This is a genomic window from Corynebacterium striatum (genome assembly GCF_016728105.1).
Classification (GTDB): Bacteria; Actinomycetota; Actinomycetes; order Mycobacteriales; family Mycobacteriaceae; genus Corynebacterium; species Corynebacterium striatum.
Map to the genome: position 1 here is coordinate 803,295 of NZ_CP068158.1, position 112,608 is coordinate 915,902.

Below are 112,608 nucleotides of genomic sequence, written 5' to 3' on the forward strand. Positions count from 1 at the left end.
CGATGGCGGCCAGGATGCCAACACCCATGCCACCGGTCATCGGCAGCTTCGGGGTGCCCTGCTTGATGTTCTCAATCTCAGACACCAGAGTGACCTTATCGTCACCCTCGAACGTGCCCTCTTTCGAGATGTTGGCGCGAGTGAACTCAATCTCAGTGACGTTATTCTCCGGCAGTGCGTAACCAGCTGGAGCCTTGGTCTCCTTCAGGCAGAACTTCTTGGTTGCCGGAGCTTCCTTGTTGTCCTCGAAGTCGGTGACGTGCAGGCCATCGATGGTGAAAGTACCGTCAGCGCCGGTCGTCCACTTATCAGCACCGTTCACCTTCAGCGGATTCTCACCCAGGTCAGCTGCCGAGGTGCACTGGTAGAGCTCGAATTCAGCGCCTTCCAGGACCTTACCGGCCTCCTTGCCGTCCTTCTTCACAACCTTCAGCTTGCCGTGGTAAGTCACGACCTCGTTGGTCTTGTTCTTGACCTCGTTGCCGGTGTTCGGGTTGTTGAAGATGACGTCAGCCCGGTTCTTCAGCTCGGTGGTGTCGCCGACTTCCTTGCGCTTGACGTCGAAGGTCAGAGACATCTTGTCGCCGGACTTAACCTTCGCCAGGCCTTGCTTGGTCAGCTCAACGACGAGCTTGTTGCCGTTTTCGGCCGGCTTGTTGACCGTGTAGTCTCCGGCACCCAGAACGGCGTCGCCAGCCTTAACCTCGGTGACCTCCTGGAAGTCCAGGCGCTTATCCAGCTGGTCCTCGAAGCGGAAGGCGGTCAAGCTCTTACCTTCGCCCCAAGTCGGAGCGTCAGCATTAATGGTGTAAGTGTAGGCGTCCTGGATGTTCTTATCGGCATCCTTGACGGTCTTCTCGGTCTTGGTTTCGGTGTTCTTCGGGTATGCGATGACGTCGTAGTTCCACGCGTCAGAAGCCTGATTGACCATCGGGATGGACACGATGAACGGTGCACCGGTGACGATGCCGTCCGGAGCGCTGGTCTCCTCGACGAGGTAGATGCCCAGCGGCAGATCGGTGAACTTAGCTTCGCCTTCGCCCGCTGTCATCTTTTCAAAGGTCGTGGTGGTCTTGTCAGTGTCCTTGACTTCGGCCGCGGTCTTCGGGAACTTTGTCCAATCGCCGTTCTGCAGGTCGAAGTTCAGCTTGGTGATCTTGAAGGTCACGCCGTTGAGGGCCTCGCCCTTCACGTTCGACATTTCCTTACCGGTGGCACGTTCGCCTGACTCGGCACCCTTCTTCTTGAAGAGAGTCAAAGAACCTGTCTTGGAGAAGTCAATATTGGCCTTCTGGACCTGCTGAACCTGAGAGCCTTCCTGCGCAACAGCGATCGCACCCGGGGCAGCAATACCCAAGGAGAGGCCAGCAACGGCGGCGACAGTGACCGAACGAATGGTCAGAGAGTTCTTCTTCACTGGAGTGAATTCCTTTACATAAGTAGTGACTGGAGCGCGTAGCACCCCTCGACGTTCAGCGACTCGCTCCGGTTAGCTACTTTCAAGCTTGCCGCCCTTTCGGCCGCGACACCTTAAAATTCGCTGGCGGTCACATGCGCCCAAAACCCTTTGTTGACAGAACACTTTTATTGTGATGTCAACAATTCCCGGGCTTCAGCCTGATAGTTCTGTGATGTCTATGGAGTTTTTGGTCACGGAGTCTAATGGCTTTTTGGACGGGGAGTCCAGATAGTTTTTGGTCACGGAGTCCAAAGACTTCCTTGTCGTGATGTCTCAAGACTTTTTGGACAGTCGGTGGGTTGGAATACCAAGATGGCTATTTCAACCCATCTCCGCAAGAAAATAGCGGACTTCGACCCAGTAAGAGACGGACGAACCGTCACCCAATTCTGCAAGGATATTGGCGTATCTCGCCAAACCTATGCCAACATCAAACGCCGCGTTGAACAACGCGGCCGTGCAGGCATCCTGCCTGACTCCACCGCCCCGCATTCCCCAGCCAGAATCTACGATGATCACCTTCGTCAGAAAGTCATCACAGCTCGATCAGTGCTCAAGGCCCAGGGACGGGACTATGGCCCGTGGTCAATCTATTACTACCTCATTGATGACCTTGGTTTAGAGCACCCACCGGCACGGTCTACGATTGCGCTTTGGCTCCACGAAGCTGGTGTTGCTGAGGCCAATGCCCGTAAACGTCCTCGTAAAAGCTTTAAACGCTGGGCACGCGATAAAGTCGATGAGCTGTGGCAACTCGACGGGTTTGTCTACCGACTCTTTGACACTCCACATACCCAGATCACTATCTACCAGCTGGTTGATGATGCCAGCCGGTTTGATCTGGGCTCACAAGCCTTCGCCGCCAAAGAAAACGGATTCGATGCTCGCACTACCTTGGCCGCAGCAATAGAAACGTATGGTCGCCCGCAGGAACTTTTGACCGATAACGGTGAAGCTTTCGCCACCTATCACCGGGGCCGGTTGTCCGATACCGAGCGCTGGCTCGCCGCCCAAGGTATCTGGTCCATTGCAGGTTTTGGCCCGCAAACCCAAGGCAAAGATGAACGCTCGCATCAAACCATGACCAAGTTTCTCGATGCACGCCAACCTACAACACTTCAGCACGTCAAACAGCTGTTGGACGACTACCGCGAGTTTTACAACACCAGGCGCCGCCATCAAGGCCTGCTAGTCGGCAAAATGCACATCACTCCAGCCCAAGCCCGTGAGCACTTCGCCCACGCTCAATCCCCAACACAACCCATTGACCCGGATGTGCTGTGGGCCAAGATTGTGAAGTCATACCGGGATACACACTCAGAAAGCGCGATACACCACGAGCATCGTATCGAGAATGGGGTTAAAGAGGCGATGGCGCCGGTTGTGGGAGAAGTTGCAGCTTCTCCCACAACCATCGATGACGATAACGAACCAATCCAGCAAGAATCATCTCCTACCATCAGTCCCACCGTAGACGGTCTATCCGCCCAGTCAAGCAACGCCTGGGGTATCCCCGACACACTGTGGATCAACAAAAGCGGAGTGGTGCGCATCCTGGGCTATGGATTCTATGTAGGACTCCGGTTTAAAAACCGGCTCATATACAGCCACGTTACCGATGACACCGCTGAGTTCTTCACTGATCATGATGGTGAAGCACTGTTTTCATTCCCACTGCCCATCAAGCTACTTGAGCGTCCAGCCGGCGGACAGATCAACATCGGGCATGTCGAAGGAATGTGGCACCGCCGGCCACCAGAGATCAAACCAATCCTGTCGCGTCCGCGCCCGTCGAGACGAAAGAAACCATAACCGGTAAGACGAGCTAGAGACTGTCCAAAAACACCAAAGACTCCCTGCCCAAAAAGCAGGGAGACTCCACGTCCAAAAAGTCATTGGACTCCTAGCCCAAAAAGCTACTGGACTCCGTGTCCAAAAAGCCCATGGACATAACATCAGCCTGATAGTTCCCGCCTAGTGAGTCGCACCTAACCATCTTACTGCTTCGACGTCCCCAACAGCTAAAATAATTAAGGCATGCATTACTTTTCCCAAAAACAAACCCAGCTAGCACGACCCAAAATCGCCCTCAACCTGGATTTTTGAACAGCATTTCGCCCCAAAGCGCACCGGCAATACACCCCCCACAATAGGGTAAAAAGCGATAAGCGTCTCACAGCAAAATTTAAGACTTTGGCAATCTCGTAGCGAAGAATAGACTCCAACTCTCCACGTTCCACCGGAGCGAGCCCCAACCCTCAGTAGAAATTAAGGCCCATGACAGACAAATCCCCAACGCCGAACACGACGGACGCGAACCCGCCCCGCAAAGACAAGAAACTGAACTCCAACGCGATCATTGCCGTCGTCCTCATCCTCGCCGGCTTGGGTGTACTGCTATACCCGGTGCTCGCCACCCAGTGGAATAATTACCAGCAGTCCCGCGCCGCCGAGGCCTACTCGCAACTGGAAAAGGGCGTGCCCCCAGAGGTCCTCAATAGGGCCTGGGAGGAGGCGCAGCAATACAACGCCGACCTCGGGGATATTGACCCCGGCGATGCGTGGACCAGTTCCAACGACGAGAGCTCCCCGGCGTATCAGCGCTACCTGAATTACCTCTCCGTCCTGAATGAGACCGAAGCCATGGGCCGCATTGTGCTGCCCTCCATCAAGTCCGATCTGCCAATCTTTCACGGCACCTCCGACCGCGTGCTGGCCCGCGGGGTCGGCCACCTTTACGGCACGGACCTGCCTGTTGGCGCACCCGGCGAACTCGGCGAGGATGGCACTATCCCGCCCGCCCCACCAGAGGGCCGACTCTCCGCGCTTTCTGCCCACACCGGCATACAGAACGCCACCCTGTGGGACAACCTCAACCAGATCAAGAAGGGCGACCCGGTCTACGTCGCCGCGGCGGGCGAGAAGCTAAAGTACGAGGTCCGGGACATCGAGATCGTCACCCCGGATAAAACCAGCCTGCTGCGCCGCACGCCGAATAAGGACCTGGTCACGCTCATCACCTGCACCCCCTATGGCATCAACACCCACCGGCTGATTATCACCGCCGAGCGCGTGCCGATGGACCCGCAGGAAGAGTCCGTCTTCGACGGGCAGGGCACCACCTGGCAGTGGTGGATGTGGGCCATCCTCGCTGCCGCGGCGATCATCGTGCTGCTGCTGATCCGGTGGTGGTGGAAGAACTTCCGCAAGCAGGAAGACAAGGAGGGGCCCGCAACCTCCGGCGCTGGGGACACTGCGGAGAGTTAACGGGCTTTTGCCTGGTGGGTTGATTAGCAGCATGAGCTCATGAGCTCATCCTCCTCTCAGGCTCCTGCTACCCGCCGCCTCACCACCACCGGTGCAGTCGCCCTGGCGGTGGCCACCGCCGCAACCCTGGCCACCGCGCCAGTCTTCGCCGCGCCCCGCCCGGTGCAGGATTCCCAGGGTTTCTTCGTCTTCCCGGCGCACGCCCGGTTCAGCTTCCCTCACTCCCTAAAGGGCCCCGAGGTTGGTTCCTAGTCATTCGCCTTGATTTCTACTATTTCCTGTGGCGGGTTCTGCTGCCAATGGCGGATTCTGCTTCCACAATTCGGTGTTCACCTCGACCGAGGTTTGGTATCCCCAGTTTTGGTGAAGAGCTAGTCTCGTTCGACCAGGACACCCACTCAAATGTCGCGATTTCTACCTCGACACCGTCACCCCACCTGCAAGTATGGATTAGCTCGTTCTTTTAGAGAGCCATTAGCGTTTTCGGCCAACACATTATCATAGGAGTCGCCAACCATCCCGGTTGTGAGCCTGGTTCCAGCAAGAAGAAGCTGCGGCAGCTTTCAGTGGCTCGTTAGTGTCGCGTAGCTGGTGATTGTTACGACGTAGCCTCGCGTTCTCAGCGGCCAAATCTTCAGGCACAGGTTCTGGGATGTTTCCCGCACGACGGGCAAGCTTAAGCCCATTGACCGCCCGTGCGCCATAACCCCCCAGCTTTTAAAGCCACTGCCTGGCACGCGGGGTGCATCGACATGTGTTCCACAAAGATGCGGTCCTCCACGAGACGGAGCACACGGTCCTTGGCATCCTGGTCAAAACTCTTCGGCATGTTCCAAGACTTCCCATCTACTCAAGCGGAACAAAACCTGGGGCACTTCATAGCGGTGTCCAAAACAAATGGAATCGTCGTCATGGTTCTACTTCGAGGTAGCGTTGGCACTTAGGTTCCGATTAAAGCTGCACGGTACGAAAGTCACATTCGAGTGGTTATATCCACACTTATTTCCGATGATAATCTGGCTCACAACTACGGCTTAACAGCAAGGCCGTAACTTGAGAAAGGATTAGTTCCATGGACGTCATGGAAACCTGGGAGCCGGTGCTTACAACCGGCCCTCTCCTGGGGATAGCAGCTGCAGCGGTTGCCTTGATCTTGGTCATGGTGATCCACTTCAAGGTTCACGCATTCATCGTGTTGACCATAGTTTCTACCCTGACTGCGCTGGTTGCCGGTATCCCTCTTGAGGGCGTCGTCCCGACGCTAACCAAGGGCTTCGGCTCCACGCTTGGTTCCGTTGCACTGTTGGTTGGTTTAGGCGCCATGATCGGGCGCTTGGTTGAAACCTCCGGTGGCGCTAAATCGCTTGCCGACGCCCTGGTGAAACTCTTCGGCGAAAACAAAGCACCGTTTGCGCTGGGCGTTGCCTCGCTGATTATGGGTTTCCCCATCTTCTTCGACGCTGGCTTGATCGTGATGCTGCCGGTGATCTTCGCAGTGGCGCGGCGCCTTAACGGCCCGGTTCTCGCCTACGGCATTCCCGCGGCCGGCGCGTTCTCAGTAATGCACATCTACCTTCCACCCCACCCGGGTCCTGTCGCCGCGAGCGAATTTTATGGCGCTGACATCGGCCTCATTTTGGTCTTCGGCCTGCTGGTAGCGCTTCCTACGTGGTATCTCTCCGGCTACCGCCTGGGCCTGCACCTGGGCAAGAAGTATCCCTTCGTTGTCGGCGATATTTTGACCGGCGAACGCGTGGCGGATGAAAAGCTTCCGGAAAAGCCAGCTTCACCGGCGACGGTCATCGGAATTCTTCTTATCCCAATGCTCCTTATCTTTGGCAACACCGGCTTGTCAGCCCTTTCCTCCGCTGGTCACATTTCGAGCGATGCCACCTGGGTTAAATTTTTCGTCTTCCTAGGTCAGACCCCCATCGCGCTGCTCATCACGGCGCTTGCCGCGATGATTGCGCTCGGATTCAAGCGCGGAATGGATAAGACTGCGATTGAAAAGACCATGGAGTCTTCCCTGGGCCCGATTTGCTCGGTGGTGCTGATTACCGGTGCCGGCGGCATGTTCGGCGGCGTGCTACGTACTTCTGGAATCGGCGATGCTCTGGCTGATTCGATGGCAGGCCTCGGCATTCCTGTCATTCTTGCTTGCTACCTCATTGCGGTCGCGCTACGTCTTGCACAGGGCTCTGCCACCGTGGCTCTTACTACTGCAGCAGCGCTCATGGTCCCAGCTGTAGAAGCAGCAGACTACTCTGCAGTGCAGCTTGCTCTTATCGTGCTTGCCACTGCCGCGGGGTCGGTCTTTGGCAGCCACGTCAATGACTCGGGCTTCTGGTTGGTCGGCCGGCTCATGGGCATGGACGTGGCAACCACGCTGCGCACGTGGACCCTTAACCAGGCACTCGTTTCCTTCGTCGGCTTCGTCTTCGTGCTTATCATTTTTGGGATTACTGCAGCGTTTTAGCCTCAGATAGTCTCAGTCCAAGAAAGCCAGACCACAACGGTTTAGGGCATCTAGCCCCGCAGATACCTCGCTGCTTCGGCAGCCAGTTCTGCGGGGCTTTGTGCTACGTCGAGCACGATCCCCGGCTCGTCCTCGCCTAACTGCTCAAGCGTTTCGAACTGCGATTGCAAAAGCGATACCGGCATAAAGTGGCCTGCACGGTTTTGCATGCGCTCCAGCAAACGCTCGTAGCTGCCGTGCAGGTGAACGAAAACCGTGTCAGGCGCATGGGTGCGAATCAGATCCCGGTACGAACGTTTCAGAGCTGAGCATCCCACGATGGCGCCTTCGGTTTGCGCCTGCATCCACTGCCCGATTGCTTCGAGCCAAGGCCAGCGGTCGGCGTCGTTAAGCGCGTGCCCCGCGGACATCTTTTCGATGTTGGCGGCCGGATGCATGTCATCGCCGTCCCTAAAGACGAGACCAACCTGGTCTCCCAGCAGCTGCCCCACCGTAGATTTCCCGCAGCTGGACACTCCCATCACGATGACGTGTTTATGCGCAAGTTCCGTGTTCACCTTAGTAGAGTTCACAGCCTTCAATCCTAATACTGCGGGGTGACGCTGATACGTTCAATCTCCGATCGCGCGGCCGGGTCCAACATCGCGCACAATCCGGCGACCACGTAACGGACTCCGGGAACCGTGGTGGAGGAACCCACGCCTTGCACGCAACGATCAAAGGCAGGCAAGCCGATACCGGGTGCCGGCGAATTCATCGAATAGAACGACGCTGCCATCGCCGCACCGCGATTGCTGTTCAGCGCATCAGAGGAACCCTTGATTCCCTGCCACAAGACTGCCCCAACCGGATCAACTAGGAACTGATGCTGCTCCTCCGGCGTCAACGCGGCAGCCTCTGGCGCAGTCGCACCCACGCCACCACCACTAACCACGCCAAGGGACAAAAGCCCAACTGTCAAAGCACGAGCACAAACACGAGAGAACTTATTCATAAACGCAACCTACCACGCTAATCAGTCTCACGAAGTGGCTTTTCCACACGTTATTAACAGCGCTTCAACGCGGTGGACCCAACTATCCCTTAAAGCACAATTTCGATGCGTGAACTGATCCCGATGGCAGTCCTCCCAAGCAAAAGCCACCTGCAAAACCTCGTTCAAGCCCGACAACGTCATGCCTGCATCAACAGCAATTTCGCGAGTGACTCGGAATTGTCCGACTTCCAGTGTGGCCAAAAGTTACTAGCTACTCATGATTTGAAGGCTTCGGATTAGCTATAGCCTGTTGAATCATCACGAGCTCGACTCCTAAGATTTCGCCGGAAGATGACACATCCACAGCACCAGCAATAGATGCTGGATCGTCACTGAAAGATAGTGGAATTGAGTACTGATATTCGCCGACATCTTTATCATCAGTGCGTTTTAGCGTAATGCCTACATCGTCGAATACGCCTGACAAGTCCAATTTGTCGCCCTTTTTGATCATCTTCATTTTCCCTTTCCCAATTAGCACGTACATCCGAAACACTATCGCTATTCAGTTCCCTCTTCCCTCGCTTCAGTTCTCAGGCCAAATACCACCGCCGCTAGATTCCCGATTCCCCGTCCTGTTAGATCACATTTATGAGTACATCGCAATCAAGGCCGAGGCTGCTTGCCATCACGGCCTGCCCAACGGGAATCGCACATACCTACATGGCGGCGGAAAACCTTGAGGCCGCGGCGCAGAAGCTGGGCTACGAGCTTAAGGTGGAAACCCACGGCTCCATCGGAGTCGAAGGGAAGTTTTCGCAGGCAGACATCGATGCGGCAGACGCCGTTGTCATCGCGGCGGATACGGTGGTAGCTAAGGACCGCTTCGTCGGCAAGCGGCTCGTAGCTACCGGCGTCGACGAAGCCATTAGCCGCCCGGAGGAGCTACTGGGCCGTGCACTGGAGGCAACGGCGCTAACTACAGCTGAGGCCCGGCGTGACTCCGCCGAGAGCGCCACCCCGGCGGGAGGCCGCACAGAAGGTACTGCCGATTCGGGTCTGCGCGGCTTTGGCCAGACGCTGTATAAATCCCTGATGAATGGCGTGAGCCACATGATTCCCTTCGTAGTCACGGGCGGTTTGCTCATCGCGGTCGCGCTGTCCATCGGCGGCACGCCAACCCCGGAGGGCATCGCCATTCCGGAAGGCAGCTTCTGGTTCACCATTAATCAGCTAGGTGCCCTGGCGTTTTCTTTGATGGTGCCGATTTTGTCCGGCTACATCGCCGTGGGCATTGCGGATAGGCCGGGCCTTGCACCGGGACTTATCACCGGCCTTATCGCCACGACGGGTTCGCTCTACGGATCGGATGCGGGTGCCGGATTCATTGGCGGCATCATCACAGGTATCTTGTCCGGCTATGTTGCCCTGGCCATCAAGAAGATTCCAGTGGGCAAGTACGTCGCGCCGATTTGGCCGATTATTGTCATTCCGATTCTCACCACGCTCATCGTGGGCCTGGCGTTCATCTACATCATCGGTCATCCAGTCGCCGCTGCCTTCGAGGCCATGACGGATTACCTCGCCGGCATGCAGGGTTCCTCCGTGCTCATACTCGGCGCTGTCATCGGCGCGATGATTGCCTTCGACATGGGCGGGCCTTTCAACAAGACCGCCTTCCTCTTCGGCGGCGGCCTCATCGCGGCTGGCAACGCGGCACCGATGGGCATGGCGGCAACGGCGATTGCCGTGCCACCGCTAGCCGTCGGCGTCGCCACCTTGGTTCGCCGCAGCTGGTTCAACAAGGCCGAGCGCGATTCCGGTATCGCCGCCCTTTTCATGGGTATGTTCGGAATTACCGAGGGCGCGATTCCGCTCGCCGCTGCTCGTCCGCTGCAGGTCATTCCGGCTAACGTCATCGGCGGTGCCGTCGCGGGCGCCATCGCGGGACAGCTCAGCGTCGAGGATCACGTCATGCACGGCGGCCCGATCGTGGCGCTGCTGGGCGCCGTCGACAACGTTGGCGGATTCATCATCGGCCTGGCGGCCGGCATTCTTGTCGACGCCGCGCTTATCCTCCTGCTCGTCGGTATCACCGCCAAGAAGGGTGCCGCGGCGTCGGAAGCAACTCCTACTGAAGGCGCCAGCGATAGCGATGCCCTGCTTCTTCCCGATACGGTCGCGCTTGAGACCACGCGTGGTACCAACCGCGAGGACATCATTCGCGAGCTCGTCGCTTCCATCGCAGCCACCGGTCGCGCTTCCGACGCCGAAGTGCTTGTCGACGCCGCACTAGCCCGCGAAGAGCAACACTCCACCGGCGTCGGCAATGGCGTTGCCATCCCGCACGCCCACACTGCAGGGGTCACGCGCCCAACCTTGGCTTTCGCCCGTCTTCCCAAGCCCGGCATTCAGTGGGCCGAGGGCGAGGAGGCAACCGACCTAGTATTCCTGATCGCTGTTCCGGAAGGCTCCGGCAATCAGCACCTCAAGATTCTGTCGAAGCTGGCCCGCCGCCTGATGAAGGAAGATTTCCGCGCACAACTGCGTGCTGCGGGCACTCGCGAAGAGGTCATCGACCTGGTGGGCGATGCAGTCGCTGTTCCCACCCCGGCGCAATAGTTCTTGAACTAAACGCTAAATCCCCCGCTTAGCGGGTGCTCGTCACGCTACTCGATCTCCCCATAGCACCCGCAATTCCTCAGTCGCCGACCGCCAGTACGCAGCTTGGGCTGCAGTAAATTCCTTCAGCAAGTGCCCGCCGCTGCGTGCAGCCGCGCGGGTGGCCTCGTTCGTAGCAGCATCGAGGACGTCGATATAGCGGCCGACCTCCCCACGCGGGATGCGAAGCCCCATCGTTAGATGCGGGGTCCAGCGAGCCCCTCGTGATTCAGGATTGGCCGCGCTTATCTCCCGGGCGGCCGCTTCGAACTCATCGGTTGTTTCCAGAAGCCAGGCGATTGATTGCTTCGAGCGCGTTCCGAATACTACGGTTCCCACCCGTTGAAAAGTGGCTGGCAATAGCGGCGGAAGCAGTTCAGCGGCCAGCTCCACCGCCTCGGGGGCCATGGATTGGGCGAAAGTAATAGTGATGTGTGGGCGCTGATTCTGGCGTGGCAGGCCGCGCCGAACGAGGTCGTCGAATAGCTCGGCGATGGCCCGTTCTTGCTCTTCAGGAAGATAAAGCAAGAGATTTTCTGGGGATTTGACGCTCATGATTTCAGGTTATGGCATTTGAACTTTTAAGGTTGCTTGGTTTCCAAATGCTGTTAGCCGAGCCCAAACCCGCATGGAGTTGTCCCCACCACTGGGCGCTACAAGCCACGTGACAATACATCCCAGGCAGTAATGTGCACAGGCTACCCCAAGGTGAAGCGCGGGGCTGAGCCAATAAAACGGGTTTTTCGCCTTTCGAGGACTGCCGATTAGCCATTTCCCCATAAGGATTACCCCCGAAAGTAATTATACTTTAGTTTGTGACCGTTCGGACAAGAACACTTTTCGCACGATATAGTCCTAATTCGGAAAATTCCCAGTCAGTGTTAATTTTCCACCGAAACCGTTTGCATTGTTCATGACACTTATGTGAATTTCTATCTTTAATTGTCAATACATCTCTATCGTGCGCCACTGGAAAACAGTCGCTAGCGTAAGTCTTCGTCACGCACCGCCAACATATTCGCCGTGCGTAACTAGAAAAAATACGTCCACCTCCAGTCGTTCGAGGAGAACTGAACATGTCTTTCCGTCGTCGCTCCGCCGGCCTGTTCGCCGGTCTTGCCATCGCCGGCAGCACGCTCATGATGCCAGCAGCTAACGCTGAAACCATCACCGAGTCCTACCCAGAGACTCCGGCCATCAACGCCAAGCTGCCAATCATCCACACCACCCACGGGTCCGACCACAAGAAGGCTAACGTCCTTAACCCACGCCCGGTCTGCAACCCATGGGAAGACCACCGCACCGTTGTCTACAAGGCAACTGACACCTTCATGCCAGCTGGCACCATCTCCACCACCAACCAGACTAAAAAGGACATTCCACTGCAGCAAAACCTGTCCAAGTCTCAGTCCATCCAGCTGGAGGTCAACGGCGACCGCACCAGCACCACCTCCATGAACCTGGGCGGCGACGTCTCCGGCAAGAACTCCAAGGGCTCCGCAGGCATCTCCCACGACATCACTACCAAGCTCGGCGCTTCCGCGTCCTACTCCCTGTCCTGGGAGGCTGGCCAGTCCATCGGACCTTACGACGTTCCGCCAAACCACACCGGCGAAGCAACTTACGGCTTCCGCGTTCTGAGCTTGACCGGTACCCAGCAGTACTGCAAGACCAACGGCACCTGGTCCACCCCGACCGCTTGGTCCGCACTGCAGCCAGTCAAGAACGAGGTTCGCGTCAAGCTGTACGACGACCTCGCTGACTCCTTCGCTCCAAACAAGGACGCACAGAACACCGAAGAGGTTAAGCAGGAGGACAAGGATCCGAAGGATGACGCTGAGGTTGTCAAGGACAACGAGGCTCCAGTAACCGAGGCACCTATTTCCGAGGCTGAGGCTAAGAAGGAAGAGGAAGCTGACAAGGCAAAGCTCGAAGAGGTTAATAAGGACGAGAACTCTGACGAGAAGCAGAAGCTCGACCTGAAGCCTTTCTTCACCACCTCCGGCGCTAAGCACTCCGGTTTCGCAGGCACCGTTGCTCTGCAGCTGGAAAACGTTGGTTCTGACCGTTACTACGGCACCTTCCCTGCAGTTCAGTTCCGCGTTGACGTGAAGACCGACAAGGGCCCGAAGGGCGTTGACCGCCTCATCACCCCACGTTCTTCCAACGGCGCTCACATCCGCGACCTGGGCTTCAACGAGGAGACCTCCACCCGCACCTTCGAGGTCACCCTGGCTAACCCAATCAACGCTGGCGAGAAGGTCCGCGTTGCAAACCTCGACTTCGGCGATGGCAACACCAAGGAAGGCCGCATCCACAACTACATCGAGGTAACCCAGATTGGCCGTCTGGAAGGCGACAACTCCCAGACTAACGACCAGAACGTTGACTCCCGCAAGGCAACCGTCAACGACTTCGGCAAGCAGGCTAAGGGCACCTTCTAAGCCCTGCAAGCATCCGTAGCCGCTCCTTTTTTCTTCAGCTCCCTTCTCAGGAGCCGGAAGAAAAGGGAGCGGCTTTCCCAGTTTTGCGCACGTCCGTCAGCGTCATGCCAGCACAATTTGCCAAACAAGGCGCCAAAACTTCCCGAAATCACCCCAATATTTGGCAAATTGCGCCCTTGCGCCGCCCCAAGCCCGGACGCGGGCTCTTAGAGTGGAGCACACAAGGCACAAACGCAAAGGAAACATCATGACTACAAAACAGCCGCACTGCGTGGTCGTCGGCTCCATCAACGCCGACTTGATGATTAGCGTGGAGCGCCACCCCACCCCGGGCGAGACACTCATCGGCAGCGGTGGCGAGGTGCTCGCCGGCGGCAAGGGCGCAAACCAAGCGGTAGCTGCGGCACGCCAAGGCGTCAGCGTCTCATTCGTGGGCGCAGTCGGCGATGACGCTTACGCCGGCCCAGCCATGGAACTGCTAGAAGCATCGGGCGTCGATCTCAGCCACGTCGAACACCTCAAGTCCACCACCACGGGCCTTGCGGTAATCGAGGTCGCAGCCGACGGCGAGAACACCATCGTTGTGGTTCCCGGCGCGAATGCGCGGGTGGACGCTGAGTTCGTTCAACAGCACGCGCAAGCAATACACAAGGCAGACCTGGTGCTACTACAGGGCGAGATTCCCGCCGCAGGATTCCAGAAGGCGGTCGAACTCGCACGCGCGGTAGGCGCCCGGGTGGTGGTGAACCTGGCGCCGGTGGTGGACGTCGATAAGCAGGCGCTCCTGCAGGCAGACCCACTCGTGGTTAACGAACACGAGGCGGGGTTGGCGCTCAGGCAACTGGGTGCGCAGACGCCGAGCGATGAACCAGAGGAACTCGTAGAATGCCTGCGCGCCGAAGGCTTTGCCGCGGTGGTGTTAACGCTTGGAGCGCGCGGGGCCATCGTGGCGGATGCCGAGGGCACCACGCCGATTCCCACCCCGCAGATCAAAGCGGTGGACACCACGGGCGCCGGCGACGCGTTCACAGGCGCGCTCGTGGCGAAGCTCCTACAAGGGGCCACGCTTAGCGACGCCGCCCATCACGCCGCCCGCGTGGGCGCCTTCGCCGCGCTGGGCCGCGGCGCCCAGCCTTCCTACCCGGATCTAAAAGCGCAGCTTCCTTAAACCGCCAGCCAAGGGCAAAGCGCAGCAACCGTGGCCTCCGCACCTGCTTCCAGGGTGGGGTGCAGCTCAGGGACGAACTGCGGAGAGTGATTGCCCGGTGCATTCTCCGGGTCTGGGAAGCCGCCGACGACCCAGAAGCAATACGGTGTGCCAAAGGCATTCGGGATATCCGGGAAATCCTCCGAGGCCGATAAAGGCGCGAAGGTCTCCGTGCGCTCCTCCCCCAACAAGGTCTGCATAGACTCGGTGACCTTGGCAGTTACATCGCGGTCATTGTCCAGCACCGGGAAGCGTTCGGAGTATTCGAAGGAAGGCTCCGGCGCGCCCGCCGCGGCGGCCTGATTGCTCACGATGCGTTCGATCGAGGCATGAATGTGGTCTTCGACTTCCTGCGAGTAGCAGCGGGTATTGAGCTCGAACACGACTTTGTCCGGAATCACGTTGGCCTTCGTGCCGCCGTGAATCGTGCCCACGGAGACCACCGCGCGCTCGCTGGCCGGTAGCTCACGGGAGATAATTGTCTGCAGCTGCATGATGATTGAGGAGGTAAGCACGATTGGGTCGACGCTCTTCTCCGGCATGGAGCCATGCGAGCCGACGCCGCGCACAGTTACCTTCACAGTGGAAGCCTGGGTGAAGCTAATGCCCTCGTTGGTCGCGACATGGCCCATTGACAATGCACCCATGACGTGCTGGCCCAGCATGACATCGGGGACGGGAACCTTGCCCGTGATTCCCGCAGCGACCATGTCCTTGCCGCCTTCAGCGATCTCCTCGGTAGGCTGGAAGACTGCCTCGAAAGTGCCGGACCATGCGTTCCGGTTTTCCGCCAGAAAAGAGATGGTGGTCAATAGCCACGTGGTGTGCATGTCGTGGCCGCACATGTGCCCCACCGGCACCTCCTGGCCAGTCTTGTCGGAGACCTGAGTGGCAGTCGAGGCGTACTCAACGCCGGAGTCTTCCTTCACTGGCTCCAGCTCTTTGATAATCCGCGCCTTGGTTTCGGCTTCCTGCAGCGAGAGCTCCGGGTGCTGGTGGAACCACCTATAAAGCTCCTCACGCTGCGCCTTCGTCCTTTCCAGATATGTTTCCAAAGATTCAAACAGTTGCGTCATAGATCCCACCTAATGCCTACCTAGTCACCGCTTGCGGAGAACGCACTCTTGACGCTATATACCCCTAGGGGTATATTCAAAACCATCCTAATATACCCCCTGGGGTATACGCCTAGAAGAAGGGGAATCCTATGTGCCGTCCCGTTACCTGCAAGTCCTGCGGAAAGACCACCTGGGCAGGCTGCGGCAACCACATTAACCAAGTAAAAGCCACCGTCCCGGCAGGCCAGTGGTGCACCTGCCCACGCGAGACCACCTCCGCCAACAAAGGCCTGTTCCGCCGCCTCTTTAGCTAAAGGAGTATCCCACCCATGACCGCCAACCCCACCACCGTCATCATCGGCGGCGTCGCCGGTGGTATGTCCACCGCAACCCGCCTGCGCCGCAATGATGAAAAGCGAAACATCATTGTCCTCGAGGCCTCGGGCCACGTATCCTTTGCCAACTGTGGCCTGCCCTATCACATCGGCGGAGTCATCGAAGAGCGCCAGGACCTTCTCCTCCAAACACCGGAGGCCCTGAAAGAACGCTTCAACATCGACGTTCGCGTCAACACGCGCGCCACCCACGTCGATCGCGCTGCTCGTACCGTCACCACCGAATCCGGCGAGACCATCCCCTACGACGATCTAGTCCTTTCTCCCGGTGCAACCCCGTTCCTGCCACCGATCACAGGCATCGAAAAGGCATATAGCCTGCGCACCGTCGAAGACGTAGACCGCATCGCCGCCGCACTTAAAGGCCGCACGCGGGCAGTAATCATCGGCGGCGGATTCATCGGCCTGGAGATGGCCGAAAACCTCCGCCACCGCGACCTTTCTGTCGCCGTCGTGGAGGCTGCCCCGCAAATCATGGGCCCACTGGATTCTGAAATGGCCGCCATCGTGACCGAGCACCTGCGCGCCAACGGAGTTGAGATTCGCACCAATGCGCAGGCCACTGAAATCAGCGACTCCGGCGTAGCGCTCGCCGATGGTACCGAGCTGCCCGCAGATATCGTCATCACCGCAATCGGCGTGCGGCCAGCCAGCGATCTAGCACGCGAAACAGGGCTTGAGATTTCGGAGCGCGGCGGAATTGTGGTCGATGCGCAGCAGCGCACCAGCGACCCGCACATTTTCGCACTTGGCGACGCCGCGACCAAGAAGGATCTGCACACCGGCGAAGATACCCTCGTACCACTGGCCCAAACGGCCAACCGCCACGGCCGCCTCGTTGCAGACATCATCACTGGCCGGGAGACCGCCTCACTGCCAGTACTCGGAACGGCTATCGTTGGGCTCTTTGGACTTGCCGCAGCCTCCACCGGATGGAATGAACGGCGCGCACGAGCCGCTGGCAAGAAGGTCCGCGTAATTCACCTGCATCCGGCCAACCACGCGGGCTACTACCCCGGCGCGACACAGCTGCATATGAAGCTCGTCGTGGACGCCGAAACCGACGCCATCCTCGGCGCGCAGATCGTTGGTAAGGACGGAGTGGACAAGCGCATCGACGTCATCGCCACCGCGATGCGGGCGGGGCTTAAGGCACGCGACCTCGCAGATCTTGAGTTGGCCTACGCACCCCAGTTCGGCTCAGCGAAGGACCCTATCAACTTCGCGGGCTTTATCGATGACAACATTGTGCAGGGCGAGCGCACTGTCCAATGGCACGAGCTCTCCGAGCACCTCGAGGCCGGGACACTCCTGGTAGACGTCCGTTCAGCCTCCGAGTTTGCTGCAGGCGCCATCCCCGGAGCCATCAACATTCCGCTCGATGAGCTGCGCGCACGCCACGCCGAAATCGCAGGTCATAAGGATGTCATCGTGCACTGCCAGGTGGGTTTGCGCGGCCATAATGCGGCGCGCATCCTCACAAACCTGGGTTATGACGTTGCTAATCTGGATGGCGGGTATCTGACTTGGCAGCATGGAAAGGCCGCATAATGAACTTAGATCCTGCAGAGGTAAAGCCCTCCATCACGCGCCTCAAGCGTGCACGGGGACAAATCGATGCCGTCATCCGCATGCTCGAATCCGGCGAAGAATGCGAATCAGCAGTAACTCAGCTTGCCGCCGCTGCAAAAGCGATCGATCGCGCGGGCTATTCCATCATCGCCACCGGGCTTAAGCAGTGCTATCGCGAAGAGGGCCCAGAAGGCCTCGATGCGGAAAAGATGGAAAAACTCTTCCTTTCTCTGTCTTAATTTGGCGAACTTAAAGGGGCTCAATGGAATACTTCGCCACCTAGGAGCGAGGGTAGTCACGCCCATCGACGCAGCGTGACTACCCCCGCTCTTCTTCAAAAATGGCGTCCCACTTCACAAAGTGACGTGACGCACGATACACTATCCGCCTATAGATTGTTGAACAATTCTAAAAGGGGATTTGAGTGTATGAGCCAGCTCTTTATTGATCTCAATGCCGACCTCGGCGAGACCACCGCAGGCAATCCAGTCGCAGACGACGCAGCGATGCTCAAGCTGGTCTCCTCTGCCAACGTCGCCACCGGCTTCCACGCGGGTGACCCACACTCCATCGCCGGCACCGTCCACGCAGCTAAAGAGGCGGGCGTCGTCGTTGGTGCACACGTAGGCTACAACGACCCAGCCGCGTTCGGCCGTCGCTTCATCGACTACAACCCGGCTGAGTTGGCAGACGAAGTCACCTATCAAATCGGCGCGCTTGAGGCGCTGGCCCGCGCGCACGGCACTCGCGTTGCCTACGTTAAGCCGCACGGCGCGATGTACAACGCCATCGTTCACCACGAGGCCCAGGCCAAGGCAGTCATCGACGGCATCAAGGCCTTTGGAGATATCCCGGTCATGCTGCTGCCGGGCGGCGTGGCAGTCGACGTCGCCGAGGCACGCGGCCTGACTGTCATCCGCGAGGCCTTCGCGGACCGCAACTACAACCCCGACGGCACCCTGGTCTCGCGCACGCAGGACAATGCTGTGCTGCACTCGGCAGACGACGTCGTAAGGCGCGTGCTCGAGGTGGCAGAAACCGGCGCCATCACAGCCATCGACGGCAGCGTCCTTAGCGTGGATGCGCAGTCCGTTTGCACCCACGGTGACTCCCCGGGCGCCGTGGAGATGCTGCGCGGCGTGGTAGCCGAGCTGGATGCCCGTGGCATTGAGATCCGGAGCTTTATCTAATGCGCATTCACCCCGTAGGAACCCGCGCGTTGCTCGTGGAGTTGGATGACCTTTCCCAGGTCATGACCTGGCACGAGGCACTTACTGCGCAGCCGCTGAAGGACCAAGTCGATGCGATTGCCGCAGCGACTACCCTATTGCTCACCTTTAATACCCCAAACTCGGCGCATGCCGCCGCCGAGTTCTTGGAGGATTTCCACCCCTCCGCACGCTCCGTGGAGGAGCCACGCTTGGTGGAGATCGACGTGCTTTACGACGGCGCGGATCTGGACGAAGCTGCCGACCTACTCGGTATGTCCCGCGAGGGGCTTATCGACTGGCATACCTCGACCGAGTGGCTCGCGGCCTTCGGCGGCTTTGCCCCGGGCTTTACTTATTGCACCCCGGCAGATGCCTCCCGCAGCGTCGACATCCCGCGTCGCTCTACCCCGCGTACCGCGGTGCCGAATGGCTCGGTGGGCATCGCCGGTAACTTCTCCGCGGTCTACCCGCGCGTCTCCCCCGGCGGCTGGCAGCTGCTAGGCACCACCTCGACCCCGATGTGGGAATCGGATGCGCAGCCGCCGGCGCTGGTGCAGCCCAGCGACCGCGTGCGCTACCGTGCCGTCAGCTCCCTGCCGGACATCGTATCCACCACCCCGTTTGGCCGCCGTACCCCAGCCCGCCTGCCACGTATGGAAGTCATCGACCCCGGCCTTGTCACCCTCTTCCAGGACCAAGGCCGCCCGGGCCGTGGCAACTTAGGCGTTACCCCTTCGGGCGCAGCTGACCAGGCAGCAGCGGCCACCGCCAACGTCGCGGTGGGCAACCCGCGCGGTGCGACGGTGCTGGAAAACATCGGCGGTATTCGCCTGCGTGCCCTCACCGATACCGTCATTTGCGTCACCGGCGCCCAGGCCCGCGTGCTCCTCGACGAGATGCCGGTGCACCTCGCGCGCCCGGTGCTCGTGACGGCGGGTTCCACCGTGATCGTCGAGCCGGCCACGTACGGCATGCGCTCCTACATCGCCATCCGCGGCGGCATCGTTGCCGATACCGAGCTGGGGTCCTCCTCCACCGACGTGCTCTCTGGGCTGGGTCCTGCGCCCGTGCACATCGGCGACATCATCGGTGTCCTGCCGCGCTCGAGTGCCATGACGGATGCGCAGCTGACCAATCCGCTGCGCGTTTCTGAGGGCTCCCACGGGCAGACCTCCGGCGTGCTGCGCTGCGTGATGGGCCCGCGCGACGACTGGTTCACCAAGGAATCCCTCGAGAAATTCTTAGATACCGAATGGGAAGTTACTCCACAGTCCAACCGCGTCGGCCTGCGTCTTAGAGCCAGCGACGATGCGACCTTGTCACGTGCGCGCTCCGGCGAGCTCCCGAGCGAAGGAATGGTTGCTGGCTCCGTCCAGGTTCCGCCATCGGGTGAGCCGGTAGTCTTCCTGCGCGACCACGCCGTCACCGGCGGCTACCCCGTCATCGCCACCGTCTTGGAAGAAGACATCGACATCGCCGCGCAGCTCCCGCCGGGAGCCACGGTCCGCTTTGAACTAGTTGAAGGTTAATCATGATTTCTGCAGTCCTTATTGCAAACCGCGGAGAGATCGCCGTGCGCATTGCGCGCGCTGCGCGTGACCTGGGCATCCGCTCCATCGCCATCTACTCTGAGGCAGACGCAGGCGCCCTGCACACCCGCGTGGCCGACGAGGCCTACGCCCTGCCCGGCAACACCGCGGCCGATACCTATATGAACGTCCCGGCATTGCTGGACATTGCGGTTCGCGCCGGCGCCGATGCCATCCACCCGGGCTATGGCTTCCTTTCTGAAAACGCTGACTTTGCCCGCGCCGTCGCCAGTGCGGGCCTGACCTGGATTGGCCCAACCCCAGAATCCATCGAGCTGCTCGGTGACAAGATTGCGGCCCGCCGCGTGGCCGAGGAGGTCGGCGCTCCCCTGGCTCCTGGCACCTCCGACCCCATCGACGACTGGCAGGAGGCCCGCGCCTTCGCTGAAAAGCACGGTCTGCCGATTGCCATCAAGGCAGCTTATGGCGGCGGTGGACGCGGCCTGAAGGTCGTGGAGAACCTCGAGGACATCGAGGCCGCCTTCAACTCTGCAGGACGCGAGGCCAAGGAGGCCTTCGGCCGCGCCGAGTGCTACGTGGAGAAGTTCCTCACCCACCCGCGCCACGTCGAGGCGCAAATCCTCGCCGATACCCACGGCAACGTCGCTGTGCTCGGTACCCGCGATTGCTCAACGCAGCGTCGCTTCCAGAAGCTCATCGAGGAAGCTCCCGCACCTGCGCTTAGCGACGAACAGCGCACCGGCATCCACGAGGGCGCCCGCGCCATCTGCGCCAAGGTGGGTTACACCGGCGCTGGAACCGTGGAGTACATAGTCTCTGAGGACGGCACCATCTCCTTCCTCGAGGTCAACACCCGTGTGCAGGTTGAGCACCCAGTCACTGAGGTCGTGACCGGCGTCGACATCATTGCCGAGCAGTTCCGCATCGCTTCGGGCGAGCCACTGTCTTTCGTGGACGAATCCCTCGACCCGGAGCCGCACGGCCACGCTTTCGAGTTCCGCATCAACGCCGAGGACATCCTGAACGGCTTTGCGCCATGCCCTGGCACCATCGTGCGCTTTGAGCCGCCGACGGGTCCTGGCATCCGCGTGGACGCGGGTGTGCGCTCGGGTTCCATCGTGCCGCCGTACTACGACTCGCTGATTGCCAAGCTGCTGGTCTGGGGACCGACCCGCGAGGTGGCCCTGGCCCGCGCCAAGCAGGCCCTGGCCGAGTTCGACATCGAAGGCGTGCGCACCGTCCTGCCTTTCCACCGCGACATGGTCTCCTCTCAGGTCTTGGCCGATCACGGCGATGCTGAGGCACAAGCCGGTATCTACACGGACTGGCTTGACCACAACTACCGCCCGTCTGCGGAGTCCACGAGCAACATTGCGCCGGTCGAGGCCATCTACGCCAAACGCACCCAGGTAGCCATCGAAATCGACGGCAAGCTGGTCAGCGTCGGTTTGCCGGAGAACCTGTTTGCGGCAGCCCCGGCGGCTGCTGGTGGGGTGAAGGTGGCGTCGCCAAGCGCGGGCGCGCAGGAAGGCGAGGTAACCGCACCGTATGATGCAAACCTCGTGGCGTGGAACGTCGCGGATGGCGACACGGTCGAAGAGGGCGAGGCCATCGCGACCATCGAGGCGATGAAGATGGAGTCTTCCGTAAAGGCTCCACGCGGCGGCACCATCAAGCTGTTGGCCAAGGAAGGCGACCGCTTGGATCCGTCGAAGGTTATCGCGACTATCGACTAGTCTCAGCGGTTTGCTTGTGTCCCACTAATTGGGCCGTGGTTTTACCAGTTGCGCTTGCGGCCGCGACGAATTCTGTGGCGGCAGGAGCCGCGCGGCCTCCACATCCCAATGGGATAAGCTTTCTGTCATGCTTTCTCAGTCTGTGGCGTCGGAGATTCGCGATGCCATCTCGGCCGGCGAGTTCATGCCCGGCCAACAGCTCAGCGAGGTCAAAGCCGCTGAGCGTTTCTCTTGTTCCCGCAATACGCTCCGCGAGGCGTTCACTGAGCTCGCTGCGCAGCGACTCGTGGAGCGCATCCCCCACCGGGGCGTCTTCATTGCGACGCCGGACGCCGATTACGTGCGCGACCTGTTCATCGCACGTGCCGCCATCGAGCCCTCCGGCGTGCTGTGGGGCGAATTCGCTGATCCGGCAGCGTTGATTGAGCTTGTCACTTCTGCTCGAGCCGCGCAGGAACGCGGTGAGGACCAGGAAGTATCCAACATTAACCAGCGTTTTCACCGCGCACTGGTGGCGTCGCTAAATTCCCCGACGCTTAACGCGCAAATGAACAACCTACTCGCGCGGATGCGGCTGAGCTTCTTGCTCGTTATCCCGCGCTACCCCACCTTGCACGCTGAACACATTGAGGGCAACATCCGCTTGGCCCGGCTCATTGCCGATGGAAAACGCGAAGAAGCTGCCGCGCTTTTGCACGACAGCTTGCTGCGGACCTGCAAGACGATGCTCGCGGTCATCTAGCTTGGGGCGGCTTGGCGGGGCGGCTTCCCTGCCCCCATTGCGGTTTGGTCCCATAGGTTGGGTCCCTTTGTGGGGTAAAGGGACCAGTAAGCCAAATTTTCCGGCACCGGCTACTCGTAAAGAAACCCAACCAATGAAACCCAAGCAAAGGGACCAAACCGCGCGGTCGGCCGGAGCAGTTGCAGAGCAAGCTGCAAGCGCAGCCGCAGACCGGGTTTAAGGAACCTGGTAGTCCACGTCGCGCGCGTCAGTGACGAGCATCTTGCCGGGCTGGTGGGTAATCGCCAGGCGCGGCTTCGAGTTCATCACCACCGCTTGTGGCGTCACGCCACACGCCCAGAACACCGGAATGTGCCCTTCCGGGATGTCCACGGCGTCGCCGAAATCAGGGCGAGAAAGATCCGAAATGCCAATATCCTCAGGGTTTCCCACGTGCACCGGCGCCCCGTGCACCGACGGGTAACGCGAGGTGATGCGCACGGCGTCGGCAACCTGAGATGCAGGAATCGGTCGCATGGAGACCACCAACGGTCCGCTGAAAATGCCGGCCGGAGTGGTGGGAATGTTCGTGCTATACATCGACACATTTCGCCCCTGCTCGATATGAGCCAGCGTAATGCCGTTTTCCTGCAGCGCCGACTCGAAAGTAAACGAGCAGCCGATGAGGAACGTGACCATGTCCTCAGCCCAGAACTCCGTGGCGTCCTCCACCGAGTCGGTTAGCTCACCGTCGCGGAAGATGCGGTAGCCGGGGATGTCGGTGCGGATATCGCCACCCGCGAGCAGCTCCGAGCTGTATTGGCCCGCCTCCAGCACGCCCACAATCGGGCACGACTTCGGATTGCGCTGAGCAAACAGCAGGAAGTCGAACGCGTATTCCTTCGGCACCGCAAGCAGGTTGGCCTGCATGTATCCGTCAGCGAAACCCGCCGTAGTCACCATCTGATTCTGCCGGGCATGCGCGCGCACGTCAGCGGGCTGCATCGTGGAAGGATGTGCAGTGTAAGACATCTTCCAAGGCCCCTAAGCCCAAAGCTTCATGATTCCGGAGATGGAGTTGAAACCGATGTAGAGCTCCAGCAGCAGCGCGATGGAACCAACCACCAGCAGCCACATTGGGTGCTTGACTCCGCCGAGGAGATCGCGGCGTCGGAAAGCAACCCACATAACCATCGCAAACGCAATTGGCAAAATGATGCCGTTGAACGCGCCTGCGAAAATCAGCAGCTTCTGGGGAGCGGAGTTGAGGAGAACGAACAAGATGGTGCAGACCACGATGAAGCCCACCGTGAGGAAGTTGCGGGTGCGCGGGGCGACCTTCTGAGTGGTCACAAAGGAGATCGAGGTGTAGGAAGCTCCAATCACCGAGGACAAGCCCGCGGCAAAGAGCACCACGCCGAACGCACGGAGTCCGAACTCGCCGGCGGCTTGGCGGAAGGCGTCGGCAGCCGTGTTGTCCTCAGACAGTGCCACGCCCGTGCTGACGACGCCCAGCACAGCCAAGAAGAGCAGCACGCGCATAATGCCGGTGATGATGACGCCCATGACCGAGGTCGTGGTGATGTTCTTGATGTGCTCCGGGCCGGTCATGCCGTTGTCGATGAGGCGGTGCGCACCCGCGAAGGTGATGTAGCCGCCAACGGTACCGCCTATGAGGGTGGTAATAACGAAGAAGTCAACTTCCTCCGGCATGACGGTGTTCTTGAGCGCCTCGCCCACTGGCGGCTGCGAGACGATAGCCACGTAGAGCATGAGCAGGATCATGATGGCGCCAAGGGCAGCCACCAAGCGGTCAAGCGCGATGCCGGCGCGTTTGGACAAGAAGATGAAGATGGCAATCGCCGCAGCGATGACCGAGCCGATGCGGGCGTCAATGCCGAGCATTGCGTTCAAGCCCAAGCCGGAGCCAGCAATGTTACCGATGTTGAATACCACACCGCCGATGAAGACGAGCACCGCGAGGAACCAGCCAAGGCCCGGCAGAACGGTGTTGCCAAGCTCGTTGGCGCGCATGCCGGAGAGGCTCAGCACGCGCCAGACGTTGAGCTGGATGGCGATGTCCACGATGATGCTGAGCAGAATCGCAAAGGCGAAAGCTGCACCCATCTGGACGGTAAAGACGGAGGTCTGGGTCAAAAAGCCCGGACCGATGGAGGAGGTAGCCATGAGAAACATGGCGCCCGCCATTGCGCCGATACCCTTGGGTGGGTTCTTGACGACTTCAGTTGTTTCAGCGCTCACCAAACTGTCCTTTCGTGATGCAGGTCGCATAGGTTACGTGATGCACATCATCTTAAGGGGTTGTTCAACAACTTAGGAAGGAAATTGGTCAACCACTTTAAAAGACCAGCTCGAGGATGCAGTTTGCGGGTGCCCCCCCTTGCGCTTGACGACGACCGGGATAACTAGCGCTACGCCTGCTGCGAAATCAGCCGAATCTGTTCCGGCGTAGTTCGGCAGCAGCCGCCCAGCAGGGTCACGCCCAAGGCGCGCAACTGGGGCGCGGCTTCGACCAGCCCCAGCGAATGCTCCTCATCGCGGCGCCACTGGCGGACCGCATGATCCCAGGTCTCGCCACTGTTGGGGTAGGCAAGCACGGGCAGATCGATGCCCTCACGCATGCGCTTGACGACGCCCTTTGCCGTCTCCGCATCACAACAATTCACGCCCAGGGCGCCGAGGTTGCGCGCCTGCTTCGCGAACTCGATGACCTGCGCAACCTTGGCAGGGTCCGCTGCAAGAACGCCGGTGACGCTGAGCGCATAGGGTTTGCCTGTGGCGTCGAGTAACTCCAGCAATGCAGCCGCCTCGTCAACGTTGGGAATGGTCTCAGCAAGCAGGAAGTCAGCGTCGGTTGCGGCGAGCACCTCGATGCGGCGCTGATGCCAGTGCTTAAGCTCCTCGCAGCCCAGCCCGTAGGCACCGTCGTAGTCCGTGCCTTCACCGGGGCCTACTCCATAAGGCCCCACTGAGGCGGCCACCAAACCATCGGGACGCGCATTGTTCGCGGCAGCGCGTGCCACCTCCACGCTGCGACGCAGCAGCTCTTCAGCTTCATCTCCGAGCGCATCGAAGGTCACCTGGTACGACGCCGTGGTGGCCACCTGCGCGCCCGCGCGATAAAAGTCCTCGTGCGCCGCCTGAATTTCAGCAGGGTTCTCGCGCAGAATCTGCGCCGACCACAACTGTCCCGAGATGTCGTTGCCGCGGGACTCCAGGTGGGTGCCGAGACCGCCGTCAAAAACCAGCGGCGTTTCAAAACACTTCATGCGTTGCAGCCTAACCAGTAAGCGCCGCATTCCCTCAATTTGTTTTCAGCGCCTGCACCGCAATCGCGCGCGGCGCCGACGCCCCACACGCGTGAGACAAGCGGAAACTTTCTCGAAAGCGTTGCACAACTGAAGGATGTGACCTAGGATTCATTTCTAACTAATGGTGATTCGTATTTTTTAGGAGGACCTCATGGCACAAGACGTTTACATCGTTGGGGCCGCACGCTTGCCCATTGGCAAATTCGGCGGCAAACTGGCCCGCTTTTCACTGACCGAGCTGGGAACGACGGCGGCGTCGGCAGCTATTGAGCGTTCGGGAATTCCGGCCGCTGAAATCGCCACCGCGGTGGCGTCGAATGTCATGCCCGTCATCCCGAGCGACTTGTACATTTCCCGCAAAGTCGCCATCGGCGTCGGAATGCCCGAGTCCTCTACCGCAATGGGCGTCAACCGCCTCTGCGGCTCCGGCGTCCAAGCCGTGGTCTCCGCCGCGCAACTCCTCCAGTCTGGCGACGGCACCGTGGCACTTGCCATTGGCGCCGAATCCATGAGCCAAGCCCCCTACTCCGTCGAGGGCGCCCGCTTCGGCAAGCGCATGGGCGACGGCAAACTCTACGACTGGCTCACCGGCGCACTCTCCTGTCCCTTCGGCACTGGCCACATGGGCGTGACCGCGGAAAACGTCGCGAGTGACCACAACATCTCCCGCGAGCGCCAAGACGAGTTCTCTGCGCAATCCCAGCGCCGCGCCGCGGCCGCCCGCGCGGAAGGCGTCCACGCCGAGGAGATCGTCGCCGTAGGCGATCTGGACTTTGATGAGCACGTGAGGGAGACGAGCGTCGACAAGCTTGCGCAGCTCAAGCCCGCCTTTGCGGAGGATGGAACCGTAACCCCAGGCAACGCATCCGGCATCAACGACGGCGCCGCGGCCGTGGTCCTCGCCACCGCTGAGCAGGTGAGCACGCGCAACCTCGAGCCGCTGGCCAAGATTGTCAGCTGGGCCATCGCGGGCGTCGATCCCACCCGCATGGGCGTCGGCCCCATCGCTGCGGTGCCGAAGGCACTGGAGAAGGCCGGGCTCACGCTGGACGACATCGACCTCATCGAGTCCAACGAGGCCTTCGCCGCGCAGGCCATCGCCGTGCAGGACGAGCTCGGCTTTGCCCCCGAAAAGACCAACATCTACGGCGGCGCCGTGGCGCACGGCCACCCGGTGGGAGCCACCGGAGTCATCCTCATCACCAAGCTGGCATACGCGCTGCGCCGCCTGAACAAGCGCTATGGCCTGGTCACCATGTGTATTGGCGGCGGCCAGGGCATTGCGCTCATCATCGAAAACGAATCCGAGAACGAAGGAGCGAAGTAAATGACAATCACCAAGGTTGCCGTCATCGGCGCAGGTTCCATGGGCTCGGGCATCGCGGCACTGTGCGCATCGGCGGGTCTCGATGTCGTCCTGCTCGACCAGAACGCCGAGGGCGCGCAGAAGGGCGTGGACATCCAGGTAAAGCGCCGCGGCTTCTACCTGCCTTCGGACGCCTCCCGCATCACCGCCTCCGATGACTACGCTCTCCTCGAGGACCGCGACTGGGTCATCGAAGCCATCTTCGAGGACCTCGGCGCCAAGCACGCGCTCTACGCGGCCATCGAGCCACACCTCAAGCCCTCAGCCATCTTGAGTTCGAACACCTCTACCCTCCCGCTGGCCAATCTCGTCGAGGGCGTGCCGGTCTCGCGCCGCGAGCGCTTCGGCATCACCCACTTCTTCAACCCGCCGAAGGTCATGCGCTTGGTCGAGCTCATCGCCTCCGGCGAGACCGAGGCCGCGCTGCGCACCACCATCGAACAAACCTTGGGCAAGATCGCACTCGAGTGCCGCGACACCCCGGGTTTTATTGCCAATCGCGTCGGCTGCTACTGGATGGCCGCCGGCGTTGCCCGCGCCCGCGAGTTCGGCGTGAGCTACGAGCTTGCCGACGCCGCCTTTGGCCGCGCCTTCGGCATCCCCCGCACCGGCATCTTCGGGCTTTTGGACTACATCGGTTTGCAGCTGGTGGGGCCGATCTGGAATTCCCTCGAGTCCGCACTTCCCGCGGGCGATCCGCTTCTCGATGTGCCGCTGGGCTGCGACGAGTTCATCGCGGGCTTGGTCGAGCGCGGCCTGACTGGGCGCACCGGCGAGGGCGGCTTCTACCGCGGCCGCGACGAGGTCATCAACTCCGACTATGAGTACGTGGCACGCACCCAGCCGGACGACCCAGTCATAGGGCTCAAGGATCCGCGCGAGGTCATGGACACGGATTCGCCGGGCGGCCGCTTCGCCCGCGCGGTCTTCCTCGACACCCTGCGCTACTGCTGCGAGGTCGCGCCGGAGATCGCAGAGCACGTCGCGCTTATCGACGACGGCCTCACCCTCGGCTTCGGCTGGAAGAAGGGCATTTTCGCGCTTGCCGACGCCATCGGCATCGACAGGGTTGCCTCCGCTTACGGTTCGAAGCCGCCAGCGCTAGTGACCGCAGCCGCCGCTGCCGGGGGATTCTTTGTAGACGGCAAGGTGCTTTCCTCCGAGGGCCAGCTGCAGGAGCTGCGGGAGCGGGAGGGCGTGGTCAGCCTGCGCTCCTTGGACCTGGAAACCGTGGTCTGCCTGCCGGCCGGCGCGGTGCATGCAGTGTCCACTCCTTCCGGGCGCATCGGCATCATCGACCTGCATACGCCGATGAATTCCTTGCCGACTGCCGCTTTGGAAGTCCTGCGCGCTGCCGTTGACTCCATCTCCTCTGCGGACCTGAAAGCGCTGGTCATCGGTAACGATGCGCCGGTGTTCTGCGCAGGTGCGGACTTGGCGTCGATTGCCGCGGCTGGTGAGTCCGGCTCTGCTGAACGCGTCAAAGAGCTCATTGCGGACGGCTCGAACACGCTGCGTCAGCTGAAGTTCGCGCCGGTTCCCGTGGTCGCAGCGGTACGCGGTGTTGCCTTGGGCGGCGGCTTAGAGCTGGCCCTATCCTGCGACCGAATCGTGGCGCACGCAGATAGCCAGCTGGCTTTCCCAGAAGTTAACGTGGGTCTCTATCCGGGCTGGTCGGGCACGATTTCCGCACTGGAGCGCCTGCGTGCGGCTGGCGTGGCCGACTACCACCAGAAAGCCTTCGACTTCATCACCTCGACCAAGCCCTTCCCCAACGCTTTCGTGGCCAAGGAACAGGGCTTCCTCGCGGCAGACGACGTCGTGCTCATGTCCCCTGACCACGTCCTGGCGCGTGCCATCACGGAGGCGGAGTCGCTCATTGAGGGCTACGCCCCGCCTGCCGATGTCGCGATTGAGCTCTATTCCGGCCCTGCCCTCGACCGCGAGTGGCCCCTGGAGAAGACCACTGAGAACGACCACGTCATCGCAGCAAAGTTGGCTCAGATGTACACCGGTGAGGGCTCGCTGAGTTTTAACGAGTTCGCCGACCGTGAAGTGGAGTTCGACGTGCCGCTCGTGCTGCTGCCGGCGAACGTCGATCGCGCGAAGCACATGGCGGCGACCCGTAAGCCGCTGCGCAACTAACCCGCGGACCTGTCCCAACCATTTCTTTCGGATTGGTCCCATTGGTTGGGTCCCTTTACGGGGTAAAGGGACCACCTAGCGGGTTTTAGCCGGCCTTCTTACTCGTAAAGGGACCAGTAGACTGGGACCATCCTCGCTGTTGGGCAGCTTCCAGCGCCTGGCGCACCTCTCGTACGACACGGGCTCTCTCCGTGAGCAGCTCCCGTGGGCTGTATCGCAGCACGATGAGGCCACGGTTCTGAATCAGCTTCTCGCGTCGTCGCTCCTCCACGATTGTTTGCTCGGCACTCTTGCCAAACGACGAGCCGTCGTACTTGACGGCACCGTCGATCTCAATCACGACGGCGTCGTCAATGCATGCGTCTGCGCGGAAGTTCGGCGGAATGAAGTACTGCGCAACCACCTTCTCTCCCAGCTTTTCCGCGATGGCGATGCCTCGAAAGTAGGACTCGAAAGGCGATTCCGAATGCGCGATGGCGTGCTCAATCGCCTTCCGCGCCTGCGGGGCACCGTGCACGCGACCCATGGCGGTCAGCGTGCGGCGCAGCTCGTCCTTCGTGGTGAGTTCCTTCGCGAGCGCCGAATCCATGGCAACGAGTCCCTCTTCGAAGGAATGGTGTCTTGCGATGTCGATGCACGCTCGTGCCACAGTTGTACAACGGGTGCCGAGCTGCTCGGAGACCATGTTGTCTGGCAGGTGCGTCTTGCGGTAATCGTAATCGGCTGGAATCTTCGTCTTGACTGGCAGCGATTTGGACTGCCTAGCCATTTCAATCTTTTCGCCGAAAGGCGGGAGGACCCAAAGGCCCCATAGCCTGGCTGCTGACTTTCCTATCATGATGGCTTTGTGCACGCTTTTGCCCGCAGCAATCACTTTGAGGCGTTGGCGTTCGTAAGTGGGTAATTGCTCGAAGTAATCCCGCGGGGTTGCGACCCAGGGCGCTATTCGCAGAACCTCGCCATTGGCTATTTGCTCCCACACGTGGTGATCGTTGGACAGTGGACGTAAGTGAATGAGTCGTTGTGTTTGAGTCATACAACAATGTTCGCCAAGCGCGTGCGCCCGTGTCTAGAGTCAATTTTTTACCTGTGGATAACTCTGCATTTGCGCAGCTAGGGGGAGTTGGCGCTTTCGAGTCGGTTTGCCGGCTGGCGCCTCAGCGGCTGGCCTCTTGCTGGCGAATGGGCGGTTTCAGCTGCCGCGGTTTGGTCCTCCTCTAGTGGTCCCATTGGTTGGGTAGTTTTACGAGAGCCGACTCCCGCGCAATGGCTCCTAAGGGTTTCTTTGCCTCCTAATGAAACCCAACCAATGGGACCAAACCCGGAGAGGGGTGAGCCGCACGTCAAGCGGGGCGCGGGCAGGCTGCTACTTGTAGGCCGAGAAACCCGTAATGACCTTGCCCATGATGAGGCTCTGCACGGTGTCGGTTCCCTCGTAGGTGTGCATGGCCTCAATGTCGGCAAAGTGGCGCGCGATGTCGTTTTCTAGCAGGATGCCCACGCCACCGAGCATGTCGCGGGCGTCGGAAGCAATGCGTCGTGCAGCGCGGGTGTTGTGCAGCTTCGCCGCGGAAGCCTGCGGCGGGGTGAGCGTGCCAGCCTCCTCGCGGGCGGCAACCTCGCGGCAGGTCAGCATCATCTGGTTGAGGTCCAGCACCATGTTGGCCAAGCGCTGCTGGATAATCTGCGCTTTTGCCAGCTCACGGCCGAACTGGACGCGCTCCATGACGTAGTTGCGCGCGGTTTCATAGCAAGCCACGGCCGAACCCAACGCCATCCACGAGACGCCGATGCGCGTTGCTGTCAGCACGCGGGAGACGTCCTTGAACGTTTGGCAGCCGGGCAACCGGTTGGAGGCAGGAATGCGGCAATCCTCCAAGACGATGTGCGCCTGATGGATAGCGCGCAGTGACAGCTTGCCGGCAATCACCGTGGCGGAGTAGCCCGGCGCGTCCTGCGGAACGATGAAGCCACCCACGTTTCCGTCTTCCATACGGGCGTAAATCACGGTCACGCCACCGGAAGCACCGTTACCGATCCACTTCTTTTCGCCGTTGAGAACCCAGGAATCGCCGTCGCGAACCGCGGTGGTCTCCAGCGCAATGGAGTCAGACCCGTGCAGCGGTTCCGTCAGGCCAAACGCGCCGAGCAGCGAGCACGACGCCATCGCCGGCAGGTAGCGGGAGCGCTGCTCCTCCGAGCCAAGCATCGCGATGGAGCGCATAGCCAGGCCGGCCTGCACGGCAACGACAGTGCCCATCGAGGCGTCGGCACGCGTGACCTCCATGAGCGCCAAACCTGCGCCGCGTGCGGTCATGGACTCGTGGCCAGGAACGTCAAGGCCGTCCGTCATGAGGTCGAGCTCGCCTAAGCGGCGTACTAGTTCGAGGGGGTATTCGCTTTTCTCCCAATGCCCATTGATAACCGGCAGGCAATCCTCACGAAACGAGCGAGCACGTGCCCAGACCTCGGCATCTTGGGCGCTGATGCCGTCGAACACGCCGAGGAAGTCAGTTGTAGAATCAAAGAGATTATTGGACATTACAGGCCTCCGATACGAATCACTATTAGTCTGCTATTGTGATACACACCTCACCGCCTGTCAAGGAAACGTTCCCAGCGAAAGGCACACCACCATGGCTAACCAGAAGCGCCGCGACCAAATCGCCACCGCCGCCCTCGACCTCTTTGACCAGCGCGGCTACCACGGCACCGGCATGGAAGACATCGCAAAGGCAGTGGGCATGCGGGCATCGAGCCTCTACAACCACTACAAGTCCAAGCAAGAGCTGCTCGCTGAGGTCACCGTCTCCGCCATGGAGGAACTCCTACGTGCCAACGCCGCGGCGCTCGCCGGGGTCACGGGTTCCGAGGAAAAAATCCTCGCCACGATGCGCGCACACGTCATCTTCCACGCCACCCACGCCAAGCGCGTCCGCGTGGTCAACAACGAGCTCAACAATCTCGAAGAACCCCACAAGTCCGTGGTCCTGCAGCTGCGCCGCGACTATGTGGCACGTTGGATGAACGTCGTCGACGAGGGCAGCTTCCAAGCCGAGAACCTCAAGATTGCCTGCTGGGCGCTCATCGACATGGGCATCGGCGTGGCCACGTGGTTTAGCCCCGATGGCCCGTACACCGCCGAGGAGCTCGGTGACATGTACGGGCAGTTCGCGCTCCGCCAGCTGACCTAGCCGCTACGCGCAGCCAATCTCCTCGACCTCTTCGTGGTCCGAGTAGATGACACGGATGCGCGAGTACACCTTGGCGTTGTAGCCACACGCTTCACGCTTGTCGACGACCACCCGCACCGGCGTCTGCTTAAACTTGCCCTCCGCACAGAAGGGGTCGCAGTCATTTTCCACGGCCGTACCCTCAGCCGTGGCCTCATCGGCGCCCCAGTTGGACCACTTGAGGTCCTTGACCAGGTAGTTGTTATCACCGCAGGCCAGCGAAATGCTGCCGGGGCCTTCCAGGCCGGTGACGGACACGCAGCCCAAGATGGCCGTGGCCTCCACGGTGGTGGTCACGTTGGGGCCGACCAGACCGACCACGCGGACCAGCTGGCCGGTTGCCGGAAGGATGGAGAAGCTGACATGGTCAGCGTCGCGAATGACGCTGATGAGGCCGTCCTCTCCCACGCCGTCGTGGGAGCCCTGCGAGGCCGAAGCCAGGTCGTTGCCGTCGGTGGCGGCCAGAATGTCGTAGACAATCTTTTGCTGCGCGCTGCTCAAACCCGGCTGCAGCAGCAGCTGCAGCGCGCCGAGGGCGCGGTTGGGGAAACGATCCGCAAGAGCTTCCAGCCCAGCGCGGTCGGTGGCCGCCATGAGGTCTTCTGCGGGGATGACTGGCTGCGGGTCGAACCCTGGCAGCTCGCCTTGGGAGGAGATGTTCACGGTGCCGTCGACGCCCACCGAGTACTCGGTCGTGGCAGTAGACGAACCATCGGTGTCCACGCGCTTGAGGTACTCCTTTGAGGTCACGCCTTTGTCCGCGGCGTCGGGCTGCGCGGCGGCAGCCTCACCCGCGTGCGTGAGCACCTCCGCCACGGCGACCGGCTCGCTGTGGTTCACAAACGGGATGACCCCGCCGGCCAGAGCTAGGACACCGATGCCTGCGGCCACGGCCTTCCACGGCGTGCGTGACCCCGAATCGACAATGTCGCTGAGGACCGCCTCGGAGCGGGTAAGGGCGGCGTCGTCAAGCGCAGCGTCTGGCACCGGATTTGCGGCGCGCAATTGGGAAAGCGGATCAGTCATCGTGGCCTCCGGTGAGCTCGGAAAGGTGGGTGCGGGCGCGGTGCAGGCGCACGCGGACGTTGTTAGGGGTGATGCCGAGGACCTCGGCGATCTCGGCCTGCGTGAGCTCCTCCCAGGCGAAGAGAGTGAGGATCTCGCGCTCGGCATAAGGAAGCTGCAGCAGGGCGCGGTTGATGTCGAGGGACAAGTCAACGGCGGCGGATTCGTCGAGAAGGGCGCCGTCGAAGTCGTCGAGGTTTTCGAACTCGCGGCGCGAGCGATAGAACTCGCGCATCACGTTGCGTGCGATGCCATAGAGCCATGGCAGCGGGTTCTCCCCCGTCAGGGTGTCGAAGTTGGCCCAGGCGCGCTCGAAGACATCGGCAGCCAGCTCCTCAGCGTGCTCCTGCGGCACGCGACGCCGCAAAAACGCCAAGACGGCAGGATAATGCGCGCGAAAGTGCCGGGAGAACTCCCGCTTTCGCGCGCCGGGCAAGGTTAAGACGGACAAATAAAACTCCACGAGCCTGCTGGAACATACTTCACATAGAGTATGTTGCAGCAGGCTCGGAATTATTACAGACTAGTGCGCGACTTTTTCCTTAACCGGAATTTTCGCAGGTTGTACCGGTTCTGCGGTGTCAGCGACTGCGGTACGGCGAGCCACCGCGGCGAAAACGGCACCGGTGACGTTGTGCTCGGTGTCGGACGCAGATGGTTTACTAGTAGACGATGGAACCGCTCGAACTCAGCGCACTCACCGGCACGCAGTCCCGTACGTATGGCACCCGGAAGATCACCGACTCTATGGTGAACGCACCGGTCCATGTGGCGATCGCACTGTGGGACGAGCGCTGGGACTCCGCGCCGGGCGGCACTGTTGATGGCTGGGTCATCGCAGTAAACACCAGGCAGACCCGGTTCATACGCAAGGGCCAGACCAAGAGCGGCGACGTGGTGGAGATTGCCATCCGCGAGTTCGAGAAGGCCACGAAGAATCTGAAGGGCCGAATCTGGATTGTCACGGGGCGCCGGCAAAATACGCTGCGGTCGGCGCTAGAACGGCGCGGCTATACGGTGACGGGCAGCTTTGCGGAGGAAAATAGGGCGTCGAAAAGCGCGAGCTCTGTGCGCCGCAAGGAAGCGGGCCTGACCGCACGTAAGGCCAAGAAGTTGGGCGAGGCGCCACGGAAGAAAGAGGCCACGCAGGTAGAGACCCCGAAGGCACATTGGTGGCCGAACTTCTCGCAGGCGTCATCATGGCCGGAGGGCGCCACGGTGCGCATTGCTACCGACGCCTCCTCCGACACCGTGTTCAAGGGCTCCATGTGCTTCGTGGCGGGCAATGGCGACTACCGGCTGCGCACCCGCGAGACTAAGGCGGGTACTGACGAGCTCGAGCTGGAGTCGCTGACCTTGGCGCTGAAGTACCTGCTCAAGGTGGGTGCAAAGAAGGCGATTATTGAAAGCGACTCGGTCGCGGCGCTCGAAGCGGTGGAGCAGTTGCGCAATAAGCAGTCGAAGGCGGTGCGCTCGCGGCGAACGTGGCGCGGCGTGACGTCAGGTGCGCGGTCGCGTTTCCAGCAGGCCTGGAACGACGTCGAGGGCGAATGCGAGGTGGAAATCCGCCGCGTGCTTGGCCATGCGGGCGATCCGCTCAACCGCGCGGCGGACCAGATTGCGTACATGGGGCTGCGTGCGATTGCGCATCCGATGAAGCAGTCGCGGGCCACGCTGCAGGAGGGCATTACCAAGGCGCTGGCCAAGCTTTAGGCTTAGCCGCTAAAAGATGATCCGGCAGGCAAACGCCACCGCCCACACCAACAGCCAACGGCGTTTGTGCAGCTCATTGCGATAGATGGCGGACATTAACAGGTACCACGCCGACGGGATGATAAAGAAAAGACTGGTTCCTGGGTCCGCGCTAAAGTCATTAAATCCGACTAAAAGGAAAAACGCTGACAGGCCAGCTTTCCACCAAGAAAAAGGGTAAACCTTGCCGTCCGCCTCTGCTGGCTCTGGCTCGTTAGTTTTGGTTTGAGCTGGTACGACTTCGCTTGGCTCGTCTACTGGCGGTGGTTGGAAAGACTGCGCTGGTTGCGGTTTTGCCGCGTCCGCAAACGGATTGCCAGGTGCGTCTGCGAGGGGTTCCTCGAAGGGGTTATTGGCAAAAGGATTGGTCATAGCACATAGGATAGCGCCGACTGTTTCACGCGAGTTCATGTAGCCGGGCAATGGGTTTTGGACCTGCGTTTGTGGGGCTGTTTTCGACGCTTTCGTGTTGGTCCCCCTCTACGGGTTTCCCTCTAATGGTCCCTTTACGAGTAGCGTTGGCGACCAATACGGCCCATTGGGTTTCATTACCCCCTAAAGAAACCCAACCAATGGGAGCCAACCAATGGGACCAGTCTGGGACGTGCGGAAACCCAGGCGGAACCGCAGGCGGAGAGGGCCAGAGCGGCGGCCAGTCCGCGCGGGGCCGCGGAGACTAAGCCACGGAGGCCAGAGCGGAGGCCAGGCCGCACAGGGCGCTAGTGGCCGCCGTTTCCGCCGGACGCGAAGGTAAAGGTATCGGTCTCACCGGAATCGCAGGTCACGGTGTAGGTGTGGTAGCCGTCGGCAGGACCGGGGCCGATGTTGTCCGGCGCGGTTACGTAACCCACCAGTTGGCCGAGGTCAGCTGCCGGCGACATCACCGTCGTCGCACCCCACGACGTGGTCAGGTTCGCGCGAGTACCCGGGCAGTTTGCCGCAATAAGCAGCTCCTGGCCCGGCTTGAGCTGACCGTCAACAGTACTGGTCAGCTGGGTGCCAGCGGTGGTCTTCGCATCCTCGCTGAACGGGTTGAAGCCGGTAGCAACTGCAGCGCCACCACCAGCCAAAATAGCGCAAGCGGCGGTAGCAGCAACGAGGGTCTTTTTCATGATGACTCCTTAACTAGGAAGTTGATGTTCACCTAGTTAGTTGCACTACCGCCGCGTTTATTACAGGCGACCAGAAAGCTTTTCCAGCCGCCAGTTGGCCGGGCTTATCCGGCGATTCGGCGCGCGCCGTCGCCAGGGCTGGCCACAAGGAAGGTCGGTGCCGGGAAGCCGCGCTCAGCCGCGGCAGCAGCAATTGCCTCCGCCGTCGACTCCACATCGGCACGCTTGACCAGCGCAATCACCGCGCCACCGAAACCGCCCCCAGTCATACGCGCGCCCACCTCACCGGCCGCCGCGAACGCGCAGTCCAGCTCCGGCGTGGTGACCTCGTACTGGTCGCGCAGCGAGATGTGGCTATCGCGCATGAGCTCCCGGAAACGGTCAAGGTTGCCGGCCTCCAAGTCGGAGGCAGCTTCCAAGGTGCGAGCGGTCTCCTCCACGACGTGGGCGACGCGGCGCTTAACGACGCCCTCATCCTCCCCCGCTTCCCTTGCCCACCGGGTGGCGGCCGCAACGGCATCGGGAGTATCGCGGATAGTTCCGCCGCGGGCCCCAGAGCCCGCCAATGCAGACTGGACCGCGTCGATGACGCCACGGCGGGAGGCATACTGGCCGTCGTTCAAAGTGTGAGGGGCGTTGGTGTCTGCGATGAGCAACACCATGTCGCGCTCCGCGATGTTAAACGGCACGCGGCGCACCTCACCCGTGGAGAAGTCCAAGACGAGCGCCTTGCCCTTCTGCCCGAAGAGGCTCGCATTCTGGTCCAAGCCACCTGTCGAGGCACCGACGACCTCGTTCTCGGCGCGCATGCAGGCGAGAACCAGGCGGGTGCGGGCGGCGTCGTCAGGCGCGTGCCCTGTCGAAAGCTCGTAGGCCGCCACCGCCACCGAGCACTCCAACGCCGCGGAGCTGGAGAGGCCGGAGCCTACCGGAACGTCGGAGACAATCGCGATGTCGAGGCCCTCGCAGGAGGCGATGACGCCGTCCTCGAGGCCCGCCCACACGGCGCCGGCGACGTAGCCCGCCCAGGCGTCCGGGGTGCCCGCGGCCCAACCCGGGCCAACCTCCTCCAGAAAAACGTCCACGCGGTAGACCTTGCCGCCGAACTCGGAGGCAATCCGCAGTTGGCCGTCCTCGCGTGGGGCCACGGCCACGGCCGTGTTCTGCTCCAGCGCGAAAGGGATCGAGGCGCCACCTGCGTAGTCGACGTGCTCGCCGATGAGGTTCACGCGGCCCGGCGCGGCCCAAACCCCGGCAGGCTCCGCGGAGAAGTTGGAGCGGAAGAGTGCGATCGCGGCGTCGGCAAGCGCGGCGTCGGAGCGAGTGGAAATCCAGTTAAGCATCCCACACCTCCTTGAACCGGGCGGCGATGTGCTCCGGGGTGGTGTCGTTGATCCACACTGCCTGCGCGGACTCCGAACCGGCGAGGAACTTCATGCGGTTCGGCGAGCGCATCAGCGAAAACAGCTGCAGGTGCATGCGCACGTCCCCGCGCAGCGTAGGGTCGGTCGGCGCGAGGTTCCAACCAGCGATGTACGGGGTCTTCTCCACGCCGTCGAAGAAACGGTCCACAGCGATATACAGCTTCTTGAGCAGGGCGGCGAGGTCGTCGCGCTGGGCTTCGGAAAGCTCGGTGAAATCCGCCGCGTACTCGTTGGGCATGACCATCGCCTCGAGCGGCCACTTAGCGGCCGCGGGGACAAACGCCGTGAAGTGCTCGGTCTCCGCGATGATGCGGGTGCCCGCTGCGCGCTCCTTGTCCAGGATGTCTTGGAAGAGATCGCCCTCGTAAGCCTGCGAGGAAGCCACGATGGACTTCATGCGCGGCGAGAGGAACGGATAGGAGTAGATCTGGCCGTGCGGGTGCTGCAGCGTCACGCCGATTTCAGCGCCGCGATTCTCAAACGGGAAGACCTGCGCCACCTCAGGCAGCGCAGACAGCGCCGAGGTGCGGTGCGCCCACGCCTCGATGACGGTGCGAATGCGGCTCACGGGCAGATCCTTGAAGCTCAGCTCCGGGTCAGAAGTAAAGCACACGACCTCGCAGCGGGCCTTCGCCGGCAGGCGCGGGACCAGGCCCATGCCGTCGACGTCGTCCTCGTAGTCCTCCATCCCCATCGCAAAGGAAGGGAAGCGGTTTTCAAAGACCACCACGTCATAGGACGGGGACGGGATCTCCGTGGGCAGTTGGCCCGGCAGGGTCGGCGCGAGCGGGTTCTCGTTGGCCGGGGGCATGAATGTGCGGTTCATGCGGTGGGCGGCAAAGGCTACCCAGTCCCCGGTCAGCGGGTCGCGGCGCATCTCCGAGGCCGGTGTGACCTGCGGGAGTTCGCGGCTGTCTTCCAAGACGCGGTCGGTGTGTGGGGTGTCGTCGAAGTAGATGATTTCGCGGCCGTCGGCAAGCGCGGCTTTGGTGATCTCTAGCATTACTTGGCCTCCGCCAGCTTCGACTCGTCGATCTTGGAAGGGTCAACGATGATGGGACGCAGCTTGGCCCACAGCATGAAGGCTACTGCGACGACCAGCATGGCGACGCCGGCCCAGAGGTTGTCGGAGGATTCCTTCGGCAGGCCCGTGTCTGGGTTGACGCCTGGGTCGAGGGCGAAGGAGCAGACTACGAGCACGATGCCGTAGATGCCCAGGAGCGCACCGATCACGTTGCGCAGGTCAAAGGCACCCGCGTGCTGAGGTGAAGTCTTGGTTGTCATGATTGATGCTCCTTTAGGCGAAGATGACGTTCAGGCCGACGGCAATAACCAGGCAGATGACGCCCAGCGGGACGGTCTGCTTATACCACGGCAGGTTCTTCTCGGTGTAGTCCTCGAAGTGGTCCTTCGGGGTAACCGAGGATACGAAGCCGACGAGCTCTTCGTCTGGCTTGGGCTGCGTAAACATGGTGACGATGACGGAGACGATGATATCCACCGTAAAGGCCACGCCAGCGGCCACGAATGCTGTGCCCTGGCCAGGAAGGTTGAAGATGGAAGCCGTTGCGTCGGTAAAGGTTGCGATGTACCAGAAGGTAATTGCAGATGCGGTACCTGCAACCAGGCCGGACCAACCGGCGTGCGGAGTCATGCGCTTCCAGAACATACCGAGGATGAAGGTTGCGAACAGCGGGGCATTGAAGAAGCCGAACAGCGTCTGCAGGTAATCCATGACGTTGCCGAAGTTCTGGGCCAAAAGGGCGGTAAAGACGGCCACGCCGGTGGCGACGACGGTCGCGATGCGGCCGAACTTCAGGTAGTAGTCATCCTCGCGGTCCTTGACCACGTAGGTCTGCCAGATGTCATAAGAGATAACCGTGTTGAACGCGGAGATGTTTGCGGCCATGCCGGCCATGAAGGAGGCCAGCAGGCCAGCGATGGCCACGCCGAGGAGGCCATTCGGAAGGAGGTCGCGCATGAGCAGCAGGATGGCGTCGTTTGGCTCGGCGCGCTCTTCCATCAAGTCAGCGACGGAAACGGAGGCAACCATGCCTGGGATAACCACGAGGAAGGGCACGAACATCTTCGGGAAAGCGCCGATGATTGGGGTCTTGCGGGCTGCGGAGATGGATTCCGAAGCCATGGCGCGCTGTACCTCGACAAAGTTGGTGGTCCAGTATCCGAAGGAGAGGACGAAGCCCAAGCCCAGTACGATACCGATGACGGACCAGACTGGGTTCTCAAAGCCGGAAATGTCTGTGCCCGGCCAGGTGTGGAAGTGGGATTCCGCAATAACGGAATCCTTCAGGCCCTGCCAGCCGCCGACGCGGTTGAGGCCGATGATGGTCAATGGTGCCAGAGCAGCAACGATGACGAAGAACTGTAGAACCTCGTTGTAGATGGCTGCGGACAGGCCGCCCAGGGTGATGTAGGACAAAACGATGAGGCCAGCGACAAGGAGCGCGACCCACATCGGCCAGCCCAGCAGGGCTTCAACGATGGTGGCCAGCAGGTACAGGTTCACACCGGCGATGAGCAGCTGTGCCACGGCGAAGGAAATCGCGTTGACCAGGTGCGCCGCGTTGCCGAAGCGCCTGCGCATGAACTCCGGCACGGAACGGACCTTGGAGCCGTAGTAGAACGGCATCATCACGATGCCTAGGAAGACCATGGCCGGGATGGCGCCGATCCAGAAGTAGTGCATGGTCTGGAAACCGTATTCCACACCATTTGCAGACATACCGATGATTTCCACCGCACCGAGGTTCGCAGAGACGAACGCCAGGCCAGTCACCCAAGCCGGCAAACCGCGGCCCGAGAGGAAGAAGTCAATGGAGGAGGAAACGCGGGCTTTTGCAGCCCAGCCGATTCCCAAGACAAAGAGGAAGTACAAAGCAACGAGCAGATAATCCACCCAGGTTGCGTCGAGTCTCAATACTGAAGGTTCCATTTCAAGAGCTTTCTTTTATTAGATTGCGCTCAAGCGAAGCTCGTAGGCAATCGGTTGATGTGCGTTGAGAACGGCCACGTCTGTGCCGCTACGCAGTGCGTTTGGCGGAGCGCTCATGGGCTCCACCGCCAGGGCACGCCCGCGCCCTGGGTAATCCGCCGGAGTGTACATCTGAACCCAATCCAGCCCCTGCCCCATCTCTAGGCGCACGCCCTTGCCCGCCGAGACATACTCTGCGGTCAGTGGTCCATGCCCGTGGAAGCAGTCATCCCATTCCACTTCGGCAATGCGCTGGCGCTTGACGACGACCTCTTCTACCTCACCCGTCGGCAAGTTCCGGGCGTCCAGCAGGTGGTGCTCGGTGACGGGGAGGGTCAGTTCGGAGGCGTCGGCAGCCGCGCCGCGTGCCGAGAGATAGGTGTGCAGGCCGAACGCGAACGGGGCGGGCCCTTCGGCGCTGGCCTCGAAGCGGGCGGATAACCCGGCTGCGTCGAGGGTGTAGGTGGCTATGAGTTGGGTAGGCCACGGCCACGGTTCCTCGATGCGGGTGGTGAGTTGCACGCGGTCGGTGGCGTAGTAAACCAGATCCCAGGCTGCGTCGAGGACGAAGCCATGGTTGGCGTTGTTGCGCTCGGGCTCGTTGACGGGGACTGAGTGCTTAGTCCCGCGCCAAGTGAAGCAGCCGTCTTCTGTGCGGTTTGGCCATGGTGCAAGAACCACGCCGGCGCACATCGGAGGCAGGCCTTCGTAGGTTTCCACAAGAGGTTCGCCGTTGTAGGTCAGCGCCTTAATGCCGCCGCCTAGGCTGGCGATTTCCGCCATGTATGCACCGTGTGCCATTCGGTACACAGGTGCAGAGCTGCTCGGGCTAGCCGTTCTGGTCATAACCTATTGCCCTTTCTTCCGTGTGTAACTCACTACGGGTTTTAGGTTAAGTCGCAGCTCAAGGGCCAGTCAATCGTTTGCATAAACTTGCATAATGATATCCCTGAAATCTACTTTTAGGTGCTACTGGTCATACACAGCAGCGCAAATCCTCCGCCAAATGATGCGCGCGGCCGAATGCGGGGTGGCCAAGACTTCGCGCAGATAGTTCTCCGGCTTCAGCTCCCACGGCGTAAAGGCAGAGTGCACGCGCACGGGAATTCCCAGGTGCCACGACCACAGCTTGGTCCGCAAGGCATGAAAGTCACTGGTGACCACATCAAAGTAGGGCGCGCGGTACAGCGCGTGGGAGTTCTCCAAATTTTCGTTGGTACTCGTGGCGTTGGGCTCGACGATAATGTTCTCGGCTGGCACTCCCCTGCCAATGAGATAAGCCTCCATCACCTCGGCTTCTCCGCGTCCGGACACGATGATGTCCTGCCCGCGCCACAACTGAAATGCGCGCTCAAGGCGACGCTCGAGCATAGGACCTGGCACACCGCCTTGGACGCGAGCTCCCAATACCAACAGGGGGACTAAGATAGGTCCGGACATAAAGCACGAGCTTAATCCAGGAGGGACACCGTGGCCACACCGACTCTGAAGGACCTCGCCGCGGCCACAGGAGTGTCCATCTCCACGGTCTCGCGCGCATTGGCCAACCATCCGGCCATTTCGCAGGCCACCACGAAAAAGGTCAAAGACGCCGCGGAAAAGCTCGGCTACCGCCCAAATGCCCAGGCCCGCGCGCTGCGCGGCTCCCGCTCCGACGCCATCGGTGTGGTCATCCCCAACCTTGCCGACCCATACTTCGCGCTCATCGCCGCCGCCATCGAGGCCGAGGCCGAACGCGAGGGAATCGCCGCAATCATGACCACGTGTTCGGAATCCCCGGAGCGCCTGGCCAAGGCTCTCGATGCCTTGACCTGGCGCCAAGTCGACGGCATCATCACCGTCCCCGTCGAAGGTGCAGAGGCCGCTCTCAACGAGGCCGCGAAGTCCCGCCCGCTTCTGCTCATTGACCGCGAGCTCGCCCCTTTCCCTGCCGTGGCCTCCGATCCACGGCCCGGCATGTTCGCCGCGCTGACCCAGCTGCGGCAGAAGGGCCACGAGCGCATCGGCTACATCCCGGGGCCTCAGCAAACGTCCACGGGCCGACAGCGACTCAAGGTTTTTCGCGGCGCGACCAGCGAGTTCAGTACCTTCTATGCGCGGGGTGGCTTTCGCCGCAAGGACGGTTACGTCGGAGCGCTGGAGCTCTTTGAAAAGGACGTCACGGCTATCGTCGCGGGCGATTCCATGATGACCGCCGGTGCACTGGAGGCCTGCTACAACGCGGGCAAGCGTATTGGTACGGATATCGCATTGGTCGGATTCGACGACCTCAACTTCTTCCGCCTGCAGCCGGTCCCCATTTCTGTGGTGGACCAAGATATGGCGGCGCTTGGCCGCCTAGCGGTACAACAACTGACCGCGGCCATCGCGCACAACGCCACCCCCACGGGCGTCAAGGTCCCGACAACCTACATTCCCCGCGTCTCGACTGCCGCGCGTTTGACCAAGAGCTAGCCGACTGCCGCACGTTTGACCGAGAGCTGGCTCTACGGTCAAACGTGCATTTACTGCAGGAGGCAATCGCGGCCCCTACTCGCCGAGAAGCTTCGCGCGCAGGTTCGCGTCCTTCTGTTCGACCTCGGCGGCCATGTTCTCTTGGTACTCTGCCATCTTCTGCATCAGGGCAGGATCGCCAGCACCGAGGATGCGCACGGCCAGCAGGCCGGCGTTCTTTGCGCCGCCGATGGACACGGTCGCAACCGGCACGCCGCCCGGCATCTGCACGATGGACAGCAGCGAGTCCATACCGTCGAGCTCCTTAAGCGCACGCGGGATGCCGATAACCGGCAGCGGAGTAGCCGCCGCAACCATGCCCGGCAGGTGCGCCGCGCCGCCCGCACAGGCGATGATGACCTGCAGGCCACGCTCGTGCGCGGACTTGGCATAAGCCAGCATCTTCTCCGGGGTGCGGTGTGCGCTGACCACGCCCACCTCGAAAGCCACACCGAACTCCGCGAGCACCTCGGCTGCGGGTTTGACGGTGGGCCAGTCGGAATCGGAGCCCATAATCAGGCCAACCTGCGGTTCCATAAAATCTCCTTAAGCTTCGGCCCACTCAGCGTGGACGAGGAAGTGTGCGGCATCGGCAGCGATGCGGCGGGTTTTAGCCACATCCGTGCCCACGACGTTAACGTGGCCAATCTTACGGCCGGCGCGATAGTCCTTGCCGTACAGGTGAATCCTGGCCTGCGGGTAGCGCTCCATCACTTCGCGCACGCGCTGCCGCATCGGCATTTCTGGGTCGGCAGAGCCGCCCAGCACGTTGGCCATGACGGTGATAGGCGCCAGCGGATCGGTAGCGCCCAGCGGCAGGTCCAAGACCGCGCGCAGGTGCTGCTCAAACTGCGAGGTCACCGAACCATCCTGGGTCCAGTGACCGGTGTTGTGCGGGCGCATGGCCAGCTCGTTGACGGCGATGTCTTCGCCGGCATCAGCATTAAAGGCGAAGAGCTCAACCGCCAAGACACCCGTGACGCCGAGCTGCGTGGCCACGAGTTCGCCGACCTTAGCGGCACGCTCTGCCAGCTCAGGGCTCAGCCCCGGCGCGGGGGCGAAAGCCTCGGCGCAGATGCCGTCGCGCTGCACGGACTCGGTGATCGGCCAGGCCTTCACTTCGCCGGAGGGGCGGCGGGCAACGAGCACGGAAAGCTCGCGGGTCAGCGTGACCTTCTCCTCTGCCATGAGGGGTGTGCCCGCATCAAGCAGCTTGGCAACCAATGACTCCAGCTCATGCGCTTCAGGGAACCACACGCCGTGGCCGTCGTAGCCACCGCGGCGGGCCTTCAAGCACACACGGCCGTCGACGAGTCCGAAGAAGTCCAGCGCATCTGCCACGGTTTCAATCGCGGCAAAACGCGGGACTGGTGCACCCAGCTCCGCGAGCTTCTGGCGCATGAGCAACTTGTCCTGCGCGTACAACAGTGCAGAAGGCTGGGGCTGGACATTGTATCCGGCGTCGATAAGCGCCTGCACATGCTCGGTAGGCACGTGCTCGTGCTCGAAAGTCAGGCCGTCCGCGTCCTGGGACGCGCCGACGAGAGTGTCGTAGTCGTGATAATCCCCCAGGACAACGTCCGGGATGACCTGCGCTGCGGACTGCTCGCCGGAGGAGGCGAGGATGCGCAAATGGATGTCCAGCTCAGCGGCTGCCGGCTGCAACATGCGTGCGAGCTGGCCGTCGCCAAAAACGGTAACGATGGGCTTTGCTTGTTGACTCACCTGTCCAATACTAGCCTTAAGGCTATGATCGTCCGGCATACTATCTTCCAAAACTCCCTCATGACGGCGCTCCTCGACGGCATCTATGACGGTGAGATGACCATCGGCGAGCTACTCGGCAAGGGTAACTTCGGCATCGGCACGTTCGACGCCCTCGATGGCGAGATGATCATCCTCGACGGCGTGTGTTACCAGCTGCGCGGCGACGGAACTGCCACCATCGCGGACCTGGACCAGGGAACGCCCTTTGCGGTGGCTACGAACTTTGTGCCGCGCATCAAGGTCGAGGCGCCGCAGGGCATGCTGCGCTCCGAGCTTTCTGCTTTCGTGGATGAGATTCAGCCCTCCGCGAATTACATGTATGCCGTGCGAATCTCGGGCCGCTTCCGCTCGGTGACCACCCGCACCGTGGTCAAGCAGTCCAAGCCCTATCCCCCAATGGCCGAGGCCGTGGGCGGCGATAAGGAGCTGCACTTCACCGATGTCGAGGGCATCATCGGCGGCTTCCGCACTCCGGTCTTTGAAAAGGGAATCTCGGTGCCGGGCTGCCACGTGCACTTTATCGACGCCGATCGCACCTCCGGCGGGCACGTCCTGGACTACGTTGTGGACGACGCCACCATCGAGCTATGCCCCGGCACCGACCTCGAGCTGCGCCTGCCGCTGACCCAAGAGTTTGGCCAAGCCAACCTGGCTCCTGAGGATCTGGACCACCAGCTGCACACCACAGAGGTTAAGAATTAGAAGAGCTCCTGCTCGTTGAGGATCTCCTCCACGCGCTTGGCCTTGGGGATGGAAGGGAAGTACATCGGGCGCTCGTAGCCGTGGATAGCGAGGGAGATGCCTCCGCGGCGGCGTCTAGCGCCGCGGATATCCCGCAGTGGGATCGAGTCCACGTGGCTGCCCTCGCGCGCGATGACGCGCAGGTTGGTCACGATGAAGCGCCGGCGCCGCGTGCGGTACAGCGGCAAGCCAAAGCGCCAGAGAGAAAGTACCGCCCACAGGCCCACGATTCCGTTGCGAAGATTGACGTCGAGGCCATAAGAATCCGCCCAGCCGATGGCCATCCAGGCCAGACCAGTGATGAGGATGAGCTCGAGAAATGGGAAAAGGAGCGCACGGTACGGCGCGGTCATATCTACGCGGACGACTTCACCGCGGCCCATCTTCATCAATCCCATAGGGGTGCATGATACCCGCAGGAGGCGGCGGCGTCGGCACCATCTACGCGGGCGGCGACGAACTGGACTCCAACGGCGATGCCTACAGATGGCCAGATGCCACAGCCTCCGGCCGGCGGCATGGACGAATCCACTGGTGAGCAGCTCAAAGATGACGGTGAGGTCTCCCAGGGAATGGGCGGCGGCCCGATGGGCGGACAGCGCCCCTAAATAGACACAATTTGCCAAATAGGAATGCCTGCCACGCTCTGTGGCGGGCCCTATTTGGCAAATTGTGCTTTACAACGCCCCGCCTCTCCACGCGGCGCGGCAACGAGTCGCTACTGAACCGGGCGCAGGTGCGTAACGTCGCCGGCGGAGTAGTACTCGCCGCCGACGTTGATGCGTCCGTCGTCGGCGATGCCTTCGACGACACCGACGACGTCGCCAGTCGGCGCCTCGAGACGAACTTCCTGGCCGATGGTAGAGCAGACCTTGCGGTAGTCCGCCATTAGCTGTGGATCCTGGTTCTCCCACTGGGTGATGCGGCGGCGCAAGTTCTTCAGTAAAGCAATTGCCAGCTCGGTGCGGTCGGTGTCGCGGCCTTCGAGGGCCAGGGACGTGGCCTTCTCGATGGGCAGCTGCTCGCGGGTCAAGGTGACGTTCAGACCCATGCCCACGACAACGCGTGCAGACAGCGTAGCTCCTGCTTCGGTCTTCGGGGCGACCTCCGCCTTGTTCACCTCCGCCTTATTAAACTCAGTCTTCGGCGCGGACTTGAAGGCAGCGCCCACTGGGCCAGCTTCGGCGAGAATGCCGCAAAGCTTGTTGCCGTCGATGTGGACGTCATTTGGCCACTTAAGCACGGAGCCCTCAACCGTATCGGTGACCGCCAAACCAGAAGCGAGCGGCAAAGTGCCGAGGTACTCAAGGGTCTCGGGAAGGATGAGCACCGAAAGAATCAGCTGTGAACCCGCCGGGCTAACCCAAGTACGGCCCAAGCGGCCTTTGCCGGAGACCTGCTCGTTGGCCAACAGCACGGTGCCATCAGCGACGTTTTCCGCCTGCATGAGGTCCGTGTTGGTTGAACCGGTCTGCTCTACGTAATCAATTACAGCGAAGTCATCAGCTAGCGCGGTACGAATGCGTTCAATATCAAGTGGAGCTGTCATGCCACCGAGATTACCCGCCACCTAAAAGCAGCCCCGGCTGACACTAGCTAATGCGCATAACCACCCCGCCCACACTAGAACCAGCCAGGCTTATCCAGGATTTCCTGCTTGCCCTTTTCATCAAGACAGGTGGTCAACACCGCCTGCGGCAGGGCTTTTTCTACCTGCTCAGGGGATACAGTTATGCCGCGCTGCCCCGGCAACCATTCGACGGCGTCCTTAATGAGGAGGTCATGCGTCCCACGCAGATCGCCCTGCAGTGAGTCGCTGTTTCCTTCCATAGCCACCGTGTAGCGAATTCCCGGGTCTACCCACTCGCATACCCATTGCCCGTACTCGGTAACCTCAGCATCGAAAGCTGAAGGCCCGCAGCATTCAGACTGTCTTTCATTAATGCCGTGTCGAACTTGCCGTGGTTTTCTAAATAGTCGCGGACCCCGGAAGCTTCAGCTTGCTCACCGAAGATCTTGCTGAAAGTGGTGTCGCGTGGTGCTGAATTTGATGTAGTTTCCGGTCTTTCCGAAACAGACGCGGCTCCTGACGTTTCCGCGTTCAGAGCCTGTTCATCCACAGCTCCAACGGCATTGTTAGTGGTAAACGAAGCCGCGTTATCTACGGTATCGGCACCGGAACAGCCGGCTACGAGCAGAGCTAGGAGTGGAGCAAGCTTTTTCATAGCGCCAACCAGCATAGGCGATTTAACGGGGGTGCTAGTGTAGGCGCATGGCAAAGGTCACTTTTGAGAAGGTCAACATCACCTATCCCAACGCCGCCCAGCCCACGGTCAAGGACCTTGACCTGGAAATCGCAGATGGTGAGTTTCTGGTGCTCGTCGGCCCATCCGGCTGCGGAAAGTCCACCACCCTGCGCTCCTTGGCAGGTCTTGAGCCGACCTCCAGCGGCCGCATTCTCATCGACGATAAAGACGTCACCGGCCTCGAACCAGGCGAGCGCGATATCGCCATGGTCTTTCAAAATTATGCCCTCTACCCGCACCTTTCCGTAGCTGAGAATATGGGCTTTGCCCTCAAGCTCGCCAAGCTGCCTAAGGATGAGATTAAGAAGAAGGTCGACGAGGCCGCAGCCACCCTCGGCCTGACCGAGTACCTCGACCGCAAGCCGAAGGACCTCTCCGGCGGTCAGCGTCAGCGCGTAGCCATGGGCCGCGCCATCGTGCGTAATCCCAAGGTCTTCCTTATGGATGAGCCGCTGTCCAACTTGGACGCGAAGCTACGCGTCCAGACCCGCTCGGAGCTCGCCAGCCTGCAGCAGCGCCTGGGCACCACCACCGTCTACGTCACGCACGACCAAGTCGAGGCCATGACCATGGGCGACCGAGTGGCTGTACTCAAGGACGGCGTCCTGCAGCAGGTCGCTCCCCCACGCGAGCTCTACGACGCCCCCGTCAACGAATTCGTCGCTGGCTTCATCGGCTCGCCTGCCATGAACATCTTCAACTACAACGAAGGCCGCATCGGCGTTCGCCCAGAGGACATGCTCATCACAGAAGCCCCGACTGATATCTCCGGCATCGTTGACATCGTCGAGGAACTCGGCGCTGAGTCTTATGTCTACGTCACCGTTGGCAACCAGCGTTTCGTCGCCCGCGCAGATAAAGCACACACTCCACAGCGCGGCGACAGCGTACATCTATCTTTCGACCCGAATAAAGCGCATCACTTCGACCCCGAAACGGGCGAACGCATTAACTCTTAATAAGACGTTGGGGGTGGATCTCACCCCCGACCGCGTCTTTCTACTGGGACTTTCGGAAAAAATAACGGTCTCAGACCGGGAAATAAGTCAAACCCCCGCGCGATGTGCTCGTTTTAACTTATTTTTAAGTCACCAGAAGTTTTCCGAAAGGTGAAATGCCCATGAAGAAGTCCGTACTTCGTTCCAGCCTCCACACCGCCCGCAAGGGCGCCGTTGTCACCACCGCTGCTCTCGCGCTGGTATTGGCAGGCTGCTCATCCTCCTCTGACGAGGGTTCCTCCGATTCCGCATCCAGCGGTTCCGCCGACGGCGCTGACGGCCGCGGCCCCATCACCTTCGCGATGGGTAAGAACGACACCGACAAGATCCAGCCGGTCATCGAGAAGTGGAACAAGGAGCACCCTGACGAGAAGGTTACCCTCAAGGAGCTCGCCGGCGAGGCAGACGCTCAGCGCGACACCCTCGTACAGTCCCTGCAGGCTGGCAACTCTGACTACGACGTCATGGCACTCGACGTCGTCTGGACCGCAGAGTTCGCCGCAAACCAGTGGCTCGCTCCGCTGACCGGCGATCTGGAGGTTGACACCTCCGATCTACTCGAGTCCACCGTTGAGTCCGCTACCTACAACGACACCCTCTACGCTCTGCCTCAGAACACCAACGGCCAGCTCCTCTTCCGCAACACCGACTTGGCTGACAAAGCACCAGAGAAGTTCGACGACATCAAGACTGCTTGCGAGGCGCTCAAGGAGGACACCTCCTGCCTGACCACACAGCTCAAGCAGTACGAAGGCCTGACCGTAAATACCGCAGGCTTCATGGAGGGCTGGGGCGGCTCCGTTCTGGCTGACGACGGCACTCCTTCCGTAGACTCGGCTGAGTCCAAGGCTGGTCTGCAGGCGCTTGTCGACGCTTACAAGGACGGCGTCATCTCCAAGGATTCCACCGCCGCTACCGAGGAGGAGACCAACCTGGCCTTCACCGAGGGCAAGACCGCTTTCGCCATCAACTGGCCGTACATGTACACCAACGCTGAGGATGAAGGTGTGAAGTTCGAGGTCCAGCCGCTGGTAGGCAAGGACGGCGTTGGCGTTTCCACCCTGGGTGGCTACAACAACGGCATCAACATCAACTCCGAGAAGAAGGCCACCGCGCTGGACTTCATGAAGTTCATCATCAACGAGGAGAACCAGAAGTCCTTCGCTGAGGCTTCCTTCCCGCCGGTTCTGGCTTCCGTCTACGACGATGCTGCCCTCATCGAGCAGTTCCCGTACCTGCCGGCTCTCAAGGAGTCCCTGGAAAACGCCGCACCGCGTCCGGTCTCCCCGTTCTACACCGCAATCTCCAAGGCTGTTCAGGACAACGCTTACGCAGCGCTGACCGCTGGCAAGTCCGTGGATGACGCAACCAAGGACATGAAGGCTGCTATCGAGGCTGCTTCCCAGGGCTAAAAGACCAGTCCCTTTTAACTAGGTTCTCTTTTAGATAGAGAGCTGAGAATGCGGGGCGTGAGTGAGCTTGTGTGCTCACACACGCCCCGCATTGTCTTTGATGTCCGGCACACCCGTTAAACTCTTAGCCAACCTGATCACTTACTGCAGAAAGGCGTCCCAGCGTGGCAGTAACAACTCCCACAGCCATGAAGCGCAAGCAGAACCTCAATGCCGCGGGCCTTATCGCACCGGCACTGATTGTGCTAGCCGTTGTTATCGGCTACCCCATCCTGCGTGCTGTCTGGCTTTCTTTCCAGGGAAATCGCCACTTGAACCCCAAAACGGGCATTTTCGAGGAAGGCGGCTTCGCCGGCCTTGAGAACTACCTGTACTGGATCAATAACCGTTGTGTTTCTGGCACCGGGCAGATCTCGCAGTGCCCTCCTGGCGTTATCGCCACGGACTTCTGGCCGGCGCTAAAGATTACGCTGTTCTTCACCGTGGTCACCGTGTTGTTGGAGACCATCCTCGGTATGTTCATGGCCATCATCATGAATGGTGAGTACAAGGGCCGCGGCCTTGTCCGCGCAGCAGTGCTGGTGCCGTGGGCTATTCCTACGGCTGTGACGGCTAAGTTGTGGCAGTTCATGTTCGCGCCAGATGGCATCGTGAACTCCCTGCTGGGAACCCATATTTCTTGGACCACGGACCCGTTCTACGCCCGTCTTGCCGTCATCATCGCGGACGTGTGGAAGACCGCCCCATTCATGGCCCTGCTCATCTTGGCTGGCCTGCAAATGATTCCGCGGGACGTGTATGACGCCGCGCGTGTCGACGGCGCGAGCCGCATCCAGACCTTCTTCAAGATCACGTTGCCACTGGTGCGCCCCGCCCTCATGGTGGCTATCTTGTTCCGTACCCTCGACGCACTGCGCATGTACGACCTTCCGGTCATCATGATCTCGGCGTCGTCTAACGCGCCCACTGCCACCATCTCCCAGCTGGTGGTTGAGGATATGCGCCAAGGCAACTTCAATTCTGCCTCGGCACTATCGACTCTCATCTTCTTGCTCATCTTCCTCGTTGCCTTCATCCTGGTTCGCTTCCTGGGAGCTGATGTCTCCGGCAATGAGCGGCGCTCGAATAGGAAGGCGGTCCAGTAATGAAAAAGTTCGGACACTACGCCGGCATCATCTTCATCATGTTCTGGGGCTTGGCTCCCTTCTACTGGATGGTCGTAACGGCACTGCGGCACAAGGACCACACCTTCGACACCACCCCGTGGCCGACCCACGTCACCATGGAAAACTTCCAGGACGCACTGGCCACTGACAAGGGCAACAACTTCTTGGCGGCACTCGGCAACTCGCTGGCCATCTCGTTGGCCACCACCGCCATCGCCGTAGCAGTGGGTGTCTTCACCGCCTACGCGCTGGCCCGCTACAACTTCCCTGGCAAGGGAATCGTCACCGGCATCATCCTGGCGGCTTCGATGTTCCCTGCCATCGCATTGGTCACCCCGCTGTTCCAGATGTTCGGCAACCTGGACTGGATCGGCACCTACCGCGCCATGATCATCCCGAACATCTCCTTTGCACTGCCGTTGACGGTCTACACGCTACTGAGCTTCTTCCGTCAGCTTCCATGGGAACTGGAGGAAGCCGCTCGCGTCGACGGCGCCTCGCGCGGCCAGGCCTTCCGTCTCGTACTGTTGCCGCTCGCTGCCCCGGCGCTGTTTACCACCGCCATCATCGCATTCATCACCACGTGGAATGAGTTCATGTTGGCTCGTCAGCTCTCCAACGACTCCACTGAACCAGTAACCGTGGCCATCGCACGCTTCTCCGGCCCCTCGGCCTTCGAGTACCCGTACGCCGCCACCATGGCAGCGGGTGCACTCGTGACCATTCCGCTCATCATCATGGTTCTCATCTTCCAACACCGCATCGTGGCCGGCCTGACCGCCGGAGGTGTCAAGGCCTAATGCTGAAGCACCTGGGAGTTATCGCAGCGGCTGCAAGCATGGCATTGGCCGGCACTGCGTGCACACCATCTCAAGAGGAGAAAAGCACCGCAGTGGAACGAAGCGAAGCCGTCGGCGCACCCGCCCCCGTCATCTTGAGACCCGCGGAGCTTTCGGGGCAGACCATCGATCTAAAGCTCGGCGAAAACCTCGTCATCGCCGAATCCAACGGGCTCACCGCAGAAGTCAGCAATCCTGAGGTCGCCGAATTTACCCCCGCCCGTACCGACGGTGCCACGGAGTTCAACGCCGGGTTTGCCGCTCTCAAGAAGGGCGTGACCAGCGTGAAGCTCTCGGACGGAACCGCTTTTAACCTCAAAATCAGCTAATGCGCCACGCACTTTTGTGGGACACTGCCCTAGGATTCGTCGGCTTTTTCGCCTTTCTCGCCATCGCGCAAGCAATTCTCAATCTCTTCCAACCCGAGCCCGCCATCTGGCCGGGGATTCTCGCCGCTGTGCTCTGCGGTATTGAATACCTCCTGTGGCGCGCCAAAAGAAAGGACCTCAGATGAGTTGGTACCAGAACGCCATCTTCTACCAAGCCCTCGTTGGCTCTTTCAAAGACTCCGGCGCCACCGGGAATCCCGCGGCAGCCGGTGGCAAGGGCGTGGGCACGCTCCAAGGCGTCATCGAAAAGCTTGACTATCTAAAGTGGCTCGGCGTCGATTGTCTCTGGCTTTCGCCTTTCTATGCCTCCCCGCTCAAAGATGACGGCTACGACATCGCGGACTACTACTCCATCCATCCCGATTACGGCACCATGGAGGACTTCGAGCAGCTCATCTCTGAGGTCCACAGCCGCGGCATGCGGCTCATGACTGACCTCGCGCTCAACCACACTTCCTCCGAGCACGAGTGGTTCCAGGCCTCCCGCCGCGATCCCGAAGGCCCATACGGTGACTACTACGTGTGGGGCGACGATCCAGACCGCTATCCCGAAATCCGCATCATCTTCACCGACGTGGAAGATTCTACGTGGGCCTGGGATGAGGTGCGCCAGCAGTACTACTTCCACCGCTTCTACTCGCACCAGCCGGATCTCAACTACGACAACCCCGCGGTGCACGAGGAAGTCTTCAACATCGTGCGCTTCTGGATGGACAAGGGCCTGGACGGCTTCCGCTTGGACGCAATCCCATACCTCTACGAGCGCGACGGAGCGGGCGGCGAATCGCTGCCCGAAACCCTCGAGTTCATTGAGAAGCTGCGCACTTTCGTTGACGAGAACTATCCCGAGGCTGTCATGATCGCCGAGGCCAACCAGCCTCCGGCGGAGACCATGGAGTTCTTCGGCAAGGGCAACCGCGTGCACATGGTGTTCAACTTCCCGCTGATGCCGCGTTTGTACGAGGCGCTTGCGCTTGGCGACGCCACCCCCATTTACAACATCATGGAGGAGATACCGGAGCTGCCCGAGGGCTGCCAGTGGGGCACCTTCCTGCGCAACCATGACGAGCTCACGCTGGAAATGGTGAACGAGTCGCGTCGCGAGTTGATGTACCACCATTACCTGCCGGATGACGAGATGCGCGCGCACGTGGGCATCGCTAGGCGCTTGGCTCCGTTGCTGGGAAATGACCGCAGCAAGATTGAGCTGTTTTACTCCCTGTTGCTGACCATGCCGGGCTCGCCTTTCCTCTACTACGGGGATGAGATTGGCATGGGCGATTCGCCTGCCCTGCCAGACCGCGACGCAGTGCGCACCCCTATGCAATGGGAACCTGGCGACGGCGCCGGGTTCACCACTGCCCCGCACCCGCGGCGCCCCATCGTGGGCGGTACGAAGGTTAACGTGGCGGAGCAAAAGGATGACCCAACCTCCTTGCTCAACACCGTTCGCGAACTCATTGCACAGCGCAAGGCTTTCCCGGAGTTGGCCACCGCGCCCTTCGAGGCTGTCGAGACCGGCGAGGCCGGCATTCTTGCGTTCCAGCGTGGCAGCTTGTTGTGCCTGCACAACTTCACTGAGGAATCCGTGGATCTGGGTCCGGTCGAGTTAGGCCCATACGGCTACGCGTGGTTGCCTATTGAGGCTTAACCAGAGTCCTAATTAGGAAAGGTCAGTTGGGGTGGAGTCCTCACTCCACCCCTTTGGTTAACGGCAGGTTAACGCGAGGCGTATACCGCGGAAATCTTCACTAAAGGTAATTGAGTTAATGAATTAGTTAGCGCACATAAAACACAAAACCCCAGTTCACGACTAAACCCCAAGATTAGGAAGAGAATTGCAAGGGGTCTACGCTAGACCCTTGGTAGCTCGATTTGTGGTTGCGACACTGCTTAATTTTCAAAGCAAAGTCTTAACCCGTCTCAAATCCCTCAACAGAATCTTGAAAGGGGTCGCGACTGTGACAGCGACACTGATCATCTTGGCAATCGTGGTCGTCACTGCCCTCGCCTTTGACTTCACCAACGGTTTCCACGACACCGCCAACGCAATGGCAACCTCCATCGCCACCGGTGCGCTGAAGCCCTTCACCGCAGTTGCAATCTCCGCAGCTCTCAACCTCATCGGTGCATTCCTGTCGGTCCACGTGGCCGCAACCGTGGCCAAGGGTATCGTGAACCTCGACTCCTACGACCTCTCCGTAGGCGCCGACGGCGAAGCCCTCCTCATGGTCGTTTTCACCGGCCTCATCGGCGGCATCTTCTGGAACCTGTTCACCTGGCTCCTGGGCATGCCGTCCTCTTCCTCCCACGCACTGTTCGGCGGCCTCATCGGAGCCGCTTTCGCAGCGCTGGGAACCGGCGGCGTCGCTTGGTCCTCCATCGCCGGCAAGATCATCATCCCGGCTATCGCCTCCCCTTTCATCGCAGCGATGGTTTCCGCCTGCGGTACCGCGTTGGTCTACTGGGTCACCAACACCATTCCGGAGCGCGTAAAGAACGGACACTTCCGCCACGGCCAGATTGTCACCGCCTGCCTGGTTTCCCTGGCACACGGCGCTGGCGACGCCCAGAAGACCATGGGTGTCATCTTCCTCGCCCTCGTTGCAGCCGGTGAGGCAAACTCCGACCAGCGCATCCCGACCTGGGTCATCGTTGCTTGTGCTGTGGCCATCGCAGCCGGCACCTTGTCCGGCGGCTGGCGCGTCATCCGTACCCTGGGCAAGGGCCTCGTTGAGATTGAGTCCCCACAGGGCATGGCAGCTGAGGCTTCCTCCGCAGCCATCATTCTCACCTCCGCCGCTGGCGGTATGGCACTGTCCACCACCCACGTTTCCACCGGTTCCATCCTCGGTACCGGCCTGGGCAAGAAGGGCGCTCAGGTTCGCTGGGGCGTCGCAATGCGCATGGTTGCTGCATGGCTCATCACCCTCCCCTGTGCCGCGGCGGTTGGCTTCGTCACCTGGTGGATTGCCCACCTCGTAAGTGGTGCTACCAACACTCTCACCGGCGCTATCGTCGACGCCATCATCCTGCTGGCCATGGTCGCCGTCATCCTGATGCGTGCTCGCCGCAACCCGGTTGACGCTTCCAATGTCAACGACGATTGGGACGCTGACGCAGAGACCGTCGACTCCTCCTTGCAAGCACACGAGAAGGTCGCCGCAGGTGTCACCACTGGCAACGCACCAGGTGCTGCCACTGCCGCACACGGCGTGATCAACGATGCCTACAGCGCCGCTCACACCACCACCATTAAAGGAAAGTAGGACAACGCCATGACCGCAATGGAAATTCTCGTCGCTATTTCTCGCGTCGCTGGTTTGGCGCTCGCCTTCGGCGCTGGTATCCCGCTCCTTTTCGCTCTGGGCATGCGTTGCATGACCGGTGACCCGATTCGCAACAGCGAGGGCGTTATCGTAGGCGATACCGAAGCTTCCGCTCAGATGAAGGTCTTGGGATGGACCGTGTACGCCGTACTGGGCGTCATCATCCTGGTTGCCATCTCCTGGATTGCCAAGGATTCCATCAACCACTACTTCGGATTGGAGCTGTTCCCCGGCTTGTCCAGCAAGCACTAGGTCCTGCTTCACTCCACGCCTTAAGTTAACAAAAAGTTAACAAACGCGTAACTCCAGGTTGATTACTTAGCGGACCGAGCGTACCATGTTAGAAACATCAGCTCGGCCACCATTTTCTATCCCCACCTTAAGCGGCCGTTGATTCATTGCATGGACTGAAAGAAGGTGAGCATCAATGAATACCATTAACGGACTGATTTCCTCGTTTACTACGACATTCAAGAGTGCCACCGGCACAGGCCTTGACGCATTGGATGCAACCCCAATGGAAGCGCTCGTCACCGAGGAGCTCGTTGACCGCGGAACCACCCCGGCAACAACCGGCAATATCGTTGCCGCATTCAATGCGGTAAATAACCGCTCCCCTCGCGAGGAGGAGCTGTACGAAGTTGAGCTATTCCTGATGGATTTCGGCCTCGCAGCCTAAGACAGCACCCCCTTTCCATTGAGCGTTAACGTGCCCTACTCCCCACGGGAGAAAGGGCACGTTTCTTTTTGTAGTGCCCTAAAGAATTTGAGACCACCCCAGGCAAACGCCCCGCCCAGCAAAGGGTTAAAATGCCAAATACGAGAGTTTCCTCATATTCTGCAAGCCGCTCACCTGCACAAACTAGTTTTGTGAGGGAAATCACCGGCCCGTCAGGGTGTAAAACTCAAGCAAAATTGCCTAAACTCCCCAAACATGACCATTTCCTCACATTTGTCGGATCTTGATTCTATGAACGCGACCACCACGGCCGGCAAGATTGCTGAGCTAAAGCGCCGGCGCGAGCAAGCTGCTGCGCCCATGGGCGAAAAAGCCCACCAGAAAGTCCGCGATCAAGGCCGCCTCACCGCACGCGACCGCCTGGACTACCTCCTCGACGAAGGCTCCTTCGTCGAAACTGACATGCTCGCAGTACACCGCACCACCGACTTCGGTATGGCCGCCAAGAAGCCCGTGACCGACGGAATCGTCACCGGCTGGGGAACCATCGACGGCCGCGAGGTTTGCATCTTCTCCCAAGACGGCACTGTCTTCGGTGGTGCCCTCGGTGAGGTCTACGGCGAGAAGATGATCAAGATCATGGAGCTGGCCATCACCACCGGGCGCCCGCTCATCGGCCTCTACGAGGGCGCAGGCGCCCGCATCCAAGACGGTGCCGTGTCCCTGGACTGGATCGCCAAGACCTTCTACCAAAACATCAAGGCCTCCGGCGTGGTCCCACAGATCTCCGTCATCATGGGCGCCTGCGCAGGCGGCAACGCCTATTCTCCGGCGCTCACCGACTTCGTGGTCATGGTGGACAAGAAGTCCAAGATGTTCGTTACCGGACCCGACGTCATCAAGACCGTCACCGGCGAGGAAATCACCCAAGAAGAGCTCGGTGGCGCGTCCGTCCACATGCTCGCGGCCGGCAACTCGCACTACACCGCATCCTCCGACGAAGAGGCCCTCGACTGGGTCCACGACCTCGTGGGATACCTCCCGTCAAACAACCGTCAGCGCGCTCCTTTTGAGCCTTTCGAAGAGCTCGGCGAGGAAACCGCTGACGACCTCATGCTCGACGAGATCATCCCTGACTCCCCTACCCAGCCTTATGATGTAAAGGATGTCATCGCAGCGCTCACCGATGACGGCGAGTACCTCGAGATCCAGGCTGAGCGCGCCGAGAACGTGGTCATCGCATTCGGACGCATCGAAGGCCAAACGGTTGGCTTCGTGGCTAACCAGCCACAGGTCTACGCAGGCTGCCTCGACATCGACTCTTCTGAGAAGGCCGCACGCTTCGTGCGCACTTGCGACGCGTTCAACATTCCGATCGTCATGCTTGTCGACGTCCCAGGCTTCCTGCCGGGCGCTTCCCAGGAGCACAACGGCATTCTGCGTCGCGGCGCCAAGCTGCTCTACGCCTACGGTGAGGCCACTGTCCCGAAGATTACGGTGACCATGCGCAAGGCCTACGGCGGCGCCTACTGCGTCATGGGCTCCAAGGGCTTGGGTGCAGACGTCAACCTCGCGTGGCCAACCGCCCAGATTGCCGTCATGGGCGCAGCCGGCGCCGTGGGCTTTATCTACCGCAAGGAGCTCAAGCAGGCCCACGAGAAGGGCCTGGACGTGCAGGAATTGGCAAAGTCCTTCGAGCGCGAGTACGAGGACCACATGCTCAACCCATATAAGGCTGCTGAGCGCGGGCTTATCGACGCCGTGATTCTCCCCTCCGAGACCCGCAGCGCCATCACCAAGAACTTGCGCCTCTACGCCGACAAGAATGTGGCACGCCCTGCACGCAAGCACGGCAACATCCCGCTCTAAGAAGACGGGTTGTAGAATTAGTCCCTATGACTGATCTGAAAACCACTGCTGGCAAGATCGAGGATCTCAACAACCGCCTCAGCGAGTCGCGCATCCCCATGGGCGCCGAGACCCTCGAGGCAATCCATGCCGCAGGAAACTTGAGCGCACGCGAGCGCATCGAGAAGCTGCTCGACGAGGGTTCTTTCGTCGAGACCGATGCCCTCGCCCGCCACCGCTCCACCGACTTCGGCCGTGAGCACGATCGTCCGTACACCGACGGCGTCGTCACCGGCTATGGCACCGTCGACGGCCGCAAGGTTTGCATCTTCAGCCAGGACCCCACTGTATTCGACGGCACCCTCGGCGAGGCGTACGCAGAAAAGCTCACCAAGGTCTACGACCTTGCACTCAAGACCGGTGTCCCAATCATCGGCCTGTATGACTCCACCGGTCCGCGCGTCCAAGAAGGCATCGTCACTCTGGCTGGCTACGCCCGCATCATGGCACGCGTAACCCAGGCCTCCGGCCTCATTCCGCAGATCGGTGTCGTTGTAGGTAACACCGAGGGCATCGCTGCTTTTGCGCCGACGCTTTCCGACGTCCTCATCATCACCCAGGGAGCTACCCTCCACCAGGCAGCGCCGCACATCGCTGGCGCGGAAGCAGAGACCTTCGGCGGCGCCGCCGTGCACGCTGCAGCTGGCACCGCTCACCTCGTCGCGCAGTCCGACGCCGAGGCCGTAGCCCTTGCCCGCGACGTGCTCGCATTCCTGCCGGCCAACAACCGTGCCGAAGCCCCACGCGTTGCCGCTGAGATTAGCTCTGGCTCCATTGCGGACAACGTCAGCGACCGCGACCACAAGCTCGACACCATCATCCCGGATACCGCTGCCGAGGCCTACGACATGCACGACGTCATTAACACCGTCGTTGACGAAGACACCTTCTTCGAGCTCGCGGCCGACGCCGCCGAAAACATCATCACCGGCTTTGCATACATCGAAGGCCGCCCAGTCGGCATCGTGGCTAACCAGCCGCTAGCCCTAGCAGGTGCACTGGATTCAGCAGGTTCCGAAAAGGCTGCCCGCTTCATCCGCGCCTGCGATGCCTTCAATACCCCGGTCATCGAGTTCGTCGATTCCCCTGGCTTCGTCCCTACTCCGGAAGAAGAGAAGTCCGGCCTGTTGCGCCGCGCTTCGAAGCTTTCCTTCGCTTACGCAGAGGCAACCGTGGGCAAGCTGACCGTTATCACCCGCAAGGCAATCGGCCCGGCTTATGTATTCATGGGTTCCAAGGACTTAGGCGCAGACTTGGCCTACGCATGGCCTACCGCTGAAATCGCCGTCACCCAGGCATCCCAGGCTGCGCTGGCCATCTATGGCGAGGAAGCTACCCCGGAGCAGGAAACAGAGCTCGCCGAGCAGATCCTGCACCCCTATGCCGCTGCCGAGCGCGGTTTGGTTGATAATGTCATCGAACCCTCCGCAACCCGCGGCTACCTCGTCGAAGGCCTGCGACTTCTGGAACGCAAGATCGTCGCCCAGGCCCCGAAGAAGCACGGTAACATCACCCTCTAAAAGGAGAATCCATGACCGCACCAACATTTCGTGTACTCAAGGGCAACCCCTCCGACGATGAGGTTGCCGCACTTACCGCAGTCCTAGCGCAGCTCAGTGCTGATGCCCGCGCAAAGCAGGCCGGTTCTGACGCCGGCGAGCGCAACCTGTGGGGCCGCCTCGACGAGCGTTTCGACGCATACGGCGCACAGGACGTCTTCAACCCGTCCGCCTTCCGCAACGTGCGTTACTACTAAAGGCTGCTTGAAGGATGCGAATCGTCCTCGCTTCTCAATCCCCGTCCCGCGCTTCCATTCTGCGTGGGGCCGGGGTTGAGCCCGTTTTGGCGCCCGCGCACGTGGATGAGGATGCTATCGAGACGTCGCTAAGCGGCGCAGCTCCTGCCGATATCGTCGCAGCATTGGCCACCGCAAAAGCGGAAAAGATCGCGCCCGAGTACCCGCAGGACGTCGTCATCGGGGGCGATTCCATGCTGCTTCTCGACGGCGTACTCCAAGGCAAGCCACACACTGTCGACGCCACGATTGAACGCTGGCGCGCCCAGGCTGGCCGCCGTGCAGAGCTGCTCACCGGACACTGCATCATCCAGGGCGACAAGCGCCACGTTGAAACCTCGCGCACCAGCGTCTTTTTCGCCGCGGCAAACGAGCGCGACATCGCCGCCTATGCCGCGACTGGTGAACCTTTGGAATGCGCCGGCGCCTTCACCTTGGAGGCAATCGGCGGTTGGTTCATTGACCGTATCGAGGGCGATCCTTCCTCGGTCATCGGGCTATCGCTGCCGGTGGTCCGCCGTGCCTTGTACTCCTTTGACCTCTGCGTCTCAGACTTCTGGGCCCAGCCTTAAGACGTGGCCGCTGCCATTGTCCGGCGGGCGCGGTAGTCTAGCGGGCATGGAAATGAAAGACATGCTCGCACCCGCCCCCATCAAGCTGCCTGCTGATCCCGGCGCTGATTCCACCGCTGACCTGCAGGCTGGCATTGTAGAATACCCCAACTCCCCGCTGCTGTGGGCTTTGCTCGCCGAGCAGGAGCTCACGCGCTTGCGCGAGGATGAGGCCATGCCTACTGCCTACATCACCGCTTATGCCTATGCCCGCACGGGCTACCACCGCAGCCTTGACCGCCTGCGCGGCAACGGCTGGAAGGGCTGGGGTCCGGTTCCTTTCGAGCACGAGCCGAACCAGGGCGTCCTGCGCGCCATTGCTGCCCTCGCGCACGCGGCGCAGGCCATTGGTGAGGAGGACGAGTACGACCGTCTCCGCCAGATGCTTTCCGACGCCGACCCAGACTCCGTCGCCCGTCTCCTTGACTAAAGTAACTTTCTAGCAGCCGGCGGGCGCGGATTCCCAGCCGCGCCGAATGAGCTCCTCGAGCACCTTAAGGTCTACGTCTTCTGGCTTGTTAATGTACAGACAGGACTTGCTCACGGTGTGCTTAACGAGTCGTTCCAGCAGATCCTCATCGTGCGGTAGCCCATAAAGAGAAATCTTGGCCCCTGCCATATCCTCGGAGTTTTTGCCTGTGTGTCCGCGAGTGAAGGTCGCGCTGCGGTCCTCCGGGGCTGGTGCTCCGTGAAGGTCCATCCCCTGCTCCTGCAACGCCGCATTCAGGCGCTCGAGCCCGCGCTTGCCGACGCCGGCTATCGATTCAAAGTCAGTCATGGGAGCCTCGGTTTTCCAATTCGGTAACCACCGTTATCCCAAGCAGGATATACAAACTTGGCTGCCAAGCACGCCCAAACAGCAAACCCCGGTTCGTTCCTATTCAGGAAGAACCGGGGGAAGGTGGAAAACCAACGAACTCTGGTGTTCGTTACTCAAAAGAGCCTTACTTGTCCGCCTCAGCGTTTTCAACGAGCTTCTTGGTGTTCTCAGTGGTCTGGATGTTTGCCACGAAGAACTCCAGAACGAGGCGAACCTGGATAAGGTAAAGGACCAAGCCCAGGGTGCCGAAAATGAGGTGTCCGAAGATCATCATCACTGCCATGCCGCCACCGAAGGAGCTGCCGGACAACGAGCCAGCGAGGCCGCCGAGGGAGCCGCCCATGACTGCGAAGAGCAAGCCACCGAGCCACCACAGGACACCGACTATCATCGCGATGATGTAGATGACGGAAGCGAACTTCACGGTGATGAAGCTGGAGAACTTGAAGTCGAATAGGGACTTGAAGAAGCTATCCTTCTGCGGCTGTGCCTGCTGCAGGCCCTGTGGGTACGGGCCAAAGCCCTGCTGTGCTGGCTGGTTGAAGCCGCCGTGGTTCTGCTGTGGATAGCCGCCAAAAGCCTGCTGGCCTGGCTGACCTGGCTGCGGCTGCCCCTGCTGCGGGAATCCGCCAAAGCCCTGCTGTGGCTGCTGGCTCTGGAACTGCTGGTTAAAGCCGCCCTGTTTGAAGTTGCCTGCAGGCGGGACCGACTGGCCGAAGTCATTGTTACCGAAGTCGTTGCTGCCAAAGTCCGAACCGCGGAAGTCCGAAGCACCAAAGTCCGAATCAGAAGCATGGTTAGCCACGGAATTTTCTCCAAAGTTTACGGTCTCTTCGCCTTCTGCGTGGTGCACGCCGGAAGCTTCGGAAGAATCGAAAGAGCTAGCTGCTCCGAAGGAAGAACCACCAAAATCAGACTGCCCTAAGTCGGAGCTACCAAAGTCAGAATTGCCGAAGGAGGAGGAACCAAATGAGTCCTCGGCGGCATGCTGCGGGTTCTGCTCGGAGTTCTTTTCTCCGTACTGGTCTGGATTGGCCATAAGCGAGATTTTCCTTTCGATTACTTAACTGCGTCTTAAATCACGCACACTTGAAAATACAACAGATAAAACCAATCGGCAGCCCAATGGGGACCACTCCCCTTGTTATGAGTACAAAAATAACCCCGTACCCTCCCTGTTGGAGACTACGGAGTTATTGAAGATAAAGCTGATTTATGGCTATACCTTAAGCGTGCTTTGCTTCGACGCGCTTGATTGCCTCAGCTGCAACCTTCTCCTGGATGCCCATGTCGAGCTCAGAGGTGAAGCCAACGCAGGAGCAGTTAATCTCGCCGAGAACATAGGTGTCCTCGCCATTCTCGCCGTCGGCAAGCATGAAGTCAGCAGTCCAGATAAGCGGAATGTTGTCGCCGCCGAGCTTCTCAGCGATGACAGGGCGAACCTCTGCGAACATGTCAACCAAGCTCTGCCAAGCCTCTGGCTTGTCGTAGGTGTACTTCGCACCGGAGAACAAGGTAGCGGAGAAGTTATCGCCGCCTTCAGCTGGCTTCTTGTGGACCACGAATACTGGATCCGGACCAACGAGAAGAATGCGGATCTCGCCCTCAACGATGCGCGGCATGAAGCGCATATCGACGAGCATGCCGTTGTCACCGATAATGTACTGGTCGCAGAAGTCCATGAACTCGCCGAGCTCGCGAACCTCGGTGTGGTTGTCCACAGCCTCGGTGCACTTGAGCTTGGTGTCCAGCGGAAGCACGGTGCCCGGAGTTACTTCAAGGGACTTGTCCTCAATCTGGACGCGCCAGATGCCCTCACCGGTCGAGCCGCGGTTCTGCTTAAGAACGCGCTCACCGTAGGAGATGGAGGTCGGGAAGGTGTTGTGGAAAGACTCAACGTCGTAATAAGCCGCGGTGTCAGCCGGGACTAGTTCAGTGTCGTTGAGCTTGACCAGCGCATCCTTTGCGCCATATGCCATCATCTCGTAAGGAGTGGACATGCCTACCAGGCCAGCCTCAGAGAGCTTGGTCAACAGGTCGAAATAGCCCTTCTCGCCACCCGGGATGTTGCCTGGGTTCACGCGGGAGATGTAAGCGTCAAAGTTCTCAGAGACGTACTCGAAGATGCGCTCGGACCACTCTGGGCGGAAGAACACGACCTCGGAGTGCCAGCCGGCTTCCTTGATGGAGTCGACGATAGGCATGGTGTCCTTGCGGTGACCGTTGAGCTGCTTGTCAGATCCGCCCTCGACCTCGAAGACGACGATTGCCTTATGCACAGCAATTCCCTTTCGTTTGGGGTTTGTGGGTATTGGTCCGGCACACAGGGCCACTACTGCTCTGGCCCGCCATATTTAACGAGAATTAGAGAGTGAATATGCAGCGTTCTGCACCGCACCACGTTTTAAAAATATCGCAGTCTTTGCCCCTGCGCTCGCTTGCTAACCCCGCCTTAACCCCGGTCATTTTCGCCGCTCAGAAATCGTTTTAGGGCTTGACCTGCACACTTGTTATAACCAGCAGTTTCAACTTATGCACAGTAGACCAAAAATGTATCCAACAACACAGTAGGGACGCTGGGTGACCAATCTAGAGGTTTTCGCGTTAAAGTTGATTTGACTAAACATGCCTAACCAAAATCCCCTTCATAGAAAGGTAGGCGAACCATGGCCGAGTTCGATCCCAATCCTCCGTTCCAAGAGTATGCACACCCAGAGCGTCTCGTATCTGCACCCTGGCTATCGGCCCGCCTAGGCATTAAAGGCCTACGCGTAATCGAGGTTGACGAGGACTCCCTCCTCTACGACATCGGCCACGTACCCACCGCCTCCCGCATCAACTTCCAGACGGAGCTACTGGACCCCGTTACCCGCGACATCGTCAGCGCGGAAGGCTTCGCGCAGCTCATGCGCGACAAAGGAATCAAGCGTGATGACACTGTGGTTATCTACGGCGACAAAGCCAACTGGTGGGCCGCCTACGCCCTGTGGGTATTTGAGCTTTACGGCCACCCGGACGTCCGTCTCCTCGACGGTGGCCGAGATGCTTGGGTTACCGAAGAGCGCGACACCTCTTTTATGGTTCCCGACTTCCCAGAGTCTGATTACCCAGAGGTAGAGCGCAACGACGAGACTTACCGCATCTTTGTGGACCAAGTTCGCGGCACGACCGCAAAACTCGTAGACACCCGCACGCCGGAGGAGTTCTTTGGCGAGGCCACCCACGAGTCCCCCAACGGCGACTCCGCATACGGCACCACCATGCGCCACGGCCACATCCCAGGCGCCGTGAACCTAGAGTGGGACCGCGCGGTCTACCCCAACGGCTGCTTCCGCGCGCTTTCCGAGCTCAACGTAAACTACGGCGAGCTGGAACCCGCTTCCGAGACCGTCCTCTACTCCCACGTCGGCGCACAGGCTGCGCACACCTGGTTTGTCTTGACCTTCCTCCTTGGGTTCAAGGACGCCAAGGTCTACGACGGCTCCTGGGCCGAATGGGGCAACATGATCCGCATGCCTATCGAAGGTTAATCAATAGCGAGAAGCATCATACTTAAGCACTCAACACGCCGCATTTTCCCGCATCGACGCTGGTGCGGGAATATTTTTGGAAACAAAACCGGAACCTGACGGTTTTCTCATGTTTTTGTGTGCAAGAATAGTGGACAGTCCAATTCGAGTTTTATCAGGAGGGTTCCTGCCGTGGCAGTTGAAACCAAGAAGATCACCAAGCTGCTAGTTGCTAACCGCGGTGAGATTGCAGTCCGCGTGATCCGCGCCGCGCGCGACGCTGGCATCGCCTCCGTCGCTGTGTATGCAGAGCCAGACGCCGACGCGCCTTTCGTAGCTTTGGCAGACGAGGCTTTCGCCCTCGGCGGCCAAAATTCCGCCGAGTCCTACCTTGTCTTTGACAAGATTCTCGACGCCGCAGCAAAATCCGGCGCCAACGCCATTCACCCGGGCTACGGCTTCTTGTCTGAGAACGCCGACTTCGCCCAGGCTGTCATCGACGCAGGCCTCATCTGGATCGGCCCTTCCCCACAGTCCATCCGCGACTTGGGCGACAAGGTCACTGCCCGCCACATCGCCGAGCGCGCCGACGCCCCAATGGCGCCAGGCACCCCAGACCCGGTCAAGGATGCCGCCGAGGTTGAGGCCTTCGCCGACGAGCATGGCCTGCCCATCGCTATCAAGGCTGCCTTCGGCGGCGGCGGACGCGGTATGAAGGTTGCCTACAACCGCGACGAGGTCGCAGAGCTCTTCGACTCCGCTACCCGTGAGGCCACCGCAGCATTCGGCCGCGGCGAATGCTTCGTCGAGCGCTACCTCGACAAGGCTCGCCACGTTGAGGCCCAGGTCCTAGCTGACCAGCACGGCAACGTCGTCGTCGTGGGCACCCGCGACTGCTCCCTGCAGCGCCGCTTCCAGAAGTTAGTGGAGGAAGCACCAGCGCCGTTCCTCACCGACGAGCAGCGCGCTTCCATCCACGAGTCCGCTAAGCGCATTTGCCGCGAGGCAGGCTACTACGGCGCAGGTACCGTCGAGTACCTCGTTGGCTCCGACGGTCTCATCTCCTTCCTTGAGGTCAATACCCGTCTGCAGGTCGAGCACCCGGTTTCCGAGGAGACCACCGGCCTCGACCTCGTGCGCGAGCAGTTCAACATCGCAGAGGGTGGCAAGCTTTCCTTCACCGAGGACCCAACCCCGCGCGGCCACGCATTCGAGTTCCGCATCAACGGCGAGGACGCTGCGGCTGGCTTCATGCCGGCACCGGGCAACGTCGTCAAGTATGCAGAGCCAGCAGGCCCAGGCGTGCGTGTGGATTCCGGCGTGCGTGAAGGCTCCGTCATCGGTGGCCAGTTCGACTCCATGCTGGCCAAGCTCATCGTCTGGGGTCAAGACCGCGAGACCGCGCTGCAGCGCGCACGCCGCGCCCTGTCGGAGTACACCGTCGAGGGCCTTCCGACCGTCATTCCTTTCCACCAGGCCATCGTGAGCGACCCTGCGTTTACCGCTGAGAACGGGTCCTTCGATGTCTACACCAAGTGGATTGAAGAAGAGTGGGTGGGCGAGCTGCCTGCGTACGTCGACCCAGATGCTCCGGCTGAGGACGATGCAGACCCAGCCCAGAAGTTCGTGGTTGAGGTCGCTGGCCGCCGCATTGAGATTGCGCTGCCGTCCAACCTCATCTTCGGTGGCGGTTCTCCGCGCAAGAAGTCCAAGAAGCGTCGCGGTGGCGGCGCCAAGGCCGCTGCGTCTGGCGACGCCGTCGTGGCACCAATGCAGGGCACCGTCATCAAGGTCAACGTCGAGGAGGGCCAGGAGGTCGCAGAAGGCGACGTCGTGCTCATCCTCGAGGCCATGAAGATGGAAAACCCAGTCAAGGCCCACAAGTCCGGCACCGTGACCGGCCTCGCTGTGGAGCAGGGCGCCCAGATCAACAAGGGCACCCCATTGCTGGAGATCAAATAGCTCACTAGAGTCGGTGGAATGACTGCCAACGACTCTGCTTATGGGGTCCGGCTGGCCAAGGAGCCAGACCGGACCTACCTGTCCCGTCTGCTCTTCCTCGCTGATGTTTTGGGTGACGAAGAGGCTGCCGTCCCTGACTTCCACACGGCAGACGTGGGCCTGTACATCGACGAATGGTCGCCGCTTGTCGACGGCGGCTGCATCGCCGTTTCCAGTCATAACGTACCGATGGGCGGTGCGTGGCTGCGCTACTACACCGGTGCGCGCAAAGGTGCGGCGTACCTGGGTAACCCGGAAGCAGAGCCTTTCGACGAATCCCAGTGGGCAACCCGTTTTGACCCAGAGGAAATCCCCGAGCTATTCATCGCGGTGGAATACCGCTACCGTGGCTTAGGCGTAGGCCGCCGCCTGCTGCGCAACATTTGCGACCTCGCTGCGGCCCAAGAGGCCCCCGCGATTGCACTGTGGGTCGACCCCAAGAACCCTGGCGCCCGCAAGCTCTACGAATCCGAAGGCTTCGAAGACATCACCGTCCCCGGTAATTCGGAGGCGCCCACCATGGTCAAGTACTTCGCCCACTAGGTTGCAACCGCGCAGAATAGAGCGCCCTTCCCGCCGACGCTTCAAAGGTCAGCGGGAGGGGCGCTCTTCTGTTGACAGCTTATAGCCGATTAGTTAATGACCACGATGAGGTCGCCACCTTCGACCTTGGTGGCCTGGCCGATGGCTACGCGCTCGACCTTGCCGTCCTTGGTTGCGGAGATGGAGGCTTCCATCTTCATGGCCTCGATGACGGCGACTTGGTCGCCGGCCTTGACCTCGTCGCCAGCCTTCACGGTGGCGTTGACCACGCCCGCGAACGGCGCGGCCACGTGGCCGTCGTTGGACGGGTCGGCCTTCTCCACGGTGGCCACGGAGGACTCCACGTTGTTGTCGCGGACCTTCATCGGGCGAATCTGGCCATTGACGTTGAGCACAACGTTGCGCATGCCCTTCTCATCCGGCTCGCCGAGGGCGTCGAGACGAAGCGTGATCGTCTTGAGATCCGCACGGTCGTTAGAGCCCTCCGGGAAGTAGTGGACGATGTAGTCGTTGCCCTCTTCCAAGCCGTAGAGGAAGACGGTGTCCGTGAGCGCCTCAGTGTTGCCAAAGGTGCGGCGGAACTCATTGAACTCCTCGAACTGCTTCGGGAAGAGCAGTCGGTTCAGGGACGCACGGCGCTCGTCAGAGTTGTCGGAGACCAGGTGAGCTTTCTCCTCTTCCGGTACTGGCTTGACGGAGACGTCGCCAGGCGCGCGGCCCTCAAGGACCTTGTCGCGCAGCGGTGGCCAGCCACCCGGAGGGTTACCGAGCTCACCGCGGAGGAACGCGATGACGGAATCCGGGATGTCGTACTTGGTGGGGTTGGCTTCAAAGTCGGCTGGGTCCACGCCCGCACCCACGAGGTGCAGAGCCAAGTCACCAACAACCTTGGAGGACGGGGTCACCTTGGTCGGACGGCCCAGCATCTCATTGACGGCGGCATAGGTGTCCTCGATGACCTCGAAACGGTCCTCCAAGCCAAGCGCGGTAGCCTGCGCCCGCAGGTTAGACAGCTGGCCGCCCGGAATCTCGTGGCGGTAGACACGGCCGGTCGGGCCAGGAATGCCCTTCTCAAACGGACGATAGAGCTGGCGGACAGCCTCCCAGTAAGGCTCGAGATCGGAGACGGCCTGCAGTTCGATGCCGGTGTCGCGCGAAGAGTTGGAGAACGCCGCGATGATGGCGGACAGCGAAGGCTGCGAGGTGGTGCCAGCCAGCGGTGCGGAAGCACCGTCGACGACGTCCGCGCCAGAGAGCGCCGCAGCGTAGTAGGTAGCCAGCTGGCCGCCCGCGGTGTCGTGAGTGTGGACGTGGACCGGCAGGTCGAATTCCTTGCGCAGCGCCATGACCAGCTTGGAAGCGGACTCCGGACGCAGCAGGCCAGCCATATCCTTAATGGCCAGCACGTGTGCACCGGTGTTCACGATTTCCTCAGCCAGCTTCAGGTAGTAGTCCAGCGTGTAGAGCTTCTCCCCCGGCGAGCACATGTCGCCCGAGTAGGCCATGGCAACCTCGGCCACGGTGGTGTTGGTCTCCAGGACGGCGTCGATAGCCGGGCGCATCTGGGTGACGTCGTTCAGCGCGTCAAAGATGCGGAAGACATCCACGCCGGACTTGGCGGCCTCCTGCACGAAGCTGGTGCACACATCGTTGGAGTACGGCGAATAGCCCACGGTGTTGCGGCCACGCAGCAGCATCTGGATGTTCTGGTTCGGCATTGCCTCACGCAGCAGATCCAGGCGGACCCACGGGTCCTCCTTGAGGAAGCGCATGGCGACGTCGTACGTTGCGCCGCCCCACGCCTCGACGGAGAAGAGCTCCGGGGTCATGCGCGCGACAGCCTCAGCAGCGGTGACCAAGTCGGTACCGCGCACGCGGGTGGCCAGCAGGGACTGGTGGGCGTCACGGAAGGTGGTATCGGTGACGGCCAGGGCATCCTGCTTGCGGATCTTTTCTGCCCACTTCTTCGGGCCCAGCTCCAGCAAGTCGTCGCGGGAACCGCGCGGCAACTCGGAGTTAAAGTCCAAATCCGGCAGCTTATCGAAGGGGCGCAGGATGGTCGGACGCTCGCCGTTCGGCTTATTAACGGTCACGTCAGCGATGTAGTCGATGATGCGGCCGGACTCGTCCACGGCCGGCGGAGCTTTGAGCAGATCCGGGTGCTCCGGAATGAAGCTGGTGTCCACGCGGGTGTTGACGAAGTCCGGCTCGCGCAGCAGAGCACGCAGGAAGCCGATGTTGGTGGCCACGCCGGCCACGGTGAACTCATTGAGCGCTCGCTGCGCACGTGCCACGGCTTGTTCAAAGTTGACACCGCGGCAGGTCATCTTCACCAGCAGGGAGTCAAAGTTCGGCGAGATCTCCGCGCCGACGGCCGTTGCGCCGTCGAGACGCACGCCCGCGCCGCCCGGCGAGCGGTACTGGGTCAGCGTGCCGGTATCCGGGCGGAAGCCGTTGGAGGGATCCTCGGTGGTAATACGGCACTGCAGCGCTGCGCCGGTGATGTGGATATCCTCCTGCTTCAGGCCCAGCTCCTCCAGGGAGAGGCCCGCGGCAATCTGCATCTGGGACTTCACGATGTCCACCCCCGTGACCTCCTCGGTCACGGTGTGCTCAACCTGCACACGCGGATTCATCTCGATGAAGACGTGGTTGCCCTTCTCATCGACGAGGAACTCGACGGTACCGGCGCCTTCATAGTTAATGTGCTCACAGAACTTTACGGCGTCCGCACAGATGCGGTCACGCAGCTCCGGGTCCAGGGTCGGCGCCGGGGCGATCTCGACGACCTTCTGGTGGCGACGCTGCACGGAGCAGTCGCGCTCGTACAGGTGCATGACGTTGCCCTGGGAGTCAGCCAGAATCTGCACCTCAATGTGCTGCGGGCGAATCACCGCGGTCTCAAGGTAGACGTGGCCGTCACCGAAGGCGGCCTCCGCCTCGCGGGATGCCTCCGCACACTTGGTCTTCAGTTCTGCTTCGTTCTCAATGAAGCGCATACCGCGGCCGCCACCGCCGGCAACTGCCTTTACGAAGACGGGGAACTCGAAGTCCTTGGAGTATTCCGCCAGCTCGTCGACGTCCGTCGAGGGCTTCGAGTCCTTCAGAGTCGGCAGCCCTGCTTCCTCAGCTGCAGCCACAGCGGCAGCCTTGTCGCCGGTCAGGTCGAGGGTCTCAGCCGTGGGGCCGATGAACTTGATGCCGTTGTCACGGCAGGCTCGGGCCAGATCCGCACGCTCAGAGAGGAAGCCATAGCCTGGGTAAATGGCATCCGCACCGGACTTCTTGGCGGCGCGAATCACCTCATTGATGTCCAAGTAAGCCTTGACCGGCTGGCCTTCGGTACCAATGCGCACTGCCTCATTAGCGAACGCGCGGTGGAAGGAGTTGCGGTCTTCCTTGGGGTAAATGGCGACCGTCTTGGCACCAACCTCAAAGGCCGCGCGGAAAGCACGCACGGCAATCTCACCGCGGTTGGCCACCAAGATCTTGGAGAAGGGCTTGTGGGCGGTATCAGACACTAGGAGTGGTCCTTTCAGATAGGAACAATACGAAGACAAGGATAGTGTCCGAGGCGACAACGCGGGCGAAATTCGACATATAGCTCAACAGAAATTGTTCAGTTTCTCACTAAACTCACCATGCATACCTCTAAACACCCCAACCCATATCGTTTCAGAATCAAAGCGGGCGGAACCTACCCCTCTGCCGCAAAGATATAAACCTCGTGACATACATTCTTCAGGGTTGCTATTCTTCGATAAAGTTAACAAACCAACTTCGTCTTTCACTTCTGAAGGATTCATAATGAAGACGGATACCAGCTTTAAGCTGAGGTCTCGCCACCAGCCATTCTGTTCCCGCTCAAGCCTCGGTCAACGACCTTGACGCGAGCCTCTCTGCTGCAAAGAGCTCATGAATTCAGTCACCATTTCTAACGTCCACAAGTATTTAGGCGAAGGCGCCCAGCGCACGCATGTTCTCAAAGGCACAAGCCTAGAGGTTGATGAAGGTGAGTTTCTCGGAATTTCAGGAAAGAGCGGCTCCGGCAAAACCACTCTCCTGCGCGCGGTTGCAGGTCTTCTACCTATCGATGAAGGCTCAATCTCGGTCTTCGATACCTGTGTATCCACCGCTGCTCCCAAGGAACTACTCGCCTTGCGCCGCAACACAATCGGTTTCGTCCATCAAGACGACTTATTAATGAATGAACTCACCGCGCTCGAAAATGTCATGCTTGTGCTTGCCGCAGCGGGTGTCGATGAAACGGCGGCACACAACAAGGCTTCCGAGGCATTAGCCCAGGTAGGACTAGCAGAACTTGCTCAACGATTTCCCGCAGAGATGTCGCGCGGCCAGTGTCAAAGAGTCGGAATCGCCCGAGCACTGTCTGGGAACCGGCGAATTCTCTTGGCTGATGAGCCGTCTGCTGCGCTCGATTCCGAGAACTCCCATGGCATTTTTCGACTCTTCAAAAAGCTCGCATCAACTGGCACAACCGTGATAGCAACCAGCCACGATCCCATCATGCTCGACTATTGCAGCACGGCCTACACGCTGATCGACGGCCAGATCGGGAAAGCAGCCCCGCATGCTCAATGAACTGATTACGAAAGTCGTGCATTCTTCGAAACGGTACCGCTTCGGCGCAGCGGCAATCGCAGTGTGCTTAGGATTATTCGCATTTGCTGTCTCGGCCGATCTCTTCATGACGTTGTCCCCGCAGCAGAAGGCGCAGTCAGAATTGGGAAACAACGCCGTGCGCGTGGACGTGCCTGTGTACACGCGGGCGGGCGTGGTTGAGCAGACGCTGCCACAACTTGATTCCCCAGAGCGGGGATTTACTGCCCAGCTCGAGACTTACGATCTCTATGTCGATAGCGATCCTTCAAATTCCCTTGTCTACAAGGAGTCTCACTGGGAAGATCAAGCTCCCGATTTTGGGTTGGCATTGGTTCAGGGCCATTGGCCTAGCGCTCCTGGCGAGGTAGTAGTCACCGAGGACGTGAACCTTAGTCTTGGAGAGAACACAACTGCATTCAACGGCACGCTACCTCTCCGTATCGTTGGCGTTGCATCGAATTCCTTCCACAAGCATGAAGAAGCTGTGTACGGCGCGTCGGGAACGTGGAACACCATCGACGCTGACGCTTATTCCATGACCTCCGCTTCGGTCCGGCCAATTGTTTTCGGTTCCGAAGGAAAGACTCCTGCAGCCCTCACCGAGTTCATTAGGAGTCAGATCGGGGATGCAGACCTCGTCGATCGTGCAGCGCTTGACGACGCCTTCTCGGCATCGCTTCTCACCCGAGAAAGCTTGCTCGCAACGCCGCCTTCAGGATTCGCCGATAGCTATTCCTTCTTCTTCGGCCTGTTCGCCGTTGTCATCCCATGCGCTTTGATCTTCTTCCTGTGGCGGATTACCTACCAGGTACTTCGCCCGTTGAGCCAGCGGTTTTTCGAGCTAGGAATCTCGCCCTTCCTATTGTGGAAGTCCAGCGCATTCATCCTGCTTCGTTCAGCCTTGATGTACTCCGTCGCAGGACTCGTATTGGGTGCAGGTCTGGCACAATGTGCGCGCCCTTTCATTTCTGGACTTGGAGGTTTGCCTGATCCTGGAGTCCTGATTCCATGGAAATGGTTAGTGCTTCTTCTCGCTAGCTCGCTAGCAGCACTCCTGATTGGTGCTATTGCCACCGCGCCGTCGGCTCAACCTCATCCGTTCTGGAAGGACTTCCCGACACCGACCCCATCGGCATCATTCTTACGCTGGGGTGCAGTCGTTATTGTCCTTGTCGCTGTCCTCTTCACGTTCGCTGCAGCACTGCTGGGGCCCGACGTATTCGAAACATGGGCGCCAGCGCCAACCGTGGCGATGTGCATCGTCTTTTCTCTTCTTCTCGCACGCTGTCCGCGAACCAGCCGGCCCTACACTCCAGCAGGCGTGGCCCTGAGATTTGCCGAAAAACACCGTCAACTCATTGGTACGGGTCTGGTGTTGTTGGTCCTGTGCATGGGAACCGCGGTGTTCAGTAGTTCGATGTCAGCCAGTTTTACAGCCAGTGAGAACGACAGCTTGACGTCAACAATCGCCCCAAACCAGGCACACGTTTTAAAGAAGACAGATGATGGCCTAGCTACAAACGCTGATTCCGTTCAGCACGTCGCCACTGCGTTGGGTGTGCCCGCCCCAGTTCGTATTTCTTATGTCCAAGCCACGCTGGAAATGCCCACGGAGATGTCGGGGACTTTTGGTGTACTGGGCGTCGAATCCGTTCATGACGTAGAACGGCTCTTAGACCGAGAGCTTACTGCCTCGGAAAAAGATGTCCTTGCGACCGGAGCATTGGTCCGCGATAACAGATTCATCGACCATGACCATGCTTCAATCAGCACGAGCAGAAATCCCAGTCCCACAACCCTTCCAGCGGTGAGTATCGACTTCGGACCTCACTGGGAGAAGCTGGCTGGAGGAATTATCCTCGAATCCACGGCGCAGAAACTAGATGCACCGGCAGGTAGGACACAATGGGTCTTTACGGGTCTCCAGGAAGACCAAGAAAAGCGCTTTCTTGATAGCGCTGCGCAAGCCCGTATCCCCCACGAGCTCGTACTACTGCCGCTGGTTCAAACCTCTTCGACACCGCGGGCGTTCTACATCAGTTTGGCAGCCGCGCTGCTCAGCGCGTTAGCCGTAACCTTTGTTTTCTCGCGGCAACTTGCTCGCGCTACCGAAGCAATCGAGACCACCTTCAAAGTACTTGGCCTCGATTCTTCCTGGCACCTAAGAATCGTTGTACTCACGACGGCCACACTGGCATGTACTGCGATCATTACTGGCTGTATTGCTGGAATCCTCCCGCTTGCCGGAATGGTCTACGCAATGGGAGATGGCCTCACCTTTGCTATCGATTGGAAGGCACTTCTTATTGCTGCAGGCGCAATAGCACTAGGCGCTGCAAGTGGCGTTGGCATGTCATGCCTTCGCTACGTGCAGCGCCCGTCGTCAAGCACAGCGGCTCATTAGATCTGCTTCGGCGGAACGGAGCGCTGCTCCTTGCCGTTGTAGGCAGACAGCGGGCGGATCAGGGAGTTGTTCTCGTTTTGCTCCACGATGTGGGCGGTCCAACCGGTGATGCGGGCCATCACGAAGATCGGGGTGAAGAACTCAATGTCGAAGCCCAGGATGTGGTACGCGGGGCCAGCCGGGAAGTCCAGGTTCGGCTGGATCTTGATGGAGGTGTTCTCATACATGGTCTTGGACATGTTCTCGTACATTGCAACCCACTGCTCCTGGCCATGGTCCTTAGCCAGCTCGCGGAATGCTGCCTCCATGGTCGGCACGCGGGAGTCACCGTTCTTGTAGACGCGGTGACCAAAGCCCATCACCAGTTCCTTGTTCTTGAGCTTATTGAGGGTCCACTCCTCTGCCTTGGCTGGGTCGCCAACCTCTAAGAAGTTGTGCATGACGGCCTCGTTTGCGCCACCGTGCAGCGGGCCCTTCAAAGCACCGATTGCGGCGGTCACTGCGGAGTAGGTGTCCGACATGGTCGAGGTGACCACGCGAGCCGCGAAGGTCGACGCATTGAAGGAATGCTCAGCGTAGAGGATGAGGGACTTGTCGAATGCCTCAATATCGGAGCGGGAGTTAGCCGGCGAGCCTTCCTCGTCGCCGAAGACCATCCACAGGAAGTTCTCGGCAAAGCCCTTCTTGCGGTCTGGCTCGATGTAGCCCTCGCCACGGCGGCGTCGGATGTCGAGCGCAATGATGGTCGGAATCTTGGCCATCAGCTCGAGAGCGGTGCGGCGGATGTGCTCGGAGTCCTTGGTGTACTCTTCCGGGTCCTGCGAACCGATGAAGGAGATGGCGGTACGCAGCACGTCCATCGGGTGGCAGGACTTAGGCATCGAGGTAATCAGGTCGATGAGGTGGCGGTCGATGTGACGCAGCGCCTTCTCACGAGCGGAGAAACGGACCAGTTCACCCTGGTTCGGCAGCTCGCCGTTCCACAGCAGGTAGGCCACTTCCTCGAAGGAGCAGTAGCGGGCCAGCTCCTGGACTGGGTATCCGCGGTAGGTCAGGGAGTTGGTCTCTGGGACCACCTTGGAGACTGCGGTTTCATCAACGACGACGCCGTAAAGGCCCTTGCGGATTTCTGGGGTGTTCTCGGACATGATGTTCTCCTTTTACTTGGAAAGATTGTTCTTTGCTTGGGCGGCGCTTGACGACGCCGCGGAGCGGGCGAGCCTTGCTCGCCCGGACCAGGTGTTTACTCGAAGGTGGCCTTGTAAGCGTCCTTGGAGTAGGTGAAAACGGCCTGGTCGAAGGCGTTGTACTCGTTGTAGCGAACCAACTCGTAGAGGCGAGAGCGGTGCTGCATGCGCTCAAGCCAGTCGGTCTGGATGCCGGTCTCCTGCAAGTCCCGCAGGAAATCCTCGGTCGCGCCCATAGCCACGCGGAGGGTGGACACCGGCCAGATGACCGCGTTGTAGCCCAGGTCCTCTAGCTGCTGGGCAGACAGCAGCTCGGTCTTGCCGAACTCAGTCATGTTCGCCAGCAGCGGGGTGTCCACAGCAGCGCGGAACTTCTCGAAGTCAGCCGGCGAGTAGAGAGCCTCTGTGAAAATGAGGTCCGCACCTGCATCGGCGTAGGCCTTGGCACGCTCGATGGCGTCATCGATGCCGTGGATGCCAGCAGCGTCGGTACGGGCACAGATGATGAAGTTCTCATCGCGGCGCTCGTTGACCGCAGCGGAGATGCGGCGCACCATCAGGTCGGTGGGCACGACCTCCTTACCGTCGAGGTGACCACAACGCTTCGGGTTGACCTGGTCCTCAAGGTGGCAGCCAGCCAGGCCGGCATCCTCGAGGGCGGCCACGGTGCGGGCGGCGGACATGGGCTCACCGAAACCTGTGTCGGCGTCGACAAGCACCGGCAAATCCGTGGCGCGGGCGATGTGCCCGGCGCGCTGGGCCACCTCGGTGAGCGTGGTCAGGCCAATGTCCGGCAGGCCCAGGTCGTTGGCCAGCACGGCACCGGACACGTAGACGCCGTTGAAGCCGCCAAGGTCTTGAATCAGGCGCGCGGTCAGCGGGTTGAATGCGCCCGGCAGCTTGGTGATTCCGGGGCCCTCGAGGGCGGCACGGAACTCCTCGCGCTTTTGTGCGTTGGTCTTGATGGAACCGAATAGTCCAGCCATTTAGAACAGTCCTTCCGGGGTCTTAGGTGCGGAAGCGAGTGCTTCCGGAGTGACAACGACGTTGAGCTCGCTCAGGTCGGTCAAGTTTTCCAGGTTCTGTACCGCTGCGAGGAAGCGCTCCTGCTCCTCCTCGGAGACGATGCCGGTGGCCAGGGTCTTGAACTTGTTGATGTACTCAGCGCGGCCGAATGGGCGGGCGCCAAGCGGGTGGGCGTCGGCAACAGCTGCCTCATCCTCGATGACGGTGCCGTCGGTGAATGTGATGACTGCCTTGCCACCGAATGCCTTCTCGGTGAGGTCGAGGGAGTGGTAGCGGCGGGTCCACTCTGGGTCCTCCACTGTGGAGATCTTGTGCCACAGCTCCACGGTCTCTGGGCGCTGTGCGCGCTCCGGAGCGTAGGAGTCAACGTGGTGCCAGGTGCCGTCCTCGAGGGCCACCGCGAAGATATACATGATGGAGTGGTCCAGGGTCTCGCGGGAGGCAGTTGGGTCCATCTTCTGTGGGTCATTAGCGCCGGTGCCGATAACGTAGTGGGTGTGGTGCGAGGTGTGCAGCACGATGGACTCGATGTCCTTGGTGGACTTGCCCGCATCGGCGATGGTCTGCTTCATGCGGCGTGCCAAGTCGATTGGTGCCTGTGCCTGGTACTCCGCGGAGTGCTCCTTGGTGTAGGTGTCCAGGATGGCGCGCTTTTCCTCTCCGTCGGCAGGAAGCGGCACGGTGTAGGTGCGCTCTGGGGAGTGGAGCATCCATGCAATGAAGCCGTCCTCGCCTTCCCAGATAGGAGCCGGTGCACCCTCACCGCGCATGGCGCGGTCGACGGCCTCGATGCCCATCTTGCCCGCGAATGCCGGCGCGTAGGCCTTCCAGGAGGAAATCAGGCCCTTGCGGGACTGACGGGTAGCGGTGGTGGTGTGCAGAGCCTGGCCGATTGCCTGGTAGATGGTCTCGACCGGCAGGTCGAGCATGGTGCCGATACCTGCTGCAACGGATGGGCCGAGGTGGGCCACGTGGTCAATCTTCCACTCGTGGAGGCAGATGGCCTTAACGAGGTTGACCTGGATTTCGTAGCCGGTCGCGATGCCGCGCAGGAGGGTCTTGCCATCGAGGCCCTTGTGCTGTGCCACGGCAATCATCGGCGGGATATTGTCGCCTGGGTGGGAGTACTCGGCTGCGAGGAAGGTGTCGTGGTAGTCGAGCTCGCGTACCGCGGTGCCGTTGGCCAGCGCAGCCCACTCAGCGGAGTAGTCGCCCTCGATGCCGAAAATCTTGGCGCCCTTGCCGGTGCGTGCGGCGTCGGCCGCGTGTGGGTGGCCCTCTGCGATGACGCGTGCGGAGGTCACTGGGCGGCGGGCCACGGAAGCCACTGCGACGGAGGCGTTGTCGATGATGCGGTTGATGATCATCTCCTTGGTCTCCTCCGGTACCTCAACTGGGTCGGCGGCGACCTTGGCGATCTTGTAGGCCAGGTGCTCTTCGATAGGGAAATTCTCGGCGGACTTGTGAGTGCGGACTTCGTGGTTGATCACAGGTGCTCCTTTGGGACATTTCAACGTGAGGTGCCTTGACTTCAACGTGAGGTTTCTCGCCTCACGGTGCTGCGTTTGCAAAATCACATTAATTTCCAGAACGTGTCGAGCGCCACATGTGTAAAATGTGTAAATCTGTTGTAGCTATCTTTCCGTTTTGCAAAACATGTGGAAACAGCTGCTCAAGAGCAATAAAGAGGATGACTGGACAATGAGCAAGCACTACGCGGGGGCACGAATCCACGCGCTTCGCAAGCAACAAGGACTCACTCAAGTGGCCATGGCCAAGCAGCTGCAGCTGTCCACGAGCTACCTCAACCAGCTGGAAAATGATCAGCGCCCGCTCACCGTCACCGTCCTCATGCAGCTGTCCCAACGCTTTGGGGTGGACCCCACGTACTTCTCCGCGGACAAGGACGTGCGCACCATCACCGAGTTGCGCAGGCTATTTCCCGACGCCGGCGAGGCCACGCTTTCCGATCTCGTCACGCGTTTCCCAGAGCTGATGCCGCGCTTCCTCGAGGCCGCAGCGGCCGCACCGCAGCAGCAGGAGGGCCCATTCGAGGCGGTGCGTGACTTCTTCTACGATGCACACAACTACATCCACGCACTCGACGTCGCTGCCGAGGATCTGGCGCTGCAGTTGGGCGATCGCGTCCTGCGGCGCGGGCGCCTGGCGGCGAAGTTGCAGGAGGAGTTGGGTGTGAGCGTGCGCTTTTCCAGCCCGGTCACCCGGCGTGAGTTTCGCCCACAGACGAGGGAGTTGCACCTGCGTGCGGGACTGACGGAGTCGCAACTCGTCTTTGAGATGGCTTTGCAGTATTGCCTGTTGGCACACACTGAGCTGTGCGAGAAGCTCGTGGCGGAGCTGCCGCTTGGCGACGCCCAGCGCATCGGTACCCTTGGTCTGGCTCAATATTTCGCCGCGGCCGTGACGATGCCCTATAGCCAGTTCCTGGAGACAGCCGAGGAAACCCGCTACGACATCGACATCATCGCCGGCACCTTCGGCACCGGTTTTGAGACCACCGCGCAGCGTCTATCCACCCTGCAGCGCCCCGGCAACAAGGGCGTCCCCTTCTCGTTCATCCGCACTGACCGCGCGGGCAATATCTCCAAGCGCCAGTCCTCCACCGCGTTCCACTTCGCCCGCGGTGGCGGCTCCTGCCCGCTGTGGATAGTCCACCGCGCTTTCGAAACCCCCAACCGCATCACCCGCCAGGTGGCCTCCATGCCGGATGACCACACCTATCTGTGGATTGCACGTTTCGTGCAAGGCCAAGCCAAGGCCTGGGGTACCCCGCGTAAGGAGTTTGTGGTGGGCCTCGGCTGCGACATCTCCCAAGCCGACCGCTTGGTGTACGCGGATGCTTTGACGCTCACGGCGTCGGCAGCCACGCCGATTGGCCCCGGATGTAGCGCCTGCCCGCGCGAAAACTGCGCCCAGCGCGCTTTCCCACTAGCCAGCCGCCCGGTAAAGCTCGAGCTCAACGCCACTCCAGAGAACGCTTACCAAACCAGATAGCGCGTACGTTCGAAACGCACGGAAGCCGTGTCCAGCGCCTTTGCGAAACTGCTTGTGTTCCCAAGGTTGCACCCCAGCATTTCTCTCGCTGGGGAGGCATCCTCCTCAACTGTTTCTTTCTGGAGGTTTTCCATGACCAACTCAAACAATCCATACGCAAACCCTCTGCAGCAGCCCGGTCAACAACCCAGCCAACAACCTGGCCAACAACCAGGTTTCCCCGCCGCTGACGGTACCTACGGCGCAGGTGCTGTACCGCCACAGGAACCGAAGAAAAAGAAGAAGGGCGGCTGCTTCAAGTGGGGCGCTGGCGCCTTGGCCGTGCTCGTCATCATTGGTGTCGCTACCGGCGCTGGCGGCGACAAGGAAGACACCGCGGCAGACAATCCGACCAGCGTTGTCCCCGAAAGCAACGTTGCACAAGATTCCGATACCTCGGGTGACCTCGCCAAGCTTTCCGACGCCCTAGCAAACATGAGCGGCGACGAGGGCGACCCCAACGCTCCCGTAGAGCACCGCAACGCACTGCGCAAGGCCAACCAGTACATCAAGACCATGAACTTCTCCCAGGCCAAGCTCTACGATCAGTTGACCAGTGAGTACGGCGAGAAGTTCCCGGCCGATGCTGCGCAGTACGCCATCGATAACGTCGAGGCGGACTGGAACGCCGAGGCCCTAGGTTCCGCGAAGAACTACATCAAGACCATGGCATTTTCTAAGGCCAAGCTCTACGACCAGCTCACCAGTGACTACGGCGAGAAGTTCACTGCGGAGCAGGCGCAGTACGCTGTAGACAACGTCGAAGCCGACTGGAACGCCGAGGCCGCGGAGTCCGCGCGCAACTACCAGGACACCATGGGCATGTCCGGCGCCGCGCTGATTGACCAGCTCACCAGCGACTACGGCGAGAAGTTCACCTACGAAGAAGCCCAGCAGGCCGTAGACCAGCTGGGCATGTAGGAAGAACTTCTCGGTTCTACTCCAAGTCGTCGTGTGCCACGAGACGGCGTGCTGCCTCGGTGATGGTGCCCGACAGCGACGGGTAGACCGCGAAGGAATCAGCCAGCTGGTTTACGGTCAGCTGGTTGGTCACGGCAACGGCGACCGGCAGAATCAGCTCGGACGCGGTCGGCGCGACGATGACGCCGCCGATAACGCGGCCGGAGGTGGCGCGGCAGAACAGCTTCACGAAACCGTGGTTCAGGGAGCGCATCTTCGCGCGCGGGTTGGTGTTCAGCGGCATCGTGATGGTGCGCGCGGAAACCTCGCCAGCTTCAATCTCAGCCTGGGTAAAGCCCACGGCGGCGATCTCCGGGCGGGTGAACACCGCGGTGGCCACGGTCTTCAGGCGCAGCGGGGACACACCCTCACCGAGCGCGTGGTACATCGCGATGCGGCCCTGCATAGCCGCCACGGAAGCCAGCGGGAAGAGGTCAGAGCAGTCACCGGCTGCGTAGATGCCAGCAACGTTGGTGCGGGAGACGCGGTCGACCTTGATGTGGCCGGACTTCTGAGTAGCCACGCCCACGTACTCTAGGCCCAGGTCCTTGGTATTCGGGATGGAGCCGATGGACATGATGACGTGCGAGCCATGAATCTCGCGGCCGTCCTGCGTCTTGACCACAACATTGCCGTCCTCAGTGCGGGATACGGATTCCACGCGGCAATTCTTCTCCAGCTCCACACCGCGCTCAGCCAGCACGGTCTCGAGGACGTCGGCAGCATCGGCGTCGTCATGCGGCAGAATACGGTCGCGGGAAGCCACCATGGTTACCTTGACGCCCATCTCCGCGAAAGCGGACACGAACTCAGCACCGGTCACACCGGAACCGACCACGATGAGGTGCTCCGGCTCTTCCTTCAGGTCATAAACCTGCTGCCAGGTCAGAATGCGCTCGCCGTCCGGCTGCGCGCCCGGCAGGATACGCGGGGTGGCACCGGTTGCCACGAGCACGAGGTCTGCCTCGAGGGTTTCGGTGGAGCCATCGCTCTTGGCGACGTCGACCTTGTGCGCCGCGCCCTGCACACCATGCTGGTCCTCGCTGAAGCTCGCGCGGCCGTCGATAACGTTGACGCCGATCTTCTCCAAGCCCGCACGCACATCAGCAGACTGGTTTGCAGCCAGCGCCTGCACACGCTCGTTGAGCGCCTGCAGCTTCAGCTGCATAGAGCCGAGCTGCTCGTTGAGCCCCATGGCTTCAGCTCGACGGAAGTCGGTGCGCAGGTTTGCACCAGCAATGAAGGACTTGGAAGGAACGCAGTCCAACAGGACGGAGGAGCCACCGGGACCCTGCTCCTCTACCAGGGTAATGTCCGCTCCGTACTTGGCGCCGGCAGTCGCAGCTTCGTAGCCTGCTGGGCCGCCACCGATGATAACGATGCGCGGTGCATCCTCGATTACTGCGTCAAGCGCTTCCTTTGTCACTGTCTATTGCTCCTTTATAAAGTTTGTTAAGGACATGGGGTAAATCCTTTTGACAGTGTAGTAGTTGCGCCCCTATTCCTGCACGTTGGCGAATTGCTCCACTACGGAGCCGAAAAGCTTCACGCCTACACCGATGCAGCGCTCATCGACGTTGAGGTCCCCCATGTGCAGGTCATGCTGCTCGCCTTCGCCGGACCAGCAGCCCAAACGCGCCATGGAACCCGGAACATGCTCGAGGTACCACGAGAAGTCCTCGCCACCCGAGGACTGAGGTGCCTGCACCACGGCCTGCGGGTCGATGGCCTGTGCGGCGGAGGCCAACAATGCGGTAGAGACGTCGTCGTTAAGCACGGGCGGAACGCCGCGGTGATAAGTCAGCTCGTGTTCCACGCCCACCGGTGCCAGAACTTGGTCCACCAACTCGGAAAACAGGTTCTGCATGTCGCGCCAGATGGCGATGTCCGCGGTGCGCATCGTGCCGGTCAGCGTTCCGGACTCCGGCATCGCATTCGGCGCATAGCCCGAGTTGACTTGGCCAAAGACCAGTACGGTGCCCGTGCGCGGATCGACGCGGCGCGACAGCAACGCGGGCAACTCCGTGATGACCTTGCCCAACGCATAGACCACGTCGGCGGACAGGTGCGGACGCGAGGTGTGGCCCCCTGGCCCCTTGACCTCCAGCTCCACGACGTCCGTTGCCGAAGTAATAGCACCTGCACGCACACCGATGCGACCCACGCGCAGCTTCGGCTCTACGTGCACGGCAAAGATCGAGTTGACCCCCTCCAGCGCACCCCACTCGATAACGTCGGTGGCACCGCCTACCCAGACTTCCTCGGCAGGCTGGAAGATGATGCGCAGCCCCAACTCGAGGGAGTGTTCGCGCTGGTAGTCCGCCATTGCACAGGCAAGCCCCAAGGCGATGGTGGTGTGCACGTCGTGGCCGCAGGCATGCATGGTGCCGGGGTTCTCTGAGGTGTACTCCAATCCGGTGACCTCGGTGACCGGCAGTGCGTCAATGTCGGCGCGGAAAGCGAGGCGTCCCAGTTCCGTGTCCGGACCGATGTCCACCATGAGGCCTGTCTCGGGGAAGCGCTGCGGCTGCAGCCCGTACTCCTTGAGGGTGCGCGCGATGAAGTTGGTGGTCTCCACCTCGTTGTTGGAGGTCTCCGGGTGGCGATGGATATGACGGCGCCACGAGATAACCTCCGCGCGGTGGCTATCAAACCACGCGTTCACGAATGTCGAAATCATTGCGTACCTCCTGCACACCCACCCGCAGAACATGCGAAACCGGGGTCGTTGTCTTTCAGTGCAGTCTACAACTAGACAAAGCGGTACAGGTAGTCGCGCAGCTCATCGCTGTAATATACAGAGCGGTACGGAGCGCGGCATGTCATTTTGCTGACCTAATAGCCGCGTGGGAAACCGCGCGTGCGCGTGATCGATCCAGCACCATATCGGCCGCAGCGAAGCGACGGCGATCGATATAGGAGGCTGAGAAGGCGGCGACGTCGTCAAGCGCTGCAACGACCTCATCTCCGACCCCGCCCGGCAGCAACAATGAAGGCGGAACCTCCAGTGCATAAGCCAGCTTGAACAGCGTGGACAGCTGCGGATCGGCCCGCAGATTCAACGCTTTGTCAGTGCGCTCCAGATTGGAAATCTGACTGCGCGAGACCCCCGAGATCTCCGCGAGCGCCTTTTGCGACATGCCCCGCCGCTCGCGCGTCTCACGCAAGCGGGATGCGAAATCGTGGCCCAAGGCGGACCACCCACCAAAAGAAATGGACACGAGTCTTGACCCCCCCATTCAGACGTTCGTGGGGGCAAGCCTAGCGCACTTTAGAGGTCGATGTTGCGCGGTCCGTAGAGGCGATCGCCGGCGTCGCCCAAACCTGGGACGATGTAGGCGTCTTCGTTCAAGCTCGGGTCAATAACCGCGGTAACCAGGCGGACCGGCAGGCCGGAATTCGCCAGCGCACCCACGCCTTCCTGCGCGCAGACCATGCAGATTGCAGTAATGTCGGTGGCACCGCGATCGGCCAGCAGCTTCAAGGAGTGCAGGAGGGAGCCGCCGGTAGCGAGCATCGGGTCCACGACGAATACGGTGCGGCCGGTGAGATCCTCGGGCAGCGCCTCGAGATAAGGAACCGGCTGGTGGGTTTCCTCATTGCGGGCCATGCCGATAAAGCCCACCTGGGCATCCGGAATCATGGCTAGAGCTGGGTCGATCATGCCCAGGCCCGCACGGATGATGGGGACGATGATGGGCGGGTCCAGAAGGCGGGTGCCCTGTGCAGTATCGACAGGAGTGACGCAGTCGAAGTGCTCGACGGCGAGGTCACGGGCTGCTTCATAAACGAGCATGGTGCCCAGGTCCTTGAGGGCGGCGCGGAAGGCAGAGTTGTTGCTGCGAGCATCGCGCATGATGGTCAGGCGGGAGGCGGCAAGGGGGTGATCTACTACGTGGATGTCCATGGTTTCCTACTCTATCCCCTCCCCTGCCGGTTCTGGTATCTAAACGTTTCCCCCGCCCCTGCAATGGGCAATACTTTTCTCGTTGGTGAGGGAACCGCGGGCGCTTTTGCCCAGTCCAATAAGGCATGACAACTTTTAAGATTGATACTGAGTTCACCCGCCATCTTGCCCGCGAGCTTTATGACGCTGCCCAGGGCACCACTCCACCACTGCCCCAGATTCCAGAGGGAACGCTTTCCGCTTTTGGTTCCGCTTTGTGCGCAGCCTTGCGCAACGTCGGGGCGCGGACGGAGAGTCTGCGTACTGACATGGAAATGGTTGCTGACGCGTCTTTCGCCATGGCACAGGAGGCAGAATCTACTGATTCTGGCCTAGCGGCCGGATTGGGAGGTGTGCTCTCGTGATTGAGGCAGCGGTCAAACAGATTTCCCAGATGGCACCGCCCGCGCTCCCAGCGGTGGGCCTGCCGCAGTTGCCGGATCTGAGCACCATCGGCCCCTTGGCGGACATCGTACACGGCGATCCGAGCAAGCTTCTCGACGCCGCCGGTGTCCTCGCCGCTGATCGCCACACCATCGACGCCGCGGTGGCCAAGGCCCGCACGCTCATCCAGGCCACAGGCCAGGACCTCATCGGTATTGGATTGCAGCTGCTCACCCAAGCCGCACCCCTGGCGCTTGGGCTCTTGGTTCCAAACCCAGCAGTGCAGGCAGCTGCACGAGCACGCCTGCACGGTCTCATTACAGAACACTTGGCCAACGCTTTTGCCCGCGTCAAACAATTGCTGGCAGAACTGGTCGCTGTGGCGAGGCCGTTGCTACCCATCGCGCAGCGCGCCATCGAACCCACGGTAAAAGGACGCGCAGAAGGAACCGGGAACGAGCTTTCGCCTTCTAAGACTCCAGAGCCCCACGCAATTTCAGCGAAACACTCCACGGCCATCGGCGGCGATGAGTCCAGTGGGTCGGCACAGGGGCGGGCCGCGGTGGCCGCCGCGATGAGCAAGCTCGGTACTCCCTATGTATGGGGCGGCACGGGCAATGGCGGCTTCGATTGCTCTGGGCTTACCCAATGGGCGTGGCGCCAGGCCGGAGTGGAGATCCCGCGCACCGCCGAGTCCCAGACCGTAGGCAGGCAGGTCAGCGCCGACGAGCTACAGCCCGGTGACCTCGTGGTGTGGGATGGCCACGTGGCCATGTACAAGGGAGGCGGCGAAATGATCGAGGCTGGTAGCCCCGTGGAAACCAGCCCATTGCGCACCACCAACATGGGCATGGCATTCAAGGGGTTCTGGCGCCCCACCGGCTAGCACGCTCTTATGCGGATTTAATAAATGGGTAAGTTAGACTGTCTACCCATGAGCACCCGCGCAATCATTCCAGTCCAGCTCTCCTTGACCGAGGGCGATTTTTACACCCTGTGGGCACCAAAGTGGCGTCAGAATGGCTCCGAGTGGCAGGCATTCTTGGGCGACGAAGAATCCGTCCTCGCTTTCAACTCCGCAGCAGAAATGCTGTGCTTCTTAGAGTCCGGTAAGCACCACGACTTGGTCGACCACCCCAAGTGGGCCGATTTCCGCGCCCAAGGCGAGGATCGCATCACGCCAGCAAAAAAGGATCACTTCGACCTCGTCGGCATGCCTTCCCATCTGGCGGGCCGCCCGAGCCACGAGAACGTCACCGCTGTTGCCCGCAACCTGGGGATCGCCGAGGCGCTCGCCAACGTCGCCGGCGCGCAGCACACCGTAATCTTCTTCGCGTCTCACTCCATCCTGCGCAACGTCACCCGCGGCGCCAGCCACTACGCCGGGGACCAAGGCATGAGCGAGTGGTCCGGCGTGGGCCGCGTGGTCCTGGCGAACTGGAAGGGCGTCATTGAGGACCTCGACAAGCAGGTCAAGGTCGTCGACTCCTCCGAGTTCGATTCCGCGCAGGTCAAGGATGCCGAAGAGCGCATCGCCGCCGCCACCGCGGCTGCCGAAAAGGCCCGCAAGGAGGCCGAGGAAGAGCGCAAGGCTGCGTCCGCTGCCGCCGACCCTTATGACAACTCCCCGTGGGCCACTGCTGGCATCGACCCAGTAAAGATCACCGCGGACATGAAGTCCGTGTACACCCTGCGCACCTACCTCGATGGCAAGCCTGTCTTCTTGGGCAAGTGGGGCGAGATTTACACCTTCAACTCCCTGAAGACGCTCGTGCGCTGGATCATGGAAAATGACGACCACGATCTCGCCCGCGTTTCCACCTGGGAAGAGCTCGTCTCAGCAGCTAACGCCGGCGAGCTGAAGGCCAGCGTTCACCCAGACAACCAGTACACCTTCAACGGCATCGTGCGCGATATCGAGAAGGGCCCGGAGGCCGTCGATGCTGACCAGATGGGCCGCTGCTACGAGGTGTGTGCCGACGCCGCAGACTGGGCTGGCGACGACTCCATCAACTCCTACATGCTGGAAAACCCCCGCTTCCAGGACTACCTGGGCTATATGCTGGGCTCCACCGAGCACGCTGGCTACATCCCCTCCAAGCCTTATAACCACCACGCCGAGGCATGGAAGGGCCTGGAGGAGATGCTCATCAAGCGCTTCTCCCGCTTCTAAAGAGCCTCCAGGGTGCGGCGAAGGGCGGCGATGAGGTCGTCAACAAGTGCCCGCGAAGCCCGGGCTTTCGGCCGAATGTGGTCGAAGCCGTGGTACGCGCCCTCATAAACCTGAACGTCCACCGGCACGCCCGCTTCCTGCAGGGCGTCCGCGTGGGCTTTTGCTTCGTCATAGAACAAATCCAACGAGCCCACGCCGATCCACGTCGGCGGCAGCCCCCGCAAATCCGCACGGGTCGCCGGCGAAGCATATGGCGCAATCTCCTCCTCCAGATGGTCCGCGCCCAGGTACTTCGACCATGCGCCACGGTTGGAGTTCGGCGTCCAAATGAACTCTCCCCTGCCGGACTGTGCGCGCAGGGTGCGGTGGTCAATCATCGGGTACACGAGTCCCTGGAACACCACGGGGTGGCCCTCATCGAGTGCGCGCTGGACGACGCCCGCCGCCAGCCCACCGCCCGCACTGTCCCCGGCCACTGCGATGCGCTGCTTGTCGACGCCCACCTCTTCCGCATGCTCTTGCAGCCACCGCAGGGCGGCATAGCACTCGTCATGGTCGGCCGGGAAAGGTGCCGCGGTGGACTTGCGGTAGCTCGGAGCCAACACCACCGCCCCCAGCTCGTCCGCGATGCGAGAGTTCTGCGGATCGTAGAACCCCGGGCTACCGATGAGGTGGCCACCGCCGTGCGTCCACAGCAGCGCTGGCGCGCCCGGCTTTTGGTTGCGCGGGGCCAGCAGACGGGCGCTGAACTTCTGCCCTTCGAACTCGCCATGGATTACGCGGACGTCGACGTCGCGCTCCACGGCACGGATGTAGTCGTGGTTAGCAATGAGCTTGCTGATTGCCACGAATCCTCCGTCCGGAAGGAGATGCATGGGCAGGTACAGCGCAGGATGGCGCAGCTCCGGCGAAACCTCCTTCATGACTTTGTGGCGGTTCCACGCGTAATAGGCACACCCCGCTGCCAAACCGATGGCAAAGCCGATTCCGGTTCGCCAGGCACGCATTTAGTTCTCCTCTGCTTCCTCAGCCAGTGACTCCTCGGTATCCGGCCCGGCCATCTCTGGGTCAGAGAACTCCTCATAAGCCGGCAAGATGACGGTCTCGATCAGGTGCTGGCGCTCCTCCTCCGTGCTGAAGGAGTTCTCCAGTGCCTTCACAGTGAGGTCGAAGAACTCTTCGAGTCCGTAGCCAAAGTGCTCGTTCAGCGCCAAGAACACCACGTTGAGGTTGCCCTCGCTAGCGCTACCTGCTGTGACCGCGCAGGTAAAACCGAGCTGCTGCAGAAGGGGCAGCGGGTGATCGCTGATCTCCTCGAAGGACAAAGGCTCGAAGGTAGCAGCCAGGTGGCGGTCACGAATCCATGCGGAGACCGTGCCCGGCTGGATGCCATCGAGGTCGGCGGTGAAGTCGTCGGGAAGCTGCGTCGCGTGCGCCAAGCGGGTGGCACCTGCTTGCACCGCCGCGGCCACGGCCTCGAACTCGAGGTCTCGCACGTCCACAACGAAGGGCACAAAATTCACGCGCAGATCAGCCACTACGTGTGGCTCGGTCTCGCCCTCGAGCACAAAGCCCACGACCCTAGAGCCCTTGCGGGCGCTGGCTGCCTGTGGCGCGCTGGTGAGCAGGAGCCGGGCATCAATTCCCGGTACCTCCAGGCCCGCGATGGCTGCCTCGAGGGCAGTCTCTGCCCCAAAGTCGAAGGCCTGCGGGTCGAAGCGAATCTCGGCATACACCACGTTTGCAGAGGCCAACTCCTCCACCGCCTGGGTCATCGCTGCGGTCAGGGCAGCGCTATCTGCCGGTACCTGCTGCGGCGCAAAGACCGCGTCGAGCTCGACCTTGGGCAGCTGTGCCACCAGCTCCGGCACGGAATCTTTGTTTTCTGGGCTAATTAATGGTGCGTCATGCATAAGGAACATCCTAGGCACGGGCTTAAGATGTGTCATGTTATGAAAAACTTCATCGCTACTGCCCTCGCCTCGGCCTGCCTCGTTGCCAGCACCCCGCTTGCATTGGCTCAGGACACCGAGCCCACGCCGGGCGACGCCGCAGAAATGAGCGCGGAGGCAGAGTCTTCCTCCATCCGTAGGGAAGCGCCCAATACCGATAACTGCCCCCACGCACTCAGGCCCGCCGAACCGGTGTCCACCTCCGAGCGCCTCGCCCCCGGCCAGCCCACGCCGACGCCGCTGCCCGCCGTGGAGTCATCTGAAAGCTGCGGCGTCACCGCGCCCCATGGCTTTGAGGTCAACAAGGACGTCGTCGCCTCCGCGTGGATGGTCAGCGACATCGACACCGGCGAAATCATCGCGATGAAGGACCCCAACGGCCGCTACCGCCCAGCATCAATCATCAAGGCGTTGCTGGCGCTCGTGGTCATCGACGAGGTTCCGCTCGACAAGAAGGTCAAGGCCACCATGAAGGACGCCTCCATCGAAGGCTCCGCCGTGGGCATCGGCCCGGACGGCGAATACACCGTCGAGCAGCTCCTACAGGGCCTGCTCATGGCATCCGGCAACGACGCCGCACACGCCCTTGCGGGCCAGCTTGGCGGCGACGAGGAAGCGTCCAAGAAGGTCAACGCCCTCGCGAAGAAGCTCGGCACCCGCTCCACCCGCGCCGCCAGCTACTCTGGCCTCGACTCCGCAGGCATGTCCACGTCCGCGGAAGATATCTCCATCATTTACCGCGCTGCATTCCGCAACAAGACCTTTGCCCGCATCGTGGACACAGAACACGTCGAGTTCCCCGGCTGGGGCGAGCTGCCCGGTTACGAGCTGTGGAACGATAACGGCCTCTTCCTCAACGATCCAGACGGCATCGGCGGCAAGACCGGCTACACCGAGGACGCCCACCACACGTTCGTCGGCGCACTCGACCGCGGCGGCCGCCGCCTTCAGGCAGTCATCCTCGACACCACCGTCGAGCACGGCTTCCGCGCCTGGCAGCAGGCACAGATGCTGCTAGACGAAGCCTACAAGGTAAAGCCAGGCGAGGGAGTGGGCACGCTTTCCGACGCCGCCGCCCCCACTAGCAACACCTCTACCGCGACGAAGACAAAAGAGCCTGCACCGACGACGTCGCCAAGCGCATCTGCCCATAAAAAATCAGCCCTCGAGGGAATCGAAGGCTGGGCTGGCTGGGCCGTGGCCGCAATTGTGGCCCTGCTAGTTATCGTTAGCGCTGCTTTTTCACTACTTCGGCGTTAGCAAGCTTGTCATGCGCGCCAAGTAGGCCGTTTTCCTGCTTGATAGAGGTGGCGTAGAAGATAGCGGCGAAGAAGCTCACCACACTGCCCAGACCCGGAACGATGGTGATGGCGCGCCACCACTGACGCTTCAGCGACTGAACCCAGCTGAGTTTTTCGCCCGTGGTGGAATCGCGAACCTCGTAGCCCATAAGTTTCTTCACTGGGGTTCCGCCGAGAACCACCTCGAAGCCTACGCAATAGAGAATGGCACACAGCCCCATCAAAAACGAGGCAGAAAAAGTCGAGGTATCGGTGGCGAAAGCCAGCACCGGCGAGCTGATGATGCTGCAGACGAAGATGTCCGCGATAGCCATGATGGCGCGGGTGCTGGCCAAAGGGCGCTCCTGCGCGGAGGCTGCCGGGGTATAAGGGCTTGCCAGCGGCGCTGGCACAGAGGCTTGGTTGGGCTGTGCGAAGGGATCGAACGGTGACTGCTTGGCCTGTGCAGTCGGTGCGAATCCGTACTGCTGCTGATTGGGCTGCTGGAAGCTGTGCTGAACATTGAAGGGCCACTCCCCATAAGCCGCTAGCTCGCTCAGCTGCGGCCACGTTGGGCGCAGCTGATCCTCGAGTCCCTGATCATAAGTCGCACGAATCTCTGGCGAAGACAAAATGGTGTGCGCAATCTGCGCTTCCTGACGGCGATCATCGCCGATTTCAAACCCCATCTGCTCCAGACGTGCATCCTTCGCCGCCAATAAAATTCCCAGCTCACGGGAGGTGCTGCGGCGGTCAAGGTCGAAGTGCTCATACAGGTCTGGGGCAAAGGAATCTGGGGTCATGGCAAGCAGTCTAAGTCAGGGATCGGAAACTATTTGAACTACGGGGAATGCTACTTACGGCGCAGCAGCGCAGCAACGCCCGCGGCGGCTGCACCAAGTACGGCGCCCGCGCCCAAGGTCACACCGGTGGACGGGCCAGATTTGACCTCGTTGCGCACGCGGATGACGGCCGGCTCCGGCACTGGCGGCTCAGCAAGCTCCATGGATTCCTCGGTGGTTGCAGTCCACGCGGAGACGTACAGAACAACGCGCCAGATTAGGTACATCACGACCATAAGCACGATGACTGGACCGAATACCGCACCGGCCGGGTTGCCCGAAGCTGAGGACATGATAACGGTGGACAGCTGCTTGATGGCCTCGAAGGCCACCGCGCCGATAGCTGCGCCCTTCAGTCCTGACTTGGTCGGCACGTCGGTGCGCGGCAGGAAGACAATCATCCACCAGAACACCAGGAAGTTGGCCACCAAGCCGATCACGATGCCGGCCAAGACCAGCACTGCATCCATCCCAGGGAAGGACTCAATGCCGACCCACTCGAAGACCTTCTGAGTTAGTCCAGAGGAACCCGCAGCGGTCACACCGAAGGCGATGAGCAGCGCCACCAGCAGGCCGATGAGGGCCAGCAGGTCGCTGAGCTTCTGCGTAAAGAAGTTGCCCTGGGTCTCGTTTGGGTCCTTATCCCACATCGCGGAGATGCCGATGCGCAGGTTATTCATCCAGCCCAGGCCGGACCACAGGGTGGTCAAACCACCGATGCCGTACATAGCGCCGCGCTGGGCGATGGCGGTCTCAAGGAGCTCATTGAGGGTGTCGCCCAAGTCGCCGGACACGGAGTTCGCGATCTGGTCCTGCACTTGCTGCATGAGGTCCGGGCGGGTGGCCAAAACCGTGGCCGCACCGGCGACCGCAAGCATAAACAGTGGGAAGATTGCCAGCACTGAGAAGTAGGTAATGCCGGCGGAAAACTGGTTGCCGCCCTGCTCGCCATAGCGCCCCAGCATGCGCATGATGTGGTCAACGAAGGGGGATCTCTCTCTCACCTTGTCCACAGGACCCGGATCATCGGCGTGTGCGCGCTCGATGCCGTAATCGTCCGTTTTTGATTGATCTGTCTGAGTGGAGGTAGCCACGGGCAGTCGGTCCTTTACAAAATTTCACTAATAAGTCACTAATAAGTTCGGACTACCCAGGTTAGCGTGACTACGCACCACCGTGCAGATTACTTACGCAGGCGGGGGAGGAAACCAACCGCCTTGTAGACCTTTTCCACGAGCGGTTCCGCAACCTCAGAAGCTCGCTCAGCGCCCTGCGCAAGCAGTCGCTCCAGCTCACCGCGGTCAGCCATGAGCTCGTCATAGCGTGCCTTGAGCGGCGCGGTGAAGGCCTCCAGAGCATCGGCGGTGTCCACCTTCAGGTGGCCGTAGCCCTTGCCCTCGTACTTGGCCACAACGTCGTCGATCTTCTCACCCGTCAGCGCGGACTGGATGGCCAAAAGGTTGGACACGCCCGGCTGTGTCTCGCGGTCGAAAGCCACCACACCAAGGTCATCGGTCACAGCGGACTTGATGCGCTTGGCCGAGGTCTTCGGCTCATCGAGCAGGTTGATGATGCCCTTCGGGTTGGCGCCCGACTTCGACATCTTGGCAGTCGGCTCCTGCAGGTCATAAATCTTGGCCGAGTCCTCCGGAATGAACGGCTCCGGAACGCGGAACGTCTCGCCGTACTTATTGTTGAAACGCTCCGCGAGGTTGCGGGTCAGCTCCAAGTGCTGACGCTGGTCCTCACCCACCGGCACGTAATGCGGGGAGTACAAGAGGATATCCGCCGCCATGAGCATCGGGTAAGTAAACAGACCAACAGTGGTGCGGTCAGTACCCTGTTTAGCGGACTTGTCCTTGAACTGCGTCATGCGGGAGGCCTCACCAAAGCCGGTCAGGCACTGCAGGACCCAGGTCAACTCAGTGTGGGCCGGGACGTGGGACTGCACGAACAGCGTGGACTTCTCAGGGTCAATGCCCAGTGCGATGAGCTGTGCGGCACCAGCAACGGTACGGTTGCGCAGCTCCTCTGGGTTCTGCTCCACGGTGATGGCGTGCAGGTCCGGGATGAAGTAAAACGCGTCATAATCGTTCTGCAGATCAATCCACTGCTTGAGCGCTCCCAAGTAGTTTCCCAGGTGGTAGGAATCTGCCGTGGGTTGAATACCGGAAAGTACGCGGGAGATGTTCTGCTCAGTCATGGTTGACTAGTCTACCCTCGTGGCACGCCTGCCAAGTGGTTGGCTGCGCCAAGGTGCTGCACGGCATCATCGATGATGGAAACCAAGCGCACTCCCCTACTCACGTGCGGAGTCCAGTTGGTGTCGACGATGTCGTCGAGAGCAGCGTCGGAAAGCGTGGCGCAATAGTCGCCCGCGCCTCCTCCGGGATCTGCCCATAGCCCATTGAATCCGGCAGCGCGATGTCAAAGCGCTCCCATGCCTCGGGCTCACCAATCAGGGCAGCGAGCTGAATGTCCGCCATGCGGCCGGAATGCCACAGCAACCAAGCAGTCGTTCTCATAGAGAGCCACAGCATCGCGTCTGAACTGTTCGGAGTACCTGGACATGATGGTAGATTACCTTTCTTCCCAACCCAACCGGGCTGGATATCAGGTGTCTACCTAACGGGGGCCAGGTCCAGAAGGCCTTGAAGAAAAAGCCCACCAGCAGACAACAGTTCGAAGATCTTGTAGTCATTGTCTACAACATGAGAAACAGGTGCTCTCACCACGAATCAATCGTCCACCAACGCAATATCCCCCGTGAAGTCGCACATCTCAACGCCGTTGACAACGCCATCCACATGGTGGCGAGTTTCATTGATCCTCGCGCCGCGACATGGATCAAAGGCAATTCCCGGGTCCCCACTGTACGAGCACAACGACCTTAGTCGTCTGCCGCAACACTGAGGTAGGAAATTAGGAATGTCATCGACGTTGGTGTGTAGCTGGGAGTCGTCGGCATCGAACGTGACGCTATCGTCCTCGACGATTCAGGCGACTACCGTAAACTCTCTGAAAGCAAGCAAGCTGAAGTCGACGTCCATAACAACAACGCCGGGCGCCTGACAAGCGAAATGGCTGCGTTGGAAAAAATCCGTATGAAGTGCCCCAGGTTTTGTTCCGTTTGAGTAGATGGGAAAATTTGGAACATGCCGAGAAAATTTGATCAGGATGCGAAGGACCGTGTGGTCCGTCTCGTGGAAGACCGCATCCTGGCGGAGAACATTTCCATGCAGGCAGCCTGCAAGATCGTGGCACCCAAACTGGGCGTTTCGTGGCACACGGCGAGGCAATGGACGCAGGCTGCTCGTCGCGAAGGACGTGTGGTGGAATCAATGCCTGAGGACCTTGCTGCAGAAAACGCACGGTTGCGTCGAGAAAATCAAGAGCTGCGAGACACCAACGAGTTGTTAAAAGCCGCCTCAGCTTTTTTCGCATCCGAACTCGACCCAAAACGTTAAGAAATGATCCGATTCATCGATGAGCATCGGAATCGTTTCTCAGTCGAGTTCATCTGCCAGACGTTAAACACGCATCGCGAAGGCGGCTTCCTTACTTCGCGTGGATACCGCCAATCCAAGGCCCGGGGCTTAAGTGCCCGCGCTCTTCGCGACGCTGCCCTCGTGGAGCATATTCGCGACGTTCATGCTGAAAATTACGGCGTCTACGGCGTGCGGAAAATGTGGCGCGTGCTGCAACGCCAGGGCATTGACATTGGCCGCGAGCACACAGCCCGGCTGATGCGCAGCGCTGGCCTGTCTGGCAAGGGCAAAGGTGGGGAACCAATCACAACGCGCAAACCCAAAGACCCGGATCTTCGCCCTGACTTGGTCAATCGTGATTTTAAGGCCCCTGGCCCTAATCGGCTGTGGGTAGCGGACATTACCTACGTGCGCACCAGGAAAGGCTTTGTGTACACCGCGTTCGTGACCGATGTGTGCTCCCGGAGGATCGTCGGATGGGCGCTGTCGGATTCGATGCGCACCGAAGCCTTACCGCTGCAGGCGCTCAACCAGGCAATCGTGTGTGCCAAGGAAACAACGGGCTTGATTCACCATTCAGACCACGGCTTGCAATATGTGAGTATTGTCTACAACGAGCGCCTGGCTGAGCACGGAATTACTGCGTCTACCGGCACTGTTGGTGATTCCTACGACAATGCTTTGGCTGAGAATGTCAACGGCTCCTACAAGAACGAACTGATCCATGGGCGCTCGTGGAACGATGTCGTCGACGTAGAAATCGCCACGTTCGAGTGGGTGAATTGGTGGAATGAATCACGGCTTCACCAGAGCTTGGGCTACCGCACGCCGGCTGAAATAGAAACCGATTTTTGGGAACACCACCCCAGTCAAGGAATAATGGAAATCAAGGCAAATGCCTAGGAACAAAACCCGGGGCACTTCAATACGGTTTGGCGCAGAACCAAAGTCCCCCGTAAATGAGTTCTATACGACCATCAGTTATTTATCCTATTTGGGTATGCGTGACACAATCGCGGTCCTTATCTTAGGTCTCAAATTCCGCTTTTGAATCGAGTAAATGAAGGCACTCCCGCTGGTGGGAGTGCGCTTTTCTATTTATTAGACTTCTGTCGTTTAGACGTAGAAACTGCGGGCAGTGACGCATTCTCGGAAACATATGTTTAGTCATATAGCAGGCTTCATGGGGGTACAGAAGGTGATATACGACTACACAGTCTTTCGGCCGCATGCCCTTCTGTCCCTTCGTCTTCTCATAAAAATCCCCACTAGGCAGCGTCTGTTCTCTCAGACGAACCTAATGGGGAGACACTCACCTACGGGTGAGTGCTTTAGCAGCAAATGCAAGCTTAGAGCTTGCGAGAAGTCGGCGCGTGAACGTCGAGCATAACTGCCCAACCAGCGACCATGAACGCGCCGCCGACGCCCTGGAGGATGATCGGAGCCAGGAATGCGAAGGACGGACCGACGATGGTCCACCACCAGATACCCAGGCCGAGCAGTACGGCGCCGAGCACGAAGTAAATAATTGCGCGGGTCATGAGGTTCTCCGTTTTAAGAATCTAAGATTTTGAGACTCACACAGCTTAGCACCGTCTAGCGGTACTGCACCAGCAAAGGCGAGTGATCCGACCAGCGCTGTTCCACCGTGGGCGCCTTTTCGACCCAGGTTTTCTCCGCGCGCTCCAGCATTGACTTGGTGGCAGCCTGGTAGTCGATGCGCCAGCCAGCGTCGTTATTAAACGCTTGGCCGCGGTAGGTCCACCAGGTGTACGGACCGTCGGCATCGGGGGCAAGGCGCCTGGCGACGTCGTACCACTGCACGGCGTCCTCCCCCGGAACGCGGGCTGACCAGTCGGTCTTCGTGGCGTAGTCGATCACGCCGAGGTAGTCCCCAAGGCCCTTCTTCTCCTGTGGCAGCTCATCCGGGAAGGAGCCAAACACATGGTCCATGAACGCACGCTCCTCAGGCAGGTGGCCGGACTTCTTCTCATTGGACTTGTTGTTCTTGAGATCCTGCGCTCGGTGACAGATGTTCCAGTCGCCACCGATAACGGCCTGCGGATAAGTCGCGGCCAAGTCGGCGAGGACCTCCGAGAACTCGTCGAGGAAGAGGTACTTCTCGTCCTGCTTCGGGGAATCAGTATCGCCAGACGGCAGGTACAGGGAGGCCACGCGTACCGGGCCGCCCTCGGCGTCGACAGTCGCGGCGATGAAGCGACCGGACTCGGAGAAGGACCCGAAGCCAACTGAGACGTCGCTCAGCGGCGTGCGCGAAAGAATGCCCACGCCCGCGCGGCCCTTCGCGGCGGACTCGGCCTGGACCAAGTGCCAGCCGGCCTCAAGAGCGGGCGCGAGTGCCTTCTGGGTTTCCTTCGGATTCGCGCGAACTTCTTGCATGAGGACCACGTCGGCGGTGGTCTCCTCGAGCCAGACATTCATTCCCGGGTTATTTTCATTGCGCTGCTTGCAGGCGGCGCGGATGCCGTTGACGTTGACGCTCGCAATAGTAAAAGTCATGCGCGCTAGTCTACTTGCGCGCAAAAGGAACAAGACCACCGCCGTCGTGCCCCACCGTGTGCTGGGTGTTAGCTCTGCTCGATGATCTTTACATGCACGCCGCTACGCTTGGCGGTGACCTGGGAAACGATCCACACGATGATGCCCAGCGAGGCGAGGACGACGCCCACCAGGGAGGTGGCGTTGTAGTTGAAACCGGCGCCCACCACGAGGCCACCGAGGGCCGCACCCATGGCGTTGGCAATATTGAGCGCGGACTGGTTCAGCGCGGAGGCGAGGGTCTGGGCGTCGCCAGCAACGATCATGAGGCGCAGCTGCAGCGACGGGATGAGGACCGCGCCGAAGAAGGCGAGGAAGCCGAACGCGATGGTCGCTAGCCAGAGATTGTGCGCGCCGAAGTAGAACACCAGGGACGTCGCCACGAGGAATACGAGGGCGAAAAGGATGGAGTATTCGGTGTTGCGGTCAGACAGCGCGCCGCCGACGCCGTTGCCAATGGTCATGCCGATGCCATAAACCATGAGCACTGCCCAGGTCCAGCGATCCGGCATTCCGGCGACTTCGGTCATGGTCCATGTGATGTAGGTGTAGACCGCGAACATGCCGCCGAATCCGACGATGCCCATGATGACCGACAGCCAAACCTGCAGGTTTTTCAGCGCGCCGAGCTCGGTGGAGATGTCAGTGGACGGCATCTCCGTCATGTGCGGGAAGAGGAAGTATAGCAAGACCATCGTTGCCAGCGCGAGGTTGACCACGAGGAAGTAGGCAGAGTGCCAGCCCAGGTTCTGGCCGAGTGCCTGGGCCGCGGGAACGCCCATAACAGTGGCCACGGCCAGGCCCATGCCGATGGCAGCCATTGCCTTACCGCGACCGCCCTTCGGCGCCATGGCGGCGGCGGACAGGTTGGCCACGGAGAAGTACGCGCCGTGCGGCAGACCTGCAATGAAGCGAGCGGCCAGCAGCGTGGCGTAGTTCGGTGCCAAGGCGGTGAGCAGGTTGCCCACGAGGAGGAAGCCGATGAGCAAGATGATGAGGCGGCGGCGCGGCAGCTTGCCCGTCACGGCTGAGATAACGGGAGCGCCGACGACGACGCCGATGGCGTAGACGGTGATTAGCGTCGAGGCGGTGTCTTCCGTAATGCCAAAGTCACCCGCGATGAGCGGCAGCAGACCCATGGAGACGAACTCCGTGGTGCCGATGGAAAAGGCACCCAGCGCCAGGGCGAGCGTGACGAGGGTGCGGCGGGTCGACGAGATTTCAGTTTGGCGGGGCACGCGCGGTTGGTCGGCGCGGTCGGGATTGTTTTGGGAGCTTAAGGAGACAGAATTCACGAGCGGAGACCTTAGCGCGCGGGAGGGATTCTTCGTAAGCCAAGGCCACCCAAATGTGCTTTTCCCACATCATGATGGGTTTATGTCGAACATCACAAAGACCAAATTACGCAACATGGGTGTTGTGTATATAGTCTTGCCTAAGTTAGAAAAGCTATACCTACTCTTCAAAGGAGTTCCCTAGTGCGAGCACAACGCATCATCGCCACCGTCGCGGCAGCGGCCACCATCTTCACTTTGGCAGCCTGCTCCTCGGACAGCTCTTCCACTGGAGAGAACAACTCCGCGTCGTCGTCTAACTCCGCGGACTCCGCCGCATTCCCGGTGACCATCAAGCACGCGTTCGGCGAGACCACCATCGAGAAGGCACCAGAGCGCGTGGCTACCGTGGGTTGGGCTAACCACGAGGTTCCTTTGGCGCTGGGCGTTGTCCCAGTGGGCATGTCCAAGACCACGTGGGGAGACGATGACAACAACGGCGTCTTGCCGTGGACCGAGGAGAAGCTAAAGGAGCTCGGCGCGGAAACTCCGGTCCTCTTTGATGAGACCGACGGCATCCCGTTCGAGCAGGTCGCTGACACCCAGCCGGACGTCATCCTCGCTTCCTACTCCGGTCTGACGCAGGAGGACTACGACACCCTGTCCAAGATTGCCCCGGTCGTGGCCTACCCGGACGTCCCGTGGACGACCTCCCTCGAGGACATGATTGAGATGAACGCTGAGGCCATCGGCAAGAAGGACGAGGGCGAAAAGCTCATCGAGGATCTCGATGCCCAAACCGAGAAGGCCCTGGACAAGTACCCGGCTCTCAAGGACAAGAAGGTCCTGTTCACCGCCTTCGGCGGCACCACCGATGCTTCCAAGATCGGCTTCTACACCACCGACGACCCACGCATGGGCTTCCTAGCCGAGCATGGCCTGGGCACCCCGGACATCGTGGAAAAGAACTCCGAGAACGCCGAGCAGTTCTGGGTCGAGGTCTCCGCTGAGAAGCCAGAAGAGTTCAACGACGTTGACCTCATCGTGGCCTACTCCACCGGAAACGCCGACGATGACAAGAAGACCCTCGAGGAGCTGCAGAAGGATCCGCTCAAGGGCAAGATCCCGGCAGTTCAGAAGGGCAACGTGGTCTTCCTCGAGAACGGCCCGCTGGGCGCTTCGGCGAACCAGTCCCCGCTGTCTATTCCGTGGGGCATCGACAAGTACTTCGAGCAGCTGAACTCCGGTCTGCAGGCTTAAATCACGTGGCGGCCAAGAAAATCGCCGTCATCATCGGACTCTTAGCCGCCACCGCTCTCGCAGTGGTGGCTTCGGTCATGTTTGGCGTGCGCACAATTTCCCCTTCCGACGCCCTCTCGGCCCTCGGCGGTTCGACCGCGACAGCCAGTGAGGCCGCCGCATATTTGCGTGTCCCACGCACCGTGTTGTCGCTCTTCGTCGGTGCCGCGCTCGCCATGTCCGGAACCACGTTCCAGGCCATGACCCGCAACCCGCTCGCCGACCCTGGCATCTTCGGTGTCCTCTCCGGCGCCGCGCTGGCCGTCGTGGTGGGCATCGCGTTCTTCGGGCTCTCTCGCCCCGTGCCCACGATGATCGTGGCGATTATCGGCTCCTTCGCTGCCGCCTCCTTCGTCTACGTCGTCGGCTCCCTAGGCCGCGGCGGCGCCACGCCGCTCAAGCTCGCACTCTCAGGCGCTGCCACGGCCGCCGCGTGTTCCAGCATGGTCAGCGCCGTGCTGCTCCCGCGCACCGACGTCATGGACAAGTTCCGTTTCTGGCAAATCGGCTCCGTCGGTGGCGCGCAGTGGTCCCAAATTAGTATGGCCGTGCCGTTCCTCGTCATCGGCCTCATCATTGTCCTGGCCTGCGCCACGGGACTTAACGCACTTGCGCTTGGCGACGACGTCGCTACCGGCCTCGGCATCAACGTTGTGCGTACGCGCTTGCTCTCCGCCGTGGGCGCGGTCATTCTGTGCGGTACTGCCACCGCGATTGCCGGCCCCATCGCTTTCGTAGGCCTCATCGTCCCCCACGTCATGCGCCTAGTGCTCGGCACCGACCACCGCCTGCTGCTGCCCATGACCGGCCTGGCCGGCGCCTTCCTGTTGGTGGCGGCGGACACGGTGGGGCGCGTCGTCGCCAAGCCGAGCGAGGTCGCCGTGGGCATCCTCACCCCACTTCTAGGCGCACCGCTGTTCATCTGGATTGTCCGCCGAACCAAGGTGCGTGATCTCTAATGCCGAATCAAACCTCCTCGGCCTCCACCTCCGCGACGCTGCAACAGCAACGCCACGCCCGCGCGCGTTCCTTTGCCTGGCGCCTGAGCGTGCTCGCCGTCATCATCGTGGTTTTGTGGGCCACCAGCCTCATGGTGGGCGAGACCTTCTATGGTCCGGGCAAGGTGATTCGTGTTGTTTTCGGTGAGACCGTCCCCGGCGCGTCCTTTACGGTCGGCGACCTGCGCCTGCCGCGTGCCACCGTAGCCGTCGCCGCGGGCATCGCTTTCGGTATCGCCGGCGTGACTTTCCAGACCATGCTGCGCAACCAGCTGGCCTCTCCCGATATCATCGGTATCTCCTCCGGTGCCTCCGCCGCGGGCATCACGGCGATTGTGTTTTATAACGTCTCCCAGACCACCGTGTCTTTGGTGTCGCTGGTGTGCTCGCTGACGATCGCCGCGCTGATTTACCTGCTGTCGCTGAAGTCTGGTTTCACCGGCACGCGCCTTATCCTCATCGGCATTGGTATGTCGGCGATTCTGCAGGCGTGGACCAACTTCGTGCTGTCGAAGGCCCCGTCCTACGACCTGCCTACGGCCACACGTTGGATCACGGGCTCGCTCAACACCATGTCCTGGGAGCGCGGCCTGCCACTTCTTCTTACGGTGCTGGTCATCGCGCCCGTCATGATTTTCTTGGGTCACCAGCTCAACGTTTTGCGGCTTGGCGACGACCTCGCCGTCGGCCTTGGCCTGCGGCTCAACGTTGTGCGTGTTTCGGCCATCGTGGGCGCGGTAATCCTCATTGCGGTGGCCACGGCGTCGACGGGCCCGATTGCCTTCGTGGCATTCATGGCCGGGCCAATTGCCACCCGCCTGTTTAAGGCTGGCCCCTCCATGATCGCCCCTGCCGGTGCGGTGGGCGCCATCCTGGTGCTCGTCGCTGACATGGCTGGTCAATACTTCTTTGGTACCCGCTACCCCGTCGGCGTCATCACCGGCGTGCTCGGTGCGCCATTCCTTATTTACTTGCTCACTCGCTCGAATCGTTAGGACTGTCATGCACAAACCTGCTCAGCTCACCGCGAAGGACATCTCCCTCGGATACGGCGAGCGCGACATCATCACCGGGCTCAGCGTCGACATCGCACCCGGCAAGGTGACCTCCATCGTGGGCCCCAACGGCTGCGGCAAGTCCACTTTGCTGCGCTCGCTGTCCCGCCTGCTCAAGCCCACCGGCGGCGAGATTTTCCTCGACGGCAAAGCCATCTCCGAGATTCCCACCAAACAGCTGGCCACCTCGCTGGGCCTACTGCCGCAGTCTCCCATCGCCCCGGACGGCATCGTGGTGGCGGACCTCGTGGGCCGCGGCCGCACCCCACACCAGGGGCTGCTCGGCCGCTGGAGCCAGGAAGACTACGACATCGTGCAGGAATCCATGGAGATGACCGGGGTGGCTGAACTCGCGGAGCGCTCCATCGACGAACTCTCCGGCGGCCAGCGCCAGCGCGTGTGGATCGCCATGGCACTCGCCCAGCGCACCGACATCCTGCTGCTCGACGAGCCCACCACCTACCTCGACATCAAACACCAGCTCGAGGTCCTCGACCTGCTCGTCGAACTCAACGAGACCCACGGCACCACCATCGCCATGGTCATTCACGACCTCAACCTGGCCGCCCGCTATTCTGACGAACTCATCGCGGTCTCAAACGGCAACGTCTACGCCCAGGGAAGCCCCCAAGACGTCATGACGCAGCAAACGGTCAAGGACGTCTTCGGCGTGGACTCCGTCATCGTCGAAGACCCAGTCTCGGGGCTTCCGGCCGTCATGCCCATTGGTAAGAGAAAGGTAAAGTAATGCCCTACCAGCCATTCCGCGCCACTGTCTTGGACTCTGTGCACATCTCCCCCAGCTTCCAACGAGTACGCCTCACCGGCCTGACAGAGATGGGGCCCTCCGGCGTCATCCGTGACCTGCGCATTAAGCTCATCATCCCCGGCGCCCACGGCCTGCCGGAGCTTCCCGCCACGGAGGACTGGTACGCCGCTTGGCAGCAGCTCGATCCGGCCACCCGTGGCGCACTTCGCACCTACTCCGTGCGCGAGCTCGACCGCGAACGCGGCATCCTCACTATCGACTTCGTGCTGCATACCGCGCCTGGTGAAACGGGCCCGGCATCCATGTGGGCGTCGACAGCCGCACCGGGCGATGAAATCTACGTCATCGCCCCACACTCCGACGACGAATCCGGCCCCGGCATCGAGTTCCAGCCCGGCGAGGCCCGCGAGGTCCATGTCTTTGGCGACGAGACCGCCCTGCCTGCCATCGCCCGCATCCTCGACGAGTGGCCCGACGGGCTTAGCGGCAGCGTGCACATCGCGGTGCCCTACTTCCAGGACGCGCAGCCCCTCGCCGCTCCTGCCGGCGTCACCATCGAGTTCCTCCCGCACGATGGCAACGCCACGCTTATCGACGCCCTCTCCTCCCTCACCGGCGCCGACCCCGTCCCAGACACCCCACAACAGGCCACCCCTGAGCGCGAAGTTCTCTGGGAGACCCCAGGCTTTTCTGCTTCAGGCGAAGAGCTCGGCACCCGTGCCGCGGACGGTGCGTATTGGTGGATAGCGGGCGAAAGCGGCGTCGTCAAGCGCATGCGTCGCATGCTGGTCAAGGAGGCAGGCGTGCCGCGCTCGGCGGTGTCCTTCATGGGCTATTGGAAGCGTGGGGTCTCTGAGGGGTAATTGCCCGCACAGCTGTAACAAGACAGGTATCCTGTTAGGTTGAAACATTTTCGAACTATTAGGAGAAACATGTCTAAGATCATCTGGACCCGCACGGACGAAGCTCCGCTGCTCGCCACCTACTCTTTCAAGCCGGTCGTTGAGGCTTTTGCCTCCACCGCGGACATCGAGGTTGAGACCCGCGATATCTCCCTGGCTGGCCGTATCCTGGCTCAGTTCCCAGAGCGCTTGGGTGAGAAGAAGGTCGAAGACGCACTGGCTCAACTCGGCGAGCTGGCTAAGACCCCGGAAGCAAACATCATCAAGCTTCCGAACATCTCCGCTTCCCTGGTACAGCTGAAGAAGGCTATCGCCGAGCTGCAGGCTGACGGTTTCGACATTCCGGATTACGAGGACGCTCCGGAGAAGTACGCCGTTGTTACCGGTTCCGCTGTGAACCCGGTTCTGCGCGAGGGCAACTCCGACCGCCGCGCACCGATTGCTGTGAAGAACTTCGCTAAGAAGTACCCGCACAAGATGGGCGCTTGGACCGCTGATTCCAAGACCAACGTTGCCACCATGTCTGATAACGACTTCCGCCACAACGAGAAGTCCGTCATCATGCCGGCTGATGACACCCTGACCATCAAGCTCAATGACACCGTCCTGCTCGAGGGCCTCAAGGTTCTCAAGGGCGAGGTTATCGACGGCACCTTTATCTCCGCCAAGGCTCTCGACGAGTTCCTTAAGGCTCAGGTGGCTCGCGCTAAGGAAGAGGGCGTTCTCTTCTCTGCTCACCTGAAGGCCACCATGATGAAGGTCTCCGACCCAATCATCTTCGGCCACGTGGTCCGCGCGTTCTTCGCAGATGTTTATGACAAGTACGGAGAGGAGCTGCTCGCAGCTGGTCTCAACGGTGAGAACGGCCTCGGCGCTATCTACGAGGGCCTGAAGTCCCTCGAGAATGGCGAGGAGATCAAGGCTGCTTTCGACGCCGCCCTGGAAAACGGCCCGGACCTGGCTATGGTGAACTCCGCTAAGGGCATCACCAACCTGCACGTTCCTTCCGACGTCATCATCGACGCTTCCATGCCGGCCATGATCCGCACCTCCGGCCACATGTGGAACAAGAACAACGAGGAACAGGACACCCTCGCTGTTATCCCGGATTCCTCCTACGCTGGCGTTTACCAGGCTGTTATCGAGGACTGCAAGGCTAATGGCGCATTCGATCCGTCCACCATGGGTACCGTTCCAAACGTCGGCCTGATGGCTCAGAAAGCTGAGGAGTATGGCTCCCACAACAAGACCTTCAAGGTTCCGGAGAACGGCACCGTGCAGGTGACTAACTCCGCTGGCGACGTCCTCATCGAGCACGACGTCGAGGCTGGCGACATCTGGCGCGCATGCCAGACCAAGGACGCTCCGATCCAGGACTGGGTCAAGCTGGCTGTTAACCGCGCACGCCTGTCCGGTATGAAGACCATCTTCTGGCTGGACCCAGAGCGCGGTCACGACGCCAACCTCATCACCCTGGTGGAGAAGTACCTGAAGGATCACGACACCGAGGGCTTGGACATCTCCATCGCTTCCCCGGTTGAGGCAACCAAGATCTCCATCGAGCGCATCCGTAAGGGCGAGGACACCATCTCCGTCACCGGTAACGTGCTGCGTGACTACAACACCGACCTCTTCCCGATTCTCGAGCTCGGCACCTCCGCAAAGATGCTGTCTGTGGTTCCGCTGATGGCTGGCGGCGGCCTCTTCGAGACCGGTGCAGGCGGCTCCGCTCCGAAGCACGTGCAGCAGGTTGAGGAAGAAAACCACCTGCGTTGGGACTCCCTGGGTGAGTTCCTCGCTCTGGCTGAGTCCTTCCGCCACGAGCTCAACGCTCACGGCAACGCTAAGGCAGGCGTGCTTGCCGACGCCCTCGACAAGGCCACCGAGACCCTCCTCGACGAGGGCAACTCCCCGTCCCGCAAGGTCGGCGAGAACGACAACCGTGGTTCTCACTTCCACCTGACCCTGAACTGGGCCAAGGAGCTGGCTGCACAGACCGACGACGCTGAGCTGGCTGAGACCTTCAAGCCGGTTGCTGAGGCTCTCGAGGCTAAGAAGGACGAGATCGTCAAGGGACTGCTCGACGTTCAGGGTTCCCCTGCTGACCTGGGCGGCTACTACGCACCGGACGAGGACAAGCTCTCCGCTGTCATGCGCCCGGTTGCTGCCTTCAACGAAATCATTGATGGCCTGAAGAAGTAAGCGCTCGGTTGACTGTCTGGGCCGTTGGCCTGGGCTGTCGATGCTAGTTAGCCGGCTGGCCCGGGGTGCCATACCCTGGGCCAGCCGGTTTTTGTTTGGCCGGGCTGGGATCCCCTTTGCCCAGCCCAGTCTCGTCCTCCATCCCCAAAAGCTACCCCTTCCCGAACTCACTGGGTGATGCCCACGCGCCACAGAGCGACTGCGCATTCTAATGGCACAGGGGGTGACGCTCGATGAACTGAACTAATTCTGCCGCCGCTGCTGCCTTTTCGAGGCTTGGATACAGATAGTTTCATTGAAGCACCGTTTTGCGACATCAGATCAAATAGACGTAAGGCATAAGTTTCCACAAGCTTGATCCAGAACATGCACATTCAAACATAAATGGATTGTTTAGCTAACGCGCTGCGCCGGTTGCATCCGAATATCCCGAACAATTGCCCGATGAGTTTTCCCACCATCTTTTCGGAAGTGCCAAGTGCCGCCGCGATGTCCCTGTCGGACAACACACCGTCGCGCAGGCATTGCATCACCCGAGTTTGGAAAGGCGTGAGATTTTGAGCCCGAAGAACTGTGGATACAGGGAGCTGGTGGTCAAGCATCAATCCGCGATCGAGGTAGGTGAGCCTCATTTCAAGATCAGTTTTGAAATTCTCGGTAGGTTGTTCACAGATGAAGTAGGCATTAGCCCCTGCTTCGATCGCGCTAAAAAGCGTTCGTACGGTGTGCATGGAGCGCTCAACAAAGTACAATATTGGTGGCGATCCACTCTTCTCTGGAGAAGTACTCACCTCGTCATTTTCGACTTCGAATACATCACAGTGTGTAGTACCGATTTCATGCGAAGACGTTACTGCGATAGCTGTTGCCCTGACCATATCTGCAATTGTTTTCGAGTAGACCTCATCGGTACCAGCACCTTTGACTATTAACCGCTTTGACTTAGCAAACATACATGCAGCAAGTACCGGAACGGACGTACTCTTCACGGATCCACCGCCGAAATCCAGAATGTTGATATCCTTGAGACTGTTAATGCACCCCATTTCGGCCCATCCGAAGCAATCTGTCAAAGCTTCCGTTATGTTGTAATCCGCCCCAATGAAAAGGCATGGCTTCCCAGCTATATTCTTCCGCCACATCAGAGCCCAAACACCACATCTGAACTATTCGCAATATATGCAGAATGGGTGGCCACGACGACCACTGCACCACCCTGAGCAAATTGACGTAGATATTTAAGAACGAGTTGCGCGTTTGCTTCATCGAGGGCCCCGGTCGGTTCATCAGCTAACACAATCTTCGGCTGCGCGAGAATGAGTCTCATCAAAGCAATGCGCTGTTGCTCGCCACCAGAAAGCTCACTCACCGTTCGCTTTTCAGTCCCTCCAAGCCCAACTTCAGTCAGCGCCGCTGCCATCGTCTCGCGGGAGACGCGGGGGACAGCAATCTTGATATTCTCCATAACAGAGAGATCGGGTACCAAACCATAGTCTTGAAACAGGTACCCGACGTTTGCTCGCCGAAATCTGCGACGTGCGCCCGGATTCATAGATGCGATGTCGAGCCCTTCGAACTCGATCGTTCCCGAATCCGGCGTAGTCAGTCCGCCTAACATATTGAGCAAGGTTGTTTTGCCACTGCCGGAGGGCCCTGTGAGCGCCGTGATTTGTCCTGCCTTAAAGGTGGCCGAGAAAGCTTGCAAAACCGTCCGCTCGCCAAATCCGCAGGATACTTCGCTTACCTGAATTGTCATTGCGGTTCCACTCCTCCTCTTGCATCCCACTGTGAAGCAGCTCTAAGCATTAGCACCATAGAAACCAAAAACCATACTGCGCTGAAACCCACGACTGCGACGATGGTCAATGGTGACCATTGATTTTCAAACCCGATACTCCAGGTTGAGGGCGCGCGGCTCTCAGCTTGAACCTGATGATCGCGGACCATATACAGCAGCCAGCCAATTGTCGCTACGAAAAATACAACCTCAAAAGCTACTGCTTCTTTTGCAACCCACCAAGGGCTTCGCCCACAAACATAGGCAACGTGGATTTTGCGCCGGTAGGTAACTCGAAAAGTAAGGACCGTGGCTCCGACCAAGACCGTCACAAGCAGGACTACCGCAAAGCCATTCAGCCCCCACAGAGCCACATTCTGCTCGGCGGCGCGAATACTCGACTGCCATGAGTCCTCGCGCGGCCTGAAGAAAGCAAGCGTATTCCCAGTAGCACCCTTCAACATTTGCGAAGGCACATCAGGGGAGGCAGTGAGAAGGACTTGCTGGGATACCTTCGACATCAAGTTGTGGTCCCCCAACGGGGCAAGACCCCGTGGAAGGATGACGAGAATCGGGTTATCTATTTGCGGACGGTAATCAACATCGTAAGTGAATACCGAGCCCAAGCTGCATCCGTCCCGCCACTCTATGTCGGGTGCTGGTTCATTGGTATAACTAGCCTCGAACTTTAACGTATCCTCGATCACGTTTGTCGACTGCAGAGACAGCTTTCCCGGTGAGCAGACCGTCACAACAGTGCCATCCAACATCGACGCTCCCGCCTGTCGCGCGAATTCCTGGTTCACTAATAGAACTGGTGCCTCTAGTTCTACGGGCCATGTAATCCAATACGGGTCAACGAGGAGAATGTCTCCTGCCTCGTCGGCAGCCCGAAATGGCGCTGCGGCCTCTCTACCTGACCAATCTTCGAAGGCTGTGTTAACGTTCAACGCCAGCTCTTGCTGCCCACGGTGTGCATCCCACGCCCCCTGCAAGCGATGACGCGCCTCAAGCTCCGCTGAAAACCCGACCAGGGTTGCAACCACACTGAGCGCAGCAACCAGGGACACGCCGCGGACAACGGTCAGGGAGTAGAGAATTGGCCGCGCGTGGATCTTGCCCTTGACGGATTGGGGTATCGATGTCCTGCGAACCAGAAACTGGCCACCCAGGTAACCAATGAGCAAACATGCAGACAGAATCAAGCTAATCGTGAAATAAATTCTCCAAAACACCCAGCCTTCCGCCCACCCGTTGTAGGCATAAAGCAGACCTGCAACGAGCAGTGGGGCCACGAGGTAAGCAAGCACAAGTGTGATGCTCTGTCGCTTGATTTCAATACTGGTCGTTTCTGCGACGCTGAGCCCTAGTAGTCGATGAACACCAACCTCACGTGAGCGGGCAAGAACATGGCCTGCGCTGAGAACCAGACACAGGAGGACAGACAAGATCAGCAGAATAGGGATAGTCGAAGATGCAAAGATTTCCGTGAAATACCTGGTAAGAGGCACCGCGTCAAGCCCCTGCTCATCTAACCACCGTAGCAAGTGCTGCTCGTCCGCCGCCGACCCTTTGATATGGAGAGGTTGTCTCGGATCAGAGTATGGAAAGTCTTCCAGCGGATAAAATATGTCAACTTCCCCCCGTTCAAAGCGAGGCCGTTCCATCCGGCCACCGTCAGGCGGAAGCGAGGACGAGTAGACTCGTTGCTCACCACCTGAGACAGCGAGCGACGAGTAGTTAATCGCGATGTCGAAGTCATTATTTCGCGCAAACTCGGCCAGCTCGGAATAGAAACTCACTCGCTCCGAAGCGACGCGATCTGACTCCACCTGAACCCCGTACTCACCCAAGTGACCATCGATCGTTGAGTAAAGCCTCGCGCCGAGGAAAGCCACAGTAGTCGCCAGAATAGCCGTGGCGAATATCCCCACGGCTAATAGGCTTGATCTCAGAAAGGACATGTTCTAGCAATGACGGTAGAAGGACTCATTGCCAAGTCCCTTACGCGGAGCAGTGGCGCGTGACCAGACGTTCTTGTTCACACAGCCACTATCTGACCGAAACTTCCCCACAGCTGTAGATCCATGTCGAACGCCGTTATGAAAGTAGTGGGACCACACTGTGGAAGAATCACTGCCGTAATCCCAGGTTCCTCCGTCAATGCTGACAATCGTCGCCCCAGCGACACCCGTGCCGGCAAAGGTCAACACACCCGCCAAAACTGCACCAGTGATGCGGTTTCGATTTTGAATCTTCATGGTTTCTCCCTTCGATAGGTATTCAACGGCGGAGGGACTTCCGCCGTATGGCAATTATCAAACTCAGGTTTGTGTTGCACAAGTAGGAAAACCTACCTTTGTGATTTGCAACACTATCGAATATCAATTTTCGCCGGCTTTGAGGCTTCCCAGGCACGGTGCAGCGACGACTGCCCACGCATGGTTGCGTCCCTTAGCGCGGGTTACTGCCCTCACAATTACCCATTGGAACATCCCTTCATCATCGAACGGTCTTACTGATCGTCATCTACTTTCTGGGCCCTTCCCGAAAACTCAAGTCCCGAACCTCGCTCACGGCCAAAATGGGCCGCCAATACGGACTACTTCCCAAAACCGAACCGGGCCTCCTATCGCAGATCAGTCGCACGCTTATCCCTGGGCCCGTGCGCTCAAAATCTTTCTTGCTTCGTAACCGGGAAAGGGTACCAAAACAGCCCGAAAACCACTCCAAAAACTCTCCTAACCGGAGAAACGTTTTCTTGCCTCTTTCTTGCTTCTTGGGCGGGTTCCAGGGGATCCGCCTCGCGCCCTCGAAAACCTACCCCGCGTTGCGCAGCGCGGCGGCCTGTTCGAGACCGGTGCCGGCGGCTCCGCTCCGAAGCACGTCCAGCAGGTGCAGAAGGAGAACCACCTGCGCTGGGATTCCCTCGGTGAGTTCCTCGCTCTGGCTGAGTCCTTCCGCCACGAGCACAACACCAACGGCAACGCCAAGGCAGGTGTCCTGGCCGCAGCGTTGGACAAGGCCACCGAGACCCTGCTGGATGAGGGCAAGTCCCCGTCCCGCAAGGTGGGCGAGAACGACAACCGCGGCTCCCACTTCTTCCTGACCCTCAACTGGGCCAAGGAGCTGGCTGCACAGACTGACGACGCCGAGCTGGCCGAGGCCTTCAAGCCGGTCGCTGAGGCCCTCGAGGCCAAGGCAGGCGAGATTGAGCAGGCGCTTCTCGACGTCCAGGGCTCCCCCGTCGACCTCGGCGGCTACTACGCCCCGAACGAGGAGAAGCTCAACCAGACCATGCGCCCGGTTGCTGCCTTCAACGAAATCATTGATGGCCTGAAGAAGTAATTCGGCGCTAGGCGCTTAACAAAAGACCGCTTCGTCTCCTCCCTGGAGTTCGAGGCGGTCTTTTCTTGCTTCATTAGCCGCAAACCGGCCCGAAGCCACAGATTCGGGCGCTATTTTTACCCGTTGAGCTGCGAAGACTTTTTCTTGACTGTTTCTTGCTTCTCGCGCATACTTTTACTCATGACTCCCATCAATTCTGCGCCTGAGGAACAACTTGTAGCCCGCGTGAAACGGTTTATAGCGCTTCCGGCTGAGCTACCGTGGATCGAGTTCAAGGTAAACAAGCTGTCCTCCGGCGCGGAGATTGCAAAGTATGCCTGCGCCTTGGGAAATTCGGCACGCCTGCACGATGAACCAGCGGGATACCTCATATGGGGAGTAAACGATGACCACGCTGTCGTTGGGACGTCGTTTGACTGGCAACGCGCAAAGGGGAAAGGCAACGAAGACCTACTCCCCTGGCTCAACCGCGTCATTAGTCCAGCACCTGATGTGACATTCGACGAGGTAACCGTTGATGGACACCTTGTTGTACTTCTGCGTATACCAGCTGCCTTGTCTTCCCCGTATTCTTTCGATGAAAAACGTTATTTTCGCAAGGGCAGCTATGTCAAGAATCTCATGGATTTTCTCAATGAGGAACGTC

Annotated in this window: 107 protein-coding genes and 2 pseudogenes (2 of these 109 running past the window's edge); 57 read left to right on the top strand and 52 right to left on the bottom strand. The window is 60.4% G+C overall.

What is annotated here, in order from left to right:
- Positions 1 to 1,417 carry the 5' portion of a SpaH/EbpB family LPXTG-anchored major pilin gene (locus I6I72_RS03695; protein WP_201807503.1) on the bottom strand. 56 nt of this gene lie to the left of the window's left edge, so 1,417 of the gene's 1,473 nt are visible here — the first part of the coding sequence; its start codon is at positions 1,415 to 1,417; the stop codon falls past the left edge of the window.
- A 354-nt stretch (positions 1,418 to 1,771) separates the two neighbouring features.
- Here I6I72_RS03695 and I6I72_RS03700 point away from each other — a divergent pair, with 354 nt between their 5' ends.
- The 4 genes from I6I72_RS03700 (at position 1,772) to I6I72_RS03715 (ending at position 7,202) form a co-directional block, all read left to right on the top strand.
- The gene (locus tag I6I72_RS03700) at positions 1,772 to 3,271 is read left to right on the top strand and encodes an integrase core domain-containing protein (RefSeq protein ID WP_046646292.1); all 1,500 of its coding nucleotides are present in this window, start codon (positions 1,772 to 1,774) and stop codon (positions 3,269 to 3,271) included.
- Positions 3,272 to 3,736: 465 nt separating this feature from the next.
- Positions 3,737 to 4,726: a class C sortase gene (locus I6I72_RS03705; protein WP_201807506.1), complete on the top strand. Its 990-nt coding sequence runs from the start codon at positions 3,737 to 3,739 to the stop codon at positions 4,724 to 4,726.
- 39 nt (positions 4,727 to 4,765) lie between these two features.
- A complete protein-coding gene (locus I6I72_RS03710; protein WP_005528086.1) occupies positions 4,766 to 4,978 on the top strand; it encodes a hypothetical protein in 213 nt (70 codons plus the stop codon).
- Positions 4,979 to 5,807: 829 nt separating this feature from the next.
- The gene (locus I6I72_RS03715; RefSeq protein WP_201807779.1) at positions 5,808 to 7,202 is read left to right on the top strand and encodes a GntP family permease; all 1,395 of its coding nucleotides are present in this window, start codon (positions 5,808 to 5,810) and stop codon (positions 7,200 to 7,202) included.
- A 50-nt stretch (positions 7,203 to 7,252) separates the two neighbouring features.
- On the opposite strand, the gene I6I72_RS03720 is transcribed toward I6I72_RS03715, so the two are convergent.
- The 4 genes from I6I72_RS03720 to I6I72_RS03735 form a co-directional block, all read right to left on the bottom strand.
- Positions 7,253 to 7,723 carry a gluconokinase gene (locus I6I72_RS03720; RefSeq protein WP_049064189.1) on the bottom strand — a complete coding sequence of 157 codons (471 nt, stop codon included), beginning with the start codon at positions 7,721 to 7,723 and terminating at the stop codon, positions 7,253 to 7,255.
- Between the two features lie 62 nt (positions 7,724 to 7,785).
- Positions 7,786 to 8,196 (bottom strand): hypothetical protein, encoded by a 411-nt coding sequence (locus I6I72_RS03725; RefSeq protein WP_236592665.1) that lies wholly within the window; start codon positions 8,194 to 8,196, stop codon positions 7,786 to 7,788.
- A 27-nt stretch (positions 8,197 to 8,223) separates the two neighbouring features.
- The gene (locus tag I6I72_RS13975; RefSeq protein WP_366556957.1) at positions 8,224 to 8,379 is read right to left on the bottom strand and encodes a hypothetical protein; all 156 of its coding nucleotides are present in this window, start codon (positions 8,377 to 8,379) and stop codon (positions 8,224 to 8,226) included.
- A 70-nt stretch (positions 8,380 to 8,449) separates the two neighbouring features.
- Positions 8,450 to 8,698, bottom strand: coding sequence for a hypothetical protein (locus tag I6I72_RS03735; protein ID WP_129720980.1), 249 nt, complete (start codon positions 8,696 to 8,698; stop codon positions 8,450 to 8,452).
- 131 nt (positions 8,699 to 8,829) lie between these two features.
- Here I6I72_RS03735 and I6I72_RS03740 point away from each other — a divergent pair, with 131 nt between their 5' ends.
- Positions 8,830 to 10,800 (top strand): fructose-specific PTS transporter subunit EIIC, encoded by a 1,971-nt coding sequence (locus tag I6I72_RS03740; protein ID WP_049064088.1) that lies wholly within the window; start codon positions 8,830 to 8,832, stop codon positions 10,798 to 10,800.
- Between the two features lie 42 nt (positions 10,801 to 10,842).
- Here I6I72_RS03740 and I6I72_RS03745 read toward each other — a convergent pair whose 3' ends face one another.
- The gene (locus I6I72_RS03745; RefSeq protein WP_049192325.1) at positions 10,843 to 11,394 is read right to left on the bottom strand and encodes a 2'-5' RNA ligase family protein; all 552 of its coding nucleotides are present in this window, start codon (positions 11,392 to 11,394) and stop codon (positions 10,843 to 10,845) included.
- Positions 11,395 to 11,915: 521 nt separating this feature from the next.
- On the opposite strand from I6I72_RS03745, the gene I6I72_RS03750 reads away from it, so the two are divergent.
- Both I6I72_RS03750 and I6I72_RS03755 read left to right on the top strand, forming a co-directional pair.
- Positions 11,916 to 13,283 carry a hypothetical protein gene (locus I6I72_RS03750; protein WP_201807509.1) on the top strand — a complete coding sequence of 456 codons (1,368 nt, stop codon included), beginning with the start codon at positions 11,916 to 11,918 and terminating at the stop codon, positions 13,281 to 13,283.
- Between the two features lie 247 nt (positions 13,284 to 13,530).
- Complete coding sequence (locus tag I6I72_RS03755; protein WP_049166750.1) at positions 13,531 to 14,451, top strand: ribokinase; 921 nt, start codon at positions 13,531 to 13,533, stop codon at positions 14,449 to 14,451.
- Here the strand turns inward: I6I72_RS03755 and I6I72_RS03760 are convergent.
- Positions 14,448 to 15,566 (bottom strand): amidohydrolase, encoded by a 1,119-nt coding sequence (locus tag I6I72_RS03760; RefSeq protein ID WP_049064094.1) that lies wholly within the window; start codon positions 15,564 to 15,566, stop codon positions 14,448 to 14,450. The genes I6I72_RS03755 and I6I72_RS03760 overlap by 4 nt on opposite strands.
- Before the next feature lie 131 nt (positions 15,567 to 15,697).
- Between I6I72_RS03760 and I6I72_RS03765 the strand changes: the two genes are divergently transcribed.
- The 7 genes from I6I72_RS03765 to I6I72_RS03795 all read left to right on the top strand — a co-directional run bounded on the left by I6I72_RS03765 (position 15,698) and on the right by I6I72_RS03795 (position 22,754).
- Positions 15,698 to 15,862 (top strand): hypothetical protein, encoded by a 165-nt coding sequence (locus I6I72_RS03765; protein ID WP_005528078.1) that lies wholly within the window; start codon positions 15,698 to 15,700, stop codon positions 15,860 to 15,862.
- A 15-nt stretch (positions 15,863 to 15,877) separates the two neighbouring features.
- Positions 15,878 to 17,494: an FAD-dependent oxidoreductase gene (locus I6I72_RS03770; RefSeq protein WP_049064095.1), complete on the top strand. Its 1,617-nt coding sequence runs from the start codon at positions 15,878 to 15,880 to the stop codon at positions 17,492 to 17,494.
- On the top strand, positions 17,494 to 17,754 hold the full coding sequence (locus tag I6I72_RS03775; protein ID WP_005528076.1) for a metal-sensitive transcriptional regulator: 261 nt from the start codon (positions 17,494 to 17,496) through the stop codon (positions 17,752 to 17,754). The genes I6I72_RS03770 and I6I72_RS03775 overlap by 1 nt, the downstream gene beginning before the upstream one ends.
- Positions 17,755 to 17,943: 189 nt before the next feature.
- A complete protein-coding gene (locus I6I72_RS03780) occupies positions 17,944 to 18,705 on the top strand; it encodes a LamB/YcsF family protein (protein WP_049064099.1) in 762 nt (253 codons plus the stop codon).
- Complete coding sequence (locus I6I72_RS03785) at positions 18,705 to 20,255, top strand: 5-oxoprolinase subunit B/C family protein (RefSeq protein WP_149721333.1); 1,551 nt, start codon at positions 18,705 to 18,707, stop codon at positions 20,253 to 20,255. Before I6I72_RS03780 ends, I6I72_RS03785 begins: the two co-directional genes overlap by 1 nt.
- A gap of 2 nt (positions 20,256 to 20,257) precedes the next feature.
- A complete protein-coding gene (locus tag I6I72_RS03790) occupies positions 20,258 to 22,012 on the top strand; it encodes an acetyl/propionyl/methylcrotonyl-CoA carboxylase subunit alpha (RefSeq protein ID WP_049147378.1) in 1,755 nt (584 codons plus the stop codon).
- A gap of 127 nt (positions 22,013 to 22,139) precedes the next feature.
- A complete protein-coding gene (locus I6I72_RS03795; protein WP_100087966.1) occupies positions 22,140 to 22,754 on the top strand; it encodes a GntR family transcriptional regulator in 615 nt (204 codons plus the stop codon).
- Between the two features lie 216 nt (positions 22,755 to 22,970).
- On the opposite strand, the gene I6I72_RS03800 is transcribed toward I6I72_RS03795, so the two are convergent.
- The 3 genes from I6I72_RS03800 to mmuM form a co-directional block, all read right to left on the bottom strand.
- Positions 22,971 to 23,765, bottom strand: coding sequence for a putative hydro-lyase (locus I6I72_RS03800; protein ID WP_049147373.1), 795 nt, complete (start codon positions 23,763 to 23,765; stop codon positions 22,971 to 22,973).
- 12 nt (positions 23,766 to 23,777) lie between these two features.
- The gene (locus I6I72_RS03805; protein ID WP_149721353.1) at positions 23,778 to 24,941 is read right to left on the bottom strand and encodes an NRAMP family divalent metal transporter; all 1,164 of its coding nucleotides are present in this window, start codon (positions 24,939 to 24,941) and stop codon (positions 23,778 to 23,780) included.
- Positions 24,942 to 25,165: 224 nt separating this feature from the next.
- Complete coding sequence (gene mmuM, locus I6I72_RS03810) at positions 25,166 to 26,023, bottom strand: homocysteine S-methyltransferase (RefSeq protein WP_236592666.1); 858 nt, start codon at positions 26,021 to 26,023, stop codon at positions 25,166 to 25,168.
- A 193-nt stretch (positions 26,024 to 26,216) separates the two neighbouring features.
- On the opposite strand from mmuM, the gene I6I72_RS03815 reads away from it, so the two are divergent.
- Positions 26,217 to 27,392 (top strand): acetyl-CoA C-acyltransferase, encoded by a 1,176-nt coding sequence (locus tag I6I72_RS03815; protein ID WP_149721335.1) that lies wholly within the window; start codon positions 26,217 to 26,219, stop codon positions 27,390 to 27,392.
- Positions 27,393 to 29,576 (top strand): 3-hydroxyacyl-CoA dehydrogenase/enoyl-CoA hydratase family protein, encoded by a 2,184-nt coding sequence (locus tag I6I72_RS13870; RefSeq protein ID WP_201807512.1) that lies wholly within the window; start codon positions 27,393 to 27,395, stop codon positions 29,574 to 29,576.
- Between the two features lie 85 nt (positions 29,577 to 29,661).
- On the opposite strand, the gene I6I72_RS03825 is transcribed toward I6I72_RS13870, so the two are convergent.
- Together I6I72_RS03825 and I6I72_RS03830 are read right to left on the bottom strand one after the other, a co-directional pair.
- Positions 29,662 to 30,612: a hypothetical protein gene (locus I6I72_RS03825; protein WP_141741062.1), complete on the bottom strand. Its 951-nt coding sequence runs from the start codon at positions 30,610 to 30,612 to the stop codon at positions 29,662 to 29,664.
- 330 nt (positions 30,613 to 30,942) lie between these two features.
- Positions 30,943 to 32,118 (bottom strand): acyl-CoA dehydrogenase family protein, encoded by a 1,176-nt coding sequence (locus I6I72_RS03830; protein WP_005528062.1) that lies wholly within the window; start codon positions 32,116 to 32,118, stop codon positions 30,943 to 30,945.
- Between the two features lie 94 nt (positions 32,119 to 32,212).
- Here I6I72_RS03830 and I6I72_RS03835 point away from each other — a divergent pair, with 94 nt between their 5' ends.
- The gene (locus I6I72_RS03835) at positions 32,213 to 32,770 is read left to right on the top strand and encodes a TetR/AcrR family transcriptional regulator (RefSeq protein ID WP_046645159.1); all 558 of its coding nucleotides are present in this window, start codon (positions 32,213 to 32,215) and stop codon (positions 32,768 to 32,770) included.
- 3 nt (positions 32,771 to 32,773) lie between these two features.
- Here the strand turns inward: I6I72_RS03835 and I6I72_RS03840 are convergent, their stop codons facing one another.
- Together I6I72_RS03840 and I6I72_RS03845 are read right to left on the bottom strand one after the other, a co-directional pair.
- Positions 32,774 to 33,835 (bottom strand): hypothetical protein, encoded by a 1,062-nt coding sequence (locus tag I6I72_RS03840; RefSeq protein ID WP_049064117.1) that lies wholly within the window; start codon positions 33,833 to 33,835, stop codon positions 32,774 to 32,776.
- Complete coding sequence (locus I6I72_RS03845) at positions 33,828 to 34,250, bottom strand: RNA polymerase sigma factor (protein ID WP_235429846.1); 423 nt, start codon at positions 34,248 to 34,250, stop codon at positions 33,828 to 33,830. Before I6I72_RS03845 ends, I6I72_RS03840 begins: the two co-directional genes overlap by 8 nt.
- Before the next feature lie 296 nt (positions 34,251 to 34,546).
- Here I6I72_RS03845 and I6I72_RS03850 point away from each other — a divergent pair, with 296 nt between their 5' ends.
- Positions 34,547 to 35,587 carry a ribonuclease HI gene (locus I6I72_RS03850; RefSeq protein WP_005528057.1) on the top strand — a complete coding sequence of 347 codons (1,041 nt, stop codon included), beginning with the start codon at positions 34,547 to 34,549 and terminating at the stop codon, positions 35,585 to 35,587.
- Between the two features lie 9 nt (positions 35,588 to 35,596).
- Here I6I72_RS03850 and I6I72_RS03855 read toward each other — a convergent pair whose 3' ends face one another.
- The 8 genes from I6I72_RS03855 to I6I72_RS03890 all read right to left on the bottom strand — a co-directional run bounded on the left by I6I72_RS03855 (position 35,597) and on the right by I6I72_RS03890 (position 42,594).
- Positions 35,597 to 35,998, bottom strand: a complete 402-nt coding sequence (locus I6I72_RS03855; protein WP_049147361.1) for a hypothetical protein — start codon at positions 35,996 to 35,998, stop codon at positions 35,597 to 35,599.
- A gap of 347 nt (positions 35,999 to 36,345) precedes the next feature.
- A complete protein-coding gene (locus I6I72_RS03860; protein WP_053085486.1) occupies positions 36,346 to 36,738 on the bottom strand; it encodes a hypothetical protein in 393 nt (130 codons plus the stop codon).
- Positions 36,739 to 36,842: 104 nt separating this feature from the next.
- Entirely contained in the window at positions 36,843 to 38,081 is a 1,239-nt protein-coding gene (gene galK / locus I6I72_RS03865) for a galactokinase (RefSeq protein ID WP_131771274.1), read from the bottom strand.
- On the bottom strand, positions 38,074 to 39,165 hold the full coding sequence (gene galT, locus I6I72_RS03870; RefSeq protein WP_049147357.1) for a galactose-1-phosphate uridylyltransferase: 1,092 nt from the start codon (positions 39,163 to 39,165) through the stop codon (positions 38,074 to 38,076). Before galT ends, galK begins: the two co-directional genes overlap by 8 nt.
- Complete coding sequence (locus I6I72_RS03875) at positions 39,165 to 39,446, bottom strand: hypothetical protein (protein WP_005528050.1); 282 nt, start codon at positions 39,444 to 39,446, stop codon at positions 39,165 to 39,167. The genes galT and I6I72_RS03875 overlap by 1 nt, the downstream gene beginning before the upstream one ends.
- Before the next feature lie 13 nt (positions 39,447 to 39,459).
- Positions 39,460 to 41,115, bottom strand: coding sequence for a sodium:solute symporter family protein (locus I6I72_RS03880; protein WP_005528049.1), 1,656 nt, complete (start codon positions 41,113 to 41,115; stop codon positions 39,460 to 39,462).
- Positions 41,116 to 41,133: 18 nt separating this feature from the next.
- Positions 41,134 to 41,955, bottom strand: coding sequence for an aldose 1-epimerase family protein (locus I6I72_RS03885; protein ID WP_152908303.1), 822 nt, complete (start codon positions 41,953 to 41,955; stop codon positions 41,134 to 41,136).
- Positions 41,956 to 42,123: 168 nt separating this feature from the next.
- Positions 42,124 to 42,594, bottom strand: a complete 471-nt coding sequence (locus tag I6I72_RS03890) for a YdcF family protein (RefSeq protein WP_034656553.1) — start codon at positions 42,592 to 42,594, stop codon at positions 42,124 to 42,126.
- Positions 42,595 to 42,624: 30 nt separating this feature from the next.
- Here I6I72_RS03890 and I6I72_RS03895 point away from each other — a divergent pair, with 30 nt between their 5' ends.
- Entirely contained in the window at positions 42,625 to 43,608 is a 984-nt protein-coding gene (locus tag I6I72_RS03895; RefSeq protein ID WP_049147352.1) for a LacI family DNA-binding transcriptional regulator, read from the top strand.
- Positions 43,609 to 43,683: 75 nt separating this feature from the next.
- On the opposite strand, the gene purE is transcribed toward I6I72_RS03895, so the two are convergent.
- Together purE and I6I72_RS03905 are read right to left on the bottom strand one after the other, a co-directional pair.
- On the bottom strand, positions 43,684 to 44,184 hold the full coding sequence (gene purE, locus I6I72_RS03900) for a 5-(carboxyamino)imidazole ribonucleotide mutase (RefSeq protein WP_049064124.1): 501 nt from the start codon (positions 44,182 to 44,184) through the stop codon (positions 43,684 to 43,686).
- Between the two features lie 9 nt (positions 44,185 to 44,193).
- Positions 44,194 to 45,411 carry a 5-(carboxyamino)imidazole ribonucleotide synthase gene (locus tag I6I72_RS03905; RefSeq protein WP_049064126.1) on the bottom strand — a complete coding sequence of 406 codons (1,218 nt, stop codon included), beginning with the start codon at positions 45,409 to 45,411 and terminating at the stop codon, positions 44,194 to 44,196.
- Between I6I72_RS03905 and budA the strand changes: the two genes are divergently transcribed.
- Positions 45,397 to 46,116: an acetolactate decarboxylase gene (gene budA / locus I6I72_RS03910; RefSeq protein ID WP_049064127.1), complete on the top strand. Its 720-nt coding sequence runs from the start codon at positions 45,397 to 45,399 to the stop codon at positions 46,114 to 46,116. The genes I6I72_RS03905 and budA overlap by 15 nt on opposite strands.
- On the opposite strand, the gene I6I72_RS03915 is transcribed toward budA, so the two are convergent.
- Entirely contained in the window at positions 46,113 to 46,553 is a 441-nt protein-coding gene (locus I6I72_RS03915) for a hypothetical protein (protein ID WP_005528042.1), read from the bottom strand. The two genes, budA and I6I72_RS03915, sit on opposite strands and share 4 nt — an antisense overlap.
- A 78-nt stretch (positions 46,554 to 46,631) precedes the next feature.
- Between I6I72_RS03915 and I6I72_RS13800 the strand changes: the two genes are divergently transcribed.
- A complete protein-coding gene (locus tag I6I72_RS13800) occupies positions 46,632 to 46,763 on the top strand; it encodes a hypothetical protein (protein WP_265342602.1) in 132 nt (43 codons plus the stop codon).
- Positions 46,764 to 46,873: 110 nt separating this feature from the next.
- On the opposite strand, the gene I6I72_RS03920 is transcribed toward I6I72_RS13800, so the two are convergent.
- The 3 genes from I6I72_RS03920 to I6I72_RS03930 all read right to left on the bottom strand — a co-directional run bounded on the left by I6I72_RS03920 (position 46,874) and on the right by I6I72_RS03930 (position 48,380).
- Positions 46,874 to 47,704, bottom strand: a complete 831-nt coding sequence (locus I6I72_RS03920; RefSeq protein ID WP_049147349.1) for a biotin--[acetyl-CoA-carboxylase] ligase — start codon at positions 47,702 to 47,704, stop codon at positions 46,874 to 46,876.
- A 74-nt stretch (positions 47,705 to 47,778) separates the two neighbouring features.
- The gene (locus I6I72_RS03925; protein ID WP_049147347.1) at positions 47,779 to 47,985 is read right to left on the bottom strand and encodes a hypothetical protein; all 207 of its coding nucleotides are present in this window, start codon (positions 47,983 to 47,985) and stop codon (positions 47,779 to 47,781) included.
- A 26-nt stretch (positions 47,986 to 48,011) separates the two neighbouring features.
- Entirely contained in the window at positions 48,012 to 48,380 is a 369-nt protein-coding gene (locus I6I72_RS03930; RefSeq protein ID WP_049147345.1) for a hypothetical protein, read from the bottom strand.
- Positions 48,381 to 48,427: 47 nt separating this feature from the next.
- On the opposite strand from I6I72_RS03930, the gene I6I72_RS03935 reads away from it, so the two are divergent.
- The 15 genes from I6I72_RS03935 (at position 48,428) to I6I72_RS04005 (ending at position 62,017) form a co-directional block, all read left to right on the top strand.
- Positions 48,428 to 49,420: an ABC transporter ATP-binding protein gene (locus I6I72_RS03935; protein WP_046646524.1), complete on the top strand. Its 993-nt coding sequence runs from the start codon at positions 48,428 to 48,430 to the stop codon at positions 49,418 to 49,420.
- A 161-nt stretch (positions 49,421 to 49,581) separates the two neighbouring features.
- Positions 49,582 to 50,871, top strand: a complete 1,290-nt coding sequence (locus I6I72_RS03940) for an ABC transporter substrate-binding protein (RefSeq protein WP_034656552.1) — start codon at positions 49,582 to 49,584, stop codon at positions 50,869 to 50,871.
- A gap of 188 nt (positions 50,872 to 51,059) precedes the next feature.
- Positions 51,060 to 52,016 carry a carbohydrate ABC transporter permease gene (locus tag I6I72_RS03945; RefSeq protein ID WP_034656551.1) on the top strand — a complete coding sequence of 319 codons (957 nt, stop codon included), beginning with the start codon at positions 51,060 to 51,062 and terminating at the stop codon, positions 52,014 to 52,016.
- Positions 52,016 to 52,837, top strand: a complete 822-nt coding sequence (locus I6I72_RS03950; protein WP_005528032.1) for a carbohydrate ABC transporter permease — start codon at positions 52,016 to 52,018, stop codon at positions 52,835 to 52,837. Before I6I72_RS03945 ends, I6I72_RS03950 begins: the two co-directional genes overlap by 1 nt.
- Positions 52,837 to 53,205: a hypothetical protein gene (locus I6I72_RS03955; protein ID WP_049064133.1), complete on the top strand. Its 369-nt coding sequence runs from the start codon at positions 52,837 to 52,839 to the stop codon at positions 53,203 to 53,205. The genes I6I72_RS03950 and I6I72_RS03955 overlap by 1 nt, the downstream gene beginning before the upstream one ends.
- Positions 53,205 to 53,390 carry a hypothetical protein gene (locus I6I72_RS03960; RefSeq protein ID WP_005528030.1) on the top strand — a complete coding sequence of 62 codons (186 nt, stop codon included), beginning with the start codon at positions 53,205 to 53,207 and terminating at the stop codon, positions 53,388 to 53,390. The genes I6I72_RS03955 and I6I72_RS03960 overlap by 1 nt, the downstream gene beginning before the upstream one ends.
- Positions 53,387 to 54,916, top strand: coding sequence for a maltose alpha-D-glucosyltransferase (gene treS / locus I6I72_RS03965; RefSeq protein WP_005528029.1), 1,530 nt, complete (start codon positions 53,387 to 53,389; stop codon positions 54,914 to 54,916). The genes I6I72_RS03960 and treS overlap by 4 nt, the downstream gene beginning before the upstream one ends.
- 310 nt (positions 54,917 to 55,226) lie before the next feature.
- On the top strand, positions 55,227 to 56,534 hold the full coding sequence (locus tag I6I72_RS03970; RefSeq protein WP_049147339.1) for an inorganic phosphate transporter: 1,308 nt from the start codon (positions 55,227 to 55,229) through the stop codon (positions 56,532 to 56,534).
- A gap of 9 nt (positions 56,535 to 56,543) precedes the next feature.
- Positions 56,544 to 56,846 carry a hypothetical protein gene (locus I6I72_RS03975; RefSeq protein WP_005528027.1) on the top strand — a complete coding sequence of 101 codons (303 nt, stop codon included), beginning with the start codon at positions 56,544 to 56,546 and terminating at the stop codon, positions 56,844 to 56,846.
- Positions 56,847 to 57,021: 175 nt separating this feature from the next.
- The gene (locus I6I72_RS03980) at positions 57,022 to 57,273 is read left to right on the top strand and encodes a hypothetical protein (protein WP_005528026.1); all 252 of its coding nucleotides are present in this window, start codon (positions 57,022 to 57,024) and stop codon (positions 57,271 to 57,273) included.
- A gap of 255 nt (positions 57,274 to 57,528) precedes the next feature.
- On the top strand, positions 57,529 to 59,142 hold the full coding sequence (locus tag I6I72_RS03985) for an acyl-CoA carboxylase subunit beta (RefSeq protein WP_049064137.1): 1,614 nt from the start codon (positions 57,529 to 57,531) through the stop codon (positions 59,140 to 59,142).
- A 26-nt stretch (positions 59,143 to 59,168) separates the two neighbouring features.
- Positions 59,169 to 60,701 (top strand): acyl-CoA carboxylase subunit beta, encoded by a 1,533-nt coding sequence (locus tag I6I72_RS03990; RefSeq protein ID WP_049147337.1) that lies wholly within the window; start codon positions 59,169 to 59,171, stop codon positions 60,699 to 60,701.
- 11 nt (positions 60,702 to 60,712) lie between these two features.
- Positions 60,713 to 60,937, top strand: coding sequence for an acyl-CoA carboxylase subunit epsilon (locus I6I72_RS03995; protein WP_005528020.1), 225 nt, complete (start codon positions 60,713 to 60,715; stop codon positions 60,935 to 60,937).
- A gap of 14 nt (positions 60,938 to 60,951) precedes the next feature.
- Positions 60,952 to 61,548 (top strand): Maf family protein, encoded by a 597-nt coding sequence (locus I6I72_RS04000; RefSeq protein ID WP_049064141.1) that lies wholly within the window; start codon positions 60,952 to 60,954, stop codon positions 61,546 to 61,548.
- Positions 61,549 to 61,594: 46 nt separating this feature from the next.
- Positions 61,595 to 62,017 carry a DUF3151 domain-containing protein gene (locus I6I72_RS04005; RefSeq protein WP_005528018.1) on the top strand — a complete coding sequence of 141 codons (423 nt, stop codon included), beginning with the start codon at positions 61,595 to 61,597 and terminating at the stop codon, positions 62,015 to 62,017.
- 9 nt (positions 62,018 to 62,026) lie between these two features.
- Here the strand turns inward: I6I72_RS04005 and I6I72_RS04010 are convergent, their stop codons facing one another.
- The 3 genes from I6I72_RS04010 to I6I72_RS04020 all read right to left on the bottom strand — a co-directional run bounded on the left by I6I72_RS04010 (position 62,027) and on the right by I6I72_RS04020 (position 64,686).
- Positions 62,027 to 62,365, bottom strand: a complete 339-nt coding sequence (locus I6I72_RS04010) for a DUF1801 domain-containing protein (protein ID WP_005528016.1) — start codon at positions 62,363 to 62,365, stop codon at positions 62,027 to 62,029.
- A gap of 166 nt (positions 62,366 to 62,531) precedes the next feature.
- A complete protein-coding gene (locus I6I72_RS04015) occupies positions 62,532 to 63,446 on the bottom strand; it encodes a DUF4282 domain-containing protein (protein WP_049147335.1) in 915 nt (304 codons plus the stop codon).
- A gap of 187 nt (positions 63,447 to 63,633) precedes the next feature.
- The gene (locus I6I72_RS04020; protein WP_049147333.1) at positions 63,634 to 64,686 is read right to left on the bottom strand and encodes a Cj0069 family protein; all 1,053 of its coding nucleotides are present in this window, start codon (positions 64,684 to 64,686) and stop codon (positions 63,634 to 63,636) included.
- Positions 64,687 to 65,073: 387 nt separating this feature from the next.
- On the opposite strand from I6I72_RS04020, the gene I6I72_RS04025 reads away from it, so the two are divergent.
- The 3 genes from I6I72_RS04025 (at position 65,074) to I6I72_RS04035 (ending at position 68,460) form a co-directional block, all read left to right on the top strand.
- A complete protein-coding gene (locus I6I72_RS04025; RefSeq protein WP_005528012.1) occupies positions 65,074 to 65,937 on the top strand; it encodes a sulfurtransferase in 864 nt (287 codons plus the stop codon).
- 171 nt (positions 65,938 to 66,108) lie between these two features.
- Positions 66,109 to 67,878: an acetyl/propionyl/methylcrotonyl-CoA carboxylase subunit alpha gene (locus tag I6I72_RS04030; RefSeq protein WP_049147330.1), complete on the top strand. Its 1,770-nt coding sequence runs from the start codon at positions 66,109 to 66,111 to the stop codon at positions 67,876 to 67,878.
- 18 nt (positions 67,879 to 67,896) lie between these two features.
- Positions 67,897 to 68,460, top strand: a complete 564-nt coding sequence (locus I6I72_RS04035; protein WP_005528010.1) for a GNAT family N-acetyltransferase — start codon at positions 67,897 to 67,899, stop codon at positions 68,458 to 68,460.
- 89 nt (positions 68,461 to 68,549) lie between these two features.
- Here the strand turns inward: I6I72_RS04035 and I6I72_RS04040 are convergent, their stop codons facing one another.
- The gene (locus I6I72_RS04040; protein ID WP_070508606.1) at positions 68,550 to 71,981 is read right to left on the bottom strand and encodes a pyruvate carboxylase; all 3,432 of its coding nucleotides are present in this window, start codon (positions 71,979 to 71,981) and stop codon (positions 68,550 to 68,552) included.
- 394 nt (positions 71,982 to 72,375) lie between these two features.
- Here I6I72_RS04040 and I6I72_RS04045 point away from each other — a divergent pair, with 394 nt between their 5' ends.
- A complete protein-coding gene (locus I6I72_RS04045) occupies positions 72,376 to 73,062 on the top strand; it encodes an ABC transporter ATP-binding protein (RefSeq protein ID WP_049147326.1) in 687 nt (228 codons plus the stop codon).
- The gene (locus I6I72_RS04050) at positions 73,052 to 75,487 is read left to right on the top strand and encodes a hypothetical protein (RefSeq protein WP_049147324.1); all 2,436 of its coding nucleotides are present in this window, start codon (positions 73,052 to 73,054) and stop codon (positions 75,485 to 75,487) included. The genes I6I72_RS04045 and I6I72_RS04050 overlap by 11 nt, the downstream gene beginning before the upstream one ends.
- Here the strand turns inward: I6I72_RS04050 and I6I72_RS04055 are convergent.
- The 3 genes from I6I72_RS04055 to prpD form a co-directional block, all read right to left on the bottom strand.
- Positions 75,484 to 76,635 (bottom strand): bifunctional 2-methylcitrate synthase/citrate synthase, encoded by a 1,152-nt coding sequence (locus tag I6I72_RS04055; RefSeq protein WP_049064154.1) that lies wholly within the window; start codon positions 76,633 to 76,635, stop codon positions 75,484 to 75,486. The two genes, I6I72_RS04050 and I6I72_RS04055, sit on opposite strands and share 4 nt — an antisense overlap.
- Before the next feature lie 95 nt (positions 76,636 to 76,730).
- Positions 76,731 to 77,660 (bottom strand): methylisocitrate lyase, encoded by a 930-nt coding sequence (gene prpB / locus I6I72_RS04060; RefSeq protein WP_005528003.1) that lies wholly within the window; start codon positions 77,658 to 77,660, stop codon positions 76,731 to 76,733.
- Complete coding sequence (gene prpD, locus I6I72_RS04065; protein ID WP_049147322.1) at positions 77,661 to 79,190, bottom strand: 2-methylcitrate dehydratase PrpD; 1,530 nt, start codon at positions 79,188 to 79,190, stop codon at positions 77,661 to 77,663.
- 211 nt (positions 79,191 to 79,401) lie between these two features.
- Here prpD and I6I72_RS04070 point away from each other — a divergent pair, with 211 nt between their 5' ends.
- Together I6I72_RS04070 and I6I72_RS04075 are read left to right on the top strand one after the other, a co-directional pair.
- Positions 79,402 to 80,715 (top strand): short-chain fatty acyl-CoA regulator family protein, encoded by a 1,314-nt coding sequence (locus I6I72_RS04070; protein WP_049147320.1) that lies wholly within the window; start codon positions 79,402 to 79,404, stop codon positions 80,713 to 80,715.
- A gap of 132 nt (positions 80,716 to 80,847) precedes the next feature.
- Complete coding sequence (locus tag I6I72_RS04075; RefSeq protein WP_005527997.1) at positions 80,848 to 81,675, top strand: Ltp family lipoprotein; 828 nt, start codon at positions 80,848 to 80,850, stop codon at positions 81,673 to 81,675.
- Positions 81,676 to 81,691: 16 nt separating this feature from the next.
- On the opposite strand, the gene I6I72_RS04080 is transcribed toward I6I72_RS04075, so the two are convergent.
- From I6I72_RS04080 to upp, 4 genes are all read right to left on the bottom strand, one after another.
- Complete coding sequence (locus tag I6I72_RS04080) at positions 81,692 to 83,140, bottom strand: NAD(P)H-quinone dehydrogenase (RefSeq protein WP_236592667.1); 1,449 nt, start codon at positions 83,138 to 83,140, stop codon at positions 81,692 to 81,694.
- A 72-nt stretch (positions 83,141 to 83,212) separates the two neighbouring features.
- Positions 83,213 to 84,394, bottom strand: coding sequence for an amidohydrolase (locus I6I72_RS04085; protein WP_046646543.1), 1,182 nt, complete (start codon positions 84,392 to 84,394; stop codon positions 83,213 to 83,215).
- A 142-nt stretch (positions 84,395 to 84,536) separates the two neighbouring features.
- Complete coding sequence (locus I6I72_RS04090; protein ID WP_065429169.1) at positions 84,537 to 84,935, bottom strand: helix-turn-helix domain-containing protein; 399 nt, start codon at positions 84,933 to 84,935, stop codon at positions 84,537 to 84,539.
- 50 nt (positions 84,936 to 84,985) lie between these two features.
- Entirely contained in the window at positions 84,986 to 85,621 is a 636-nt protein-coding gene (upp, locus tag I6I72_RS04095) for a uracil phosphoribosyltransferase (RefSeq protein ID WP_049147316.1), read from the bottom strand.
- Between the two features lie 125 nt (positions 85,622 to 85,746).
- Between upp and I6I72_RS04100 the strand changes: the two genes are divergently transcribed.
- From I6I72_RS04100 to I6I72_RS04110, 3 genes are read left to right on the top strand one after another with little or no spacing between them, the layout of a single operon-like run.
- Positions 85,747 to 86,025, top strand: a complete 279-nt coding sequence (locus I6I72_RS04100) for a hypothetical protein (RefSeq protein ID WP_005527987.1) — start codon at positions 85,747 to 85,749, stop codon at positions 86,023 to 86,025.
- A complete protein-coding gene (locus I6I72_RS04105) occupies positions 86,022 to 86,930 on the top strand; it encodes a C40 family peptidase (protein ID WP_049064159.1) in 909 nt (302 codons plus the stop codon). The genes I6I72_RS04100 and I6I72_RS04105 overlap by 4 nt, the downstream gene beginning before the upstream one ends.
- Positions 86,931 to 86,978: 48 nt before the next feature.
- On the top strand, positions 86,979 to 88,217 hold the full coding sequence (locus tag I6I72_RS04110) for a hypothetical protein (protein WP_049147314.1): 1,239 nt from the start codon (positions 86,979 to 86,981) through the stop codon (positions 88,215 to 88,217).
- Here the strand turns inward: I6I72_RS04110 and I6I72_RS04115 are convergent.
- Together I6I72_RS04115 and I6I72_RS04120 are read right to left on the bottom strand one after the other, a co-directional pair.
- Positions 88,214 to 89,224 carry an alpha/beta hydrolase gene (locus I6I72_RS04115; RefSeq protein WP_070508607.1) on the bottom strand — a complete coding sequence of 337 codons (1,011 nt, stop codon included), beginning with the start codon at positions 89,222 to 89,224 and terminating at the stop codon, positions 88,214 to 88,216. The genes I6I72_RS04110 and I6I72_RS04115 overlap by 4 nt on opposite strands.
- Positions 89,225 to 90,130, bottom strand: coding sequence for an amidohydrolase family protein (locus I6I72_RS04120; protein WP_306496866.1), 906 nt, complete (start codon positions 90,128 to 90,130; stop codon positions 89,225 to 89,227).
- Positions 90,131 to 90,169: 39 nt separating this feature from the next.
- On the opposite strand from I6I72_RS04120, the gene I6I72_RS04125 reads away from it, so the two are divergent.
- Positions 90,170 to 91,429 (top strand): D-alanyl-D-alanine carboxypeptidase family protein, encoded by a 1,260-nt coding sequence (locus I6I72_RS04125; RefSeq protein WP_049147308.1) that lies wholly within the window; start codon positions 90,170 to 90,172, stop codon positions 91,427 to 91,429.
- Here I6I72_RS04125 and I6I72_RS04130 read toward each other — a convergent pair.
- The 4 genes from I6I72_RS04130 to I6I72_RS04145 all read right to left on the bottom strand — a co-directional run bounded on the left by I6I72_RS04130 (position 91,398) and on the right by I6I72_RS04145 (position 94,816).
- Positions 91,398 to 92,252: an RDD family protein gene (locus I6I72_RS04130; RefSeq protein ID WP_049147306.1), complete on the bottom strand. Its 855-nt coding sequence runs from the start codon at positions 92,250 to 92,252 to the stop codon at positions 91,398 to 91,400. The genes I6I72_RS04125 and I6I72_RS04130 overlap by 32 nt on opposite strands.
- A gap of 50 nt (positions 92,253 to 92,302) precedes the next feature.
- Complete coding sequence (locus I6I72_RS04135; RefSeq protein ID WP_049147304.1) at positions 92,303 to 93,385, bottom strand: YhjD/YihY/BrkB family envelope integrity protein; 1,083 nt, start codon at positions 93,383 to 93,385, stop codon at positions 92,303 to 92,305.
- 89 nt (positions 93,386 to 93,474) lie between these two features.
- The gene (trpS, locus tag I6I72_RS04140) at positions 93,475 to 94,494 is read right to left on the bottom strand and encodes a tryptophan--tRNA ligase (RefSeq protein WP_049147302.1); all 1,020 of its coding nucleotides are present in this window, start codon (positions 94,492 to 94,494) and stop codon (positions 93,475 to 93,477) included.
- A gap of 100 nt (positions 94,495 to 94,594) precedes the next feature.
- Positions 94,595 to 94,816 (bottom strand): hypothetical protein, encoded by a 222-nt coding sequence (locus I6I72_RS04145; RefSeq protein WP_236081487.1) that lies wholly within the window; start codon positions 94,814 to 94,816, stop codon positions 94,595 to 94,597.
- Between the two features lie 584 nt (positions 94,817 to 95,400).
- Between I6I72_RS04145 and I6I72_RS13875 the strand changes: the two are divergent.
- Together I6I72_RS13875 and I6I72_RS04150 are read left to right on the top strand one after the other, a co-directional pair.
- Positions 95,401 to 95,758 (top strand): annotated as a pseudogene (locus I6I72_RS13875) (transposase).
- A 3-nt stretch (positions 95,759 to 95,761) separates the two neighbouring features.
- Entirely contained in the window at positions 95,762 to 96,682 is a 921-nt protein-coding gene (locus I6I72_RS04150; RefSeq protein ID WP_149721342.1) for an IS3 family transposase, read from the top strand.
- A gap of 446 nt (positions 96,683 to 97,128) precedes the next feature.
- Here the strand turns inward: I6I72_RS04150 and I6I72_RS04155 are convergent, their stop codons facing one another.
- The 3 genes from I6I72_RS04155 to I6I72_RS04165 all read right to left on the bottom strand — a co-directional run bounded on the left by I6I72_RS04155 (position 97,129) and on the right by I6I72_RS04165 (position 99,576).
- On the bottom strand, positions 97,129 to 97,320 hold the full coding sequence (locus I6I72_RS04155) for a hypothetical protein (RefSeq protein ID WP_049147434.1): 192 nt from the start codon (positions 97,318 to 97,320) through the stop codon (positions 97,129 to 97,131).
- Between the two features lie 55 nt (positions 97,321 to 97,375).
- Positions 97,376 to 98,299 (bottom strand): exodeoxyribonuclease III, encoded by a 924-nt coding sequence (locus I6I72_RS04160; protein ID WP_049159394.1) that lies wholly within the window; start codon positions 98,297 to 98,299, stop codon positions 97,376 to 97,378.
- Positions 98,300 to 98,367: 68 nt separating this feature from the next.
- On the bottom strand, positions 98,368 to 99,576 hold the full coding sequence (locus tag I6I72_RS04165; protein ID WP_129721115.1) for an MFS transporter: 1,209 nt from the start codon (positions 99,574 to 99,576) through the stop codon (positions 98,368 to 98,370).
- A gap of 240 nt (positions 99,577 to 99,816) precedes the next feature.
- Between I6I72_RS04165 and I6I72_RS04170 the strand changes: the two genes are divergently transcribed.
- From I6I72_RS04170 to I6I72_RS04195, 6 genes are all read left to right on the top strand, one after another.
- Positions 99,817 to 100,872 carry an iron-siderophore ABC transporter substrate-binding protein gene (locus I6I72_RS04170; protein ID WP_070508943.1) on the top strand — a complete coding sequence of 352 codons (1,056 nt, stop codon included), beginning with the start codon at positions 99,817 to 99,819 and terminating at the stop codon, positions 100,870 to 100,872.
- Positions 100,873 to 100,949: 77 nt separating this feature from the next.
- Positions 100,950 to 101,870 (top strand): FecCD family ABC transporter permease, encoded by a 921-nt coding sequence (locus tag I6I72_RS04175; RefSeq protein ID WP_168712970.1) that lies wholly within the window; start codon positions 100,950 to 100,952, stop codon positions 101,868 to 101,870.
- A complete protein-coding gene (locus I6I72_RS04180) occupies positions 101,870 to 102,904 on the top strand; it encodes a FecCD family ABC transporter permease (RefSeq protein WP_049064178.1) in 1,035 nt (344 codons plus the stop codon). The genes I6I72_RS04175 and I6I72_RS04180 overlap by 1 nt, the downstream gene beginning before the upstream one ends.
- A gap of 7 nt (positions 102,905 to 102,911) precedes the next feature.
- Positions 102,912 to 103,712 carry an ABC transporter ATP-binding protein gene (locus I6I72_RS04185; RefSeq protein WP_070508944.1) on the top strand — a complete coding sequence of 267 codons (801 nt, stop codon included), beginning with the start codon at positions 102,912 to 102,914 and terminating at the stop codon, positions 103,710 to 103,712.
- On the top strand, positions 103,712 to 104,596 hold the full coding sequence (locus tag I6I72_RS04190; RefSeq protein WP_070508946.1) for a siderophore-interacting protein: 885 nt from the start codon (positions 103,712 to 103,714) through the stop codon (positions 104,594 to 104,596). The genes I6I72_RS04185 and I6I72_RS04190 overlap by 1 nt, the downstream gene beginning before the upstream one ends.
- A gap of 69 nt (positions 104,597 to 104,665) precedes the next feature.
- Entirely contained in the window at positions 104,666 to 106,837 is a 2,172-nt protein-coding gene (locus I6I72_RS04195) for an NADP-dependent isocitrate dehydrogenase (RefSeq protein WP_201807516.1), read from the top strand.
- 374 nt (positions 106,838 to 107,211) lie between these two features.
- Here the strand turns inward: I6I72_RS04195 and I6I72_RS04200 are convergent, their stop codons facing one another.
- From I6I72_RS04200 to I6I72_RS04215, 4 genes are all read right to left on the bottom strand, one after another.
- Positions 107,212 to 107,910 carry a helix-turn-helix domain-containing protein gene (locus I6I72_RS04200; protein ID WP_129721108.1) on the bottom strand — a complete coding sequence of 233 codons (699 nt, stop codon included), beginning with the start codon at positions 107,908 to 107,910 and terminating at the stop codon, positions 107,212 to 107,214.
- A 68-nt stretch (positions 107,911 to 107,978) separates the two neighbouring features.
- A complete protein-coding gene (gene ccmA, locus I6I72_RS04205) occupies positions 107,979 to 108,593 on the bottom strand; it encodes a heme ABC exporter ATP-binding protein CcmA (RefSeq protein WP_201807520.1) in 615 nt (204 codons plus the stop codon).
- Positions 108,590 to 110,578, bottom strand: coding sequence for a hypothetical protein (locus I6I72_RS04210; RefSeq protein WP_049063530.1), 1,989 nt, complete (start codon positions 110,576 to 110,578; stop codon positions 108,590 to 108,592). Before I6I72_RS04210 ends, ccmA begins: the two co-directional genes overlap by 4 nt.
- Positions 110,579 to 110,581: 3 nt before the next feature.
- On the bottom strand, positions 110,582 to 110,875 hold the full coding sequence (locus I6I72_RS04215) for a lactococcin 972 family bacteriocin (protein ID WP_080969947.1): 294 nt from the start codon (positions 110,873 to 110,875) through the stop codon (positions 110,582 to 110,584).
- A gap of 577 nt (positions 110,876 to 111,452) precedes the next feature.
- Between I6I72_RS04215 and I6I72_RS04220 the strand changes: the two are divergent.
- Positions 111,453 to 111,962, top strand: a pseudogene (locus I6I72_RS04220) (NADP-dependent isocitrate dehydrogenase); the annotation flags it as partial.
- A gap of 180 nt (positions 111,963 to 112,142) precedes the next feature.
- Positions 112,143 to 112,608, top strand: the 5' end (the start) of a protein-coding gene (locus I6I72_RS04225; protein ID WP_080972422.1) for an RNA-binding domain-containing protein. 1,013 nt of this gene lie beyond the right edge of the window; the window shows 466 of its 1,479 coding nt (coding positions 1–466); its start codon is at positions 112,143 to 112,145; the stop codon falls past the right edge of the window.

What these genes read in the sequence shown, in the direction of transcription:
- I6I72_RS04150 (WP_149721342.1), top strand. Translation starts at nt 95,762, where the DNA reads ATGATCCGATTCATCGATGAGCATCGGAATCGTTTCTCAGTCGAGTTC.
- I6I72_RS03830 (WP_005528062.1), bottom strand. Translation starts at nt 32,118, where the DNA reads ATGTCCAATAATCTCTTTGATTCTACAACTGACTTCCTCGGCGTGTTC.
- I6I72_RS03775 (WP_005528076.1), top strand. Translation starts at nt 17,494, where the DNA reads ATGAACTTAGATCCTGCAGAGGTAAAGCCCTCCATCACGCGCCTCAAG.
- upp (WP_049147316.1), bottom strand. Translation starts at nt 85,621, where the DNA reads ATGGACATCCACGTAGTAGATCACCCCCTTGCCGCCTCCCGCCTGACC.
- I6I72_RS04190 (WP_070508946.1), top strand. Translation starts at nt 103,712, where the DNA reads ATGCCCTACCAGCCATTCCGCGCCACTGTCTTGGACTCTGTGCACATC.
- I6I72_RS04015 (WP_049147335.1), bottom strand. Translation starts at nt 63,446, where the DNA reads ATGGCCAATCCAGACCAGTACGGAGAAAAGAACTCCGAGCAGAACCCG.
- I6I72_RS03725 (WP_236592665.1), bottom strand. Translation starts at nt 8,196, where the DNA reads ATGAATAAGTTCTCTCGTGTTTGTGCTCGTGCTTTGACAGTTGGGCTT.
- I6I72_RS04185 (WP_070508944.1), top strand. Translation starts at nt 102,912, where the DNA reads ATGCACAAACCTGCTCAGCTCACCGCGAAGGACATCTCCCTCGGATAC.
- I6I72_RS03825 (WP_141741062.1), bottom strand. Translation starts at nt 30,612, where the DNA reads ATGACTCAAACACAACGACTCATTCACTTACGTCCACTGTCCAACGAT.
- I6I72_RS03940 (WP_034656552.1), top strand. Translation starts at nt 49,582, where the DNA reads ATGAAGAAGTCCGTACTTCGTTCCAGCCTCCACACCGCCCGCAAGGGC.
- I6I72_RS04000 (WP_049064141.1), top strand. Translation starts at nt 60,952, where the DNA reads ATGCGAATCGTCCTCGCTTCTCAATCCCCGTCCCGCGCTTCCATTCTG.
- I6I72_RS03975 (WP_005528027.1), top strand. Translation starts at nt 56,544, where the DNA reads ATGACCGCAATGGAAATTCTCGTCGCTATTTCTCGCGTCGCTGGTTTG.
- I6I72_RS03875 (WP_005528050.1), bottom strand. Translation starts at nt 39,446, where the DNA reads ATGACAACCAAGACTTCACCTCAGCACGCGGGTGCCTTTGACCTGCGC.
- I6I72_RS03760 (WP_049064094.1), bottom strand. Translation starts at nt 15,566, where the DNA reads ATGACGCAACTGTTTGAATCTTTGGAAACATATCTGGAAAGGACGAAG.
- I6I72_RS03905 (WP_049064126.1), bottom strand. Translation starts at nt 45,411, where the DNA reads ATGCCGGACGATCATAGCCTTAAGGCTAGTATTGGACAGGTGAGTCAA.
- I6I72_RS03885 (WP_152908303.1), bottom strand. Translation starts at nt 41,955, where the DNA reads ATGGCACACGGTGCATACATGGCGGAAATCGCCAGCCTAGGCGGCGGC.
- I6I72_RS03925 (WP_049147347.1), bottom strand. Translation starts at nt 47,985, where the DNA reads ATGGAAGGAAACAGCGACTCACTGCAGGGCGATCTGCGTGGGACGCAT.
- I6I72_RS03855 (WP_049147361.1), bottom strand. Translation starts at nt 35,998, where the DNA reads ATGACCAATCCTTTTGCCAATAACCCCTTCGAGGAACCCCTCGCAGAC.
- I6I72_RS03740 (WP_049064088.1), top strand. Translation starts at nt 8,830, where the DNA reads ATGAGTACATCGCAATCAAGGCCGAGGCTGCTTGCCATCACGGCCTGC.
- trpS (WP_049147302.1), bottom strand. Translation starts at nt 94,494, where the DNA reads ATGACTGAGCAGAACATCTCCCGCGTACTTTCCGGTATTCAACCCACG.
- I6I72_RS04115 (WP_070508607.1), bottom strand. Translation starts at nt 89,224, where the DNA reads ATGCGTGCCTGGCGAACCGGAATCGGCTTTGCCATCGGTTTGGCAGCG.
- I6I72_RS03780 (WP_049064099.1), top strand. Translation starts at nt 17,944, where the DNA reads ATGAGCCAGCTCTTTATTGATCTCAATGCCGACCTCGGCGAGACCACC.
- I6I72_RS03935 (WP_046646524.1), top strand. Translation starts at nt 48,428, where the DNA reads ATGGCAAAGGTCACTTTTGAGAAGGTCAACATCACCTATCCCAACGCC.
- I6I72_RS03765 (WP_005528078.1), top strand. Translation starts at nt 15,698, where the DNA reads ATGTGCCGTCCCGTTACCTGCAAGTCCTGCGGAAAGACCACCTGGGCA.
- treS (WP_005528029.1), top strand. Translation starts at nt 53,387, where the DNA reads ATGAGTTGGTACCAGAACGCCATCTTCTACCAAGCCCTCGTTGGCTCT.
- I6I72_RS03700 (WP_046646292.1), top strand. Translation starts at nt 1,772, where the DNA reads ATGGCTATTTCAACCCATCTCCGCAAGAAAATAGCGGACTTCGACCCA.
- I6I72_RS13870 (WP_201807512.1), top strand. Translation starts at nt 27,393, where the DNA reads ATGACAATCACCAAGGTTGCCGTCATCGGCGCAGGTTCCATGGGCTCG.
- I6I72_RS03720 (WP_049064189.1), bottom strand. Translation starts at nt 7,723, where the DNA reads ATGGGAGTGTCCAGCTGCGGGAAATCTACGGTGGGGCAGCTGCTGGGA.
- I6I72_RS03805 (WP_149721353.1), bottom strand. Translation starts at nt 24,941, where the DNA reads ATGGCGGGCGCCATGTTTCTCATGGCTACCTCCTCCATCGGTCCGGGC.
- I6I72_RS04110 (WP_049147314.1), top strand. Translation starts at nt 86,979, where the DNA reads ATGAGCACCCGCGCAATCATTCCAGTCCAGCTCTCCTTGACCGAGGGC.
- I6I72_RS04125 (WP_049147308.1), top strand. Translation starts at nt 90,170, where the DNA reads ATGAAAAACTTCATCGCTACTGCCCTCGCCTCGGCCTGCCTCGTTGCC.
- I6I72_RS03985 (WP_049064137.1), top strand. Translation starts at nt 57,529, where the DNA reads ATGACCATTTCCTCACATTTGTCGGATCTTGATTCTATGAACGCGACC.
- I6I72_RS03930 (WP_049147345.1), bottom strand. Translation starts at nt 48,380, where the DNA reads ATGAAAAAGCTTGCTCCACTCCTAGCTCTGCTCGTAGCCGGCTGTTCC.
- ccmA (WP_201807520.1), bottom strand. Translation starts at nt 108,593, where the DNA reads ATGACAATTCAGGTAAGCGAAGTATCCTGCGGATTTGGCGAGCGGACG.
- I6I72_RS04070 (WP_049147320.1), top strand. Translation starts at nt 79,402, where the DNA reads ATGAGCAAGCACTACGCGGGGGCACGAATCCACGCGCTTCGCAAGCAA.
- I6I72_RS04155 (WP_049147434.1), bottom strand. Translation starts at nt 97,320, where the DNA reads ATGACCCGCGCAATTATTTACTTCGTGCTCGGCGCCGTACTGCTCGGC.
- I6I72_RS03860 (WP_053085486.1), bottom strand. Translation starts at nt 36,738, where the DNA reads ATGAAAAAGACCCTCGTTGCTGCTACCGCCGCTTGCGCTATTTTGGCT.
- I6I72_RS03955 (WP_049064133.1), top strand. Translation starts at nt 52,837, where the DNA reads ATGCTGAAGCACCTGGGAGTTATCGCAGCGGCTGCAAGCATGGCATTG.
- purE (WP_049064124.1), bottom strand. Translation starts at nt 44,184, where the DNA reads ATGGAACCGCAGGTTGGCCTGATTATGGGCTCCGATTCCGACTGGCCC.
- I6I72_RS04120 (WP_306496866.1), bottom strand. Translation starts at nt 90,130, where the DNA reads ATGCATGACGCACCATTAATTAGCCCAGAAAACAAAGATTCCGTGCCG.
- I6I72_RS03835 (WP_046645159.1), top strand. Translation starts at nt 32,213, where the DNA reads ATGGCTAACCAGAAGCGCCGCGACCAAATCGCCACCGCCGCCCTCGAC.
- I6I72_RS04100 (WP_005527987.1), top strand. Translation starts at nt 85,747, where the DNA reads ATGACAACTTTTAAGATTGATACTGAGTTCACCCGCCATCTTGCCCGC.
- I6I72_RS03945 (WP_034656551.1), top strand. Translation starts at nt 51,060, where the DNA reads ATGAAGCGCAAGCAGAACCTCAATGCCGCGGGCCTTATCGCACCGGCA.
- I6I72_RS03705 (WP_201807506.1), top strand. Translation starts at nt 3,737, where the DNA reads ATGACAGACAAATCCCCAACGCCGAACACGACGGACGCGAACCCGCCC.
- I6I72_RS04130 (WP_049147306.1), bottom strand. Translation starts at nt 92,252, where the DNA reads ATGACCCCAGATTCCTTTGCCCCAGACCTGTATGAGCACTTCGACCTT.
- I6I72_RS03950 (WP_005528032.1), top strand. Translation starts at nt 52,016, where the DNA reads ATGAAAAAGTTCGGACACTACGCCGGCATCATCTTCATCATGTTCTGG.
- I6I72_RS04210 (WP_049063530.1), bottom strand. Translation starts at nt 110,578, where the DNA reads ATGTCCTTTCTGAGATCAAGCCTATTAGCCGTGGGGATATTCGCCACG.
- I6I72_RS04025 (WP_005528012.1), top strand. Translation starts at nt 65,074, where the DNA reads ATGGCCGAGTTCGATCCCAATCCTCCGTTCCAAGAGTATGCACACCCA.
- galT (WP_049147357.1), bottom strand. Translation starts at nt 39,165, where the DNA reads ATGCTAGAGATCACCAAAGCCGCGCTTGCCGACGGCCGCGAAATCATC.
- prpB (WP_005528003.1), bottom strand. Translation starts at nt 77,660, where the DNA reads ATGGCTGGACTATTCGGTTCCATCAAGACCAACGCACAAAAGCGCGAG.
- I6I72_RS03770 (WP_049064095.1), top strand. Translation starts at nt 15,878, where the DNA reads ATGACCGCCAACCCCACCACCGTCATCATCGGCGGCGTCGCCGGTGGT.
- I6I72_RS04160 (WP_049159394.1), bottom strand. Translation starts at nt 98,299, where the DNA reads ATGACTTTTACTATTGCGAGCGTCAACGTCAACGGCATCCGCGCCGCC.
- I6I72_RS03920 (WP_049147349.1), bottom strand. Translation starts at nt 47,704, where the DNA reads ATGACAGCTCCACTTGATATTGAACGCATTCGTACCGCGCTAGCTGAT.
- I6I72_RS13975 (WP_366556957.1), bottom strand. Translation starts at nt 8,379, where the DNA reads ATGACGTTGTCGGGCTTGAACGAGGTTTTGCAGGTGGCTTTTGCTTGG.
- I6I72_RS03755 (WP_049166750.1), top strand. Translation starts at nt 13,531, where the DNA reads ATGACTACAAAACAGCCGCACTGCGTGGTCGTCGGCTCCATCAACGCC.
- I6I72_RS03795 (WP_100087966.1), top strand. Translation starts at nt 22,140, where the DNA reads ATGCTTTCTCAGTCTGTGGCGTCGGAGATTCGCGATGCCATCTCGGCC.
- I6I72_RS03735 (WP_129720980.1), bottom strand. Translation starts at nt 8,698, where the DNA reads ATGAAGATGATCAAAAAGGGCGACAAATTGGACTTGTCAGGCGTATTC.
- I6I72_RS04215 (WP_080969947.1), bottom strand. Translation starts at nt 110,875, where the DNA reads ATGAAGATTCAAAATCGAAACCGCATCACTGGTGCAGTTTTGGCGGGT.
- budA (WP_049064127.1), top strand. Translation starts at nt 45,397, where the DNA reads ATGATCGTCCGGCATACTATCTTCCAAAACTCCCTCATGACGGCGCTC.
- I6I72_RS03995 (WP_005528020.1), top strand. Translation starts at nt 60,713, where the DNA reads ATGACCGCACCAACATTTCGTGTACTCAAGGGCAACCCCTCCGACGAT.
- I6I72_RS03785 (WP_149721333.1), top strand. Translation starts at nt 18,705, where the DNA reads ATGCGCATTCACCCCGTAGGAACCCGCGCGTTGCTCGTGGAGTTGGAT.
- I6I72_RS03745 (WP_049192325.1), bottom strand. Translation starts at nt 11,394, where the DNA reads ATGAGCGTCAAATCCCCAGAAAATCTCTTGCTTTATCTTCCTGAAGAG.
- I6I72_RS03890 (WP_034656553.1), bottom strand. Translation starts at nt 42,594, where the DNA reads ATGTCCGGACCTATCTTAGTCCCCCTGTTGGTATTGGGAGCTCGCGTC.
- I6I72_RS03840 (WP_049064117.1), bottom strand. Translation starts at nt 33,835, where the DNA reads ATGACTGATCCGCTTTCCCAATTGCGCGCCGCAAATCCGGTGCCAGAC.
- I6I72_RS04085 (WP_046646543.1), bottom strand. Translation starts at nt 84,394, where the DNA reads ATGATTTCGACATTCGTGAACGCGTGGTTTGATAGCCACCGCGCGGAG.
- I6I72_RS03980 (WP_005528026.1), top strand. Translation starts at nt 57,022, where the DNA reads ATGAATACCATTAACGGACTGATTTCCTCGTTTACTACGACATTCAAG.
- I6I72_RS03990 (WP_049147337.1), top strand. Translation starts at nt 59,169, where the DNA reads ATGACTGATCTGAAAACCACTGCTGGCAAGATCGAGGATCTCAACAAC.
- I6I72_RS04035 (WP_005528010.1), top strand. Translation starts at nt 67,897, where the DNA reads ATGACTGCCAACGACTCTGCTTATGGGGTCCGGCTGGCCAAGGAGCCA.
- I6I72_RS03960 (WP_005528030.1), top strand. Translation starts at nt 53,205, where the DNA reads ATGCGCCACGCACTTTTGTGGGACACTGCCCTAGGATTCGTCGGCTTT.
- I6I72_RS03880 (WP_005528049.1), bottom strand. Translation starts at nt 41,115, where the DNA reads ATGGAACCTTCAGTATTGAGACTCGACGCAACCTGGGTGGATTATCTG.
- I6I72_RS04175 (WP_168712970.1), top strand. Translation starts at nt 100,950, where the DNA reads ATGTTTGGCGTGCGCACAATTTCCCCTTCCGACGCCCTCTCGGCCCTC.
- I6I72_RS04195 (WP_201807516.1), top strand. Translation starts at nt 104,666, where the DNA reads ATGTCTAAGATCATCTGGACCCGCACGGACGAAGCTCCGCTGCTCGCC.
- I6I72_RS04005 (WP_005528018.1), top strand. Translation starts at nt 61,595, where the DNA reads ATGGAAATGAAAGACATGCTCGCACCCGCCCCCATCAAGCTGCCTGCT.
- galK (WP_131771274.1), bottom strand. Translation starts at nt 38,081, where the DNA reads ATGCTTAACTGGATTTCCACTCGCTCCGACGCCGCGCTTGCCGACGCC.
- I6I72_RS04075 (WP_005527997.1), top strand. Translation starts at nt 80,848, where the DNA reads ATGACCAACTCAAACAATCCATACGCAAACCCTCTGCAGCAGCCCGGT.
- I6I72_RS03800 (WP_049147373.1), bottom strand. Translation starts at nt 23,765, where the DNA reads ATGTCTTACACTGCACATCCTTCCACGATGCAGCCCGCTGACGTGCGC.
- I6I72_RS03915 (WP_005528042.1), bottom strand. Translation starts at nt 46,553, where the DNA reads ATGGGATTGATGAAGATGGGCCGCGGTGAAGTCGTCCGCGTAGATATG.
- I6I72_RS04145 (WP_236081487.1), bottom strand. Translation starts at nt 94,816, where the DNA reads ATGAGAACGACTGCTTGGTTGCTGTGGCATTCCGGCCGCATGGCGGAC.
- I6I72_RS03750 (WP_201807509.1), top strand. Translation starts at nt 11,916, where the DNA reads ATGTCTTTCCGTCGTCGCTCCGCCGGCCTGTTCGCCGGTCTTGCCATC.
- I6I72_RS04050 (WP_049147324.1), top strand. Translation starts at nt 73,052, where the DNA reads ATGCTCAATGAACTGATTACGAAAGTCGTGCATTCTTCGAAACGGTAC.
- I6I72_RS03715 (WP_201807779.1), top strand. Translation starts at nt 5,808, where the DNA reads ATGGAAACCTGGGAGCCGGTGCTTACAACCGGCCCTCTCCTGGGGATA.
- I6I72_RS13800 (WP_265342602.1), top strand. Translation starts at nt 46,632, where the DNA reads ATGCCTACAGATGGCCAGATGCCACAGCCTCCGGCCGGCGGCATGGAC.
- mmuM (WP_236592666.1), bottom strand. Translation starts at nt 26,023, where the DNA reads ATGAAGTGTTTTGAAACGCCGCTGGTTTTTGACGGCGGTCTCGGCACC.
- I6I72_RS03710 (WP_005528086.1), top strand. Translation starts at nt 4,766, where the DNA reads ATGAGCTCATCCTCCTCTCAGGCTCCTGCTACCCGCCGCCTCACCACC.
- I6I72_RS04055 (WP_049064154.1), bottom strand. Translation starts at nt 76,635, where the DNA reads ATGTCCGAGAACACCCCAGAAATCCGCAAGGGCCTTTACGGCGTCGTC.
- I6I72_RS04010 (WP_005528016.1), bottom strand. Translation starts at nt 62,365, where the DNA reads ATGACTGACTTTGAATCGATAGCCGGCGTCGGCAAGCGCGGGCTCGAG.
- I6I72_RS04045 (WP_049147326.1), top strand. Translation starts at nt 72,376, where the DNA reads ATGAATTCAGTCACCATTTCTAACGTCCACAAGTATTTAGGCGAAGGC.
- I6I72_RS03850 (WP_005528057.1), top strand. Translation starts at nt 34,547, where the DNA reads ATGGAACCGCTCGAACTCAGCGCACTCACCGGCACGCAGTCCCGTACG.
- I6I72_RS03815 (WP_149721335.1), top strand. Translation starts at nt 26,217, where the DNA reads ATGGCACAAGACGTTTACATCGTTGGGGCCGCACGCTTGCCCATTGGC.
- I6I72_RS03790 (WP_049147378.1), top strand. Translation starts at nt 20,258, where the DNA reads ATGATTTCTGCAGTCCTTATTGCAAACCGCGGAGAGATCGCCGTGCGC.
- I6I72_RS04180 (WP_049064178.1), top strand. Translation starts at nt 101,870, where the DNA reads ATGCCGAATCAAACCTCCTCGGCCTCCACCTCCGCGACGCTGCAACAG.